This window comes from Aeromicrobium phoceense (genome assembly GCF_013868155.1).
In the GTDB taxonomy this organism is placed as follows: domain Bacteria; phylum Actinomycetota; class Actinomycetes; order Propionibacteriales; family Nocardioidaceae; genus Aeromicrobium; species Aeromicrobium phoceense.
Genome location: NZ_JACEOG010000001.1, coordinates 1,469,950 through 1,580,333, shown reverse-complemented (window position 1 = coordinate 1,580,333; position 110,384 = coordinate 1,469,950). Strand labels below are relative to the sequence as shown.

Annotated in this window: 117 protein-coding genes and 2 tRNA genes (1 of these 119 running past the window's edge); 59 read left to right on the top strand and 60 right to left on the bottom strand. The window is 71.2% G+C overall.

Annotated features, from left to right (window positions below):
- A protein-coding gene (locus H1W00_RS07650) for a DUF1801 domain-containing protein (protein WP_181755155.1) crosses the window boundary here: on the top strand, positions 1–330 show its 3' portion. It extends 93 nt beyond the left edge of the window; 330 of the gene's 423 nt are visible here — the last part of the coding sequence; its start codon lies beyond the left edge, outside the window; the stop codon is at positions 328–330.
- Positions 331–332: 2 nt separating this feature from the next.
- On the opposite strand, the gene H1W00_RS07645 is transcribed toward H1W00_RS07650, so the two are convergent.
- From H1W00_RS07645 to glpK, 4 genes are read right to left on the bottom strand one after another with little or no spacing between them, the layout of a single operon-like run.
- On the bottom strand, positions 333–887 hold the full coding sequence (locus tag H1W00_RS07645; protein ID WP_181755154.1) for a nucleosidase: 555 nt from the start codon (positions 885–887) through the stop codon (positions 333–335).
- Positions 884–2,611, bottom strand: a complete 1,728-nt coding sequence (locus tag H1W00_RS07640; protein ID WP_181755153.1) for a glycerol-3-phosphate dehydrogenase/oxidase — start codon at positions 2,609–2,611, stop codon at positions 884–886. The genes H1W00_RS07645 and H1W00_RS07640 overlap by 4 nt, the downstream gene beginning before the upstream one ends.
- Positions 2,612–2,630: 19 nt before the next feature.
- A complete protein-coding gene (locus H1W00_RS07635) occupies positions 2,631–3,689 on the bottom strand; it encodes an alpha/beta hydrolase fold domain-containing protein (RefSeq protein WP_181755152.1) in 1,059 nt (352 codons plus the stop codon).
- Positions 3,686–5,194 (bottom strand): glycerol kinase GlpK, encoded by a 1,509-nt coding sequence (gene glpK, locus H1W00_RS07630; RefSeq protein WP_181755151.1) that lies wholly within the window; start codon positions 5,192–5,194, stop codon positions 3,686–3,688. The genes H1W00_RS07635 and glpK overlap by 4 nt, the downstream gene beginning before the upstream one ends.
- Positions 5,195–5,329: 135 nt before the next feature.
- Here glpK and H1W00_RS07625 point away from each other — a divergent pair, with 135 nt between their 5' ends.
- Together H1W00_RS07625 and H1W00_RS07620 are read left to right on the top strand one after the other, a co-directional pair.
- Positions 5,330–6,277, top strand: coding sequence for a PDDEXK family nuclease (locus H1W00_RS07625; RefSeq protein ID WP_181755150.1), 948 nt, complete (start codon positions 5,330–5,332; stop codon positions 6,275–6,277).
- A gap of 35 nt (positions 6,278–6,312) precedes the next feature.
- Positions 6,313–7,821 carry a phytoene desaturase family protein gene (locus H1W00_RS07620; RefSeq protein ID WP_181755149.1) on the top strand — a complete coding sequence of 503 codons (1,509 nt, stop codon included), beginning with the start codon at positions 6,313–6,315 and terminating at the stop codon, positions 7,819–7,821.
- Here H1W00_RS07620 and H1W00_RS07615 read toward each other — a convergent pair.
- Entirely contained in the window at positions 7,818–8,546 is a 729-nt protein-coding gene (locus H1W00_RS07615) for a dienelactone hydrolase family protein (RefSeq protein WP_181755148.1), read from the bottom strand. The genes H1W00_RS07620 and H1W00_RS07615 overlap by 4 nt on opposite strands.
- Before the next feature lie 72 nt (positions 8,547–8,618).
- Between H1W00_RS07615 and H1W00_RS07610 the strand changes: the two genes are divergently transcribed.
- Positions 8,619–8,694: transfer RNA gene (locus tag H1W00_RS07610), tRNA-Lys, on the top strand.
- 43 nt (positions 8,695–8,737) lie between these two features.
- On the opposite strand, the gene H1W00_RS07605 is transcribed toward H1W00_RS07610, so the two are convergent.
- Positions 8,738–9,004 carry an acylphosphatase gene (locus tag H1W00_RS07605; protein ID WP_181755147.1) on the bottom strand — a complete coding sequence of 89 codons (267 nt, stop codon included), beginning with the start codon at positions 9,002–9,004 and terminating at the stop codon, positions 8,738–8,740.
- A gap of 1 nt (position 9,005) precedes the next feature.
- Positions 9,006–9,248 carry a helix-turn-helix domain-containing protein gene (locus tag H1W00_RS07600; protein WP_181755146.1) on the bottom strand — a complete coding sequence of 81 codons (243 nt, stop codon included), beginning with the start codon at positions 9,246–9,248 and terminating at the stop codon, positions 9,006–9,008.
- 77 nt (positions 9,249–9,325) lie between these two features.
- On the opposite strand from H1W00_RS07600, the gene H1W00_RS07595 reads away from it, so the two are divergent.
- Entirely contained in the window at positions 9,326–9,781 is a 456-nt protein-coding gene (locus H1W00_RS07595; RefSeq protein WP_181755145.1) for a MarR family winged helix-turn-helix transcriptional regulator, read from the top strand.
- Positions 9,778–10,083, top strand: a complete 306-nt coding sequence (locus H1W00_RS07590; protein ID WP_181755143.1) for a hypothetical protein — start codon at positions 9,778–9,780, stop codon at positions 10,081–10,083. The genes H1W00_RS07595 and H1W00_RS07590 overlap by 4 nt, the downstream gene beginning before the upstream one ends.
- A 1-nt stretch (position 10,084) precedes the next feature.
- On the opposite strand, the gene nhaA is transcribed toward H1W00_RS07590, so the two are convergent.
- Entirely contained in the window at positions 10,085–11,335 is a 1,251-nt protein-coding gene (gene nhaA, locus H1W00_RS07585; RefSeq protein ID WP_181755141.1) for a Na+/H+ antiporter NhaA, read from the bottom strand.
- An 85-nt stretch (positions 11,336–11,420) separates the two neighbouring features.
- Entirely contained in the window at positions 11,421–11,894 is a 474-nt protein-coding gene (locus H1W00_RS07580) for a PaaI family thioesterase (protein ID WP_181755139.1), read from the bottom strand.
- 37 nt (positions 11,895–11,931) lie between these two features.
- On the opposite strand from H1W00_RS07580, the gene H1W00_RS07575 reads away from it, so the two are divergent.
- The 3 genes from H1W00_RS07575 to H1W00_RS07565 all read left to right on the top strand — a co-directional run bounded on the left by H1W00_RS07575 (position 11,932) and on the right by H1W00_RS07565 (position 14,475).
- Positions 11,932–12,495 carry a TetR/AcrR family transcriptional regulator gene (locus H1W00_RS07575; RefSeq protein ID WP_181755137.1) on the top strand — a complete coding sequence of 188 codons (564 nt, stop codon included), beginning with the start codon at positions 11,932–11,934 and terminating at the stop codon, positions 12,493–12,495.
- A 10-nt stretch (positions 12,496–12,505) separates the two neighbouring features.
- On the top strand, positions 12,506–12,826 hold the full coding sequence (locus H1W00_RS07570; RefSeq protein ID WP_338072854.1) for a DUF503 domain-containing protein: 321 nt from the start codon (positions 12,506–12,508) through the stop codon (positions 12,824–12,826).
- A gap of 74 nt (positions 12,827–12,900) precedes the next feature.
- The gene (locus tag H1W00_RS07565; protein ID WP_181755132.1) at positions 12,901–14,475 is read left to right on the top strand and encodes an SLC13 family permease; all 1,575 of its coding nucleotides are present in this window, start codon (positions 12,901–12,903) and stop codon (positions 14,473–14,475) included.
- Here H1W00_RS07565 and H1W00_RS07560 read toward each other — a convergent pair.
- Genes H1W00_RS07560 through H1W00_RS07540 form a run of 5 tightly spaced genes read right to left on the bottom strand, consistent with a single transcriptional unit; the run spans position 14,447 to position 22,413 of the window.
- Complete coding sequence (locus H1W00_RS07560) at positions 14,447–15,664, bottom strand: MFS transporter (RefSeq protein ID WP_181755122.1); 1,218 nt, start codon at positions 15,662–15,664, stop codon at positions 14,447–14,449. The two genes, H1W00_RS07565 and H1W00_RS07560, sit on opposite strands and share 29 nt — an antisense overlap.
- Entirely contained in the window at positions 15,661–16,422 is a 762-nt protein-coding gene (gene narI / locus H1W00_RS07555; RefSeq protein ID WP_181755120.1) for a respiratory nitrate reductase subunit gamma, read from the bottom strand. Before narI ends, H1W00_RS07560 begins: the two co-directional genes overlap by 4 nt.
- Positions 16,422–17,051: a nitrate reductase molybdenum cofactor assembly chaperone gene (gene narJ / locus H1W00_RS07550; RefSeq protein ID WP_338072853.1), complete on the bottom strand. Its 630-nt coding sequence runs from the start codon at positions 17,049–17,051 to the stop codon at positions 16,422–16,424. The genes narI and narJ overlap by 1 nt, the downstream gene beginning before the upstream one ends.
- The gene (narH, locus tag H1W00_RS07545; RefSeq protein ID WP_181755118.1) at positions 17,048–18,712 is read right to left on the bottom strand and encodes a nitrate reductase subunit beta; all 1,665 of its coding nucleotides are present in this window, start codon (positions 18,710–18,712) and stop codon (positions 17,048–17,050) included. Before narH ends, narJ begins: the two co-directional genes overlap by 4 nt.
- The gene (locus tag H1W00_RS07540; protein WP_181755116.1) at positions 18,712–22,413 is read right to left on the bottom strand and encodes a nitrate reductase subunit alpha; all 3,702 of its coding nucleotides are present in this window, start codon (positions 22,411–22,413) and stop codon (positions 18,712–18,714) included. Before H1W00_RS07540 ends, narH begins: the two co-directional genes overlap by 1 nt.
- A gap of 66 nt (positions 22,414–22,479) precedes the next feature.
- Here H1W00_RS07540 and mobA point away from each other — a divergent pair, with 66 nt between their 5' ends.
- From mobA to H1W00_RS07500, 8 genes are all read left to right on the top strand, one after another.
- Complete coding sequence (mobA, locus tag H1W00_RS07535) at positions 22,480–23,043, top strand: molybdenum cofactor guanylyltransferase (RefSeq protein ID WP_181755114.1); 564 nt, start codon at positions 22,480–22,482, stop codon at positions 23,041–23,043.
- Positions 23,030–23,275, top strand: coding sequence for a DUF6457 domain-containing protein (locus H1W00_RS07530; protein ID WP_181755112.1), 246 nt, complete (start codon positions 23,030–23,032; stop codon positions 23,273–23,275). Before mobA ends, H1W00_RS07530 begins: the two co-directional genes overlap by 14 nt.
- The gene (locus H1W00_RS17045) at positions 23,272–24,402 is read left to right on the top strand and encodes a molybdopterin-binding protein (RefSeq protein WP_181755110.1); all 1,131 of its coding nucleotides are present in this window, start codon (positions 23,272–23,274) and stop codon (positions 24,400–24,402) included. Before H1W00_RS07530 ends, H1W00_RS17045 begins: the two co-directional genes overlap by 4 nt.
- A 35-nt stretch (positions 24,403–24,437) precedes the next feature.
- Positions 24,438–25,670, top strand: coding sequence for an ATP-binding protein (locus H1W00_RS07520; protein WP_181755108.1), 1,233 nt, complete (start codon positions 24,438–24,440; stop codon positions 25,668–25,670).
- 17 nt (positions 25,671–25,687) lie between these two features.
- Positions 25,688–27,052 (top strand): tetratricopeptide repeat protein, encoded by a 1,365-nt coding sequence (locus H1W00_RS07515; protein WP_181755106.1) that lies wholly within the window; start codon positions 25,688–25,690, stop codon positions 27,050–27,052.
- Positions 27,053–27,095: 43 nt separating this feature from the next.
- Positions 27,096–27,437 (top strand): arsenate reductase (glutaredoxin), encoded by a 342-nt coding sequence (gene arsC / locus H1W00_RS07510; protein ID WP_181755104.1) that lies wholly within the window; start codon positions 27,096–27,098, stop codon positions 27,435–27,437.
- Positions 27,438–27,522: 85 nt separating this feature from the next.
- Positions 27,523–28,572 carry an HpcH/HpaI aldolase/citrate lyase family protein gene (locus H1W00_RS07505; protein ID WP_181755102.1) on the top strand — a complete coding sequence of 350 codons (1,050 nt, stop codon included), beginning with the start codon at positions 27,523–27,525 and terminating at the stop codon, positions 28,570–28,572.
- 10 nt (positions 28,573–28,582) lie between these two features.
- Entirely contained in the window at positions 28,583–29,452 is an 870-nt protein-coding gene (locus tag H1W00_RS07500; protein WP_181755100.1) for an HpcH/HpaI aldolase/citrate lyase family protein, read from the top strand.
- A gap of 106 nt (positions 29,453–29,558) precedes the next feature.
- Here the strand turns inward: H1W00_RS07500 and H1W00_RS07495 are convergent, their stop codons facing one another.
- From H1W00_RS07495 to H1W00_RS07480, 4 genes are all read right to left on the bottom strand, one after another.
- Positions 29,559–29,819, bottom strand: coding sequence for a hypothetical protein (locus H1W00_RS07495; RefSeq protein ID WP_181755098.1), 261 nt, complete (start codon positions 29,817–29,819; stop codon positions 29,559–29,561).
- Between the two features lie 334 nt (positions 29,820–30,153).
- Positions 30,154–31,272: an FUSC family protein gene (locus H1W00_RS07490; protein ID WP_181755096.1), complete on the bottom strand. Its 1,119-nt coding sequence runs from the start codon at positions 31,270–31,272 to the stop codon at positions 30,154–30,156.
- Complete coding sequence (locus tag H1W00_RS07485; RefSeq protein WP_181755094.1) at positions 31,269–31,589, bottom strand: GroES family chaperonin; 321 nt, start codon at positions 31,587–31,589, stop codon at positions 31,269–31,271. Before H1W00_RS07485 ends, H1W00_RS07490 begins: the two co-directional genes overlap by 4 nt.
- A complete protein-coding gene (locus H1W00_RS07480; RefSeq protein WP_181755092.1) occupies positions 31,589–31,858 on the bottom strand; it encodes a DUF3618 domain-containing protein in 270 nt (89 codons plus the stop codon). Before H1W00_RS07480 ends, H1W00_RS07485 begins: the two co-directional genes overlap by 1 nt.
- Before the next feature lie 46 nt (positions 31,859–31,904).
- On the opposite strand from H1W00_RS07480, the gene bcp reads away from it, so the two are divergent.
- The 8 genes from bcp to H1W00_RS07440 all read left to right on the top strand — a co-directional run bounded on the left by bcp (position 31,905) and on the right by H1W00_RS07440 (position 41,300).
- Positions 31,905–32,381 carry a thioredoxin-dependent thiol peroxidase gene (gene bcp / locus H1W00_RS07475; protein ID WP_181755090.1) on the top strand — a complete coding sequence of 159 codons (477 nt, stop codon included), beginning with the start codon at positions 31,905–31,907 and terminating at the stop codon, positions 32,379–32,381.
- Between the two features lie 36 nt (positions 32,382–32,417).
- Positions 32,418–32,500 (top strand) — tRNA-Leu (locus tag H1W00_RS07470).
- A gap of 54 nt (positions 32,501–32,554) precedes the next feature.
- The gene (locus tag H1W00_RS07465) at positions 32,555–33,313 is read left to right on the top strand and encodes an SDR family oxidoreductase (protein ID WP_181755088.1); all 759 of its coding nucleotides are present in this window, start codon (positions 32,555–32,557) and stop codon (positions 33,311–33,313) included.
- The gene (locus tag H1W00_RS07460) at positions 33,310–34,428 is read left to right on the top strand and encodes an isochorismate synthase (RefSeq protein ID WP_181755086.1); all 1,119 of its coding nucleotides are present in this window, start codon (positions 33,310–33,312) and stop codon (positions 34,426–34,428) included. Before H1W00_RS07465 ends, H1W00_RS07460 begins: the two co-directional genes overlap by 4 nt.
- Positions 34,425–36,008: an AMP-binding protein gene (locus H1W00_RS07455; protein WP_181755084.1), complete on the top strand. Its 1,584-nt coding sequence runs from the start codon at positions 34,425–34,427 to the stop codon at positions 36,006–36,008. The genes H1W00_RS07460 and H1W00_RS07455 overlap by 4 nt, the downstream gene beginning before the upstream one ends.
- 15 nt (positions 36,009–36,023) lie before the next feature.
- The gene (locus H1W00_RS07450) at positions 36,024–36,914 is read left to right on the top strand and encodes an isochorismatase family protein (RefSeq protein ID WP_181755082.1); all 891 of its coding nucleotides are present in this window, start codon (positions 36,024–36,026) and stop codon (positions 36,912–36,914) included.
- Entirely contained in the window at positions 36,911–40,696 is a 3,786-nt protein-coding gene (locus H1W00_RS07445; RefSeq protein ID WP_181755080.1) for a non-ribosomal peptide synthetase, read from the top strand. Before H1W00_RS07450 ends, H1W00_RS07445 begins: the two co-directional genes overlap by 4 nt.
- Positions 40,689–41,300 (top strand): 4'-phosphopantetheinyl transferase family protein, encoded by a 612-nt coding sequence (locus tag H1W00_RS07440; protein ID WP_181755078.1) that lies wholly within the window; start codon positions 40,689–40,691, stop codon positions 41,298–41,300. Before H1W00_RS07445 ends, H1W00_RS07440 begins: the two co-directional genes overlap by 8 nt.
- Here H1W00_RS07440 and H1W00_RS07435 read toward each other — a convergent pair.
- Positions 41,234–41,671 (bottom strand): nitroreductase family deazaflavin-dependent oxidoreductase, encoded by a 438-nt coding sequence (locus H1W00_RS07435; protein WP_181755076.1) that lies wholly within the window; start codon positions 41,669–41,671, stop codon positions 41,234–41,236. The two genes, H1W00_RS07440 and H1W00_RS07435, sit on opposite strands and share 67 nt — an antisense overlap.
- A gap of 115 nt (positions 41,672–41,786) precedes the next feature.
- On the opposite strand from H1W00_RS07435, the gene H1W00_RS07430 reads away from it, so the two are divergent.
- The 4 genes from H1W00_RS07430 to H1W00_RS07415 all read left to right on the top strand — a co-directional run bounded on the left by H1W00_RS07430 (position 41,787) and on the right by H1W00_RS07415 (position 46,140).
- Complete coding sequence (locus tag H1W00_RS07430) at positions 41,787–42,821, top strand: DUF6398 domain-containing protein (RefSeq protein ID WP_181755074.1); 1,035 nt, start codon at positions 41,787–41,789, stop codon at positions 42,819–42,821.
- A gap of 9 nt (positions 42,822–42,830) precedes the next feature.
- A complete protein-coding gene (locus tag H1W00_RS07425) occupies positions 42,831–43,259 on the top strand; it encodes a Fur family transcriptional regulator (protein WP_181755072.1) in 429 nt (142 codons plus the stop codon).
- Positions 43,260–43,279: 20 nt separating this feature from the next.
- Positions 43,280–45,487, top strand: coding sequence for a catalase/peroxidase HPI (gene katG, locus H1W00_RS07420; RefSeq protein ID WP_181755070.1), 2,208 nt, complete (start codon positions 43,280–43,282; stop codon positions 45,485–45,487).
- Positions 45,488–45,570: 83 nt separating this feature from the next.
- Positions 45,571–46,140 (top strand): NYN domain-containing protein, encoded by a 570-nt coding sequence (locus H1W00_RS07415; protein WP_181755068.1) that lies wholly within the window; start codon positions 45,571–45,573, stop codon positions 46,138–46,140.
- 15 nt (positions 46,141–46,155) lie between these two features.
- On the opposite strand, the gene H1W00_RS07410 is transcribed toward H1W00_RS07415, so the two are convergent.
- The 4 genes from H1W00_RS07410 to H1W00_RS07395 form a co-directional block, all read right to left on the bottom strand.
- The gene (locus tag H1W00_RS07410; RefSeq protein WP_181755066.1) at positions 46,156–46,554 is read right to left on the bottom strand and encodes a hypothetical protein; all 399 of its coding nucleotides are present in this window, start codon (positions 46,552–46,554) and stop codon (positions 46,156–46,158) included.
- Between the two features lie 126 nt (positions 46,555–46,680).
- Complete coding sequence (locus tag H1W00_RS07405) at positions 46,681–47,352, bottom strand: methionine ABC transporter permease (protein ID WP_181755064.1); 672 nt, start codon at positions 47,350–47,352, stop codon at positions 46,681–46,683.
- Positions 47,349–48,368: a methionine ABC transporter ATP-binding protein gene (locus tag H1W00_RS07400; RefSeq protein ID WP_181755062.1), complete on the bottom strand. Its 1,020-nt coding sequence runs from the start codon at positions 48,366–48,368 to the stop codon at positions 47,349–47,351. The genes H1W00_RS07405 and H1W00_RS07400 overlap by 4 nt, the downstream gene beginning before the upstream one ends.
- 1 nt (position 48,369) lies before the next feature.
- Entirely contained in the window at positions 48,370–49,302 is a 933-nt protein-coding gene (locus tag H1W00_RS07395; protein WP_338072852.1) for a MetQ/NlpA family ABC transporter substrate-binding protein, read from the bottom strand.
- A 155-nt stretch (positions 49,303–49,457) separates the two neighbouring features.
- On the opposite strand from H1W00_RS07395, the gene H1W00_RS07390 reads away from it, so the two are divergent.
- From H1W00_RS07390 to H1W00_RS07380, 3 genes are read left to right on the top strand one after another with little or no spacing between them, the layout of a single operon-like run.
- Complete coding sequence (locus tag H1W00_RS07390; protein WP_181755060.1) at positions 49,458–49,919, top strand: tRNA (cytidine(34)-2'-O)-methyltransferase; 462 nt, start codon at positions 49,458–49,460, stop codon at positions 49,917–49,919.
- A 20-nt stretch (positions 49,920–49,939) separates the two neighbouring features.
- Complete coding sequence (gene dapD / locus H1W00_RS07385) at positions 49,940–50,881, top strand: 2,3,4,5-tetrahydropyridine-2,6-dicarboxylate N-succinyltransferase (RefSeq protein ID WP_181755058.1); 942 nt, start codon at positions 49,940–49,942, stop codon at positions 50,879–50,881.
- Positions 50,881–51,705: a hypothetical protein gene (locus H1W00_RS07380; protein ID WP_181755056.1), complete on the top strand. Its 825-nt coding sequence runs from the start codon at positions 50,881–50,883 to the stop codon at positions 51,703–51,705. Before dapD ends, H1W00_RS07380 begins: the two co-directional genes overlap by 1 nt.
- Before the next feature lie 126 nt (positions 51,706–51,831).
- On the opposite strand, the gene H1W00_RS07375 is transcribed toward H1W00_RS07380, so the two are convergent.
- The 5 genes from H1W00_RS07375 to H1W00_RS07355 form a co-directional block, all read right to left on the bottom strand.
- Positions 51,832–52,638: an ABC transporter permease subunit gene (locus H1W00_RS07375; protein ID WP_181755054.1), complete on the bottom strand. Its 807-nt coding sequence runs from the start codon at positions 52,636–52,638 to the stop codon at positions 51,832–51,834.
- On the bottom strand, positions 52,635–53,561 hold the full coding sequence (locus H1W00_RS07370; protein WP_181755052.1) for an ATP-binding cassette domain-containing protein: 927 nt from the start codon (positions 53,559–53,561) through the stop codon (positions 52,635–52,637). Before H1W00_RS07370 ends, H1W00_RS07375 begins: the two co-directional genes overlap by 4 nt.
- A 150-nt stretch (positions 53,562–53,711) precedes the next feature.
- Positions 53,712–54,938 (bottom strand): sugar ABC transporter permease, encoded by a 1,227-nt coding sequence (locus H1W00_RS07365; RefSeq protein ID WP_181755044.1) that lies wholly within the window; start codon positions 54,936–54,938, stop codon positions 53,712–53,714.
- Positions 54,935–55,750: an ATP-binding cassette domain-containing protein gene (locus H1W00_RS07360; RefSeq protein ID WP_181755042.1), complete on the bottom strand. Its 816-nt coding sequence runs from the start codon at positions 55,748–55,750 to the stop codon at positions 54,935–54,937. The genes H1W00_RS07365 and H1W00_RS07360 overlap by 4 nt, the downstream gene beginning before the upstream one ends.
- A gap of 76 nt (positions 55,751–55,826) precedes the next feature.
- The gene (locus tag H1W00_RS07355) at positions 55,827–56,885 is read right to left on the bottom strand and encodes a substrate-binding domain-containing protein (RefSeq protein WP_338072851.1); all 1,059 of its coding nucleotides are present in this window, start codon (positions 56,883–56,885) and stop codon (positions 55,827–55,829) included.
- 166 nt (positions 56,886–57,051) lie between these two features.
- Here H1W00_RS07355 and H1W00_RS07350 point away from each other — a divergent pair, with 166 nt between their 5' ends.
- Positions 57,052–58,200 carry an ROK family transcriptional regulator gene (locus H1W00_RS07350; RefSeq protein WP_181755038.1) on the top strand — a complete coding sequence of 383 codons (1,149 nt, stop codon included), beginning with the start codon at positions 57,052–57,054 and terminating at the stop codon, positions 58,198–58,200.
- Here the strand turns inward: H1W00_RS07350 and dapC are convergent, their stop codons facing one another.
- Positions 58,201–59,301 carry a succinyldiaminopimelate transaminase gene (gene dapC / locus H1W00_RS07345; RefSeq protein ID WP_181756206.1) on the bottom strand — a complete coding sequence of 367 codons (1,101 nt, stop codon included), beginning with the start codon at positions 59,299–59,301 and terminating at the stop codon, positions 58,201–58,203. It abuts the gene before it with no gap.
- A 2-nt stretch (positions 59,302–59,303) separates the two neighbouring features.
- The gene (gene fdxA, locus H1W00_RS07340) at positions 59,304–59,627 is read right to left on the bottom strand and encodes a ferredoxin (protein ID WP_078698823.1); all 324 of its coding nucleotides are present in this window, start codon (positions 59,625–59,627) and stop codon (positions 59,304–59,306) included.
- Between the two features lie 136 nt (positions 59,628–59,763).
- Here fdxA and H1W00_RS17040 point away from each other — a divergent pair, with 136 nt between their 5' ends.
- Entirely contained in the window at positions 59,764–60,618 is an 855-nt protein-coding gene (locus tag H1W00_RS17040) for a GNAT family N-acetyltransferase (protein WP_181755036.1), read from the top strand.
- 110 nt (positions 60,619–60,728) lie between these two features.
- On the opposite strand, the gene H1W00_RS07330 is transcribed toward H1W00_RS17040, so the two are convergent.
- Genes H1W00_RS07330 through mshB form a run of 3 tightly spaced genes read right to left on the bottom strand, consistent with a single transcriptional unit; the run spans position 60,729 to position 63,909 of the window.
- A complete protein-coding gene (locus tag H1W00_RS07330; protein ID WP_181755034.1) occupies positions 60,729–62,426 on the bottom strand; it encodes a VanW family protein in 1,698 nt (565 codons plus the stop codon).
- On the bottom strand, positions 62,423–62,956 hold the full coding sequence (locus tag H1W00_RS07325) for a flavin reductase (RefSeq protein ID WP_181755032.1): 534 nt from the start codon (positions 62,954–62,956) through the stop codon (positions 62,423–62,425). Before H1W00_RS07325 ends, H1W00_RS07330 begins: the two co-directional genes overlap by 4 nt.
- Positions 62,957–63,003: 47 nt before the next feature.
- Positions 63,004–63,909: an N-acetyl-1-D-myo-inositol-2-amino-2-deoxy-alpha-D-glucopyranoside deacetylase gene (mshB, locus tag H1W00_RS07320; RefSeq protein WP_181755030.1), complete on the bottom strand. Its 906-nt coding sequence runs from the start codon at positions 63,907–63,909 to the stop codon at positions 63,004–63,006.
- Between the two features lie 53 nt (positions 63,910–63,962).
- Here mshB and H1W00_RS07315 point away from each other — a divergent pair, with 53 nt between their 5' ends.
- On the top strand, positions 63,963–66,044 hold the full coding sequence (locus H1W00_RS07315) for a S9 family peptidase (protein WP_181755029.1): 2,082 nt from the start codon (positions 63,963–63,965) through the stop codon (positions 66,042–66,044).
- Here the strand turns inward: H1W00_RS07315 and H1W00_RS07310 are convergent.
- Positions 66,007–67,026 carry an alpha/beta hydrolase fold domain-containing protein gene (locus H1W00_RS07310; RefSeq protein ID WP_181755027.1) on the bottom strand — a complete coding sequence of 340 codons (1,020 nt, stop codon included), beginning with the start codon at positions 67,024–67,026 and terminating at the stop codon, positions 66,007–66,009. The genes H1W00_RS07315 and H1W00_RS07310 overlap by 38 nt on opposite strands.
- Before the next feature lie 226 nt (positions 67,027–67,252).
- On the opposite strand from H1W00_RS07310, the gene H1W00_RS07305 reads away from it, so the two are divergent.
- Positions 67,253–67,903, top strand: a complete 651-nt coding sequence (locus H1W00_RS07305; RefSeq protein ID WP_206679984.1) for a TetR/AcrR family transcriptional regulator — start codon at positions 67,253–67,255, stop codon at positions 67,901–67,903.
- Here H1W00_RS07305 and H1W00_RS07300 read toward each other — a convergent pair.
- From H1W00_RS07300 to H1W00_RS07280, 5 genes are all read right to left on the bottom strand, one after another.
- A complete protein-coding gene (locus tag H1W00_RS07300; protein ID WP_181755025.1) occupies positions 67,863–68,531 on the bottom strand; it encodes a winged helix-turn-helix transcriptional regulator in 669 nt (222 codons plus the stop codon). The two genes, H1W00_RS07305 and H1W00_RS07300, sit on opposite strands and share 41 nt — an antisense overlap.
- 4 nt (positions 68,532–68,535) lie before the next feature.
- A complete protein-coding gene (locus tag H1W00_RS07295) occupies positions 68,536–68,976 on the bottom strand; it encodes a VOC family protein (protein WP_181755023.1) in 441 nt (146 codons plus the stop codon).
- 83 nt (positions 68,977–69,059) lie between these two features.
- Entirely contained in the window at positions 69,060–69,341 is a 282-nt protein-coding gene (locus H1W00_RS07290) for a hypothetical protein (protein WP_181755021.1), read from the bottom strand.
- Positions 69,334–70,224, bottom strand: a complete 891-nt coding sequence (locus H1W00_RS07285) for a bile acid:sodium symporter family protein (protein ID WP_181755019.1) — start codon at positions 70,222–70,224, stop codon at positions 69,334–69,336. The genes H1W00_RS07290 and H1W00_RS07285 overlap by 8 nt, the downstream gene beginning before the upstream one ends.
- 41 nt (positions 70,225–70,265) lie before the next feature.
- Positions 70,266–71,027, bottom strand: coding sequence for a phosphotransferase (locus H1W00_RS07280; protein WP_286929469.1), 762 nt, complete (start codon positions 71,025–71,027; stop codon positions 70,266–70,268).
- Between the two features lie 9 nt (positions 71,028–71,036).
- Here H1W00_RS07280 and H1W00_RS17035 point away from each other — a divergent pair, with 9 nt between their 5' ends.
- Positions 71,037–72,248: a YibE/F family protein gene (locus H1W00_RS17035; RefSeq protein WP_181755017.1), complete on the top strand. Its 1,212-nt coding sequence runs from the start codon at positions 71,037–71,039 to the stop codon at positions 72,246–72,248.
- Between the two features lie 21 nt (positions 72,249–72,269).
- Here H1W00_RS17035 and H1W00_RS07270 read toward each other — a convergent pair whose 3' ends face one another.
- The 4 genes from H1W00_RS07270 to H1W00_RS07255 are packed head-to-tail and all read right to left on the bottom strand — an operon-like array spanning position 72,270 to position 73,897.
- The gene (locus H1W00_RS07270) at positions 72,270–73,136 is read right to left on the bottom strand and encodes an ATP-grasp domain-containing protein (protein WP_181755015.1); all 867 of its coding nucleotides are present in this window, start codon (positions 73,134–73,136) and stop codon (positions 72,270–72,272) included.
- The gene (locus H1W00_RS07265; protein WP_181755013.1) at positions 73,137–73,346 is read right to left on the bottom strand and encodes a DUF4287 domain-containing protein; all 210 of its coding nucleotides are present in this window, start codon (positions 73,344–73,346) and stop codon (positions 73,137–73,139) included.
- Between the two features lie 9 nt (positions 73,347–73,355).
- A complete protein-coding gene (locus H1W00_RS07260) occupies positions 73,356–73,586 on the bottom strand; it encodes a helix-hairpin-helix domain-containing protein (RefSeq protein WP_181755011.1) in 231 nt (76 codons plus the stop codon).
- Positions 73,583–73,897, bottom strand: a complete 315-nt coding sequence (locus H1W00_RS07255) for a YchJ family protein (protein ID WP_338072849.1) — start codon at positions 73,895–73,897, stop codon at positions 73,583–73,585. Before H1W00_RS07255 ends, H1W00_RS07260 begins: the two co-directional genes overlap by 4 nt.
- A 46-nt stretch (positions 73,898–73,943) precedes the next feature.
- On the opposite strand from H1W00_RS07255, the gene H1W00_RS07250 reads away from it, so the two are divergent.
- Positions 73,944–74,279 carry a YnfA family protein gene (locus tag H1W00_RS07250; RefSeq protein ID WP_181755009.1) on the top strand — a complete coding sequence of 112 codons (336 nt, stop codon included), beginning with the start codon at positions 73,944–73,946 and terminating at the stop codon, positions 74,277–74,279.
- A 4-nt stretch (positions 74,280–74,283) separates the two neighbouring features.
- Here the strand turns inward: H1W00_RS07250 and H1W00_RS07245 are convergent, their stop codons facing one another.
- Positions 74,284–74,883, bottom strand: coding sequence for a TetR/AcrR family transcriptional regulator (locus tag H1W00_RS07245; protein ID WP_181755007.1), 600 nt, complete (start codon positions 74,881–74,883; stop codon positions 74,284–74,286).
- An 82-nt stretch (positions 74,884–74,965) separates the two neighbouring features.
- Here H1W00_RS07245 and H1W00_RS07240 point away from each other — a divergent pair, with 82 nt between their 5' ends.
- Positions 74,966–76,453, top strand: coding sequence for a carotenoid oxygenase family protein (locus tag H1W00_RS07240; protein WP_181755005.1), 1,488 nt, complete (start codon positions 74,966–74,968; stop codon positions 76,451–76,453).
- A 2-nt stretch (positions 76,454–76,455) separates the two neighbouring features.
- Here H1W00_RS07240 and H1W00_RS16530 read toward each other — a convergent pair whose 3' ends face one another.
- Positions 76,456–76,818, bottom strand: a complete 363-nt coding sequence (locus H1W00_RS16530; RefSeq protein ID WP_181755004.1) for an SdpI family protein — start codon at positions 76,816–76,818, stop codon at positions 76,456–76,458.
- 108 nt (positions 76,819–76,926) lie between these two features.
- Here H1W00_RS16530 and H1W00_RS07230 point away from each other — a divergent pair, with 108 nt between their 5' ends.
- A complete protein-coding gene (locus H1W00_RS07230; protein WP_181755002.1) occupies positions 76,927–77,436 on the top strand; it encodes a flavin reductase family protein in 510 nt (169 codons plus the stop codon).
- Positions 77,437–77,443: 7 nt separating this feature from the next.
- Here H1W00_RS07230 and H1W00_RS07225 read toward each other — a convergent pair whose 3' ends face one another.
- Both H1W00_RS07225 and H1W00_RS07220 read right to left on the bottom strand, forming a co-directional pair.
- On the bottom strand, positions 77,444–77,914 hold the full coding sequence (locus H1W00_RS07225; RefSeq protein WP_181755000.1) for a hypothetical protein: 471 nt from the start codon (positions 77,912–77,914) through the stop codon (positions 77,444–77,446).
- A 57-nt stretch (positions 77,915–77,971) separates the two neighbouring features.
- Positions 77,972–78,361 (bottom strand): SRPBCC family protein, encoded by a 390-nt coding sequence (locus H1W00_RS07220; RefSeq protein ID WP_181754998.1) that lies wholly within the window; start codon positions 78,359–78,361, stop codon positions 77,972–77,974.
- 39 nt (positions 78,362–78,400) lie between these two features.
- On the opposite strand from H1W00_RS07220, the gene H1W00_RS07215 reads away from it, so the two are divergent.
- The 4 genes from H1W00_RS07215 to H1W00_RS07200 all read left to right on the top strand — a co-directional run bounded on the left by H1W00_RS07215 (position 78,401) and on the right by H1W00_RS07200 (position 80,713).
- Positions 78,401–78,730, top strand: a complete 330-nt coding sequence (locus H1W00_RS07215; protein ID WP_206679983.1) for a hypothetical protein — start codon at positions 78,401–78,403, stop codon at positions 78,728–78,730.
- 10 nt (positions 78,731–78,740) lie between these two features.
- Positions 78,741–79,163, top strand: a complete 423-nt coding sequence (locus H1W00_RS07210; RefSeq protein ID WP_206679982.1) for a hypothetical protein — start codon at positions 78,741–78,743, stop codon at positions 79,161–79,163.
- Positions 79,164–79,273: 110 nt separating this feature from the next.
- Positions 79,274–79,681: a hypothetical protein gene (locus H1W00_RS07205; protein ID WP_181754996.1), complete on the top strand. Its 408-nt coding sequence runs from the start codon at positions 79,274–79,276 to the stop codon at positions 79,679–79,681.
- Positions 79,682–79,942: 261 nt separating this feature from the next.
- Entirely contained in the window at positions 79,943–80,713 is a 771-nt protein-coding gene (locus tag H1W00_RS07200) for an adenylate cyclase (protein ID WP_181754994.1), read from the top strand.
- On the opposite strand, the gene H1W00_RS17030 is transcribed toward H1W00_RS07200, so the two are convergent.
- The 4 genes from H1W00_RS17030 to H1W00_RS07180 all read right to left on the bottom strand — a co-directional run bounded on the left by H1W00_RS17030 (position 80,710) and on the right by H1W00_RS07180 (position 86,368).
- Positions 80,710–82,203 carry a Ppx/GppA phosphatase family protein gene (locus tag H1W00_RS17030; RefSeq protein ID WP_338072848.1) on the bottom strand — a complete coding sequence of 498 codons (1,494 nt, stop codon included), beginning with the start codon at positions 82,201–82,203 and terminating at the stop codon, positions 80,710–80,712. The two genes, H1W00_RS07200 and H1W00_RS17030, sit on opposite strands and share 4 nt — an antisense overlap.
- A 39-nt stretch (positions 82,204–82,242) precedes the next feature.
- Positions 82,243–83,937: an ABC-F family ATP-binding cassette domain-containing protein gene (locus H1W00_RS16825; RefSeq protein WP_181754992.1), complete on the bottom strand. Its 1,695-nt coding sequence runs from the start codon at positions 83,935–83,937 to the stop codon at positions 82,243–82,245.
- 58 nt (positions 83,938–83,995) lie between these two features.
- A complete protein-coding gene (locus tag H1W00_RS07185) occupies positions 83,996–85,615 on the bottom strand; it encodes an ABC-F family ATP-binding cassette domain-containing protein (protein ID WP_181754990.1) in 1,620 nt (539 codons plus the stop codon).
- Positions 85,616–85,678: 63 nt separating this feature from the next.
- Positions 85,679–86,368, bottom strand: a complete 690-nt coding sequence (locus H1W00_RS07180; protein ID WP_181754988.1) for a TetR/AcrR family transcriptional regulator C-terminal domain-containing protein — start codon at positions 86,366–86,368, stop codon at positions 85,679–85,681.
- Positions 86,369–86,477: 109 nt separating this feature from the next.
- On the opposite strand from H1W00_RS07180, the gene H1W00_RS07175 reads away from it, so the two are divergent.
- Both H1W00_RS07175 and H1W00_RS07170 read left to right on the top strand, forming a co-directional pair.
- Positions 86,478–87,377: an alpha/beta fold hydrolase gene (locus H1W00_RS07175; protein WP_181754986.1), complete on the top strand. Its 900-nt coding sequence runs from the start codon at positions 86,478–86,480 to the stop codon at positions 87,375–87,377.
- A 116-nt stretch (positions 87,378–87,493) separates the two neighbouring features.
- Positions 87,494–88,144 (top strand): GNAT family N-acetyltransferase, encoded by a 651-nt coding sequence (locus H1W00_RS07170; protein WP_181754984.1) that lies wholly within the window; start codon positions 87,494–87,496, stop codon positions 88,142–88,144.
- A gap of 647 nt (positions 88,145–88,791) precedes the next feature.
- Here H1W00_RS07170 and H1W00_RS07165 read toward each other — a convergent pair.
- The gene (locus H1W00_RS07165) at positions 88,792–89,379 is read right to left on the bottom strand and encodes a PASTA domain-containing protein (RefSeq protein WP_181754982.1); all 588 of its coding nucleotides are present in this window, start codon (positions 89,377–89,379) and stop codon (positions 88,792–88,794) included.
- Between the two features lie 241 nt (positions 89,380–89,620).
- Positions 89,621–90,709 carry a redox-regulated ATPase YchF gene (ychF, locus tag H1W00_RS07160; RefSeq protein ID WP_181754980.1) on the bottom strand — a complete coding sequence of 363 codons (1,089 nt, stop codon included), beginning with the start codon at positions 90,707–90,709 and terminating at the stop codon, positions 89,621–89,623.
- Positions 90,710–90,821: 112 nt separating this feature from the next.
- Between ychF and H1W00_RS07155 the strand changes: the two genes are divergently transcribed.
- Genes H1W00_RS07155 through H1W00_RS07145 form a run of 3 tightly spaced genes read left to right on the top strand, consistent with a single transcriptional unit; the run spans position 90,822 to position 93,227 of the window.
- Positions 90,822–92,108 (top strand): lipase family protein, encoded by a 1,287-nt coding sequence (locus H1W00_RS07155; RefSeq protein WP_181754978.1) that lies wholly within the window; start codon positions 90,822–90,824, stop codon positions 92,106–92,108.
- Between the two features lie 37 nt (positions 92,109–92,145).
- Positions 92,146–92,904 (top strand): 50S ribosomal protein L11 methyltransferase, encoded by a 759-nt coding sequence (locus H1W00_RS16820; protein WP_181754976.1) that lies wholly within the window; start codon positions 92,146–92,148, stop codon positions 92,902–92,904.
- Entirely contained in the window at positions 92,892–93,227 is a 336-nt protein-coding gene (locus H1W00_RS07145) for an antibiotic biosynthesis monooxygenase family protein (RefSeq protein WP_194956247.1), read from the top strand. The genes H1W00_RS16820 and H1W00_RS07145 overlap by 13 nt, the downstream gene beginning before the upstream one ends.
- Positions 93,228–93,231: 4 nt before the next feature.
- On the opposite strand, the gene H1W00_RS07140 is transcribed toward H1W00_RS07145, so the two are convergent.
- Complete coding sequence (locus tag H1W00_RS07140; protein ID WP_206679981.1) at positions 93,232–93,681, bottom strand: YdeI/OmpD-associated family protein; 450 nt, start codon at positions 93,679–93,681, stop codon at positions 93,232–93,234.
- Between the two features lie 102 nt (positions 93,682–93,783).
- Here H1W00_RS07140 and H1W00_RS07135 point away from each other — a divergent pair, with 102 nt between their 5' ends.
- Both H1W00_RS07135 and H1W00_RS07130 read left to right on the top strand, forming a co-directional pair.
- Entirely contained in the window at positions 93,784–94,860 is a 1,077-nt protein-coding gene (locus H1W00_RS07135) for a DNA recombination protein RmuC (RefSeq protein WP_181754974.1), read from the top strand.
- A gap of 2 nt (positions 94,861–94,862) precedes the next feature.
- A complete protein-coding gene (locus H1W00_RS07130) occupies positions 94,863–95,303 on the top strand; it encodes a DUF6542 domain-containing protein (protein ID WP_181754972.1) in 441 nt (146 codons plus the stop codon).
- On the opposite strand, the gene H1W00_RS07125 is transcribed toward H1W00_RS07130, so the two are convergent.
- Entirely contained in the window at positions 95,287–95,691 is a 405-nt protein-coding gene (locus H1W00_RS07125) for a hypothetical protein (RefSeq protein WP_181754970.1), read from the bottom strand. The two genes, H1W00_RS07130 and H1W00_RS07125, sit on opposite strands and share 17 nt — an antisense overlap.
- 125 nt (positions 95,692–95,816) lie before the next feature.
- Here H1W00_RS07125 and ggt point away from each other — a divergent pair, with 125 nt between their 5' ends.
- Positions 95,817–97,646: a gamma-glutamyltransferase gene (ggt, locus tag H1W00_RS07120; protein ID WP_181754968.1), complete on the top strand. Its 1,830-nt coding sequence runs from the start codon at positions 95,817–95,819 to the stop codon at positions 97,644–97,646.
- Positions 97,647–97,912: 266 nt separating this feature from the next.
- Here the strand turns inward: ggt and H1W00_RS07115 are convergent, their stop codons facing one another.
- Positions 97,913–98,902, bottom strand: a complete 990-nt coding sequence (locus H1W00_RS07115; RefSeq protein ID WP_181754966.1) for a 4-hydroxy-3-methylbut-2-enyl diphosphate reductase — start codon at positions 98,900–98,902, stop codon at positions 97,913–97,915.
- 65 nt (positions 98,903–98,967) lie between these two features.
- Here H1W00_RS07115 and xseA point away from each other — a divergent pair, with 65 nt between their 5' ends.
- Both xseA and H1W00_RS07105 read left to right on the top strand, forming a co-directional pair.
- Positions 98,968–100,191 carry an exodeoxyribonuclease VII large subunit gene (gene xseA / locus H1W00_RS07110; RefSeq protein WP_181754964.1) on the top strand — a complete coding sequence of 408 codons (1,224 nt, stop codon included), beginning with the start codon at positions 98,968–98,970 and terminating at the stop codon, positions 100,189–100,191.
- Positions 100,184–100,414 carry an exodeoxyribonuclease VII small subunit gene (locus H1W00_RS07105; protein ID WP_181754963.1) on the top strand — a complete coding sequence of 77 codons (231 nt, stop codon included), beginning with the start codon at positions 100,184–100,186 and terminating at the stop codon, positions 100,412–100,414. Before xseA ends, H1W00_RS07105 begins: the two co-directional genes overlap by 8 nt.
- On the opposite strand, the gene H1W00_RS07100 is transcribed toward H1W00_RS07105, so the two are convergent.
- A complete protein-coding gene (locus tag H1W00_RS07100; RefSeq protein ID WP_181754961.1) occupies positions 100,381–100,914 on the bottom strand; it encodes a DUF4245 domain-containing protein in 534 nt (177 codons plus the stop codon). The genes H1W00_RS07105 and H1W00_RS07100 overlap by 34 nt on opposite strands.
- A gap of 76 nt (positions 100,915–100,990) precedes the next feature.
- On the opposite strand from H1W00_RS07100, the gene glpX reads away from it, so the two are divergent.
- The 3 genes from glpX to H1W00_RS07085 are packed head-to-tail and all read left to right on the top strand — an operon-like array spanning position 100,991 to position 104,371.
- On the top strand, positions 100,991–101,998 hold the full coding sequence (gene glpX, locus H1W00_RS07095; RefSeq protein WP_181754959.1) for a class II fructose-bisphosphatase: 1,008 nt from the start codon (positions 100,991–100,993) through the stop codon (positions 101,996–101,998).
- 4 nt (positions 101,999–102,002) lie between these two features.
- Entirely contained in the window at positions 102,003–102,926 is a 924-nt protein-coding gene (locus tag H1W00_RS07090; protein WP_181754957.1) for an alpha/beta fold hydrolase, read from the top strand.
- A 50-nt stretch (positions 102,927–102,976) separates the two neighbouring features.
- Positions 102,977–104,371: a class II fumarate hydratase gene (locus tag H1W00_RS07085; RefSeq protein ID WP_181754955.1), complete on the top strand. Its 1,395-nt coding sequence runs from the start codon at positions 102,977–102,979 to the stop codon at positions 104,369–104,371.
- Positions 104,372–104,584: 213 nt separating this feature from the next.
- Here H1W00_RS07085 and H1W00_RS07080 read toward each other — a convergent pair whose 3' ends face one another.
- The gene (locus H1W00_RS07080) at positions 104,585–105,892 is read right to left on the bottom strand and encodes a DUF2079 domain-containing protein (protein ID WP_181754953.1); all 1,308 of its coding nucleotides are present in this window, start codon (positions 105,890–105,892) and stop codon (positions 104,585–104,587) included.
- A gap of 108 nt (positions 105,893–106,000) precedes the next feature.
- On the opposite strand from H1W00_RS07080, the gene H1W00_RS07075 reads away from it, so the two are divergent.
- Positions 106,001–107,440 carry a CotH kinase family protein gene (locus H1W00_RS07075; protein WP_181754951.1) on the top strand — a complete coding sequence of 480 codons (1,440 nt, stop codon included), beginning with the start codon at positions 106,001–106,003 and terminating at the stop codon, positions 107,438–107,440.
- Here the strand turns inward: H1W00_RS07075 and H1W00_RS07070 are convergent.
- Entirely contained in the window at positions 107,429–108,205 is a 777-nt protein-coding gene (locus H1W00_RS07070; RefSeq protein WP_181754943.1) for a 3-keto-5-aminohexanoate cleavage protein, read from the bottom strand. The two genes, H1W00_RS07075 and H1W00_RS07070, sit on opposite strands and share 12 nt — an antisense overlap.
- A 4-nt stretch (positions 108,206–108,209) precedes the next feature.
- Complete coding sequence (gene ndk / locus H1W00_RS07065) at positions 108,210–108,617, bottom strand: nucleoside-diphosphate kinase (protein ID WP_181754935.1); 408 nt, start codon at positions 108,615–108,617, stop codon at positions 108,210–108,212.
- 38 nt (positions 108,618–108,655) lie between these two features.
- Between ndk and H1W00_RS07060 the strand changes: the two genes are divergently transcribed.
- Positions 108,656–110,332 (top strand): glycoside hydrolase family 13 protein, encoded by a 1,677-nt coding sequence (locus tag H1W00_RS07060; RefSeq protein WP_181754934.1) that lies wholly within the window; start codon positions 108,656–108,658, stop codon positions 110,330–110,332.
- Positions 110,333–110,384: the final 52 nt, after the last annotated feature.

The following is a 110,384-nucleotide window of genomic DNA, read 5'->3' as shown; positions in this document are numbered from 1 at the left end:
CTGGCCGAGATCGTCGGCGAGGTCACGGGCACCGATCCGGTGATGTGGGGACCGTCGATGGTGGGCTACGGCAGCTACCGCTACGTCTCCCCCGCCAACCCCCGCACCCGCGGCACCTGGCCGAAGGTCGCGTTCTCGCCCCGCAAGGCAGCGCTGACGATCTACGGCCTGAAGGACCGACCCGAGGGCGCCGCGCTGCTTCCCGAGCTGGGCACGTACACCGAGGGCGCGGGCTGCGTGTACGTCAAGAGGCTCGACGACGTCGACCTCGGCGTGCTGCGCCGGCTCGTGGCGATCGCGTGGGAGCGCGAGGACGACCCGGAGCCCTGAGGTCAGGCCAGCCGCTCGCGCACCCAGTGCCCGAGCAGCCGCGCGCAGGCGTCGACCACCGCGGTCCACTCCAGTGCGGAGTCGTCGGCGGCGTCGCTCACGATCTTCACGAGGCGGCACGGCACGCCGGCGCGCTGGCACGCCCGTGCCACCGCGAAGCCCTCCATGTCGACCAGGTGGGCCCGCGCGGCGATCGCGTCGCGGACGACGGGGTCGGTGACGAACAGGTCCCCCGTGGCCAGCACGGTGCCGTCGCCGCCGGCGAGATCGATCTCGTCCACGGCGTCGTGGCCGAGCGCGCGGATCGCGTCGGCGGAGTAGTCGTGGTTCACGACGACCGAGGGCACGAAGAGCCCGGTCAGGCCGGGGCGCAGCGCGCCAGCCGTGCCCACGTTGAGGACCAGCTCGGGACGCAGCGCCGCGATGGCCTCCGTGGTGGCGGCCGCGGCCTCGACCTTCCCGATCCCGGTGAGGACGAGCGGCACCTCCGGGGGCAGGTGGGCAGCCTCGGCCTTCGTCGCCGCGATGACGAGGACCCGGGCCGGGTCGAGCCTCACAGGTGCGCCACCGGGACGACGTCGGGAGCGCCCATGCGCGCCGCGTCGGCGGTCTCGTCGTCGGGCATCGTCTGGCTCTCGCGCTCGGCGTCGACCCGCTTGAGGTAGTGGTCGACCTCGCGCTCGCGCTGGGCGTCGGACCAGTCGAGGACCTCGGCCATGAGCTCGGCCGCCTCCGACGCGCACTCGGTGCCGCGGTGGAACGTCTCGATCGAGATCCGGGTGCGCCGCGCGAGGATGTCGTCGAGGTGGCGGGCGCCCTCGTGCGTGACGCCGTAGACCACCTCGGCGCGCAGGTAGTCGTCCGCGCCGGTGAGCGGCTCGGCGAGGTCCGGTCGGTCGGCGATGAGGTCGAGCACCTCGGTGGCGAGGGTGCCGAACCGGTTCAGCAGGTGCTCGACCCGGCCGACGCCGAGCCCGTGCTGGGCCGCGAGCGCCTGGCGCTGGTTCCACAGGGCGGAGTACCCGTCCGCGCCGAGCAGCGGGATGTCGTCGGTGACGCACTCCGGCACGCGACGGTCGAGCAGCGTGCCCATCTGCTGCACGGCGGCGTCGATCGCGTCCTTCGCCATCACGCGGTAGGTCGTGTACTTGCCGCCGGCGATGACGACGAGCCCCTTCACCGAGGTGGAGACCGCGTGCTCGCGCGACAGCTTGCTGGTGGCCTCGTCCTCGCCGGCCAGCAGCGGGCGCAGGCCGGCATACACGCCCTCGACGTCCTCGGCGAGGAGCGGCTCGACGAGGACCTTGTTGACCTCCTCGAGCAGGTAGGCGATGTCCTTCGCGCTGGCGGCCGGGTGGTCCTTGCTCAGCGACCAGTCCGTGTCCGTCGTGCCGATGATCCAGTGACGCCCCCACGGGATGACGAACAGCACCGACTTCTCGGTGCGCAGGATCAGCCCGGACTCGCCGCGGATCCGGTCGCGCGGCACCACGAGGTGGATGCCCTTGCTGGCCCGGACGTTGAACTGGCCGCGCTCGGCGGCGAAGGACTGCGTCTCGTCGGTCCACACACCCGTGGCGTTGACGACCTGGCGGGCGCGGATCTCGATCTCGCGGCCCGACTCGAGGTCCTTGACCCGCGCGCCGACGACGCGGTCGGCCTCGCGCACGAGGTCGATCACGCGGGTGCGGCTGGCGACGTGGGCGCCGTAGGCCGCGGCCGTGCGCGACAGGAACATCGTGTGGCGGGCGTCGTCGACCTGCCCGTCGTAGTAGTGCAGGGCGCCCACGAGGGCGTCCTTGCGCAGGCCCGGCATGATCCGGCGGGCGCCGGTGCGGGTGAGGTGGCGGTGCCGCGGGACGCCGCGCGAGCGCCCGGACAGCAGCGCCATCGAGTCGTAGAGGGCCACACCGGAGCCGGCGTAGAAGCGCTCCCAGACGCGGTGCGTCAGCGGGTAGAGGAACGGCACCGGCTTCACCAGGTGCGGCGCGAGCTTGTCGATCAGCAGGCTGCGCTCGCCGAGCGCCTCCGCGACGAGGCGGAAGTCGAGCATCTCGAGGTAGCGCAGGCCGCCGTGCACGAGCTTGCTCGAGCGGCTGGAGGTGCCGGAGGCGAAGTCGCGGGCCTCCACGAGCCCCACGGAGAGGCCTCGCGTGGCGGCATCGAGCGCGGCACCACCGCCCACGACCCCGCCGCCGATGACGAGGATGTCGAGGTGTTCCGAGGCCAGCGCGTCGAGCGCCTCCTGGCGGTGCTGCGGGGAGAGGGCAACCGGTCGCATGGACTCCAGTCAACCAGTGTCACGCCATGGCTGCCGCGATCGCGTTCGCGATCCGCTGCGTCGCCTCCCTCGCCGGGCGGCTGACGCCGGTGATGTTGATGAAGGCGTGGATCAGCGAGCCCTCCCGGGCCAGCGTCGTGGGCACCCCGGCCTCCTCCAGACGGCGGGCGTACGCGATGCCCTCGTCGCGCAGCGGGTCGAAGCCGGCGACGGCGACGTAGGCCGGCGGCAGCCCCGCGAGGTCCTCGGCCAGCAGCGGCGAGGCGCGCGGGTCGAGCGCGTCGGCGGGATCGGCGAGGTAGCGCTCGCGGTACCAGTCCATGTGCCCTTCGGTGAGGAAGTAGCCCTCGGAGAACTCGGCGTAGGACGGGTGCTTGGTGGCGAGGTCGGTGACGGGGAACAGCAGCACCTGCAGCGCGGGGACGATGTCCCGACCGCGCAGGTCCTGGGCCAGCACCGCGCTCAGGTTGCCGCCCGCGCTGTCGCCCGCGACCACGATCCGGCGCGGGTCCAGGCCCCAGCTCGGCGCGTGCTCCACCGCGAAGTCCCAGGCCGCGAGTGCGTCCTCGGTGGCGGCGGGGAACGGGTGCTCGGGCGCGAGCCGGTAGTCCACGGAGAGGACGTCGACGCCGGCCTCCAGCGCGAGGAAGCGCACGGCCGAGTCGGTGCTGACGCGGCTGCCCAGCACCCATCCCCCGCCGTGGAAGTACAGGACGAGGCCCTTCGACTCAGTGGTCGCGCGGTACCGGGTGGCCGGGATCGGGCCGGCCGCGCTGGGGATCACGAGGTCCTCCTCGACGGCGAAGTCGGGGAAGACGTCGGCGAAGACGAGCGCCTCGTCGGTCAGCATCCGGCGCGCCTGCTCGACGGGATGCTGCGTGAAGTCGCCGCCGGGGATGCGGTTCATGACCCGCAGGGCGACCGCGATCTCGGGTGACAGGGTCTCCCCGTCGCGGTTGACCGGCGCGTGCCGGCCGAGCCGCGCGACCACGGAGTCGGGCAGCCGCGCGAAGCCTCGCACCACCGAGCGCTCGGCCTTCAGCGCGGCGGAGAGCCCGTGCCGCGTCGCGGCGCTCACTCGACCCAGCCCAGCGTGCGCTCGACGGCCTTCTTCCACTGGTGGTAGCCGGCCTCGCGCTGGTCGTCGTCCCACGCCGGGGTCCAGCGCTTGGACTCCGACCAGTTCGCCACCAGCTCGTCGGTGCTCGACCAGAAGCCCACCGCGAGCCCGGCGGCGTAGGCGGCGCCCAGGCACGTGGTCTCGGGCACCACCGGACGGCTGACCTCGATGTCGAGGATGTCGGCCTGGATCTGCATGCACAGCTCGTTGGCGGTGATCCCGCCGTCCACGCGCAGCACCTCCAGGTCGATGCCGGAGTCCGCCACCATCACGTCGACGACGTCCTTGCTCTGGTAGCAGATCGCCTCGAGCGCGGCGCGGGCCACGTGGGCCACGGTGTTGAAGCGCGAGAGGCCGACGATCACGCCGCGCGCGTCCGACCGCCAGTACGGCGCGAACAGGCCGCTGAAGGCCGGCACGAAGTAGACGCCACCGTTGTCCTCGACCGTCTCGGCGAGCGCCTCGGAGTCGGCCGCCTCGGCGAACACCTTGAGCTGGTCGCGCAGCCACTGGATGGCCGACCCCGTCACGGCGATGGAGCCCTCGAGCGCGTAGACGGGCGGCTCGTCGCCGAAGCGGTAGGCCACCGTGGTCAGCAGTCCGCGCTCCGAGCGCACGATCTCGGTGCCGGTGTTGAGGACCAGGAAGTTGCCGGTGCCGTAGGTGTTCTTGAGCATCCCGGGCTCGAAGCAGGCCTGGCCCACGAGTGCCGCGTGCTGGTCGCCGAGGTTGCCCGCCAGGATCACCTCGGAGCCGAAGGGGCCGTCCTCGGTCGTCCGGCCGAACTCCTGCGACGATGACGTGATCTCGGGGAGCATCTGCCGCGGGACGCCGAAGATCTCGAGCAGCTCGTCGTCCCACGTGAGGTCCTCGAGGTTCATCAGCATCGTGCGGCTCGCGTTGGTGACGTCCGTGACGTGCACCCCGCCGTCGGGCCCGCCGGTGAGGTTCCAGATGAGCCAGGTGTCGATCGTGCCGAAGAGGGCGTGGCCCGCCTCGGCGTCCTCGCGCACCCCGTCGAGGTTCTCCAGGATCCAGTGCAGCTTGCCGCCGGCGAAGTAGGCCGCGGGCGGCAGCCCCGACTTCGCGTGGATGACCTTGCCGCTGCCGTCCTCGTCGAGGCGCTTGGCCAGGTCGGCGGTGCGGGTGTCCTGCCAGACGATGGCGTTGGCGTAGGGCTCGCCGGTGCGCCGGTCCCCCACGACCGTGGTCTCGCGCTGGTTCGTGAGGCCGCCCGCGGCCAGGTCGGCCGCCGTGATCCCCGCCGCCTCGAGACCCTGCTCGACGACCTCGCGCGTGTGCTCCCAGATCTCGGTGGCGTCGTGCTCGACCCAGCCGGCCCGCGGAAGGATCTGCTCGTGCTCGACCTGGTGCCGGCCCTTCTCCTCGCCCTGGTGGTCGAAGACCATGAAGCGGGTGCTGGTGGTGCCCTGGTCGATCGCGCCGACGAACTGCTGTGACATGGGCCTCACCCTAGCCACGCGGGCGTGGCTGTTGCGTCATACGGAGCGGTCGCGCCGGCGACCGCTCCGTATGACGTCCCCGACCGCTGTGGACGCCGGATCGACCCGATCCGTTGGAAGCGCCACCCTCACGGGATGGATCAGAGCCTGCACGCCACGGCCACCGCGCAGGAGCAGGTGGTGAGCCGTCGCCAGCTGTTCGCCGCGGGAGTCACACGCGCCACCCTGCGAGCACAGCTCGAGGCCGGTCGGTGGCGGTCGTGGGGACGGCACGCGATCGCCTTGCACTCGGGGCCGTTGCCCCTGCGGTCGGTGTGGTGGCGCGCTGTCATCGAGGCCGGCCCCCGGTCGATGCTCGATGGCGTCTCCGCGCTCCAGGCGGCCGGTCTCACCGGCGTCGACGTCGAGACCGTCCGCGTGTCGGTGCCGCGCGGCGCCCGCACACCGAGGATCGCCGGCGTGACGCTCCGGCAGACCCGTCGGCTCACTCGGCGGGACCTGGCCGGTCCGGGTCTCCCCCGCGTCCGCGCCGAGATCGCGGCGGTACGCGCCGCCCTGTGGGCCCGCTCGGACCGGCAGGCGGCGTTCTTCCTGACCGCGAGCGTCCAGCAGCGACTCTGCCGCGCCGAGGACGTGGCTCGGGCGGCACTGGACATCCGGCGCCACGCACGCCGGCGGCTGCTGCTCGACGTCTCCACCCAGCTGGTCGACGGCGTGCGTGCGCTCGGCGAGCTCGACTTCGCCCGCCTGTGCCGCGAGCAGGGGCTGCCCGAGCCGACCCGTCAGGCACCGCGCAGGACCGCGCGGGGCTCGGCGTACCTCGACGTCGAGTGGTCCGAGTACGGCGTGGTCGTCGAGGTCGACGGAGTGCAACACCTCAGCGCGCCGGTCATGGTGGACGACGCGTTGCGCCAGAATCACCTGGTGCTGCATCGCTCCACCGTCATCCGCGTGCCGAACCTCGGGCTCCGCGTCGCGCCCCACGAGTTCCTGGCGCAGGTCAGGGCGGCGCTCGTGCGAGGTGGCTGGCGGCCCGAGCCGGACGTCATACGAAGCGGTGGCGCGGGCGACCGCTCCGTATGACGCAAGTCCGGTCCCGAGGCGTCATAGGGTGAGGCATGGCCGAACGCGTCGTCATCGTCGGAGCGGGACACAACGGGCTCGTGGCGGCGGCTCTGCTCGCCCGGGCGGGCGTCGAGGTGCTGGTGCTGGAGCGGCTCGGGAGGGTCGGTGGTGCTGCCGTCAGCGGCGCGCCGTTCGCCGAGCACGACGCGCGTCTCTCGCGGTTCTCCTACCTCGTGAGCCTGTTCCCCCAGGCTCTGATCGACGACCTCGGCCTCGAGCTGGAGCTGCGGTCGCGCGACACCGCCTCCTTCACGCCCTGGCACCGCGACGGGCGCGACGGCGGCCTGGTCGTCGAGACCCGGCCCGGGGAGGCCACACGGGCCTCGTTCGCCGAGCTCACCGGCGGCGACGACGAGCTCGAGGCCTGGAACCGGTTCTACGCCGAGATCGGCACGCTCGCCGACGCGATCGCCCCCACGCTGATGCAGCCGCTCCCCCACATCGGCGACCTGCGCGACCGGGTGGAGATGGCGATCTGGACCGATCTCGTCGAGCACCCGATCGGCACGGTGATCCGGCGTCGCTTCGCCGACGACGTCGTTCGCGGCGTGGTGGCCACAGACGCCCTCATCGGCACCTTCGCCTCCCTCGAGGACCTGTCCCTGGTGCAGAACCGCTGCTTCCTCTACCACCTGATCGGCAACGGCACGGGCGAGTGGCGGGTGCCCGTGGGCGGCATGGGCGCGGTCACCGCAGAGCTGGCCCGGGTGGCCACCGAGGCGGGCGCGACGATCCGGCTCAACTCCGAGGTCGACGGCATCGACGTGAGCGACGTCGACGTGACCGTGTGCGGTGACGGGTTCGTCGAGCGGGCCGACCACGTGCTCTTCGGCGCGGCGCCCTACGTGCTCGAGCGGCTGCTGGGCCACACCCCCACGTCCAAGCCCGCGGGCGCGCAGCTGAAGCTCAACCTCCTGCTGTCCCGCCTCCCGGCGCTCAAGTCCGGCGCCGACCCGGCGGTCGCGTTCGCCGGCACGTTCCACCTCGACGAGTCCTACGACCAGCTGCAGCGGGCGTGGGCGACCGCCGCCTCGGGCGACCTGCCCCCGGCCACGGGCGAGTTCTACTGCCACACCCTGACCGACCGCTCGATCCTCGGGCCCGACCTGCGCGACTCCGACGCGCAGACGCTCACCTACTTCGGCCTGCACACGCCGCCGGGCGTGCTCGACGCGCCCGGCGCGAAGGACGAGGCCGTCGCGCGGGTGCTCGCCGCCCTCGACGCCCACCTGGCCGAGCCGATCGAGCCCCTCATCCTCGGCCTGGAGGCCAAGACCCCCACCGAGATCGAGCACGAGCTGTGGATGCCGGGCGGGCACATCTTCCACGGCGACCTCACGTGGCCGTGGCTCGAGGAGGACGAGCGTCCCTACTCCCCCGCCCAGCGCTGGGGCGTGGCGACCGCGCACCCGCGCGTGCTGCTGTGCGGCAGCGGGACGCGGCGCGGTGGCGCGGTCAGCGGACTGGGCGGCCACAACGCCGCGCAGGCGCTGCTCTCCTAGCGCAGGCGCCCGTCGAGGAAGTCCAGCACGGCGCGGACCCCGCGCTCCTGCCGGTGCAGCGTCAGGGTGCTGTGCCGACGGCCCGGGAACTCGACCGCGGTGAAGTTCTCCCCCAGCTCCTCGTGAAGCACCTCGAAGCGGCGGCCCACCGCGGGATCGTCCTCGAATCGCAGGCCCAGGACGGGACAGCCGGCGTTCACGCGCCCCACGACGGTCTCGCGGTCGGCAGGAGACAGGCCGAGGTCGCGCGAGCGGGCAGGCGTGATCGGGAACGGCGCCGACGGCTGGGCCAGCACGGGCGCGACGACCGCGTCGTCCACCATCATCGCCAGCGCGAAGCCGCCCGTGAAGCACATGCCCACCGCGCCGACCCCCGGTCCGCCCACCGAGCCGTGCAGGTCGCTCGCCAGCGCGGCCAGCCACCGGGTCACCGGGGCGGTCCGGCGCAGCGCCAGCGCGCTGAACTCCTTGCTGACGCACCCCCGCACGAGGGACTTCACGGTGTACCCCGCGGTCATCGGCCGACCCGGCTCGCCGAACAGCTGCGGCATCACCACGGTGAACCCGTGGGCGACGAGCTCCTGCCCGAAGGCGATGACCTCGGGCGTCATCCCGGGGATCTCGTGGATCACCACGACACCCGGCCCGCTGCCCTGGCGCCACGTCTCGTGGGTGATCCCGTCGTGCGTGAACGTGCCCTGGTCCCACCGTGCGAGCGCTGTCATGGCGGAAGCATGGCACTCGATTTCATGTCGCGTGAAGGTATGCGGTAGAGTTGGTGATCGCGCAGCGCGCGAGCACCCCTAGCTCAATTGGCAGAGCAATTGACTCTTAATCAATGGGTTCTCGGTTCGAGTCCGAGGGGGTGTACCAATGTCGAAGGCCCCGGTTCGCCGGGGCCTTCGACGTTGGTGGCTCAGCGCACCTCGAAGCCTTGCGTGCCCTCGGGCTGGAGGTCGGTGACGTCGCGGGAGTCCACCCGGGCGCCGGGCGGCCCCTCCGCCATCCACGCCAGCACCGTGTCCACCGCCGAGGGCGCGCCCTGGAGCTCGGCCTCGACGCTGCCGTCGGCGCGGTTGCGGACCCAACCCGACACGCCTGCGCGTTCGGCCACCACGCGCAGGCTGAAGCGGTAGCCCACGCCCTGGACGGTCCCGCGCACCACGACGCCGACGCGCCTCATGTCAGGTCGAGCCGTACTGCTTGATCGCCCGGCTGATGCTGGTGTGCGAGACGCCGACCTCGTCGGCGATCTCCTGGTAGGACATGCCCGCCTCGATGGCGGTCGCCAGGGCGGCGGCCCACTCGCGCCTCGCGCGGGTGATCGCCTCCTCGTACTCGGCCGAGGCGGCGTCGTACGACTCACGCGCGGCACGGAGTGCCTGCGGCACGGTTTCGTCGTACTCACGACGGTGGCGGAAGGCCATGGGGTCAACCTACGACCCCCGGGGGCCAACCGCACGGGTGATTTCGTGAGTGCACGAACCATTAGTACACTGACGGCATGGCCGCCCCGAATCCGCTGTCCCTCGACGAGCAGGTCTGCTTCGCGCTGTCCGTGGCGTCGCGCACCGTGATCGGCTGCTACCGCGACGTCCTCGAGCCGTTGGGCCTCACGCACCCGCAGTACCTCGTGATGCTTGCGCTGTGGGAGAACGACGGGCTGACGCTGCGCGGCCTGAGCGACGTGCTGCGCCTCGAGCCGGCCACCGTCTCTCCCCTCGTCAAGCGCCTCGAGGCATCCGGCCTCGTCCGCCGCGACCGCCGCGCCGGTGACGACCGCGCCTTCGCCCTCACCGTGACGCCCGAGGGCCGGGCGCTGCGCGAGCGAGCCCTCGCGGTCCCGGCCACGATGCTCGACCGGTTCGACATGGACGTCGCCGAGCTGGAGCAGGTCAACCGGTGGCTGCACGAACTCATCGAGCGGGCCGACCGCGCCCACGAAAGGACCACGGCATGAGCCAGCGCCTCCCCGACGCCTCGGAGGAGTCCCTCAACATCGTCCGACGCCGGATCATGGCGATCACCTGGGTGGTCACGTCGATCCACGGCCTGTTCGGCGCGATCGGCGCCGCCTACGCCCTCGGGGCCGACCGGCGCAGCGACCAGATCATCCTGCTGGTGGTCTCGGTGCCGCTGGCGCTGATCATCTACGGCGTCACCGTGGTGATCCTCGACAAGCCGCCGCTCAGCTGGCGCACCACCCCGTGGCTCGTGCTGCTGCTGTCGTTCTGCGTGGCCGGCTTCGTCTGGGTGCTCTGACTCAGCGCTGGAACGCGTCGGGGACGCCGTCGGCGTCGTCGTCGCGCGACTCCTGCTCCTCGACCTCGCGGTAGTGGCGGTTCCTCGCCCGCAGCACCACCGCCGCGAGCGCGGCCGCGACGAGCGAGCCGAGCAGGACACCGATCTTCACGTAGTCCTCGCGTCCCTCGTCGACGAAGGCCAGGTCGCCGATCAGCAGCGAGACGGTGAAGCCGATCCCCGCGAGCATCGCCACCCCGATCACGTCGATCCAGCGGATGCTCGGGTCCAGCTGGGCGCGCGTCGTCGCCGACAGCAGCATCGAGCTGCCGACGATGCCGATCGGCTTGCCGAGCACGAGACCCAGGACGATGCCCCACGTCACCGGGGAGTCGAAGGCACCCGAGAGCACCTCCCCCGACACCGCCACCCCGGCGGCGAAGAACGCGAACACCGGCACGGCGAAGCCCGTGGACACCGGCCGGACGCGGTGCTCCATCCGCTCGGCGACGCTGTGGTGGCCGTGCGCCGGGACGGTGAAGCCGAGCAGCACGCCCGCGACGGTCGCGTGGACGCCGGACTCGTGCATGAGCACCCACGTCACCACGGCGAGCGGGATCAGCAGCCACCACCAATTCGGGGCGCGGCGGGCAACGACCGCGAAGGCGAGCAGCGGGATGAACGCCGCGGCGAGCATGGCCAGGTCGAGCTCGGCGGTGTAGAACACCGCGATCACGGTGATCGCCAGGAGGTCGTCGACCACGGCGAGCGTCAGCAGGAAGGTACGCAGGGCCAGCGGCAGGTAGGTGCCCAGCACCGCCAGCACCGCCACGGCGAAGGCGATGTCGGTCGCGGTCGGGATGGCCCAGCCGTGCGTGGTCCCGTGGCCGGCGTTGATCGCCACGAAGATGAGGGCCGGAGCGATCATGCCGCCCACCGCCGCGACCACGGGCAGCATTGCGCGGCGCGGATCACGCAGGTCGCCGGCGACGAACTCCCGCTTGAGCTCGAGTCCCACGACGAAGAAGAAGATGGCCAGCAGGCCGTCGGCCGCCCACGCCGAGACGGTGAGGTCCAGGTGCAGGGAGGCCGGACCGATGCGCGTCTCCGCCAGGTCGAAGTACGCATCCGACCACGGCGAGTTCGCCAGGACGAGAGCCGCGACCGCGGCGACCAGCAGGATCGTCCCGCCGACCGTCTCGCGGCGCAGCACGTCGGCGACGCGGGAGGCCTCAGGCCAGCTTCCGCGGGTGAACAGACCAGGTGAGCTCATGGGTTTCCTCGAGGGGTCGGCGGCAGGACGCCGACCAGACTTCCCGGCACACCTGACTCCACCCTAACGGGCGCGAGGCACGGGCTCAGGAGTAGATCATGCAGGTGGTGGTGCCGTGGGCGACGAGCTTGCCGTTCTCGTCGAGCACCTTGCCCTCCGCCGTGGCCGTGCTGCGGCCCACGTGGATCACGTTCCCGGTGCCGGTCAGCGTGCGGCCGTCGACCGGGACCGTGCGGATGTAGTTGACCTTGAGCTCGAGCGTTCCGTAGCCGACGCCGGCACCGAGCGTCGTGTGGACCGCGCACCCCATGACGGAGTCGAGCAGCGTGGCGCACGCACCGCCGTGCAGCGTGCCCAAGGGGTTGGCGGCGGTGGGCAGCGACTGGATCGAGAACGAGGCGGTCCCCTCCTCCAGCGACACGATCCGCATCCCGAACAGGTCACCGATCACGGCGGGTCGCTGGTCGCTCGGCAGCGCGAACGCGAACCGCAGGAACTCCAGGCCGCTCATACGGGACATGGCGGCGAGCTGGTCGTCGGTCAGGCCGGGGGCACTCATGCTGGTCAATGTAGACCGATCGGTCTACTGTGTCCACATGGCCTCCCGCCCCTCCCCTCGCGAGCGGCTCCTCGACGCCACGATCACCTCCCTGCGCCGCCACGGCGTCCAGGGCACCGGCATCGCCGATCTGCTCCACACGAGCGGCGCGGCACGGCAGTCGATCTACCAGCACTTCCCGGGCGGCAAGGCCGAGCTGGTCGCGGCGGCGACGCGGCGGGCCGGCGAGTTCATCGTCCGCTCCGACGAGCCGGCCGATCCGCACGCCCATCTCGACCGCCGCATCGACTGGGGGATCGGCCAGATGCGGCGACACGACTTCGCGCTGGGCTGCCCCGTAGCGGCCGCCGCACTCGCCGGCAGCGAGTACCCGGAGGTGGTCGAGGCGGCGGCCGAGGCGTTCGCCACGTGGACCCGGTCGTTCGCCGACCGCCTGGTCGCGGCAGGTGCGGAGCCGGAGGCCGCGACGGCGTTCGCGCGCTTCCAGATCAGCGCCATCGAGGGCGCCATCCTGACCGCGCGTGCCCTGCGCACCGTGCAGCCCCTCGAGGACCTGCGCACGCACCTTCACCGGTTCGTCGACGACCTGCTGCCACACTGAGCCTGTGTGGGTGGGATGGATCGAGTTCGATCTGCGACTGGGTGACGTGCACTCCCTGAAGGAGAAGCGCGCGATCGTGCGACCCATCGTCAACGAGCTGCGGCGCCGGTTCTCGGTGTCCGCGGCCGAGACCGACTCCCTCGACCTGTACCGCCGCGCCGGGATCGGCGGGTCCCTCGTGTCCATCGACCGGTCCCACGTGGTCGACGTGCTGGACTCCGTCGAGCGCTGGATGGCCGACCGGCCGGAGGTCGAGATCCTCCAGGCCCACCGCCACCTGGCGAGCAGCGCCGACGACGAGGACGACCAGGGCGAGCTCCCGTTCGGCTGAGCCGCTGCGTTCGCGCAACCGGGTGGGCCTCCCTAGGCTGCATGTGACTCCGATCACCACCTGCAGGGGGCGCGATGAGCACGGCCGAGGAACGACCGACCACCTACCGCACGTTCGACGAGGTCCAGGAGACCCTGAGTCCGGCGGAGCAGCGGTTCGAGCGCATCCGCCGCACCACCGGCCTGTTCGCCGGGCCCGTCCTGGGGATCGTGGTCTACCTCGCGTGCAGCTCGCTCGACGAGCCGGCTCAGCGGCTGGCGGGTGTCCTGGCCTGGGTGGCCGTCTACTGGATCTGCGAGGCCATCCCGATCCCGGTCACGGCCATGCTGGCGATGGCGGCGGTCATCGCACTGGGGATCGCCCCGGCCGACGACGTCTTCGGCTCCTTCGGCAACAGCACGATCTTCGTCTTCATCGGCGGCTTCATCCTGGCCGAGTCGATGAGCAAGCACGGGCTCGACCGGCGCTTCGCGTTCGGCATCCTGAACCTGCCCGGGATCGCCCGGTCGACGACGCGCATCGTGGTGGCGTTCGGCGTGATCACGGCCGTGCTGAGCGGCTTCGTCTCCAACACCGCCACCGCCGCGATGATGATGCCGATCGCCGCCGGCATCGTCGGATTCATGGCCTCGGCGATGCGCCGCAGCGGTGACGGCGACGTCGACGTGAACCCCCAGCGGCTCCGGTTCGCCACCGCGCTGATGCTCATGGTCGCCTACAGCGCGAGCGTCGGCGGCCTGCTCACCCCGGTGGGCAGCCCGCCCAACCTCATCGGCCGGGCCTACTTGGAGGAGGAGCTGGACATCACCATCCCGTTCTTCCAGTGGATGCTCCTGGCGTTCCCGCTCGTCCTGGTGATGTTCGCCGTCCTGTGCGTCCTGCTGGTGCGGCTCAACAAGCCCGAGCTCAAGCACGTGGAGGGCGTCGAGGGCTACATCACCGAGGAGCGCGAGAAGCTCGGCTCGATGGGCACCGGCGGTCGCAACACCCTCATCGCGTTCGGCGTCGCGGTCACCCTCTGGATCCTGCCGGGCGCGGTCGGCCTGGTCACGGGCGGCGAGTCCGCCACCTACGACTGGCTGCTGGAGCACCTCGACGAGGGCGCCGTGGCGATCTTCGCGGCCTCGCTGCTCTTCCTGCTGCCGCTGAACTGGGAGAAGCGCGAGTTCACCCTGAACTGGAACGACGCGGTCAAGATCGACTGGGGCACGATCATCCTGTTCGGCAGCGGCATCGCCCTCGGCGGGCTGCTGTCGTCCACGGGCCTGGCCGAGACGATGGGCACCTCCCTGGGCGACCTGCTGGGCACCGAGACGCTCGTCGGCATCACGATCCTGGCCACCGTCATTGCCGTGATCATCAGCGAGACCACGAGCAACACCGCCAGCGTCGTGGTGGTCGCGCCGATCGCCGCCCAGCTGGCGCTCGCGGCCGACGTGAACCCGGCGATCCCCGTGCTGGCCGCCATCTTCGGCGCGTCGTTCGGGTTCATGCTGCCGGTGTCGACGCCGCCGAACGCGATCGTCTACGGCACCGGAATGGTCCCGATCACCAAGATGCTGCGCTCCGGCATCGTGTTCGACGTCATCGGCATCGTCATCATCGTCACGGGCGTCACCGTCATGGCGAACCTGCTGGGGATCGGCTGACGCGCTTGCGGATCCCCCACTGGGAGAACACGAACGCGGCCAGGGCGACGGCCATGAGCAGCACCAGCCCGATCGTGTAGCTGTGGTCCTCGGCGTCGTCCGTCGCGCCCATCACGAGCGGCGGGAAGACCCCGCCGAGGCCACCGGCGGCGCCGACGATCCCCGTCACGCTGCCGACCCGCTCCGGCGGTGCCAGCTGCGCGACCCACGCGAAGACGGCGCCGGTACCGAGGCCGAGGAAGAGCGCCAGCAAGATGAACGAGGCGCCGGCGGGAATCTCGGGCACGGGCTGCAGGGCCACCACGCCGGCCATCACGACGGTGCCCACCAGCGAGACGCCGGTGACGACCTTCGGGCCGAGCCTGTCCGACAGGGTGCCGCCGAGCGGACGCGCGGCCACGGCAGCCAGCGCGAACCCCGCGGTGCGCGTGCCCGCGGCGGCCAGGTCGAAGTCGTACACGTCCTTGAGGTAGGTCGGCAGGTAGGTCGAGAAGGCGACGAAGCCGCCGAAGGTCACGGCGTAGAGGAACGACATCTGCCACGTGATCGGCAGCTTCAGGGCAGCGACCAGCTTGGGCGCGACCGGGTCGCTGTTGGCGGTCCAGGCTGGCGAGTCGCGCATCATCACCCACGACAGCACCGCCACCGCGACCAGCGCCGCCGCGATCAGCACGTGCGTGAGCCCGTAGCCGAACCACTCCACCATCCGCGGGGTGAAGAACGACGAGAGCGCCGTGCCGCCCATGCCCGCTCCGAAGACGCCGGTGGCGAAGCCTCGTCGCGGCTTGTCGAACCATGCGTTGACGAACGGGATGCCCACCGCGAACGTCGTGCCCGCGATGCCGAGGAAGAACCCGAACACCAGCAGGAGGGGGTACGACCCCCGGTCGCCGGCGAAGGCGACGAGCAGCACGAAGGGAGCCGACACGATCATCAGGACGGGGAACATGATCCGGCCGCCGAAGCGGTCGGTCATCGCTCCGGCGAGGATGCGCCCGAGCGAGCCGACCAGGACGGGCGTCGCCACCAACAGCGACTTCTCGTTGGCGGTGAGGTCGAGCTGCTCGGCGTAGCGCACGCCCAGCGGCCCGATGACGTTCCAGGCCCAGAAGCTGATCGTGAAGGCGAGGGTGGCCAGGGCCAGGTTCCTCCCCCGGCCGGCCTCGAGCTGGTGCTGCTGATCGCTCATCGTGATCTCCTTCCGCGTGCGTTGTCGCGCGTGCCGACGGGGTCCCATCCGGCCCGCGGGGCGCGGGCCCCGGCGCTGCGTCCCACGTCGCGACTGCGGTAGACGATGTAGGGACGGAACAGGTAGTGCAGGGGCGCCGTGAAGGCGTGGACCAGCCGGGTGAACGGCCAGATCGTGAACAGCAGCATCCCGACCAGGACGTGGATGTGGAACTGGTACGGCGCCGCCGCCATCGCGTCGACGTTCGGCTGGAGCGCGAAGATCGACCGGAACCACGGCGAGACCGTCTCGCGGTAGTCGTGCGCGTCGTGCCCGGCGCCGACCGACACGAGGGTGGTCCACAGTCCCAGCACGATGGCCGAGACCAGCACGACGTACATGACCTTGTCGTTCGTCGTCGTGGCCATGAAGACGGGACCGGTGGTGCGACGGCGGTAGATCAGCAGCACGATGCCCGCGAGGGTCGCGATCCCCGCGATCGCGCCGAAGAACAGGGCGTTGAAGTGGTAGAGGTCCTGCGAGACGCCGAGCGCCTCCGTCCAGCTCTTGGGGATCACGAGGCCGCCGAAGTGCCCGATCGCGACCATGAGGATGCCGAAGTGGAACAGCGGGGAGCCGATCCGCAGCAGCCGCGACTCGTAGAGCTGCGACGAGCGCGTCGTCCACCCGAACTTGTCGTAGCGGTAGCGCCAGATCGTGCCGCCGACGAGGACGGCCAGCATGACGTAGGGCAGCACGCCCCAGAGCAGGACGTCCATCAGCGCGCTCCTTCCGCCAGCGGCAGCAGCCGCGGGTCGTACGGCTCCAGTCCCACCGACTCGACCGGCTGCACCGGACCGGCCAGCGCCATCGCCTCGGTCCTCGTGCGCGGCGACGCACCCGGCAGGGTGGCGCACACGGCGCGCCCCGCTCCGGCCCACGGCGACGCGTCGTCCTCGAGCTCGATGCGCAGCAGCTCCAGGCTCGCGCGGTACTTCTGCAGCAGCGCGGTGCCCGTCTCGGGGTCGACGACGGCCGCGAACTCCAGGACCACCGGCAGGTGGTCGGGCAGCTCGCCGTCCAGGCGGACCACCTGGCCGCTGTCGCGGTAGACCTGCTTGAACGCGGCCAGCACCTCGCCGCGGCGACGCGTGTCGCCCTCGGTCCAGTAGGACAGGTGCAGCGCGTGCCGCCGGGTCAGGTCGAACGTCTCGACGTAGTCGTGTCGCAGCTGCTCCGCCGGGACCTGCGCGAGCGCCTCGACGACGGCGAGCAGCTCGCGCACCGCCTCGGTCGGCCGGCGCTGCTCGCGCAGGGCGGTGGCGAGTCCGGGGAGCGCCTGGACCACGTCGTCGTGCGGGTAGGACAGCACCCACGAGGCGACCTGGTGGACGATGCGCGCGCTCACGCGTCCGCGCCCCGGTCGGGGAACATCCCGGCGGGCGTGCCGTTGCCGTCCCAGTTCAGCAGGTTGACCCGGCCACGCAGCTGGTCGTCGCTGGCCAGCGAGTCGCCCTCCTGGCGGTTCTTGAGCGCGTGGAAGGTCTCGACCGCGACCGGCACGGGCCCGCCGCTGGCCTCGCCGAACGGACCCGAGCCGCCCATTCCGGGGCCCTCGTCGAAGTCGAGCGAGCAGCCGAGCTCCTCGAGGTCGTGCGCCTGCTCGGCGTGCGCCTTCGGGATGACGTAGCGCTCCTCGTACTTCGCGATGGCCATCAGCCGGTACATCTCGTACATCGACTCCTCGGTCATCCCGACGGCCTCGGGGATCGACGCGTCGCCCTCGCGGCCGAGGCTGACGTCGCGCATGTACGACCGCATCGCCGCGAGCTTGTTGAGCACCTCGGTGATGACCTGGGTGTCGCCGGCGGTGAAGAGCTCGGCGAGGTACTCCACCGGGATCCTCAGCGCGTCGATCGCGCCGAACAGCGTCGCGGGCGCCTCCGCGTCGTGGCCCTGCTCGCGCAGCAGGTCGACGATCGGCGACAGCGGCGGGACGTACCAGACCATCGGCATCGTGCGGTACTCCGGATGCAGCGGCAGCGCGACCCGGTACTTCTTGGCCAGCGCGTAGACCGGCGACCGGCGGGCGGCGGCGATCCAGTCGTCGGGGATGCCCTGCTCGCGGGCGGCGCGCGCCACCTCGGGATCGTCCGGGTCGAGCATGAGGTCGAGCTGCGCCCCGTACAGGTCCTGCGGATCGGGGGTCGACGCCGCGTCCGTCACGGCGTCGGCGTCGTACAGGAACAGCCCGAGGTAGCGCAGCCGGCCCACGCACGTCTCGGCGCACACGGTCGGCAGGCCGACCTCGATCCGCGGGTAGCAGAAGGTGCACTTCTCGGCCTTGCCGGACTTGTGGTTGAAGTAGATCTTCTTGTACGGACATCCGGTGATGCACTGGCGCCAGCCGCGGCAGCGGTCCTGGTCGACCAGGACGATGCCGTCCTCCTCGCGCTTGTAGATCGCGCCCGACGGGCACGACGCCATGCACGAGGGGTTGAGGCAGTGCTCGCAGATGCGCGGCAGGTAGAACATGAAGGTCTGCTCGAACTCGAACGTGATCCGGTCCTCGCTCTCGCGGCGGACCTTCTCCACGATCGGGTCGAGGTGCCCCAGCTCGCTCGTGCCGCCGAGGTTGTCGTCCCAGTTCGCCGACCACGAGATCTTGGTGTCCTCGCCCGTGATGAGCGACTTCGGCCGGGCCACGGGGAAGTCGTCGCCGAGCGGTGCGTCGATGAGCGTGGAGTAGTCGTAAGTCCACGGCTCGTAGTAGTCGCTCAGCTCGGGCTGGACGGGGCTGGCGAAGATGCCGAACAGCTTCTTCAGGCGTCCGCCGGCCTTGAGCACGAGGTTGCCGCGGCCGTTCAGCTCCCAGCCGCCCTTCCATTGCTCCTGGTCCTCGTAGCGGCGCGGATAGCCTTGGCCGGGCCGGGTCTCCACGTTGTTGAACCACACGTACTCGGTGCCCGCGCGATTCGTCCACGCCTGCTTGCACGTGACGGAGCACGTGTGGCAGCCGATGCACTTGTCGAGGTTCATCACCATGCCCATCTGGGCCATGACACGCATCAGTACGTCACCTCCTGCGAACGGCGACGGATCGTCGCGATGATGTCCCGCTGGTTGCCGGTGGGACCGAGGTAGTTGAACGCGTAGGACAGCTGCGCGTAGCCGCCGATGAGGTGCGTCGGCTTGACCAGCACCCGGGTCACGCTGTTGTGGATGCCGCCGCGACGGCCCGAGAACTCCGACTTCGGCACGTCGATCGTGCGCTCCTGCGCGTGGTGGACGAAGGTGACGCCCTCGGGCAGGCGGTGCGTCACGATCGCCCGGCACACGAACACGCCGTTCGGGTTCGAGCACTCGATCCAGTCGTTGTCGCTGACCCCGATCGCGGCGGCGTCCTCCCGGCTGAGCCACGCGGTCGGACCACCGCGCGAGAGCGACAGCATCAGCAGGTTGTCCTGGTACTCCGAGTGGATCGACCACTTCGAGTGCGGCGTCAGGTAGCGCACCGTGATCTCGCGCTCGCCGTTGTCGCCCAGGCGCGGCCCGCCGAACAGCCGGCTCATGTCCAGGGGCGGCCGGTAGATCGGCATCGCCTCGCCGAGGTCGCGCATCCAGTCGTGGTCGAGGAAGAAGTGCATCCGCCCGGTGAGCGTGTGCCACGGCTTGAGCCGCTCGACGTTGACCGTGAAGGGCGCGTACCGCCGGCCGCCGGTCTCGGAGCCCGACCACTCCGGGGAGGTGATGACGGGCACGGGTGCCGCCTGCGTCTGGGCGAAGGTGATCCGCTTCTCCTCCGATCCCTCGGCGAGGTCGGCGAGCCGTTTGCCGACCCGCTTCTCCAGCGTGTGGAAGCCCTGCGTGGCCAGCTCGCCGTTCGTCGTGCCCGACAGCGTCAGGATCGCCTCGGCCATCTTGGAGTCCGTGTCGATCGCGGGGCGGCCCGCGGCGGGACCCGAGTCGAACACGCCGCCGGACCTCGCGAGGATGTCGAGCGCCTTCGACAGGTCGAACGTGACGTTCTTGACGCCGAAGCCCAGCCGGTCGGCGAGGGGGCCGATCGCCTTGAGCTTGTCGGCCACCGCCGTGTAGTCGCGCTCGATGACGTGCAGCGCCGGCATCGTGCGGCCCGGGATGGGCTCGACGTCGCCGCGCTTCCAGTCCAGCACCACGCCGCCGGGCTGCGAGGTCTCGCCCGGGGTGTCGTGCTGCATCGGGACGGCGACGATGTCCTTGCGGACGCCCAGATGCGTTCTCGCGAGCTCGGAGAACTTGCGGGCGACGTGGTGGAAGAGGTCGAAGTCCGTCCTGGACTCCCACGGCGGGTCGATCGCCGGCGTGAAGGCGTGCACGAACGGGTGCATGTCCGTCGAGGACAGGTCGTGCTTCTCGTACCAGGTGGCGGCCGGGAAGACGACGTCCGAGAGCAGGGTGGTCGACGTCATGCGGAAGTCCGCGGAGACGAGCAGGTCGAGCTTGCCCTCGGGCGCCTGCTCGCGCCAGACCACGTCCTTGGGGCGCACGGCCGGCTCCCCGTCGACGGCCACGGCGTTCGAGTGCGTGCCGAGCAGGTGCTTGAGGAAGTACTCGTTGCCCTTCGCGGAGGAGCCGAACAGGTTCGACCGCCACAGCATGAGGGTGCGCGGCCAGTTCTCGGGCGCGTCGACGTCCTCGATCGCGAACCTCAGCGTTCCGTCCTTGAGCCGCTGCACCACGTAGTCGTTGACGTCCGTGGCGGTGCCCGCATCCACCGCCGCCTGCGCCTCGTCCGCGAGATCGAGCGGGTTGCGGTCGAACTGCGGGTAGAAGGGCATCCAGCCCATCCGCGCCGACTGGGCGATCGTGTCGGCGGTGTGCATGCCGGAGAGGTGACCCTCGGCCAGCGGCGACGCGAGCGCGTCGGCGCGGTAGCCGTCGGTGCGCCACTGGTCGGTGTGCATGTACCAGTACGAGGTACCCGTCATGGTGCGCGGCGGGCGGCTCCAGTCGAGGTTGTTGGCCAACGAGATCCAGCCCGTGATCGGACGGCACTTCTCCTGGCCGACGTAGTGGGCCCAGCCGCCGCCGTTGCGGCCCATGCAGCCCGTCAGCAGCAGCATTGACAGGATCGCCCGGTACGTGGCGTCGGCGTGGAACCACTGGCACACACCTGCGCCCAGGATGATCATCGAGCGGCCGCCGGACTCCTCCGCGTTCGTGGCGAACTCGCGCGCGATGCGCAGGCACGCCTCGGCCGGGACGCTCGTGATCTCGGCCTGCCAGGCGGGCGTGTACGGGGACTCGGCGTCCTCGTAGCCGGCCGGCCACTCGCCCGGCAGGTCGGGGCGGCCCACCCCGTGCTGCGCCAGCATGAGGTCGAACACGGTGGTGACGAGCCGGTCGCCGATGCGGGTGACCGGCACGCCGCGACGCAGCACCTCCCCGTCGCCGTTGAGCCCCGCGAACGCTGGCAGCAGCACCTCGGCGGCGTCGGGCTCGAGCTTCGCGTCCCGCAGCGACAGCGCCGGGGTGACGCCCTGGAGGTCGAGGTTCCACCTGCCCTCCCCCGACTCGGAGTAGCGGTCGCCCAGCGTGCCGTTGGGGACCACCGGCTCGCCCGTGGCGGCGTCGATCAGGACGGTCTTCCAGGCGCCCTCGGGCGCCTCGTCGCCGAGGTCCCGCGCGGTGAGGAACTTGCCCGGCACGAGTCCGCCGTGCTCCTCGTTCGGCGTGAGCGTGATGAGGAACGGCAGGTCGGTGTACTGGCGGACGTAGTCGACGAAGAACGGCACGCGGCGCTCGACGAAGAACTCCTTGAGGATGACGTGGGTCATCGCCATCGCGAGGGCGCCGTCGGTGCCGGCCTGCGCGGGCAGCCACTCGTCGGCGAACTTCGTGTTGTCGGCGAAGTCGGGACTGATCGTGACGACCTTGGTGCCGCGGTAGCGGACCTCGGCCATCCAGTGCGCGTCCGGCGTGCGGGTCACGGGGACGTTCGAGCCCCACATCATCAGGTACGTCGAGTCCCACCAGTCGCCCGACTCGGGTACGTCGGTCTGGTCGCCGAACACCTGGGGGCTCGCCACGGGGAGGTCGGCGTACCAGTCGTAGAACGACGTCATCGCGCCACCGAGCAGGTGCGTGAAGCGGGCGCCCACGGCGTGCGACACCATCGACATCGCCGGGATGGGGCTGAAGGTCGCGATCCGGTCGGGACCGTGCTCCTTGATCGTGTGCACCTGCGCGGCGGCCACCATCTCGACGGCCTCGGTCCAGTTCGTGCGGACGAAGCCACCCTTGCCGCGCGCCTGCTGGTAGCGGCGCCGGCGCTCCGGGTCGCCGACCACGTCGGCCCACGCCAGCACCGGATCGCCGAGGCGCTCCTTGGCCTCGCGGTACATCTCGAGCAGCACGCCGCGGGAGTACGGGTAGCGCACGCGGGTCGGCGAGTAGGTGTACCAAGAGAAGGCAGCGCCCCGAGGGCAGCCGCGCGGCTCGTACTCGGGGCGATCGGGTCCGACGGAGGGATAGTCGGTCTGCTGGGCCTCCCACGTGATGATCCCGTCCTTGACGTAGATCTTCCAGGAGCACGAGCCCGTGCAGTTCACGCCGTGGGTGGACCTCACGACCTTGTCGTGGCTCCAGCGGTCGCGGTAGAAGACGTCGCCGCGACGACCACCCTCGCGGAACACCGCCCTGCCGTCGTCCGTCTCGTCCCATCGCGTGAAGAACCGGCCGGTTCGCAGCAGTGCAGCGCTTGCGGGGCCATCGGGAGGCTTCGCCATGGCTCCAACCAAGTCTCTGGGGTGGGTCACACGCAACCCTCGTGTCACCTGGGGCACGATGAGGCCATGTCCCGGCTCCACGCGATCGTCCTGGCCGGCGGGCGTTCGAGCCGGCTGGGCGGGATCGACAAGGTCCTGGTCCCGGTGGACGGAACGCCGTTGCTGGGGCGGGCCATCGACGCCGTGGCGGACGCCGCGGACGTGGTGGTCGTGGGTCCGCGACGCGATCTCGACCTCGGTCGCGAGGTCGTCTGGGTGCGGGAGGACCCGCCGTTCGCCGGCCCCGCCCACGCGGTGGTCGCGGGCCTGGCCGCGCTGGCACCGGGTACCGCCGACGAGATTCTCGTCCTCGCCGCCGACCACGTCCGGCCCGACCTCGTGGTGGCGGCGCTGCGCGACGGCACCGGCAACCGGGTGGCGGTCGACCCCTCGGGCCGTCGCCAGTGGGCCGCCAGCGTGGTCCGGGCCGGCGACCTGGCCGCGGCGGTCGCGTCCCTGCCCACGGAGGGCCTCTCCCTGCGATCCTTGATCGGCCGGCTGGACCCGGTCGACGTCCCTGTCAGCACCGAGGCCGGTGCGGACCTCGACACCCCCGACGATCTGGAGGAGTACGCCGATGACGAACGATGAGACCCTCGCGCGCTGGTGGCAGGCCCTGACGACCGAGCTGGGCATCGCACCCGACGCCGATCCCGAGGCCCTGCTGGACCTCGCCGGTACGGCGGCGCACTCGGTCGTACGACCCGCCGCGCCGCTGACCACGTTCCTGGTCGGCTACGCCGCCGGCCTGGCCGATGCCGACCGGGACGGGTTGGCCGACCTGGTCGCCCGCGCCGAGCGCGCCGCGGAGGACTTCGCGTGACCCACCCCTCCTGGGACGAGGCCCGCGAGATCGCGCAGGCCTCGATCAGCCCCGGCGAGGTGATCGAGCTCCTCGTCACGGAGGCGCTGGGCACCACGGCCGCCGAGGACCTGTGCGCCCTCGGCCCGGTCCCCCACGCGACCACCTCGGCCATGGACGGGTGGGCCGTGGCGGGCCCCGGGGCCTGGCGCCTCGACCTGTCCGAAGGAGCCCTCGCGACCGGCAGCGCCCGGCCGATCGTCACGGGAGGCGTTCCCCCGGAGGGCGCCGATTCCGTGCTGCCCTCCGAGCTGGGCCGGGTCGAGGGCGACCTGCTCCACGGCGACGCTCCCCCGCCCGGCCGGCACCTGCGACCCGCGGGCGAGGAGGCCGCGCTCGGCGACGTGATCGTTCCGGCCGGGTCGGCACTGACCCCGGCGAGGCTCGCTGTACTGGCCGCCACGGGCCACGACCACGTGGGGATCCGCCGTGCCCCGCTCGTGCACCTGCTGGTCACGGGCGACGAGCTCGTCGGGTCTGGCCTTCCCCAACCGGGTCAGGTGCGCGACGTCATGACGCCCATGCTGCCCCCGCTGCTCGCCGCGCTCGGCGCCAAGACCTCCCACCACGACCACGTCCACGACGAGGCGACCGCCGTGGCCCGGACGGCGCGGTCGAGCGACGCGGACCTCCTGATCAGTGCGGGCGGAACGGGTCACTCCTCGGCCGACCCGATCGCGGGCGCGTGGTCCTCACTCGGCGCCGAGGTGCGCTTCCGCGGCGTCGACGTGCGTCCGGGGCACCCCGTCTCGCTGGCGGTCCTGCCCGACGGGCGCCCCTGGCTCGCCCTGCCCGGCAATCCCCTGGCCGCGGCGCTGACGGCGCTCTCGTTCGTGCCGGCACTGGTCGCCGGATTCACGGGTGGTGCCCTCCGTGAGCCCGCGGTCGCCGTCGCCGGGGCGGCGTTCGAGGGCCGGGCCGGCACCACCCTCGTCCCTGCCGTGCACACCCCGGACGGGGTCGTCCCCGCCGGGACCAGCCGACCGCACATGCTGCGTGGACTGGCCGAGGCCGACGTCGTCGCCGTCGTGCCGCGCGCGGGAATCGCACCCGGCGGCCGGGTGGACGTGCTCCCCCGCGTTTGGTGACACGACCCGCTCGTCCCGCCCTACACTCCTGACCCATGAGCGACGCGCTGTTCGACAACCTCTTCGCCGCGCTCGAGGCCGCGCCCGAACAGCACGACCTGCGGCTGCAGGTCGCCCGGATGCTGCTCGAGCGAGGCCGCGTTGACGAGGCCGCCGAGCACGCGTCGATCGTCCTGCGCGCACGCCCGTCCGACGCGGCCGCGCTCGAGGTCCTCACCCGTGCGGCGTCCGGGACGGCGGCCCCTCACGAGCCGCCGGACGCCACGAACGTCGAGGGCGGGTTCGACTGGAGCCAGGCCGAGGACGACCTCGACCTCGACCTCCCGCCCCCGTTCGTGTCCCAGGGCGAGAAGGTCGGCGCGGGTGGCAGCGACGTCGATCCGGTCCTCGACATCGACACCGAGGTCGTCGTGCTCGACGACGTCGGCGGCCTCGACTCGGTGAAGCAGCGCATCAACGAGGCGTTCCTCGACCCCATGCGCCCCCCCGAGATCGCCCAGGCCTTCGGCACGTCACTGCGCGGCGGCCTGATCCTCTACGGGCCGCCCGGCTGCGGCAAGACGTTCATCGCGAAGGCGATCGCCGGCGGGCTGGGCGTGCGCTTCCTGACCGCCTCGATCGCCGACGTGATGGGGCCGTACCAGGGCGAGAGCGAGAAGAACCTGCAGCGACTCTTCGCGGCAGCGCGCGAGCTCGCACCGGCCGTGCTGTTCCTCGACGAGATCGACGGCCTCGGCGCGAAGCGCTCGGGCATCGGCAGCGGCTTCTCCGGCATGCGCGCCGTCGTCAACCAGCTGCTCATCGAGCTCGACTCCGTCGGCTCGGACAACGACGGCCTCTTCGTCCTCGCCGCCACGAACCAGCCGTGGGAGGTCGACCAGGCCCTGCTGCGACCGGGTCGCTTCGACCGCATGCTGCTGGTCGTCCCGCCCGACGCGCCCGCCCGGGCTGCCATCGTGCAGAAGGCCTTCGCCCGCCGGCCCATCGCCGGCATCGACGTGGACGCCATCGTCGCCCGCACCGAGGGCTTCTCGGGCGCCGACCTGACCCATCTCGTCGAGGCCAGCGCGCAGAAGGCGCTCACCCGGTCACTCGGCGACGGCCAGGTGCGCCCCATCGGCATGGACGACGTCGTCGCCGCGCTGGCAGAGATCAGGCCGTCGACCACCAGCTGGCTCCAGTCGGCCCGGAACGTCGTGGAGTTCGCCAACGCCGACGGCCGCTACGACGAGCTGGAGGCCTACCTGAAGTCTCGTCGGATCCGCTGACACGGCCGGAGGACACGATGAGCGACACCATGGACCCGCGCACGGCCCTGTACCAGTCCGACCTGCTGCTCGACATCGGACGCACGGACGATGCGGAGCAGCTCCTGCGGCGGGCGCTGGCGTCCCACCCGCACGACGCCGACCTCCACGCGCGGCTGTCCACCGTCCTGGTCGACCTCGAGCGATACCCCGAGGCCCACGCCGAGGCGCTCGCCGGGAACGCCGAGGGTCCCTCGTTCGAGGCCTGGCTGTCCTTCGCCCGGATCGCCGCCCACACCGGCGACAGCGCCAACGCCGTCTACTCGTGCGAGCGGATGCTCGAGTGGTGGCCCCACCACCCGTGGCCCCACGTCGCCCTCGCGCTCTTCCGCGCCGAGCCGTTCGCCTCCAAGGCCGCGAAGCAGGAGGTGCGCGACTCCTACGCCCGCGGCCTGGCCCTCAGTCGCGACCCGTCCCTGATCGCCATGGCAGCGCGCGCCGAGGAGAAGCTCGGCGACAGGGACCGGGCCCGGGAGCTGGTGGACCAGGGCCTCCAGGAGCACCCGCAGCACGTCGACCTGCTGATGCTCCGCTCCCGGCTCAAGTCCGCCCCGGACGAGCGGAACTCGATCTACCTGTCGATCCTGGCGATGGACCCGATGCACGCTGAGTCGCGCCATGCCCTGGAGGGGCAGGTGCTGGCGGCGCGCGGGGCGGCCGAGATCGGCGTCACGTGGATGCCCGCGACGCTGGTGGCCTGGCTGGCCACGAGCTCGCACGGCACCCACGCGATCCCGCTCCTCATCGCCGCCGTCACCGGCGTGCTCGTCGCCGGATGGTCCTTCGTCCTCAGCCGGCGTGTCCCGGCGTCGACGGTCGAGCGGCTGTGGCCGCGGGCGCAGCGGATCGAGGTGATGTGCCTCGGTGCCGTCCTCGCGGTCGGCCTGGTCCTGCTGGCACTCCACTCGCCGGTCGGCCCGGTCGCCATGGTGGGCGCGACGGTCGTCCACAGCACGCTCGACCTCCGTCGCCGCGGCTTCGCGGCCGCGCCGTGGGAGCCCGAACAGGTGACCCCCCGCAGCCTGCGCAACCGGATGCTGCTGTTCGCGATCCCCGGGCTCATCATCACCGCCGTCTCGGTCAGCCGCTTCGAGTACGGCGCGGCGTTCGCGCCCAGTGCGACCGCGGCGGCGTTGATGTTCCTCCAGGCGTCGATGCTGGCCGCCACGCTGACGGCCTGGACCGACGCCCGACGCACCGCAGCGCGCGTGGGCTGGGCGGCGCTCACGGTCGCCATGACCGTGGCCGCCGTCGCTCTCACCGTGACCGCCGTCGAGCGCTCGATCGGGCCGGAGCGACTGCTCGAGCCGCAACCGCCGACGCGGTCGTCGAACGTGATCTGAGCCGTCGGCCCCTCCGGCCCCGGCGGTGGGTACCGTCGGAGGCGTGGACGCGACGATCTATCACCATCCCCGCTGCACGACCTCGCGCAAGACGCTCGACCGGCTCCGGGAGGCCGGGATCGAGCCGACGGTCGTGAAGTACGTGGACGTGGGCTGGACCGAGCAGCAGCTGCGCGACCTGTTCGCCGCCGCCGGGCTCACCCCGGCCCAGGCCGTCCGCAAGCGCGACCCGCACTACGCCGAGCTCGGCCTCGCCGACGCCACCGACGACCAGATCCTCGCCGCGATGGTCGAGCACCCGGTGCTCGTCGAGCGGCCCTTCGTCGTCACCGACAAGGGCACCCGACTGGCCCGACCGATCGACTCGGTCGACGAGATCCTCTGACCCTCGGATTCCGGACCCGTCGCGCCGCCTCTCACCCGGCGCGCCATACTGGCCCCGACCCTGACTCCCACGGAAGTGAGTTCCCGTGCGCAATCCCCGTGCCTTCCTGCGTCCGCTCGCCGTCGGCGCCCCGAAGCCCAGCTCCGACGTCCCGTTCCGCCCGAGCCGGATGATCCACTTCTTCGACCCGAGCAACGAGAAGATGGCCGCGAAGGTGCCGGACATCGCGAAGAAGGTCGACATCATCCTCGGCAACCTCGAGGACGCGGTGAAGACCGAGAAGAAGGAAGCGGCGCGCCAGGGCCTGGTCGACATCGCGAAGGCGACCGACTTCGGCGACACGCAGCTGTGGACCCGCGTGAACAGCCTCGACTCCCCGTGGGTCCTCGACGACATCATCACGCTGGTCACCGAGATCGGCGACAAGCTCGACGTCATCATGGTGCCGAAGGTCGAGGGCGCCCAGGACATCCACTACGTCGATCGCCTGCTGGCCCAGCTCGAGGCCCGCGCCGGCCTCGACCGCCAGATCCTCGTGCACGCCATCCTCGAGACCGCCGAGGGCGTCGCCAACGTCGAGGAGATCGCCGCGGCCAGCCCGCGCATGCAGGGCATCAGCCTCGGCCCGGCCGACCTGGCCGCCAGCCGTCGCATGAAGACCACCCGCGTCGGCGGCGGGCACCCCGGCTACATCGTGCGCCAGGACCCCACCGGCGAGGACCTCACCGTGGGCCGCACCACGTACCAGCAGGACCTGTGGCACTACACGATCGCGCGCATGGTCGACGCCTGCGCGATGAACGACATCCTCCCGTTCTACGGCCCGTTCGGTGACATCAAGGACGTCGTCGCGTGTGAGGACCAGTTCCGCAACGCCTTCCTGCTCGGCTGCGTCGGCGCGTGGAGCCTGCACCCCGTGCAGATCGACATCGCCAAGAAGGTCTTCTCCCCCAGCCCCGAGGACGTCGCGCACGCCAAGCGCGTCGTCGAGGCGATGGGCGACGGCTCCGGCGCGGTGATGATCGACGGAAAGATGGAGGACGACGCCTCCTGCAAGCAGTGCCTCGTCATGCTCGACCTGGCCAAGTCCCTGGCCGAGCGCGATGCCGACCTGGCCGCGGCCTACGACCTCTGAGGAGCCTGAGATGACGCAGATCCGCCCCCGCCGTTCCGTCCTCTACATGCCCGGCGCCAACGAGCGCGCGCTCGAGAAGGCCAAGTCGATCGACGCCGACGCGCTGATCCTCGACCTCGAGGACTCGGTGTCCCCCGACGCGAAGGACACCGGCCGCGCCAACGTATGCGCCGCCGTGACCTCCGGGGAGTACGGCCACCGCGAGCTCGCCATCCGTGTGAACTCGATCGGCACCCAGTGGCACGACGACGACATCGCCGCGGCCGCCCAGGCCGGGCCGGACGCGATCCTGGTGCCGAAGGTCGAGTCGGCCGAGCAGGTGCGCGACCTGGTGGCTGCCATCGAGGCCGCCGGTGCGCCGGAGTCCACGCAGCTGTGGGCCATGATCGAGACGCCGAAGGCGCTGCTGCACGCCGAGGAGATCGCCGCCGCGCACGAGCGCCTCACCGTGATCGTCATGGGCACGAACGACATCGTCAACGAGACGTACGGCCTGCACGTGCCCGGCCGCAACGCCGTCGTCCTGACGTCGCTGGCTTGGACGCTGCTGGCCGTCCGCGCCGCGGGCAAGGTCGTCATCGACGGCGTCTACAACGACGTCAAGGACCCCGAGGGCTTCGCCGCCGAGGCGCGCCAGGGTCGCGAGATGGGCTTCGACGGCAAGACGCTCATCCACCCCTCGCAGGTCGAGCCGGCCAACGAGGCGTTCGCCCCCAGCGCGGCCGACGTGGAGCGTGCCGAGGGCATGATCGCCGCGTTCGACGAGGCCGCCGCCGAGAACAAGGGCGTGGCCACGTACAACGGCAAGATGATCGAGGAGCTGCACATCCGCGACGCGAAGCGGATCCTGGCCTACGCCGAGGCCCTGCAGGGCCGCTGAAAGACGATCGAGTAGCCGCCGAGCTGGCGAGGCGGCGTATCGAGATCACGTGACGTGGTCTCGATACGCCGCTCGCTGCGCTCGCAAGCTACTCGACCGGCGATGCTCACCGGTTGGCGCGAATGCCCCAGACCTGGCTGTAGACAGCAGACGCATGGCGCTCGGCGCGACGGCGCTGCTTCATCCTTTCCAGGACCACGATTCGATCAAGGTCGGCGCGCGGTCGTGGCTGACTCTTGAACTCGAACAACGACATGGAGGTCACCTCCTCTCCCGTGGTCGCCTCCGCGTGGACGGTCCCGGGGTTCGGGACTGTGGTCGGGGCAGTGGTGTTCGCGGGCATGAGGTGGGTGAGAGTCGTGGTCATGACGCGCCTCCTTTCTGATTCGTGGGGATGGTGGGCAAAAGAAGAGCCGCTCCGGACGAGCGTCCGAAGCGGCTGGTGATACGTGTCGAAAAGGATCGACTAGGTCAGCAACACGACGGAGCGACGCCCGGGGGCGTTCGTGAGCGCGAAGAACTTGGTCATCGGGGCTCACCTCCTGATGTGTGCTGTGTCACTTCGATCGAAGCGACTCATCGAAGATAGTGGAGTCAGTCGTCCTCTGTCGAGGGTTCTTCCGCGTGTTTCTCGGAATCTTCTTCCGGGCCCGGTAGTCCGAGCCGTCGCCGCAGCTCCTCGAGCAGGTGTCTCGGCTCCATCAGTCCACGTCCAGGAGGTCGTCGAGAGCGGCGCGCGGCACTCCCCCGGCCATCAGCAGATCGGCCGCCAGCGACCGCACCTGGGCGGCGATCGAGGCGGTGTTGATCGTGAGCCGGTCGCCCATCGCGTGCATGGCCAGGTCGGAGGCGTGGACCAGACGTTCGTTCGCCCGCTCCAGGTCCACGGCCGAGGCGAACTCGTCGGCGTAGATCCGCACGGCGGTCACCAACGTCTCCACGGACTCCGTGAGTCGCTCGGGCGCCTGCTCCCCGTGGCGCAGCATCGAGGCGACGCGGCGAGCCAGCACCCGCGCGTCGCGCAGCGCGTTGTCCAGGTCGTTGACGCTTCCGGCGTACCGCGCGACATCGGCGCGCTGGTTCCAGCGCAGGGGCGCGAGCCGGGCGATCTCGCTGACGTTCGTGGCCGTGGCCTGCAGGGACTCGATGACGGGCTGGGCCTCGCGGGCCTCGGTGAGTGCCTTCTCCGCGACCGAGACGTCGTGGGTCCGCATGGCGTCGCCGACGTGCGTCAGCACCTCGGCCAGCCCGGCCAGCAGCTTCTGGAGGCTCTCGTCGATGTCGCGGCGGGGGTTGCGCGGCAGGGGCAGCATCATGACGAACCCGCACAGCCCGCCGATGAGCGCGTCGGTGAACCGGGTGACCGCAGGATTGGCGGTCCCCGCGAGCGGCACGACGGCCGCCAGGAGCACCCCCGAGTTGATCGCCTGGGTCAGCGCCATCCCCGTGAGGTTGAACAGCATCGCCACGATCGCGGTCAGCGAGGCGATGAGCGCCATCTGCCAGGCACCGCGGCCGATGGCCAGGATGAAGAGCTCGCCGACCAGCACGCCGAAGGCCACCCCGAGGACGAGCTCGAAGACGACCCGCTGGCGACGGCCCGCGCCGGCCATCATCGCGATGACCGCCGCGATCGGCGCGAAGAAGGCCTGCGAGTGACCGAACGCGTAGGTCGCGATGGCGTAGGAGGCGCCGGTGGCGACCGCGAGCCGCAGCAGGAGGCGCCAGCTGCGGCGGACCCGCTCGAGGCGGTCGCGGACCGAGACGTCGGAGTGGGGCAGGCGCAACCGGCGGAACGGGAGCCGGTCGCTGGTGGTCACAGGTACAGGCCGGTCTGGCCCTCGTCGATGCGCTCGGACGCGACGGCGTGCAGGTCGCGCTCGCGCAGCAGGACGAAGCTCTCGCCGCGCACCTCGACCTCGGCGCGGTCCTCCGGGTCGAACAGCACGCGGTCGCCCACCTCGACCGCGCGGACCTGCGACCCGACGGCCTCGACCCGGGCCCACCCCAGCCGGCGGCCCATCGCCGCCGTGGCGGGGATGACGATGCCACCGGACGAGCGGCGGTCGCCCGCCTCCGTGTCGAGCGCAACCAGGAGTCGGTCGTGCAGCATGCGGATCGGGAGCTTGGCGTCCATCACTTCAGGAGTCGGCGCAGCACCGCGAAGCCGGCGATCGTGCCGACTGTGCCGACGACCACCGGGACGATGTGCTCGTACCGCGGGCCGGTCTGCTCGTCGACGAAGTACTCCTTGATGCGCTGCACCTGTCGCTTGGCGACGTTGGCGGGCTTGACACGGTCGACGAGCTCGTCGATGTTGCCGCTCAAGCGCGTCAGCAGCACCTCCAGCTCGTCGACGATCACGTCGGGGGACGTCTGGGCGGGTTCCGCATGTCCTCGTGCCACGGGAGTCCTCTCGATCGGTGCGGGATGCCTTGTCAGGATAGTGCCCATGACGACCCGACTGCAGCCCGGCGATCCGGCACCCGACTTCACCCTCCCCACCGACGACGGGAGGACCGTGACCCTCTCCGATCTGCGGGGTCGTCGCGTGATCGTCTACTTCTACCCCGCCGCCATGACGCCGGGGTGCACGAAGCAGGCCTGCGACTTCAGCGACTCCCTCGACCGCCTGCAGGCCGAGGGGTTCGACGTGCTGGGCATCAGCCCCGACCAGCCCGAGAAGCTGGCGAAGTTCCGCGAGCGCGACGGCCTGGGCATCACGCTGCTGTCCGACCCGGACAAGCAGGTGCTCGGTGCGTACGGGGCCTTCGGCGAGAAGAAGCTCTACGGCAAGGTCGTCGAGGGCGTCATCCGCTCGACCTTCGTGATCGACGCCGAGGGCCGCGTCGAGGTGGCGCAGTACAACGTCAAGGCCACGGGGCACGTGGCGAAGCTGCGGCGCGACCTGGGGCTCGACGCCGCCTGAGGCGTCGCCCGCCCCGGCCCTACGCTGGGGCCAGTTGCCGGTGTGGCGGAATGGTAGACGCGCCAGGTTTAGGTCCTGGTGTCCTCACGGGCGTGCAGGTTCAAGTCCTGTCACCGGCACTCGGCGGTCCTCCCCGTTGACGACGTAGTTAAGGCTTGCCTTACCATCGTCGTATGAAATCCACCGGGGGGCGGACCGCCCTCGTCACGGGCGCTGCGTCGGGCATCGGACGCGCCGTCGCCGAGCGGCTCGGCGCCGCGGGCTGGACGCTCGGGCTGATCGACGTCGATCCCGAGGGACTGGCCGCGACGGCGGCCGGACTGGGCTCGTCCCACGCCGAGGTGGCCGACGTCCGCTCGGCCGACCAGGTCGGACGTGCCGTCGCCGCGATCACCGACGCCCTCGGCCCCCTCGAGGCGCTGGCGTGCGCCGCCGGCGTGCTCGTCCCGGGCGGCCTGCGCGACACGCGCGCCGCCGACTGGCAGCGCCACTTCGACGTCAACACGACCGGCGTCCTGCACTGCCTGCAGGCAGCGGAGCCGCACCTGCTCGACGGCGGTGCCGTGGCGGTCGTGGGCTCGAACGCGGCCCGCGTGCCGCGTACCGGGATGCTCGGCTACTCGGCGTCGAAGGCCGCCACAGCAGCCCTGGTGCGCGCCGCTGGACTCGAGCTGGCCGCGCGCGGGATCCGCTGCAACGTCGTCGAGCCCGGCTCTACCGACACCGCCATGCAGCGCGACCTGTGGCCCGATCCCGGAGCCGGCCGGCGGGCGGCCCTCGACGGCGACCCCGGCGCCTACCGCGTGGGCATTCCCCTGCGACGCATCGCCGATCCCGATGACGTCGCCGCGCTGGTGGCGTTCCTCGTCTCACCCGACGCCCGCCACATCACGCTCCAGCAGATCCTCGTCGACGGAGGCGCCTCCCTGTGAACCCCACCCTCGAGCCCACTCGCTCGGCCTCGGCACTGCGCCACTCGCCACTCGTGTTCGCCGGGTCCGATCCCTTCGCCGCCGACGAGGTGCGCCGCACCCTGCAGGCGCGCACCGGCGACCCCGACCTCGCCTGCCGCGTCATTCGAGCGCTGGAGCCCGGCGAGCGTGCCGTCGTGAGCGCGGCCTTCCGCGCCGACGGCCCGGTCGTGGCCCACCTGGTGACCCCACGGGCACTCGGGCGCGCCGAGCCTTCCCCCGTCGAGGTGCGGGTGCACGACGTCGTGCCGGAGCCCGACCGCTCGGCCTATGTCGACCTCGTCGCCACGGCCCTGGACCGCATCGAGGGCGCCGACGTCGCCAAGGTCGTGCGGGGGCGGTGCCTCGAGGGGCACAGCAGCCCCGCCCTGTCGCCCGCCGAGGTCACCGCCACCCTGCTGGACCGCCGGCCCGGCCGGTACGTCTTCAGCCTGCCGCTCGACGACCGGCCCGAGGCGCCGTGGCTCGTGGGCGCGAGCCCCGAGCTGCTGGTGCGGCGCCGCGGCGTCGAGATTGCCAGCACCCCCTTGGCCGGATCCGTGCCCCGCTCCCCCGACCCGGACGAGGACTCCCGGCGCGCCGCCGCCCTCGCCGACTCGGCGAAGGACCTCGCCGAGCACGCCTTCGTCGTCGACCACATCGCCGCGGCCCTGGGACCGGCGTGCGAGTGGCTCGAGGTGCCGGCCGCTCCGGAGGTCCTCGCCACCGACTCCATGTGGCACCTCGCCAGTCCGATCCGCGGCCGGCTGCGCGCCCCGGAGGACCTCACGGCGCCCGACCTGGCCCAGCTCCTGCCCCCGCCCCCCGCCGTGGGCGGCGTCCCCACGCCTGAGGCCACCGACCTGATCGACGAGCTCGAGGGTCCCGGACTCCGCGGTCCGTTCGGCGGGTTCGTCGGCTGGATGGACGGCGACGGCGACGGCGAGCTCGCCGTGACGATCCGCGCCGGGGTGCTCGACGGCGAGCGCCTGCGGCTGTTCGCCGGCGCCGGCATCGTGGCCGGGTCGGATCCGCTGGCCGAGGCCGACGAGACGGCCGCCAAGCTCAGCACGATGACGCGGGCGGGGGGGCTGTGAGGTCGCCGCTCGCACCGGTCCGATCCTGGCCCGAGGAGGCCCGGCAGCGCTACCGCGACCTCGGCCTGTGGACCGACGAGACCTTCGCGAACTTCGTGGCCGACCGCACCAGCCGGTTCGCCGACCGCACCGCGGTCGTAGGCCGTGACGCCGACGGCACCGAGCACCGGTGGACCTACGCCGAGCTCGGCCGGCAGGCGGACGCGGCGGTCCGCCGACTGCGTCGCGCCGAGGTCGCGCCCGGCGACCGTGTCGTCGTGGCCCTGCCGAACGTCGTCGAGTACGCCGCGGTCGTCCTCGGTCTGTTCCGCCTGGCGGCCCTGCCCGTGTTCGCGCTGCCCACCCACCGCGAGACCGAGCTGTCGCACTTCTGCGACGTCGCGGACGCCGCCGCGCTCGTGCTGTGCGGCACCGACACGGACGCGGTCGACCTGCACGGCAAGGTGGCCGCGCACGTGACTGTCGAGCCGCCCACGCTCGTCGACGTCGCGGGCTGGGACCTCACCGAGGAGGCGGCGCCCGACGCACCCGAGCGCGTGAGCGCCGAGGACGTGGCCTTCCTGCAGCTCTCCGGCGGCACCACGGGTCTGTCAAAGCTGATCCCGCGCACCGCGGCCGACTACCTCTACTCGGTACGGCGCTCGGCCACGATCTGCGAGCTCGACGAGACGACGGTGATGCTCGTGCCGCTGCCGGTCTCGCACAACTTCTCGATGAGCTCGCCCGGGGTCCTCGGCGTCTGGCACGCCGGCGGCACCGTCGTCCTCGCCCGCGACCCCAGCCCGCGCACCGCGTTCACGCTGATCGAGCGCGAGCGCGTCGACATCGTGCCGCTCGTCCCGCCACTGGCCCAGGCCTGGATCTCGGCCGCCCGGCGGCGCGAGCCCGACCTGTCGAGCCTCCGACTGGTGCAGGTCGGCGGCGCCCGGCTGAGCGATGCCGTCGCCGCCCAGGTGCAGCCCGTCCTGCACGGCCGCCTGCAGCAGGTGTTCGGGATGGCCGAGGGCCTGGTCAACTACACCCGTCCCGACGACCCGGACGAGGTCGTCCTCACCACGCAGGGCCGGCCGATGTCGGACCACGACGAGGTGCGGGTGGACGACGAGGGCCGGCTGCAGACCCGGGGCCCGTACACGATCCGCGGCTACTACCGCGCCGAGGCCGCCGACCGCGACAGCTTCACCGAGGACGGCTTCTACTGCACGGGCGACCTCGTGCGCCGGCTCCCGTCCGGGCACCTCGTGGTCACCGGACGCGAGAAGGACCAGATCAACCGCGGCGGCGAGAAGATCGGTCCCGACGAGATCGAGACCCCGCTGCTCGCGCATCCCGATGTGCTCGACGCCGTGGCCGTCGGCGTGCCCGACGACCTGCTGGGCGAGCGCCTCTGCGTCGCGCTGCGGATCGAGCCCGGGCGCCCCGAGCCCACCGACCTCGCCGACCACCTGCGCGCCGCCGGCCTGGCCACCCACAAGCTTCCCGACGAGTTCCGCTTCCTCGACGCCCTGCCCGAAACCCACGTCGGCAAGAACAGCCGCCGCGACCTGCGCCGGGTGTTGGCCCGGCGCTGGTCGGCCTGACCCCAGGAGACCTCGATGACCGCCCTGCCCACCCTCATCGACTACGCGGCGCCCCTGCCGCCCACGCGTGTGCTGCCGGACAGCAAGGCGCGCTGGGACCTCGATCCCGCGCGCGCCGCGGTGCTCGTGCACGACCTGCAGGAGTACTTCCTGCGCCCCTTCGACCGCGCGTGCCCGGCCCTGACGACGACCCTCGACGGCACCGCGCGCATCCTCGCAGCGGCCCGCGTCGCCGGGGTGCCCGTCTTCTACACCGCCCAGGACGGCGACCACTCCGACCGCGGCCTGCAGGGCGACCTGTGGGGCCCGGGGATGCGCGCCGTCGCCTCGGACACCGCGATCGTTCCGGAGGTGGCGCCCGCTCCGGGCGACCGTCTCGTCACGAAGCGCCGCTACAGCGCCTTCGTCAAGACCGACCTGGCCGAGCAGCTGGCAGCCGCCGGGCGTGACCAGCTGGTCATCACCGGCGTGTACGCCCACATCGGCATCACGGCCACCGCCCTCGACGCGTTCCAGCGCGAGGTGCACCCGTTCGTGCCCGCCGACGCGATCGCCGCGTTCACCCACGAGCAGCACGTCAGGGCCCTGGACATCGTCGCCGACTCGTGCGGCGTCGTGACGCTGACGGACGCCGTGGTCGACCGGCTCGCTCCGGTCGCCGAGACGTCGGGCTGGGAGGCGGTCGTGCGGGAGTCGCTCGCGCGAGCGCTGCCGCCTTCGGCCCTGGCCTCGGTACTGGCCGACCCGGAGGCCGACCTCTTCGCGGTCGGCCTGTCGTCGCTCAAGGCCTTCGAGCTGCTCGACGACCTCGCCGACGCCGGGGTCGACATCGACTTCGGCGAGCTGGTCCGCCGTCCCACCCTGACGTTCCTGCTGGAGCAGGGACGGATGCCGGCCCGGCGGTGACCGACTCCGGCTGGCTGCCGCTGACCTCCGCGCAGCGCGGGCTGTTCTTCGCGCACCACCTCGATCCGTCGAACCCGTGCCACACCACCGCGGAGGTCGTCGAGCTCGACGCACCGGTCGACCCGGCCCGGCTCGCGGCGGCGGTCGAGGCGGCGTACGCCGAGTTCGAGCAGCTGCGCACGGTCTTCCGCCTCACCCCGGACGGGCCGGAACAACGCGTCGGGGAGGCGCAGAACGGGCTCGCCGTCGTCGACGTGCCCGACGATGCGGCCGCCGAGGCGTGGCTCGACGCGGACCTCGCCCGCCCGATCGACCTCACCACGGGGCCCTGCCGCACGGCGCTGCTGACGCTGAGGGACGGTCGCTGCTGGTGGTACCACGCCGCGCACCACGTGGTCCTCGACGGCTACGGAGCCCAGCAGCTGCTGCGCCGGGTGGCCGACCTGTACGACGGTGCCGAGCCCGTCGCGCCCGTCCCCCTGACCGACCTCGTCGAGGCCGACCGCATCGACCAGGAGGCGGTCGCCGACGACGACTTCTGGCAGGCGCGGCTCGACGCGATGACCGGAGTCGTCTCCCCCGCCGGACGCGAGGCCTCGCCCGCACCCCGGGCGCTGCGCGCGAGCCGAGCGCTCGACGACGCGGCCCAGGCCCGGCTGGTCGAGGCGTCCGCGCGGCTCGGCGAGTCCTGGCCGGACCTCTTCGTGGCGGCCCTCGGCGCCTACGTCGCCCGCTTCATGGGGACCGACGAGATGCGCCTCGGGGTGCCGCTGATGAACCGCACGCGCCCGGGAGCCGGGGTCCTTCCAGCCGCCACCACCGCGTGCACCGCGATGAACGTGCTCCCGGTGCGGGTGCCGGCGCTGGGCACCGTGGCCGAGACCGTCCGCGCCGTGGCGCAGGACCACGCCGAGGTCCGCGCCCACCCCCTTCACCGGCAGGAGGACCTCGCCCGCGTCCTGCGCACGGACGGGCGCCAGCTGTTCGGCGTCCAGGCGAACCTCGTGCCGTTCGGTCTGTCGCTGCGGTTCGGCGACGCGCGCGGTTCCGTCCGCAACCTCACGGCCGGGCCCGTCGAGGACATGACCGTCTGCCTGCGCGGCACGCCGGGCCGGCGGCGCTCGGTCCGGCTCGAGATCGACGCGAACCCCCGGCTCTACGGACCGGACGAGGCTCGCAGCCACCTCGAGCGCATCGCAGCGTGGCTCGACACGTGGGCGGCGGCCCCGGGTGGCACACGCGTGAGGGACCTGGCGCTGACGACCGCGGACGAGCTCGATGCGGTCGTGCACAGGTTCAACGCCACCCACGTCGACCGGGAGTCAGCGACCCTCGGCCGGTGCTTCCTCGACCAGGTGGCCCGCACCCCCGAGGCGGTCGCGGTCGTCGACGAAGAGACGACGTGCACGTACGCGGAGCTGGCCCGGCGCGCCGGGGCGGTGGCCGCCGACCTGCGAGCGCGCGGGGTGGGCCCGGGCGACGTCGTCGGCGTCGCGCTCGAGCGCTCCACCGCGCTGATCGAGGCCGTCCACGCGATCGCGCTGCTCGGTGCCGTGTACCTGCCACTGGACACCGACCTCCCCGACGCCCGCATCGCGTCGATGATCGAGGACGCCGGCGCCCGTACGGTGCTCGGACCCGACGACAACGCCCCGGCCGGCTCCTCCTCCGTGCCGACGCCGGAGGACCCCGACGCCCCGGCGTACCTGCTCTTCACGTCGGGCTCCACCGGACGTCCGAAGGGCGTGCTGGTGGGCCACCGCGCCATCGACAACCGCCTCGCCTGGATGCAGCACCGGCTGCCGCTCGGGCCGGGCGACCGCGTGCTGCACAAGACGCCGATCTCGTTCGACGTGTCCGTGTGGGAGCTGTTCTGGCCGCTGCAGACCGGCGCGACACTCGTCATCGCGCCGCCCGGGGCGCACCGCGACCCGCGCGCCATCGCCGACCTCGTGGCCCGGCACGAGGTGGACGTGCTGCACTTCGTGCCGTCGATGCTGCGGGCCCACCTCGCCGACGGGGTCGCGGCGGCCGCGACGCCACCGGTGCGGCACGTGGTCACCAGCGGCGAGGCGCTGACGCCCGACCTGGTCGCCGGCTGCGTCGAGGCGTTCGGGGTGCCGCCGATCAACCTCTACGGGCCCACCGAGGCCGCGATCGACGTCACCGGCTGGGAGTGCGCCCCGGACGAGGCCACCGTGCCGATCGGACGGCCCGTGTGGAACACCGCGTGCTTCGTGCTCGACGACCGGATGCGCCCGCGCCCCGTCGGCGCTCCGGGCGAGCTCTGGCTCGCGGGCGTGCAGCTGGCCGAGGGGTACGTGGGGCGCCCCGACCTCACGGCCGAGCGCTTCGTCAAGGCGCCGCCAGCGCTGCGCACGCACGGCGACCGGCTCTACCGCACCGGCGACCTGGCCGCGTGGCGACCGGACGGAGCACTGACCTACCTCGGACGCGTCGACGACCAGGTCAAGGTCCGGGGCCAGCGCATCGAGCTCGGCGAGGTGGAGGCGGCCGTGGCCGGGCTGGTCGAGGCGAGCGCCGCCGCGCTGGTCGACGACCTGCTCGTCGTGTGGTTCGCGGCAGCGGACTCCGTGACGGTGGACGACCTGCGCGAGCGGGCGGCCGCGACGCTGCCCGCCTCGGTGCTGCCGCACCACTGGATCCGGGTGCCGTCCGTCCCGCTGACCACCAGCGGCAAGGTCGACCGGAAGGCCATCGTCGAGTCGTGGGAGCCGCCCGTCGACGTCGAGGGCGACTCGCCGTCCGGACTGCTGGAGCAACGGGTCTGCGCCGCCTTCGCCGACGTCCTCGGACTGCCGCGGGTGGGCGCCGACCGTGACTTCTTCGCCCTCGGCGGCGACTCGCTGCGCGTCCTGCGGCTGCTCGACCGGATCGAGTCGGACCTCGGGGTCGAGCTGCGCCTCGCCGACGTCTTCGAGGCGCCCACCCCGTCGCGCCTCGCACGCCGGGTGGCCTCCGGCGGATCGGCCGCCGAGACCGGCGAGGTCCTGACCCTGCGGCGAGGCGCACCCGACGTGGCGCCGCTGATCCTGCTGCCGCCCGCCGGCGGCCTCGGGTGGTGCTACGCCTCGCTGCTGCCCTCGCTCCCGCCGGGAATCGGCGTGCACACGATCCAGGCTCCCGGTCTCGAGCAGGGCGCCCCCGAGCCCGTGGACGACTTGGAGTCCCTGGCCAAGCGTCAGCTGGCCGCGATCCGCGAGATCGTCGGCACCGGCCGGTTCCACGTGGCGGGCTGGTCGCTCGGCGGGATGGCGGCCCACGCCGTGGCCGCGCAGGCGCGTGCCGACGGTCAGGAGGTCGGAGCGGTCGTCCTGCTCGACGCCTACCCCGCCGACCAGTGGCGGCACCTCCCCGATCCCACCGAGGCGGAGGCACTGCGCGGCGTCCTGCGGCTCGGCGGGCTGGAGTGGCCGGGTGGCACCGACCTCGACCGCGAGACGGCGGTGCGGATGCTGCGCGAGTCGGGCAGCGCCGTCGGCCGGCTGCCCGAGCGCGCCCTCGCCGGCTGCCTGGCCTCGGTGGCGGAGGCGGCGCGCATCACGCGGCCCTCGCAGCACGCCGTGCTCGAGGGCGACGCGCCCGTCGTGGTCGCGGCGCGGCCCCGCCCCGAGGACTGGCTCTGGGCCGAGGGCTGGCGACCGTACGTGAGCGGCGACCTGCGTTCCGTGTCCGTGGACGTGTCACACGGCGACCTGGTGCGGGCCCCGGTCGCGCACGAGGTCGGCGGGATCATCGCCGCGCTGGTGGCCGATGCGTAGTGCGCGCCGGGACCGGCTGGCCGACCCGGTCGACCGCGCCACGTTCACCGCTGCCCGCGACCTGGCGCGGGCGTGCGTCGGTGAGCTCCTCACGATCCCCGCGTCGCAGGTGCGCCTCGCTCAGAGGTGCCCCACGTGCGACGCGGACGACCACGGACGGCCCTTCGTCGTCGACCATCCCGAGGTGGGCGTCAGCTGGTCGCACGCGCACGGTCACGTCGTGGCGCTGGCCGCCCACGGTCCCTGCGGGATCGACGTGGAGCCGCGCGTGACCGCGCCGCCCCCGCGCCGAGCGCTCACCGGGTCCGAGGCCCGGTGGGTGGCGTCGGGCGGCGACTTCACCCACCTGTGGACGCGCAAGGAGGCCCTCGTCAAGGCCGGGGTGGCCGACCTCGACGAGGCGGGCTCGCTCGACGTGCTGGCGAGCACCGTGCGCGGCCTCGACCTGCGGACGTGGCGCGACGGTGCGGCGACCGTGTCGAGCGCGACTCAGCCCATCGGCTCCAGCACGACTCAGCCCATCGGTTCGAGGACGGCTCAGCCCATCGGTTCGAGAACGAACACGGGAATCTTCCGGTCGGTCTTCTTCTGGTACTCGGCGTAGTCGGGCCACACGGCCACGGAGCGCTCCCACCAGGTCTCGTACTCGTCGCCGTCGAGCTCGCGGGCGCGGTAGTCCTTCTTCTCGGCGCCGTCCTGCAGCTCGACGTGCGAGTTCCCCTTGATGTTCCAGTACCAGTTCGGCTGTTCGGGGTGTCCGCCCTTGGAGGCGACGACCGCGTAGTCGCCGTCGTGCTCGACCCGCATCAGCGCGGTCTTGCGGAGCTTGCCCGACTTCGCGCCGACGCTCGTGAGCACGATGATCGGCACCCCCTTGAGCGTGTTGGCCTCGCGGCCGTCCGTCGCCTCGAAGGTCTCGGCCTGCTTGCGCGCCCACTCGGACGTGCTCGGTTCGTATTCTCCGGTCAGTGGCATCTGATCTCCTCGTGCGTCGGTGTGGTCCCAGCAAAGCACGCCGGACCGACGTCCGCGACGAGTCGCTGTGGACGAGCGACCGGGCTGTCGGACTCCGCGCCTACGGTCACCACCCATGACCGATCGCCACCTCCGCGCGCTGCCCGACCTGCCCACGCCGCCTGCCCCCGACCCTTCGTACGCACGGATGGCCGCTCACGAGTTCTTGCGCAAGCCGCGCATTCGCGATTACCCCTACGGGCCGTGCTTCGACCTGCTCGAGGACACGATCGGTCACCACGTGCGTCGTGGTGGCGATCCGTGGCGATGGATGCCGAGCGACGCCGACCACGTCCTGGGACGGTCACTCGAGGAGCCACCGATGAACGCTCCCGACCAGCTGCGCCTCCTGCCCGACCTGCTCGGCGACTTCATCGAGTTCGCGCACCGGGACGACGTTCCGGTGGAGCAGACCCGAGAGACCCTGGGCACGATCGACCGACTCCGACCCGAGTTCCTGCGCCTCATCGGCGCCGACGGCTGGCAGACACCGGCGATGCGCTGGGCGTACGCCGAGCCCACGCACCCCCTGCAGGATCTCGCCGATCTCGTCGGGGACCTCACCGCTCTGGAGCACCTCGACACGACCCCGCTGCCGGACGAGCCGTTCGGCTGGACCGAGGTTCCCGGCACGCTGGTGCCCGTCTTCGAGGACCTGGTGCCGCTGCTCGACTCGTGCGCCGACCAGTGGCTCACCGTGGAGCACCGCACCGCCATGCGGCGCCTTGCCGCCACCGTGGCGCGACGCGACCCCCGCCCGCTGCGCCGCGGTCCGCTGCTACGCCGCGCCGCCGCGATCGCGTGGATCGTCCTGCGCGCGAACGACGACCTCGGCCCCGGCCGACAGCGGCTCATGACCGCCAAGGACCTCAGCGCCCGGTTCGGACTGCGCAGCGAGGTGTCGAGTCCCGCGCGCTCGATGCTGCGGGCCGCGGGCGGCTCCCAGTGCTGGTCGGCGGAGTTCGGCGACCGGGTCCGGGTCGGGGACGCCCGACTGCTGACCGCTCGGCGCCGGGAACGGATCGTGACAGAGCGAGACCGCCGCGCACCCACCTTCATCGGAGAGGACGCGCCGGCATCTTTTCTTGATCCATTCAAGAAAACTCACTAGGGTGGAGCCATGACCCTCTCCCCCGCTTCCGAGCAGTCGCTGCGCGACGCCGGACTGCGGGTCACGCGTCAGCGCACGGCGGTCCTCGAGGCCGTGGCGGCCAACCCGCACGCGGAGACCTCGACGATCATCGAGCACGCCCGCCTGTCGATCCCCGAGCTCTCGCACCAGGCCGTCTACGACGCGCTGAAGGCGCTGACCGACGCCGGCCTCGTGCGGTGCATCGAGCCGGCCGGCTCCGTGGCCCGCTACGAGTCCCGCACGGGCGACAACCACCACCACCTCGTGTGCCGGTCCTGCGGCCGGATCGTCGACATCGACTGCACGATCGGTGCGGCCCCGTGCCTCACTCCCGCCGAGGACCACGGCTTCGTGATCGACGAGGCCGAGGTCGTCTTCTGGGGCCTGTGCCCCTCCTGCTCCTCCACGAACGCCTGAAGAACCCCGAAAGGACCAGCATGTCTGACAAGAACCACGACGACGCGATTCTCGCCGAGGTCAACGACCCGGACGAGGCGAAGGGCAAGTGCCCCGTCGTCCACAACCAGCTCCCGGCCCCCACGGTCGGTGACGCCAACCGCAAGTGGTGGCCCGAGCGTCTGAACCTGCAGATCCTGGCCAAGAACGCCCCCGTCCGGAACCCGATGGACGACGACTTCGACTACCGCGCGGAGTTCTCGTCGCTGGACCTGGCCGCCGTGAAGGCCGACATCGCCGCCGTCCTGACCGACTCCAAGGACTGGTGGCCCGCCGACTTCGGGAACTACGGCCCGTTCATGATCCGCATGGCGTGGCACGGCGCGGGCACCTACCGCGTGACCGACGGTCGCGGCGGCGCGGGCGCGGGCCAGCAGCGCTTCGCCCCGCTCAACTCCTGGCCGGACAACGTCAACCTCGACAAGGCCCGCCGCCTGCTGTGGCCGGTCAAGCAGAAGTACGGCCAGAAGATCAGCTGGGCCGACCTCATGATCCTCGCGGGCAACGTCTCGCTGGAGACCATGGGCTTCTCCACCTTCGGCTTCGCCGGTGGTCGCGAGGACGTGTGGGAGGCCGACCAGGACGTCTACTGGGGCGCCGAGACCGAGTGGCTGGGCGACGAGCACCGCTACAGCGGCGACCGCGACCTCGAGAGCCCGCTCGCCGCGGTGCAGATGGGCCTGATCTACGTCAACCCCGAGGGCCCCGCCGGTCACCCCGACCCGCTGGCCTCCGCGCGCGACATCCGCGAGACGTTCGGCCGCATGGCGATGAACGACGAGGAGACCGTCGCGCTGATCGCCGGTGGCCACACCTTCGGCAAGACGCACGGTGCGGCCGAGGCCGACCACCTGCAGCCCGAGCCCGAGGGCGCGCCCATCGAGCAGATGGGGCTGGGCTGGAAGAACACCCACGGCACCGGCCACGGCGCCGACACCATCACGTCGGGCATCGAGGTCACGTGGACCTACCACCCGACGCGCTGGGACAACGAGTTCTTCCACATCCTGTTCGCCTACGAGTGGGAGCTGTTCACGTCCCCCGCCGGTGCGCACCAGTGGCGTCCGGTCAACGGCATGGGCGAGGACATGGTCCCCGAGGCGCACGGCACCGGTCGTCGCGAGCCCCGCATGCTCACGTCGGACATCGCGCTGCGCGAGGATCCCGCCTACCGCGAGATCTCGCTGCGGTTCAAGAACGACCCGGTGGCCTTCGGCGACGCGTTCGCCCGCGCCTGGTTCAAGCTGACGCACCGCGACATGGGCCCCAAGGCCCGCTACCTCGGTCCCGAGGTCCCGCAGGAGGACCTCCTGTGGCAGGACCCGCTGCCGGCGTGGGAGGGCGAGGTCATCGGCGACGCCGACGTCACCGCGCTCAAGGCGAAGGTCCTCGAGACCAACCTGACCGTCTCCGAGCTCGTCTCCACCACCTGGGCGGCCGCGTCGTCCTTCCGTGGCAGCGACAAGCGCGGTGGCCTCAACGGCGCCCGCATCCGCCTCGCCCCGCAGAACGGCTGGGCGGTCAACAACCCGGCGCAGCTCGCGAAGGTGCTGTCGGTCCTGCAGGGTGTCGCCGACGACTACGAGAAGAACGTCTCGCTGGCCGACGTCATCGCGATCGCCGGTGCGGCCGCGGTCGAGAAGGCCGCTCGTGACGGCGGCGTGGACATCACGGTGCCGGTCACCGTGGGCCGCGTCGACGCGAGCGCCGACGAGACCGACGTCGAGTCCTTCGGCTACCTCGAGCCGCGTCACGACGGGTTCCGCAACTACCAGGGCAAGGGCGGCATGCCGGCCGAGTACGAGCTGATCGACCGGGCGAACCTGCTGACCCTGACCGCGCCGGAGACCACCGTGCTGGTGGGTGGCCTGCGCGTCCTGGGTGCGAACTACGACGGCTCGGACCTGGGTGTGCTCACCGACCGGGTCGGCACGCTGACGAACGACTTCTTCGTCAACCTGCTCGACATCGACACCGAGTGGACCGCCACCGACTCGACGAGCACGCAGTTCGCGACGAAGGACGGCCGCTGGTCGGGCACCCGCGCCGACCTCGTGTTCGGCTCGAACTCCGAGCTGCGCGCGCTGGCCGAGGTCTACGCGAGCGCCGACGCGAAGGAGAAGTTCGTCAAGGACTTCGTCGCCGCGTGGACCAAGGTCGTCGACCTGGACCGCTACGACCTCGTCTGAGGCACGTCCGCCACGACGCCCCCGGGATCTCCCGGGGGCGTCGTGCGTTCCTGGGGCGCCGGCGGGCCGCGTAGGGTCGGACCGTGAACCAGAGCGCCCCCGGCAACCAGACCTACCTCCTGGTCGACGGCGAGAACATCGACGCGACCCTCGGCATGTCGATCCTGGGGCGTCGCCCCCAGCCGCAGGAGCGCCCGCGCTGGGACCGCCTCCTGCGCTTCGCCGAGGACCTCTGGGAGCAGCCCGTCCAGGGCCTGTTCTTCCTGGCCGTCGACACCGAGCTGCCGATGCCGTTCGTGCAGGCGCTGACCTCGATCGGCTACCGCCCGGTGCCGCTGTCGGGCGCGTCCGACCAGAAGGTCGTCGACCTGGCCATCCAGCGCACGCTGGAGGAGATCGCCCGCCGCGAGGCCGACGTGATGCTCGCCAGCAACGACGGCGACTTCGTTCCCCAGGTGGAGGCGCTGGTCAGCGGGTCGCGGCGCGTGGCGGTGCTCGGCTTCGAGGAGTTCCGCAACTCCCGCTTCGCCGCGCTCGTCCCCCGGGGCCTGGAGTGCTTCGACCTCGAGCACGACGTCGACGCCTTCACGGTGCCGCTGCCGCGCATCAGGATCATCCCGATCGACGAGTTCGACCCGCGCGACTTCCTCTGACCGCGCGGCCGCTGGTCAGGCGGCCGAGGCCTCGTCCCGGCGGGGCCCCCGGCGGAGCTCCTCCCAGCCCGGCCGGCTGAGCGGATCGACCTCCACCGGCCACCAGGCGTAGGACCGGCCGTCGCCGACCGGGGCCTCGAAGTCGTCGCCGGCGACGAGCTGCTCGGCGCGGCCCTGCCCGTCGGTGGCGACGACCCACCGCGCCCGGCCCGGGAGCGTCAGCACGGCGTCGTGCAGGTCGAGCCGCACCCACGGCACCGGCCGGCCGGTGGCGGCATCGGCCAGCTCCACGCGGCGGCTCGCGCCGAGCGGCTGCGACACGGCACACACCACCAGGGCGGTCTCCTCGTCGTCGAGGGCGATCAGGTCGCCGGCGCGCAGCTGCGACACCGGGCGACGGATCGGCTCGGTCATGACGGTCACCTCCGGACGGTGCTCGTGAATGGGACTTCAGTCATTCATGTGCAACCAAACGGGGCGGACCGTCTCAGGATGTGGTCGATCGGGTGATAGTCAACCCCACTCACCGGCACGCCGTGGTCAGCGGCGCAGGACCCTGCGCGCCAGCGTGTTGCCGAGGAACTGCCCCACCTGGACGAAGGCCACGATGATCAGGACGACGGTCCAGGTCACCACGGTGTCGAACTGGCGGTAGCCGTACTGCTGCGCGAAGGCACCCAGGCCGCCGGCGCCGATCGCGCCCGCGATGGCGCTCATGTCGACGATGGCCACGAAGGCGAACGTGTAGCCCAGGATCAGCGGCCCGAGGGCCTCGGGCACGACGACGGTCGTGAGGATCCGCAGCCGGCTCGCACCCATCGACCGCGCCGCCTCGATCACGCCGGGCTCCACGGTGACGAGGTTCTGCTCGACGATGCGCGCGATGCCGAACATCGCCGCGAGCGTCATCGCGAAGATGATCGCCTTGTTGCCGATCCCGATCCCCACCACGACGCGCGCCAGCGGCTGGACCGCGGCGATGAAGATGACGAACGGGATGGGGCGGAAGAAGTTCACCACGACGTTCAGCACCGTGAACGCGACGCGGTTCGCGAACAGTCCGCCCGAGCGGGTGGCGTAGAGCGCGAGCCCCACGCCGAGGCCGAGGACGCCACCGATCGCGACCGTGATCGCGACCATGTAGACGGTCTCCCACGTGGCCTCGGCGATGAGCGGCCAGAGCTCGGGAAGGTTGGTGTCGGTGGCGATCATGCGAGCACCTCCACGCCCTCGAGGCGGCCCACCTGGGCGACCGCGGCATCGACGTCATCCCCGTGCACCGACAGCGTCACGTGCCCGAAGACGGCCGATCCGACGCGGTTCACGCCGCCCTGGACGACCTCGACCGAGACGCCGCGCGCGGCGAGCGCCGCGAAGACCTCCGCCTGGCTGGTGTGGCCCTCGACGTCCACCACGAGCAGCCGGCCGCCGAAGCGCTCGCGGAGCGCCTCGAGCTCGGCGCCCTGCGGCACCTCGTCGACGAGCGTCGCGACGAAGCGGCGCGTCACCTGCTCGCGCGGGCGGGCGAAGACCTCGGCGACGTCGCCGGACTCGACGACGCGGCCGTGCTCCATGACGCTCACCCGGTGGGCCAGCGTGCGGACCACGTCCATCTCGTGGGTGATGACGATGATCGTGATGCCCAGGTCCTCGTTCACCTTGCGCAGCAGCGACAGCACCTCGCGCGTCGTGTCGGGGTCGAGGGCGCTCGTCGACTCGTCGGCCAGCAGGATCGACGGGTTCGTGGCCAGCGCACGGGCGATGCCGACGCGCTGCTTCTGCCCGCCCGAGAGCTGCTCGGGGTAGGCGTGCGCCTTGTCGGCGAGACCGACGAAGTGGAGCAGCTCGGAGATCCGGCGCTGGCGCTCGGCCTGGTCGACTCCCGCGAGCTTCAGCGGGAACTCCAGGTTCCCCCACACGGTGCGCGACCGCATGAGGTTGAACTGCTGGAAGATCATCCCGATGCCCTGCCGGACCCGGCGGATGTCGCGTTCGCCCAGCTGGTCGAGCCGCGTCCCGTCCACCGTGACGCTGCCGGACGTCGGCTGCTCCAGCGCGTTGACGAGTCGCACCAGGGTGGACTTGCCCGCGCCGGAGTAGCCGACGATCGCGTGGATCTCCCCGGCCTCGACGTCGAGGTCGACGCCCCGGATCGCCTCGATCGGGGCGCCGCCCTTCTTCGTCGGCGCGAACGTCTTGTGGACGTCGCGCAGCTCGACCAGTGCCATGTCAGCCCTGCGCGCGGGTGTCCGCCTCGACGTCGGCCAGCGACGCCTGGAGGTCGGCGGTCGGCGTCTTCAGCAGCTGCGCGGTACCGCCCGAGACCTCCTGGACCCCGTCGAGGACGGGCTGGCTGTTCTGGTAGACCTCGATCAGCTTCTTGTACGTCGCGTTGTCCTTGTCCTCGGCGCGGACGGCGAAGATGTTGACGTACGGCAGCGCTTTCGGGTCGGCCGGGTCGTCCTGCGCGATGGCGTCGGAGAACTTGAGGCCGGCCTTCTCGACGAAGTCGTTGTTGACGATCGCGGCGGTCACGTCGGGCAGCGAGGTGGGCGTCAGGTCGGCCTTGATGGCCTTGACCTTCACCTTGGAGGCACTCTCGTCGACGTCGGCGAGGGTCGAGAAGATCGAGCCCCCGTCCTTGAGCTCGATGAGCCCGGCCGACTGCAGGATCAGCAGGCCGCGGGCCTGGTTGCTGTCGTCGTCGGGCACGACGACGGTGTCGCCGGCCTTGATCTCCTCGACCGAGTCGACCTTCTGCGAGTACAGGCCCAGCGGGTAGATCGCGGTGGCGCCGAGCGGGACGAGGTCCTGGTCGTTGGCGACGTTGTAGTCCGCGAGGTACACGATGTGCTGGAACTGGTTGATGTCGATCTCGCCCTCGGTCAGCGCCGGGTTGGGCTGGGCGTAGTCGGCGAAGTCGACGACCTCGAGGTCGATGCCCTCCTTCTCGGCCTCCTCGGTGAGCGTCTTCCAGTACGGGTCGCTCGCGCCCACCACGCCCAGCTTGACCTTGTCGAGGTCGCTGCCGGCGCTGTCGCCGCCCCGGGTCAGGGCGAAGGCGATCAGGGCGCCGATGACGGCGATCACGACGACCGCCAGCGCGATCGCGGGTCCGCGGCGCTTGGGGGCCTCGATGAGGGGGGAGTTCTGGTCGGACACGGTGGTGGTTCCTTTCGGTGGTGCGACGGCCCCGGTCCTTGTGGGGGGAGCCACGACGACCGTAGGCAGGTCCCACACGCCCCTTCGACCACGTCTCACCCATCAAGAACGGACGTCCGCACCGTCGTGGAAGTGATAGCGCCTACTGTGGGTCCGTGTTCCGGATCCTGTTCTTCGAGCCGCGGATCGCGGGCAACACGGGCAACGCGATCCGGCTGGCCGCCGCCACCGGAAGCCACCTGCACCTGGTCGATCCGCTGTTCGACTTCGAGGACAGCAAGCTGCGCCGCGCCGGCCTGGACTACCACGACCTCGCCGTCGTCACGGTCCACGAGACGCTCGACCAGGCCTACGACGCCCTGCTGCCGGCGCGGGTGTTCGCGTTCACGACGGCCGCCACCACGGGGTACGCCGACGTCGCCTACGAGCCCGGAGACGTGCTGCTGTTCGGGCCCGAGCCGACCGGCCTACCCGAGGATGTCCTCGCCGACGACCGCGTGACCGACCGGCTCCGGCTGCCGATGCTGCCGTCGCGCCGGTCGATGAACTTGGCCAACTGCGCCTCCATCGCGGTCTACGAGGCCTGGCGGCAGCACGGGTTCGCCGGCGGGGTGTGACCGCTCGATAGCCTTGGGGCATGAGCGACTCCCCCCGATCCGCCCACGCCTGGGGCCTGGCCACCGTCACGCCCGAAGGCACCGTCCTCGACGTCTGGTACCCGCAGCCCTTGCTGGGCTCCGCGCCGGAGACCACCACTGAGCCGTCCGCTCTCGTGGCCGCCGCTCGTGAGGACGCGATCCGCGGGGTCGAGACCCGCGTGGTGCACACCGAGATCGCCGACCTGGACGCCGCGCCCACCGACGCCTACGACGTCTACCTGCGCCTGCACCTGCTGTCGCACCGCCTCGTGCAGCCGCACGGGCAGAACCTCGACGGTGTCTTCGGACTCCTCACGAACGTCGTGTGGACCACCATCGGCCCGTGCCCGGTGGAGGACTTCGAGGACGTGCGCGCCCGCGCCCGTGCCGCCGGGCTCACCGTCGCGGTCACCAGCGTGGACAAGTTCCCGCGCATGACCGACTACGTCGTCCCCGCCGGCGTCCGCATCGGCGACGCCGACCGCGTGCGCCTCGGCGCGCACCTGGCCGAGGGCACCACCGTCATGCACGAGGGATTCGTGAACTTCAACGCCGGCACGCTCGGGCACGCGATGGTCGAGGGCCGCATCTCGGCCGGCGTCGTCGTGGGGAATGGCTCCGACGTCGGCGGCGGCGCCTCGATCATGGGCACGCTCTCCGGCGGCGGCAAGGAGGTCGTCAGCGTCGGCGAGGGCTGCCTGATCGGCGCCAACGCGGGCATCGGCATCTCGCTGGGCAACGACTGCGTCGTGGCTGCGGGCACCTACGTCACGGCCGGCTCCAAGGTCACCCTGCCCGACGGCTCCGTGGTGAAGGCCGCCGAGCTGTCCGGCTCCGACGGCATCCTCTTCCTGACCAACAGCCAGACCGGCGCCATCGAGGCGCGTCCCCGCGGGGGCCGCACCGGCGTCGAGCTGAACGCCGACCTGCACGCCAACTGATGCGTTGGATCGTCGCCACCGTCGTCGCGACGGTGGCGCTCGTGCTCGTCGTCTTCAAGGTCTTCGAGAGCGGCACCGACGCGAGCGGCTTCTGCGTGGCCACGGTCGGCGACCGCACGGTCGAGGTCGACCTCGAGCAGGCGAAGTGGGCGTCCCTCATGGCCGCCAAGGCCCAGCAGCGGGGGCTGCCGCCGCGGGCCACCACGATCGCCATCGCGACGGCCTACCAGGAGTCGAAGATCCGCAACATCGACTACGGCGACCGCGACTCGGTGGGACTGTTCCAGCAGCGACCCTCGCAGGGCTGGGGCACCGTGGAGCAGATCCTCGACCCGCAGTACTCGATCACGAAGTTCTACGACGCGCTGGAGAAGCTCGACGACTACGAGTCGATGGAGATCACCGACGCGGCCCAGGCCGTGCAGCGCTCGGGATTCCCCGACGCCTACGCCGACCACGAGGCCGACGCGCGCGTGCTGGCCTCGTCGCTGCGTGGCTTCTCCCCCGCCGCGTTCGCCTGCGCGACCGACCTGAAGGCCGAGTCGAGCACCTCCGCGGACCTCGAGGACTACCTGAACGCGGCGTTCGGCCGCGTGCGCGTGGACACCGACCCGTCGTCGGGCCAGAGCGCGATCGCGCTCACGGGTGAGGACGTTGACGCACGCGGCTGGGCGCTCGCACAGTTCCTCGTCGCGAACTCGACCGAGTTCCGCATCAGCGAGGTCACGTTCGACGACATGCGCTGGGAGGCCGGCCAGAGCGAGCCCGGCTGGGAGCCCACGGAGGACGCCAGCCGCACCGAGGTGCGCTTCGTCCGTCGCTGACGCCGGCCTCTCCCGCTCCCCCCTGCCCACTTTTGGAACAGGATCCACGTTCCTGCGCTGGCAGACGGTGGATCCCGTTCCACAAGTGGAGCGGGGCCGGGTGACCCGGGGAGCTCGGGCGGCCGCTCAGCCGACGTCGCGACGCAGGGTGACGAGGCGCCCGATGAGGACGAACACCGCGACGTAGACCAGCAGCACGGCGGCGCCGGCGCCCCGCGACAGCAGGTCGGCCGAGGCGTCGCTCGCAAAGAAGCTCGAGCCCATGACGGCGTCGGCCGCCGCGCCGGGCAGGTACTTGGCCACCTCCGACGTGGCATCCCAGGCCCCGAGCGCCACGCGCGCGATGGGCTCGATGAACTGCGTGAACGCCAGGATCACGATGATCGCGGCGACCTGGTTGGTCAGCACGCTGCCGACCGCGGTGCCGAGGACGGCCCAGATCGTCATGACGACGACGGACATGCCCAGCAGCACCAGCACGTCGCTCGAGCCGAGGTACGCCCCGTCACCGCGCCACGCGAGGATCGGTGCGGCGCCGAGCACCGTCGACAGGGTCCCGATGACGCCGTACACGACGCCGACGACGAGGCCGGCGACCAGCTTGGCCGCCATCAGCACCGAGCGGTTCGGCTGCGCCAGCAGGGACGCGGTGATCGTCTTGTGCCGGAACTCGCCCGTGAACAGCAGGCTGCCGATGATGAGCGGGAAGACGTAGCCGATGGGGCTGGTCAGGGAGTAGATCTGCTTCGCCAGCTCCTCCCCCTCCGCCAGGGGCCCGGCGCCGGTCATGCCGGTATCGCCCGTGTCGACCGTGAACGAGAACGCCATCACGGCGCCGATGAACACGAGGTACGCCACCAGCACGAGAGCCAGCAGCCACCACAGACGGGTCGTGAACAGCTTGCGCACTTCAGCGCGGATCGCAGTGCTCATGCCGCGACACCCCCTCGCGACGCCGGGGCGTCGGGACTGGAGGTCAGGCGCAGGAACACGTCCTCGAGGCCGACGCCCACGTCGGCCAGCTGGTGCACCTCGATGCCCGCGCCGAACGCGGCGGCGCCGACCTCGGCCGCGGGGACGTCGATGATGTCGACGCCGCCGGCCACCGGCTCGCTGCGCCAGCTCCGCTCGGCGGCGAGAGCCTCGATGCGGTCGGGCGCGGGTCCGGCGAGGCGCACGCGGGACTCCACCAGGGCGTGCAGGCCCTGCAGCGGCGAGGAGTGCACGAGGCGTCCGCCGGCGATGATGACGACGTCGTCGACGGTGTGCTGCACCTCGCTGAGCACGTGGCTCGACACCAGCACGGTGCGGCCCTCCGCGGCGAAGGCGCGCAGCAGGTGACGCAGCCAGACGATGCCCTGCGGGTCGAGGCCGTTGGCCGGCTCGTCGAGCAGGATCACCTCGGGATCGCCGAGCAGCGCGTAGGCCAGGCCGAGGCGCTGGCGCATGCCCATCGAGTAGCCGCCGACGCGGCGCTTGGCCGCGTCGGTCATGCCGACCAGCTCGAGGAGCTCGTGGCAGCGCGCGTCGCTGGCACCCACCTGGGGCGCGTAGACGCGCAGGTGGTCCAGGCCCGTCCGGCCGGGGTGGAAGCTCGAGGCCTCCAGCGCGGCACCGACGATGGACCCGGGCTGGTGGATCTCCTCGTAGCGCTTCCCGCCGATGAGGGCGTGGCCGCCGGAGGGCTTCACGAGGCCCAGGAGCATGCGCAGGGTGGTGGTCTTGCCGGCGCCGTTCGGGCCGAGGAATCCGGTCACCGCACCGGGACGGACGGTGAAGCTCAGGTCATCGACGGCCTTGACGGAACCGAACTGCTTGGTCAGGTGATCGACGACGATGTCGGTCTCGGTTCGCATGTCTCGACCCTAACGTCAGGTTCAGTTTGGTCCGCGAGCGGTGCAAGCCCACCTCCCGAGTGGCGCAGAAAAGCCCGCCACTCGCTGAGTGACGGGCTCTTCTGCGCCGCTCGCCGTGCCGGGGGGACGACGCAGGGCGGCGGCGGCGGCTCAGCCGCTGCCGCTGCTCTTGCGCGCCTGGCGAGACAGCGAGTCGATGGTGACGGCCAGCAGCAGCACGGCGCCGGTGACCATGTAGCGCACGTAGGCGTCGACGCCGACGAGGTTCAGGCCGCTCGTGATCGACTGCAGCACGAGCATCCCGAACAGCGCCGAGTACACCGAGCCGCGGCCGCCGAAGAGGCTGGTGCCGCCGATCACCGCGGCGGCGATCGCCATCAGGTTGGTGTCGGTGCCGCCGCTGGTCTGGCTCACGGCCTGCAGACGTCCGGCCGCCAGCACGCCACCGAACGCGGCGAACATCGAGCACAGCGCGAAGACCGAGATGTACACGCGGTCGACGCCGATGCCGGCGCGACGCGAGGCCTCCTCGTTGCCACCGACGGAGAACACGTGCCGGCCCCACGTGGTGCGGCGCAGCAGGAAGTCCATCCCGATGATGACGCCGACCCACAGCAGGGGCATCGCGCCGATGCCGCGGTCGATGTTGAGGTACCAGGCGACGCCGGCGACGGCCGCCGTGATCAGGACGGCCTTCACGACCACCGACTGCAGGCCCGGGGTCGAGAGGTTCGCCGCGGTACGGCGGCGGATCGTCCGCACCCGCGCGAGCAGGTACGCCAGGCCCACGACGCCCGCCAGGACGTACGAGAGCCACGGCGGCAGGAACGTGAAGTTGGCGAATTCGATCAGCGCCGAGTCGCCGGGCAGGTTCACCGTGCCGTTCGAGCCGAGCACCTGGAGCTGGGCTCCCAGGAAGGCCAGCAGGCCCGCCAACGTGATGACGAAGCTCGGCACGCCGAAGCGGGTGTAGAGCACTCCGTAGAAGACACCGATCAGCAGGCCCGCACACAGCGCGGCCAGGATCGACCCGAGCAGCGGCCAGCCCTGGTAGACCAGCAGCACCGCGAGGATCGATCCCGAGAGACCCGACACCGATCCGACCGACAGGTCGATCTCGCCGAGCAGCAGCACCAGCACGATGCCGACGGAGATCATGCCGATCGTGGCGGAGTCCAGGCTCAGCTCGACCAAGTTGCGCGACGACAGGAACCGCGGGTTCATCGCGTAGAAGACGATCCAGATGACGGCCAGTCCGACGATCACGGGGATCATCCCGAGGTCGCCCGATCGCAGGCGTCGGCTCACGTTGCCGAGCAGGGCCTTCGGTGACGTGTCCTGGACGAGGCGCTCGTCGGCGCGGTCCGCGAAACTCATGACTGCTCCTCGGGGAGGTCGACCTGCGGGATCGGGGACACGTCGGCTCCCTCGGCGCGTGCGCGGCGGGCGGCCACGACGTTGTCCGAGGCGCCGGTGATCGCCGCGACCAGCTGGTCGGTGGTGACCTCGTCGATGGTGAACTCGGCCGCGTTGCGGCCCAGTCGCAGGACGTAGATCCGGTCGGCCACGGCCTGCACGTCGGCCATGTTGTGCGAGATCACGACGACGCCCAGTCCGGACTCGCGCAGCCGCTCGATGAGGTTGAGCACCTCCGCGGTTTGGGCGACGCCGAGGGCGGCGGTCGGCTCGTCGAGCATGACGATCTTCGGCTCGCCCACGAGGCTGCGGGCGATGGCCACGGTCTGGCGCTGACCGCCGGACAGGGCGGCGATGGGGATGCGCACCGACGGGATCTTGGCGGAGAGCTGACGCAGCAGCTCCCAGCTGCGCGACTCCATCGTCTCCTCGTCGAGGACACCGGCCGAGGTCGCCTCCTGGCCGAGGAACAGGTTGGCCACCACGTCGAGGTTGTCGGCCAGGGCCAGGTCCTGGAACACCGTGGCGATGCCGAGGGCCTGGGCCGACTTCGGACCGTGGATCTGGACCTGACGGCCCTCCACCTCGATCGCGCCGGAGTCGGCGGAGTAGACGCCGGAGATGATCTTGACGAGCGTGGACTTACCGGCGCCGTTGTCTCCGACGAGCGCCACCACCTCGCCGGGTCGCACGTCGAAGTCGACGTCGGTGAGTGCCTGGACGGCACCGAACCGCTTGCCGACGCCGCGCAGGGAAAGCACGGGTGTGGTCATGGGAATTCCTGGGGTCGGACGAGTGAGGGAGAGGAAGCACGGTGGGGCCGGCCGGGCCGACCCCACCGTGGCTCACTCAGGACAGACCGGCCTTCGTGCACGCGTCGGCGTACTCGGCGGTGCAGATCTGGTCGACGGTGTAGAACTCGTCCTTGACGACCGTGTCGCCCACGTTGTCCTGCTTGACCGAGATCGGGTCCAGGATGAACGACGGCACGCCCTGGAAGTCCTCGGTGCCGCTGATGTCCTCGCCGTTGACGAGGTCGACGGCCAGCTCGGCGGCCTGCTCGGCCTCGGCCTTGATCGGCTTGTAGACGGTCATGAACTGCTGACCGGCGACGATGCGCTGGATCGCGGCGAGCTCGGCGTCCTGCCCGGTGATCGGCGGGACCTCGCCGGCACCGGCGGACGTGAACGCGGCGAACACGCCACCGGCCTGGCCGTCGTTGGCGGCGTAGACGCCGGCCAGGTCACCCGGGTCGACCTTGTTGAACTGCGAGCTGGTGAACTTCTGCGCGTTGTCCGGGCTCCAGTCGGGGTTGTCGTACTCGGCCACGATGTTCAGGCCGCTGGCGTCGAGCACCGAGTGCGCGCCCTTCTTGAACTGCGCGGCGTTCGGGTCGGTCGGCGAGCCGTTCAGCATGAGGATGTCGCCCTTGTCGCCGGTGGCCTCCACGAGGGCCTCGCCCTGCATCTGGCCGACACGCTCGTTGTCGAAGGAGATGTAGTAGTCGGCGCCCTCGATGAAGCGGTCGTACGCGACGACCGGCACGTCGGAGCCCTGGGCGGACTTGACGATCGTGGTCGCGGCCTTGCCGTCGACCGGGTCGAGCACGAGCACGGAAGCGCCGTTGGTGATCGCCGACTGGGCCTGCTGCTGCTGCTTGGACGCGTCCTGGTCGGCGTTGAGGTAGTCGACCTTGCAGTCGTCGCACAGCTCCTTGACCTTGGCCTCGAAGAGCGGCTTGTCGAAGCTCTCGTAGCGGGTGGTCTTGGTCTCGGGGAGCAGGAGCGCGATGGTCTTGCCCTCGTCCGAGCCGCTGCCGCCGTCGTCGTTGGAGCCGCAGGCGGCGAGGCCGCCGAGGCCGATCGTCAGGGTCGCCGTCACCACGGCGACACGGGAGATGGTGTTCACAGTTCCTCCAAGAAATGTCGACCCCACGTCGGCGTGGAGCATGACCAGTGAACTACGTCACAACTTTGACGTCAAGAGATGAACGCAAATCCGGTCGGTACACCGTAAGCCATGACGTTGCCTTCAGGTCTTGACGACAACTGCGACGTCAGTCACAGTGGACGCCATGTCCACCAGCCCCGGCTCGACCGCCGCCCTGCGCGCCTCCAACCAGAGTCGCGTCGTGCAGGCGGTACGCGAGGCCGGTGGGCTCAGCCAGGCCCAGATCGCCCGCCGGACTCAACTGGCCCCGGCCACCGTCTCGGGCATCATCCGCGAGCTCGTGGCCGCGGGCTTCCTGCAGTCCGAGGGCGGTGCCGGTCGCCGCGGCGCGACCGTCACGGTCTCGCGCGGGGCCGGCGTGGTGGCAGGCGTCGACTTCGGCCACGCTCACCTGCAGGTCGCGCTGGCCGATCTCGGGGGCGAGATCAGCGACTCGCGGCTGGCCGCCCTCGCGCCGGACGCCCCGAGCGACGGCTCGCTCGCCCTGGCCCGCACCATGATCGACGACCTGCTCGGGTCGGCCGGCCTCGGCCACGACAGCCTCCGCGCGGTGGGCATGGCGATCCCCGCCCCCATCGGCCGCGACGGGATCATCGACTCCGGCTCGATCCTCCCCGGCTGGGTGGGCGTGGAGGCCCGCGCCGCGGCCGAAAAGGTCTTCGAGCGCACCACCGTGGTCGACAACGACGCCAACCTCAGTGCTCTGGCCGAGTGGAGGCTCGGCGCCGGGCGCGGCCACCAGGACCTCGTCTACATCAAGATCGCGTCGGGTGTCGGCTGCGGACTCGTGCTCGACCGACGGATCCACCACGGCGGCCTCGGCACCGCCGGCGAGCTCGGTCACCTGACGATCGACGAGTCCGGCCCCCTGTGCCGGTGCGGCAGCCGCGGCTGCCTCGAGGCCTACGTCGGCGGAGCGGCCCTCATCGCCCAGTACGCCCCCACCGGTGGCGAGCTGGACGTCCCCGGCTTCGTCGAGCGGGCCCTGCGCGGCGACCAGGGTGCGCGCCGCCTGATCGAGGACGCGGGCCGCCACCTCGGCGAGGCCGTCGCCGCCGTCGCGAACCTGCTCGGTCCCGAGGTCGTCGTGATCGGAGGCGACCTGGCCGCCGCCGGGGACCTGCTGCTGGACGAGGTCCGGGCCTCGATGCGTCGCCACGCCCTGACCCCGGTCGCCCGCGAGGTGCGGGTCACCGGCTCGGAGCTGACGGGGCGCCCCTCGTGCGTGGGCAGCGTGCTGATGGCCCTCGAGGCCGTCGAGCTGCCCGGCTGATCAGGCCAGCCGGGCCGCGGCCGCGGCGATGCGCTCGTCGGTGGCGGTGAAGGCGAACCGCACGTGGCGCGAGCCCGTGGCGCCGTAGAAGTCGCCCGGTGCGACGAGGATGCCCCGCTCGGCGAGCCAGTCCACCGTCTCGCGGCAGGGCTCTCCACGGGTGGCCCACAGGTAGAGCGACCCCTGCGAGTGGTCGATGCGGAAGCCCGCGCCCTCGAGAGCGGCCCGCAGGGTGGAGCGGCGCGCCAGGTACCGCGCGCGCTGCTCGTCGACGTGGGCGTCGTCGCCCAGCGCGGCCTGCATCGCGGCGGCCACGGGCGTGGGCAGCATGAAGCCCAGGTGCTTGCGCACGGCCAGCAGCTCGGCCACCACCGACTGGTCGCCCACGACGAACGCGTCGCGGTAGCCGGCCATGTTCGACCGCTTCGACAGGGAGTGCAGCGCGATGATGCCGTCGAGCGACCCGCCGTTGACCTCGGGGTCGAGCACCGAGACGGGCTCGCCCTCCCAGACGAACTCCAGGTAGCACTCGTCGCTCACGAGCAGTGCGCCGGACTCGCGGCAGAAGTCCACCCACGCCTTGAGGTGCTCGCGTCCCACGACGCGGCCGTGCGGGTTCGCGGGGAAGTTGATGAAGACCAGCTTCGGCCGCTGCGGCCCGAACGCGACGCGCGAGTCCGTGGGGATCGCGGTGGCGCCCGCGTAGGCGGCGCTCACGGCGTAGGTCGGGTAGGCCGTCTCCGGCAGTCCGACGACGTCACCGGGCCCGACGCCCAGCTGCACGCACAGGTTGGCGATCAGCTCCTTGCTGCCGATCGTGGCCAGCACGTGCTCGGTGCCCACCCCCGTGATCGCGAAGCGGCGCTCCAGCCAGTCGACGACCGCGCGGCGCAGCGACTCGGGGCCCAGGACCGTGGGGTAGCCCGGCGAGTCGGCGGCGGCGACCAAGGCCTGGCGGGCGACCTCGGGCGTCGGGTCGACCGGGGTGCCGATCGAGAGGTCGACGAGACCGTCGGGGTGCTCGGCCGCGCGGGCCTTGGCGGCGGCGATCGTGTCCCACGGGAAGTCGGGGAACCGGTCCGACACCCGGACGCCTGACAACGTCACTCCTGGTTCTGCGGGGGCAGCGCCTTGATGAGCGGGTGGTCGTCGTCGATCACGCCCATCTTCGCCGCGCCGCCGGGCGAGCCGAGGTCGTCGAAGAAGTGCACGTTCGCGTCGTAGTAGTCCTTCCACTCGTCCGGGGTGTCGTCCTCGTAGAAGATGGCCTCGACGGGGCAGACCGGCTCGCAGGCGCCGCAGTCCACGCACTCGTCGGGCTGGATGTAGAGCATGCGGTTGCCCTCGTAGATGCAGTCGACCGGACACTCGTCCACACAGGCACGGTCCTTGATGTCGACACACGGCTGGGCGATCACATACGTCACGGGCTTGCTCCTTCGGTTCGGCTCCAGTATCGCGTGCCCGACCCAAGTGGCGCTGGGCGGGTTCGCCTCATGAGATCGTGGCGTCGTGGATCTGGTCGGGCGCCGCGTCTCCGTGCGGCATCGTGCGGCTGATGGGGTGCGCGATGTGGTCGGCCGCGTGCTCAGCGTGGAGGCCGACGGGCTGCGCATCGAGCGGCGCGACGGCGACCTCGCGTTCGTCCCCACGGGCACCGTCCTGGCGATGCGGGTGGTCCCGGATCGTCCCGTGCGCACGCGCCGGGCCACCGCCGTCACCCCCGAGGACCTGACCCGGATCACGTCGCGCGGCTGGCCCGCCGTCGAGTCCGCATCGCTGGGCGAGTGGGAGCTGCGCGCGTCGGGAGGTTTCACCGGCCGGGCGAACTCCGCGGCCGTGCACGGCGACCCCGGCGTGGACGATCCCTTCGCGGCGGTCGTCGACTTCTACGCGACGCGCGGGCTGCGGCCGCTCGTTCAGGTCGTCGAGGACTCGCCCTGGCACCGGCGCTTCGTGGACGCGGGCTGGACCGGCGTGGTCGACCAGCCGCCGGGCGCGATCTTGCAGGTGGCCGACCTCCGTTCGGCACCGGAGACCGACCCGGAGGCGGTCGTCAGCGATCACGCCACCGACGCGTGGCTCGGGCTCTACGGACGCGTCCGCGACCCCGCCGCCGCGCGCGCCGTGATGGAGGGTCCCGCGACGGTGGGCTTCGTGTCGATCGGCGAGGTGGCGATCGGGCGCGTGGTGGTGACCGGCGAGTGGGCCGGCCTGGCCGCGGTGGAGGTCGACCCCGCCCACCGCCGCCGCGGCCTGGCCCGGCGCGTCGTCGAGACCTCACTGGCCTGGGCCGTCGCCCACGGCGCCGACAAGGCCTACCTGCAGACGATGCGCGACAACGCGCCCGCCCTCGCCCTCTACGAGCCCTACGGCTTCACGACGCACCACGCGTACCGCTACCTCACGCCCGGTTGAGCCGGTGGTTTCGATGTGCCGGCTCGTTCCTCGCCGTGCTACTCAACCACCGGTGATCGAGTGCCGGCGAGCTTGCGAGACGGTGTATCGAGATCACCGTCTCCGCGAGGTCAGTCGGCCTTGGGCTTCTTGCCGCAGATGACGCGGTCGGCCGCCTGGTAGTAGGCGGTGTCCTTCTCGGTCCTGACGCGCTTCCCGCCCTGGTAGAAGTCGCGGTGGATGTCGATGTCGAAGCCGGTGACCGGGGACTGGCTGACGCACGCGTCGGTGTCGTCGTACTGGGTGCCGGGCTCGCGGAAGTTGTAGCGCTCGCTCGAGCGCGACTTCACCGTGTAGACCTTCGTGCCGTACATCTCCACGTTCATCCTGCCGACCGTGCCCGGGGAGCTCCGGTCGACCCAGGCGCGGATCACGACGCCGGTCTTGTAGGGGTTCCGGAACCGCAGGTCGAGGCTGCCGTAGTAGATCGTGGCCTCGCGGCCCACCGGGTAGCGGTCGATGTAGAAGGCGTGGGGGTGGTGCTCGACGTCGTCGAGACCCGAGAAGAACGCCGCGTTGTACGCCGTGGTGGCGACCTGGGAGACGCCACCGCCCAGCTCCTCGCGGAACACTCCCCCGTTGATGACGAAGCCCGCGACGAACCCGTTGGCCGCGGTCCGCTCGCCCACGATGTCGTTGAAGCTGAACGTCTCGCCCGGCTCGAGGATGACGCCGTCGATGCGGCGGGCGGCCTCGGCCTGGTTGGTGTTGCGGTAGTCGGCGTGCGGGTACTCGGTGGTGAAGCTGCCGATCTTCTCCTTGATGCCGAGGGCCTCGGCGTCCTTCGTGGTGAACTCCGGCTGCACCGCACTGGCCTCGACCGTGATCGAGCGAGCGGCGCCGGTCTTGGTCAGCACCGGGACCAGCTGCTTCGCCATGGTGTCGGGATCCAGGCCGACGCCGGCCTTGCTGGGCACGACCACGGCCTTGCCGCCCTCGAACCGGAACGAGGCGTCGACCGCGCGCTTGCCGACTCCCGTCGTCGAGCTGGTGAGCGGCTTCGCCAGGTCCTTCGCATCGACGACCGGGACCATCTTCCCGTCGCTGACCACCACGGACAGCGCGGGCGCGTAGGCGGTGACGGGCAGGTCGACCGTGGCGTCGCCCACCTTCAGCGCCACGGGACCGGCGACGGCCGGCGCGGCGATGTCGCGCAGCGCCTGGCGCAGTCCGGCCACGTCGACGGCCGGGGCGACGGACTCGACGGGGACCTCGACGGGCTCGTCGGTGACCAGCCACGACTCCTGGATCACCTCGGCGAACTCGTCCTGCGGGACCTCGTTGCCGGCCTTCGGGCGACGTGCCTTCGGCTTCGCGTCGGGGAAGGTGATCTGGGCCTCCACCACCGGCTGGTCGACCGTCTCGGCGATCGACGCGACGGCCGCGGAGAGCTTCGCCGAGTCCACGTCGAGCACGGGATCGTGGTCGGACCCACCCGCGACGAGGGCGATCATGTCGCGCGGGTCCCATGACCGACCCCCTGCGGCCTTCACGCTGGCGGGGACGTCCACCGCGAGACCGGCCTGCGTGGGCTGGATCTCGATCTCGCGGTCCTCGAAGGTGGCGACGACGGGCTCCTCGACGCGATCGGACAGCCCCTTCGTCAGGGCGTCCTCGGCGGCGTCGGGACTCATGCCGCCGACGTCCACGCCGGCGATCGAGGTGTCGGCGGGCAGGCGCTGCCCGGTCATCACGTAGCCGGCGACGTAGGCGATCGCGAGCACGGCCACCACCGCGCCGAGGGCGATCAGCCCGCGACGGCGACTCATGCGCCCCCTCGGTAGGCGGTCTTCTCCGAGTCGGCCTGACGGATGATCGTGCCGTAGTGGGAGCGGTAGTACAGCAGCGGATCGTCGGTCTCGTCCTGGTACTGCGCCCACGTGACGCGACCGATGAGGATCACGTGGTCGCCGCCGTCGTGCTCGACCTCGGTCTCGCACTCGAGCCAGGCCAGCGCGTGGTCGAGCAGCGGCAGGCCAGCCGGGCTGCGGTGGTGCTCGATGCCGGCGAACTGGGTGTCGAGGGGGCGCCCGCGGTGGGCGAACCAGGCGGACGCCTCACGGCCGTGCTCGGACAGGATCGAGACACCCCACTGGCGCGACTCGCGGACGGCGTCGTGGAAGCGACTGCCCTTGTTCGAGCACACCAGGACGAGCGGCGGGATGAGGGACACGGACGTGAACGCGCTCGCGGTCATGGCGTGATCGATGCCCTCGTGCTGGGTGGACACGACGGTCACGCCACTGGCGAATCGTGACAGCGCACCCCGGAATGCGGCTTGATCGACGGACTTCTCCACCCGCCAAGCCTACGGGCTCCGGCCCAAGCGGCAGATTCGCCCGCAGTTCAGTCCAGACCGGCGAACAGATCCTCCTCGAACCCGGACGCGCCGACCGGACCCCGGCGACCCTTCGCGAGCCGGTAGTACTCGGTGCCCCAGGCGATCGCGGCGAGGTCGATGCCCATCGCGAAGAAGACCCCGTCCGGGGTGATCTGGGTGGCGTGAGCCCGCATCGCGTCGAGCTTGGCGGTGACGTGCTCGGGCGTGGACGAGACGGCCGTGCTGAGGTCCTCGTCCTCGATGAACATCGGAGGGAGGTTCTCCGGGTCGATCTCGAACGGCGGCGGCTGGCCGGCGTCGGCCATCATCCTGGCGCCCTCGCGCATCCGGGAGGCGGACTCGGCGGTCCAGTAGATCTTGGGCACGTCCCACGCCGGACCGAGGTCGCGCCGGTGGGACTCCACGGCGGCCAGCGCGGCCGCGTAGTGGGCCACGCGGTGGGCCTGGATGTGGTCGGGGTGGCCGTAGTTGCCGAACTCGTCGTAGGTGACCAGGACCTGCGGGCGCAGCTCGCGGATCACCGCGACGAGGTGGTTCGCGGCCTCGAGGAGGTCGGCGCGCCAGAACGAGCGCGGGTCGACGTCCTCCATCGCGGCCGCGTTGCCGTTCTCGTCCCAGACCATGCCGGAGTCGCGGAAGGCGCCGTCGCCGCCGAGCCGGCGGAAGTCGGTGACGCCCAGGTGGGCCATCGCGTCGCTCAGCTCGATGAGCCGCTGCGGGCCGAGCCGGTCCTCCCGCTCGGCGGCGAGGTGCTCGAGGTCGGGGACGAGGACCTCACCGTGCTCGCCCAGGGTGCAGCTGACGAGGGTGACGTGGGCTCCCTCGGCGACGTACTTGGCCATCGTGAGGCCGGACTGGATGGACTCGTCGTCGGGGTGGGCGTGCACGAGGAGGAGTCGGCGATCGGACATGCCCCCCAATGTAGGGGCCGACACCGACAGGCCGCCCTGACAGGATGGGAGGCATGACGGAGTCCTACCCCCGACTGGCCGCACGCACGCTGCGCTTCACCCTCGGCATCCCCCGCAACCTCACGGTCTCCCCCGACGGCGCCACGGTCCGCTTCATCCGTACGCCCGACGGCGTCACGCGCTCGGGTGCGCTGTGGGAGTACGACGTCGCCACCGGCGAGGAGTCGCTGCTGGCCGACCCGGTCGAGGTGCTCGGCGGCGCCGACGAGGACCTCTCCCCCGAGGAGCGCGCCCGCCGCGAGCGCAGCCGCGAGGGTGCCGGCGGCCTCGTCTCCTACGACGTCGACGGCACGGGCCGCTGGGCCTGCTTCCCCCTGTCGGGGCGCCTCTTCGCGATCCACCTCGGCGCGGGAGCGGTGCGCGAGCTCCCGGCCGTCGGCCCCGTCATCGACCCCCGCCTCGATCCGACCGGCCGCCACGTCGCCTACGCCAACGCCGCGGGCGAGCTGCGCGTCGTGGGCGTGGCCGGGACCGGCGACCGCGCCCTGGTCACGCCCGACTCCCCCACGCAGGCGTGGGGCCGCGCCGAGTTCATCGCGGCGGAGGAGATGGACCGCTTCCGCGGCTTCTGGTGGGCGCCCGACGGCCGCTCGCTGCTGGTGGAGCGGTACGACGACGCCGACGTCCAGGTGTGGCACATCGCCGATCCCGCCAACCCCGACCAGCCCGCCGTGGAGCAGCGCTACCCCGCCGCCGGCACGACCAACAGCACGGTCAGCCTCTGGCACGTGAGCCTCGACGGCACGGCGCCCACCGAGATCGTGTGGGACCACGAGGCGCACGAGTACCTCGCGCGGGTCGACTGGACGCCCGGCCACGATCCCGTCCTGCAGGTGCTCAGCCGCGACCAGCGCAGCAGCCGCGTCCTCGAGGCCGATCCCGCCACCGGCGCCACGCGCACCCTGCGCGAGCTGACCGACGACGCCTGGGTCGAGCTGTCCTCGGCCCCGCGCCGCGACGCGCAGGGCCGCCTCGTCACGCTCGAGGACGTCGGCGGCCGCCACCGGGTGTGCCTCGACGGCTTCCCCGCCAGCGGCGACGAGTGGCAGGTCCGCTCGATCGTCTCGGTCGACGACGCGGGCGTGCTCACCACCGCGTCGGCCGAACCCACCGAGGTCCAGCTCGTGCGCTTCGGAGCCGACGGCTCGGCCGAGGTCCTCACCGAAGGCGCAGCCGTGCACGGCGCGGTGGCCGACGGCGGGACCACCGTGGTGGTGCGTCACGGCCTCGACTCCACCACCGCCACGATCACGGTCCACTCCGGCGACGCCACGGGCTCGATCCGCGTCCTCGCCGAGCCGGCGCCCTTCACGCCCGAGGTCGAGATCGTCCACCTGGGCGAGCGCGACCTGCGGGCCGCGGTGCTCTTCCCCCGCGACCACGTGCGCGGGTCGCGGCGCCTCCCGCTGCTGATGGATCCGTACGGCGGCCCGCACGCCCAGCGCGTGCTGGCCTCGGGACGGATGTTCCTCGAGGCGCAGTGGATGGCCGACCAGGGCTTCTGCGTGGTCGTGGCCGACGGCCGCGGCACGCCGGGACGCGGCTCCGCGTGGGAGCGGGAGATCCGCGACCGCTTCGCCGAGGTCACGCTGCAGGACCAGGTCGACGCCGTTGCCGCGGTCGCCGAGCGGTTCCCCGACGACATCGATCCCGGGCGAGTCGGCATCACGGGTTGGTCCTACGGCGGCTACCTGGCGGCGCTGGCCGTGATGGCCCGTCCCGACGTCTTCCACGCGGCGGTCGCCGGCGCTCCCGTCACCGAGTGGCGGCTGTACGACACCTGCTACACCGAGCGCTACCTCGGACACCCGGACGAGCAGCCCGACGTGTACGACGCCAACTCGCTGCTGCCGCTGGCGCCGCGGCTGGAGCGTCCGCTCATGCTCATCCACGGGCTGGCCGACGACAACGTGGTCGCGGCGCACACGCTTCGGCTCTCGTCAGCCCTGCTGGCGGCGGGGCGCCCCCACACGGTCCTGCCGTTGTCGGGGGTCACCCACATGACGCCTCAGGAAGAGGTCGCGGAGAACCTCAAGCTCATACAGATGGAGTTCCTGCGGCAGCAGCTGGCTTGACCAGCCGCAGGCGACGGCCACCCTGGCCGGCGACCGGGCGGTTGATCGGCACCACGTCGCCGTGACCGCCGGGGACCTCGACGAGCGAGGCCATCGCCTTGCCGAACTCCTCGACCGCCTGGTCGGCCGCGTCGAGGCGGCCGGCCTGCAGGTGGAACGACTGCCACATCTCGGGGTACTCCCGCGCGATGACGCGAGGACTGTCGGACTTCAGCGTCACCTTCTGCAGGAACGCCTCGGAGTCGGTGCGCAGCGGGTCGAGGCCGCTGTAGTGGATGACGATCGGCGGGAGCCCGTCGAAGTCGCCGTGCAGCGGCGAGACGCCCGGGTCGAGCGGATCGGCGCCGCCCAGGTACGTGCGGGCCCACCGGGTGGCCAGCGCCGGGGTGAACCACGGGTCGGAGGCCGAGGGGCGCGAGCGCTCGATGTCGGCATGCATGTCGAGCCAGGGGCTGATCATGCCGATCGCCGCGGGCATCGGCAGGCCGAGGTCGCGGATCTCGAGCGCCATGGCCAGGGCCAGGCCGGCTCCGGCGTCGTCGCCCGCGAGGACGACCGTGCTCGGGTCGACGCCGTAGGACGGGAGCGCCCGGTAGAGCGCGATGAGCATGTCCAGCGCCGCGGGATAGGGGCTCTCGGGAGCCAGCGGGTACTCCGGCAGCAGCACGTCCATGCCGGCGTGCATCGCCACATGGGCGGCGAAGGCACGGTAGGCGCGCGAGCTGCCGACGACGTGACCGCCCCCGTGCAGGTAGATCATGGTGGCGCGGCCGGTGGCCGGGCCGGTGCCCTCGACGGTGACGAACTGCACGGGCAGTCCGGCGATCACGTCGAAGTCGTAGATCGCGCCCTCGGGGGCGCGGGCGGCGGAGGCGATCGAATCGGCCATGGTGCGCTTGGCACCGAGGCTGACGCGGGTCGAGTGCATCACGGGTCGGGCCAGCAGGAGGCGGGTACGGACGAGCGGCTTCGGAACGCTCATGTCTTCTCCTTCGCGAAGGCCGGGGCAGCATCCGACCTAAGTAAGTAGGTATTGACTTCAAGCAAGTGACGCCAGATTAGGGGGGCTATGACGCGAGTTGCAATCGAAACCTGAGAATTTGTGATTCCGGCGACATTTCTTCGTCAATCCAGTCACATTGGACACATGTCCCCCACTAGTTTCACTTCTCCACGCCCGTGGCGAGTGCGTGTCCTACGGTTCAGCCGTGACCGTTGAACGTGGGCCGAAGCGGCGGATGAGCGCCGAACGACGCCGTGCCCAGATCATCGACTCGGCGCGTCACGTGTTCGCCCAGAAGGGCTTCGCCGCCACCCGCACGCGCGAGATCGCGGCGGAGGCCGGCGTCAACGAGGCGATGCTCTACCGCCACTTCCCGTCCAAGGAGGAGCTCTTCGAGGCTTCCGTCCTGGAGTCCATCGACGCGGCGATGGTGCGCGCCACGGAGAACGCCCGGGGCATCAGCCGCGACCTCGCCGGCTCGGCCACCGACATCGAGGACGGCATCCGGAAGTTCTTCACCGACCTGCTCGACCTCGCTGTCGACCTCGGTCCGCTCATCGGCGCCACCGGCTTCGGTCCCGAGTCGCCCGTCCGCACGAAGCTGATCGAGCGTCTCGACGCACTCTTCGAGGTGGCGACAGCGATCACCGTCAGCGGCATCCCCGATCTCATGCGCGACGACGTCGACGTCAGGCTGGGCATGGAGAAGGTCTTCGGCGCCCTGTGGTTCACCGCGGAGATGGCCCGGTGGACCGAGCGCCCGTTCGACCGCGAGAGCGTCCTCGACCAGATGATGGTGACGATCTTCAACGGCATCATCCAGTTGCCGGAAGAGGAGACCTCGGTCCCCACCTGAGCGCGAAGCACCCGGCGAACCGCTCGGCCAGCGCGGGATCGCCGGACGCCACCTGCGGCCACTCGCCGCGCAGCAGGTCGCGCCCCGCCACCAGGACGACGTCCGGGTTCCCCTCCGGAGCGCTCCCGGCCACCGGCGGCGCCGGGGGTGCCACCTGGTGGATCACCAGCGCACCGGAGTCCACCCGCACCCGCAGCACGACCGCCTCGACACGCAGCTCGTAGTCGACCGGCGGCGCCGCCGCGGCCTCGGGCCGGAACGCCGCCCGGAGCGCCACCGTGAGGCCGTCCGCCGTCGTCAGGTCCTCGGCGCCGGGCTCCCCCAGCCGCTCGACGCCCCACCGGCTCAGGGCGAGCACGATCGGCTCGAGGCTCCGACCGGCCTCCGTCAACTGGTAGACGAGTCCGCAGTTCCGCAGCGGCACCCGCTGGACGACGCCACCATCCTGCAGGTCCTTGAGCCGCGCCGAGAGGATGTTGGTCGGGATGCGGGGCAGCCCCTGCTTGAGGTCGGTGTAGCGCCGCGCGCCGACCAGCAGGTCACGCACGATGAGCAGCGCCCACCGCTCGCCGATCACCTCGACCGCGGCGGTGACCCCGTCGTACTGGTCGTAGCTCCGGGCCACCACCGCGTCAGGCCTGCTGCCCCTGCTCGGCGAGGTAGGCCTCGGGGCCCTGCTCGGCCGCCACCGGATCCATGTAGAGGAAGCTCAGGCTGTTCCCGTCGGGGTCGTCCAGGTCGCGGCTGTACATGAAGCCGTAGTCCTGCGCCTCGCGCGGCTCGGCGCCTCCCGCGGCGAGACCGGCCTCCACGACGCGGTCCACCTCCTCACGGGACGTGCGGCTGAAGGCGGTCGACACCAACGCCGTGGTGGCCGGGTCGGCCACCTGCTTGTCGGTGAAGGTCGAGAAGAACTCGCGGGTGAGCACCATGAAGTAGATGTGCTCGTCCCAGACGACGCACGCGGCGTTGTCGTCGGTGAACTCCGGCTTGAGGCTCGCGCCGAGCGCCGTGTAGAACGCCTTCGCGCGATCGAGGTCGGAGGTGGGCAGGTTCACGAAGATGTCGGTCATGATCGAACTCCAGTCGATGACGAGCGGCCCAGCGCCGTCTGCGGAGTGCCGTGATCCCACACTTGCAAAAAACAAGCAACTCGTCAACGGTGCGGGGATCGCTTGATCCGTCGGGGCGCCGCAGGCAGGGGCGCGGGAGCGGCGGAGGGTGGATCCGGCGCCACGACGACCCATCCCCCGGCCTGCTCGGCACGGTCGGCCAGGGCCGGCACCGAGTCGTCGACCTCGACCAGCCAGGCGGCGTCCTCGAAGTCGTCCTCGCCGGCAAACTCGTCGCGGTGCAGCCGGCAGGTGATGCCCTCGGCCCCGAGCGCCGCGGCGAACGCCTCCGCGTCGTCGCGTTCGTCGAAGTGCACGTCAGCCATGGTGCGACGGTAGCGTCCGGGCCTCCGTCCGCGGCAGGATCCACCGGGTGAGCGCGAGGCCCCACAGCGCGGCCATCACGAACATCACCAGTCCGTAGACGGCCGCCGGCACCGAGAGCTCCACGCTGTCGAGCACCTCGACCGCCACGTAGATCGCGAGCGTGGCGTTGTGCACGCCGATCTCGAACGAGCACGCCACGGCCTGCCGCTCGGTGACGCCCGCCCAGGCGGGCACCACGAACCCGATGACCAGGCTCGCGGCACAGAAGATCGCGACCGCCAGGCCGACCGAGGCCGCGTAGTCCCCCACGTTCGAGCGCTGGTCGACGACGATGCCCACGATGATGATGAAGAGCACCAGCGCCGAGCCGATCCGCACGGGCCGGTCCATGCGGTCGGCGAAGTCGGGCCGCTTCGCCCGCACCCACATGCCGATCACGACCGGGATGAGCACGATGGCGAAGACTTCGACCACCTTGCGGTACTGCAGCGTGACCTCGTCCCCGAGGTCGAAGTAGGCCATGGCCAGGTTCGTGACGATCGGCAGCGAGACGATCGCAACGACCGAGTTGATCGCGGTCAGCGTGATGTTCAGGGCGACGTCGCCGCGGAAGAGGTGGCTGAACAGGTTCGCGGTGCTGCCGCCGGGCGAGGCGGCCAGGAGCAGCATGCCCACCGCGAGCACGGGCGGCAGGTCGAGCGCCAGCACGAGCCCGAAGCACACGACCGGCAGCAGCACGAGCTGGCACAGCAGCGCGATCGCGACGGCCTTCGGCGACCTCCGCACCCGCGCGAAGTCCGCGACGGTCAGCGACAGCCCGAGACCGAACATGATGATCCCGAGGGCGATCGGCAGGCCCACGGTCGACAGCATCGAATCCATGGCCGACACCCTACGTGACGGGTGTCACATTCCGGGCGGGTTCAGAGGGCGGCGCGGATGGCCGGCAGGCGGGCCTCGAACGCGGCCAGCCGGTCGCGCGTGCGCTGGGGCTCTCCCTTGCGCGCCAGGTTGAGCATGCCGGGGTCACCTCGCTCGATCCCGGCGGCGATCCGCTCCGTCGCGGTGGTCATCCGGGCGACCACCGCGTCCAGCAGCGCCATCGGGCCCCACTCGGCGTACGTGTCGACCACGAGGTCCAGTCGACGGACGACGTCCTCGAGCGGGATCTCGCGGTAGAGCGGGATGGCCGTCCAGCACAGGAAGGCGAGGTCGTCGATGCGCTGCCCCGGCCCGGCGAGGTCCCAGTCGATCATCGCCACGAAGTGCCCGCTCTGGATGATCCAGTTGTAGGCTCCGGGGTCGTTGTGGCAGATGATCTCGTCGTCGCCGAGCTCGACCTCGCCCGCCTGGCGCCACGTGCGCGGGCCGTCGGGCCGGAAGTCCTCGACGATGTCGTGGAAGTCGCGCAGCCACGCCACCGCCTCGACGAGCACGGTGTCGAGCACGACCTCGTCGTCGACGGGCACGCCGCGGCCCTCGATGTAGGAGACGACCTCGCGGTCGTCCTCATCGAGTCCGGAGACGTGCGGGATGCCGCCGAGGCCCTCGCCGGCGAGCCAGTCCAGCAGCTCGTGGACGGCCGGCGTCCAGGGGCCGGTGGGGCGCCGGACCGTGCGGCCCACACGCCACACGCCGCCGGAACCACCGGGGAGGTGTTCGGGGATCTCTTCACCACGTGCCACGCTGGCATCGTGACACATCACCACGCGATCGAGCCTGCCGAGGGACCGCCCCGACCCCGCCTGGCGTGGTCGCTGACCGCCGTGGTGCTCGCCGTGGCCCTCCTGGCCTTCGGCGCGGTGGCCGCCCTGTGGCCCGATCCCGACGACGTCCCGCAGGGCGCCGACCCGTACGGCGCCGTCGCGATCCTCGACGCGACGGTCACCGACGTCACCCCGTTCGACTGCAACAGCACGGGCACGGGGCCCGACAACATCCCCATGGTCGAGGGCTCGTGCGCGAACGTCACGGCCGAGACCGAGCGCGGGACGTCGGCGGTGTTCACCCTCGACCCGACGCGCTACGTCGGCGGAGCCGTGGAGAAGGGCGACGACATCCGCGTCATCGAGGTCGCCCCCGACGGCCAGCAGCCCACGTACGAGTTCTACGACCACCAGCGCGGTCCCCAGCTGATGATCCTGGCAATCGTGTTCGCGATCCTCGTCGCCGTGGTCGGTCGCTGGCGCGGACTGTTCGCGCTCGTCGGCATCGGCATCACCCTCCTGGTCCTGCTGAGGTTCGTGCTGCCGGCGCTGCTGGCCGACCAGCCACCGATCGCGGTGGCCGTGGCGGGCTCGACCGTGATCATGCTGGCGGTGCTCTACCTGGCGCACGGCGTCTCGATCCGCACCACCGCGGCGCTGTTCGGCACCCTGTTCGGCATCGGCTTCACGGCCCTCGCCGGAGCGATGTCCACGGACTGGGCCCACCTGACCGGGGTCGGGTCGGAGGACGACCACCTGCTGCTCGCCACCGCGCCCGAGATGAGCCTGGCCGGCGTCGTCTCGGCCTCGATGGTGATCGCCGGACTCGGCGTGCTCAACGACGTCACGGTCACGCAGGCGAGCGCGGTGTGGGAGATGCGGGCCCTCAAGCCCACCGCCGGTCGCACCGAGCTGTTCGGCTCGGCCATGCGCATCGGCCGCGACCACATCGCCTCGAGCGTCTACACGCTGGTCTTCGCGTACGCCGGCACGGCCATGACCACGCTCCTGCTGATCTCGGCGTACCAGCGCCCGCTGCTCGAGGTCGCCGTCACCGAGGGCATCGCGCAGGAGATCGTGCGCACGCTCGTCGGCGCGATCGGCCTCGTGCTGGCGGTGCCCATCACCACGGTCATCGCGGTCTGGCTGGCACCCACCCGCATCACTGAGCGTGACCTTTCCGGGGTCGACACGCCGTGAAGCACCCCTCGAACGTCACGCTCAGCGCTTCAGACGCGACCTGATCGCGTCGGCGAAGCGCTCGGCCGCCCCCGGGACGAGGTCGAGGTAGAGGCACGGCTCGACGGCCTCGATCTCCATGACCACCGGACCCGCCGGGCCGGGCACCAGGTCGACGCGCGCGTAGAGCGGCACGCCGAAGCGCGCGGCCAGCTCGCCGAGGGCGGCGTTCGCGAGGTCGAGGAACTCCGGTGCCGCCTCCCCGGCGGTCACGAGGTCCTCGTCGTGCATGATCGCGGCCTCGGACGCCGGGTCGTCAGGGTTGAGCAGGGCCGCGGTGCCCTGCTCGCGCAGGACCGGCTTCTTGTGCAGCACGTGCGAGATCTCACCGCCGATGAAGACCACGGCCGTCTCGCCCGCGGCGTCGACGCCCTCGACGTACGGCTGGACCATCGCGACGCGCCCCGAGGCGTTGATCTGCTCGATCAGCTCGCGGGCGTCGTCGTGGTGGGCCGGGTCGAAGCGACCCGTGTCGCGCCCGCCGGCCGAGACCGTGGGCTTCACGACGACCTCACCGCGCAGCTGCGGCGCCTGCGCCCCGGGCACCACGTACGCCGTGGGCACGGTGGGAACGCCGAGCGCGCCGAGGTAGGCCTTGTCGGAGTTGAAGGCGACCAGGTCGGGAGCGTTGGAGACGCGGTCGCCGAGCGACCGCACCCACACCACGAACGCCTCGCGCTGGATCGTGTAGTCCCAGGCGGAGCGGATGACCACGTGGTCGTAGACCGACCAGTCGACGTCGGGGTCGTTCCAGACGACGAACTCGGCTCCAACGAGACGCGCGGCCTCGTGGTCGTCCTCGAATCCGTCAGCGAGTCGGTCGCAGGTGGCGAAGGCGATGCGTGCCACTCAGAGGCCCCGTTCCTTGCGGAACACCGCGACGACCGCGTTGGCATGGCCGTGCCCGAAGCCGAAGTCGTCCTTCAGGAACGCGACCTGCTCCATGTGCTTGGCGGTCGCGACCGACTCCAGCTGGCGCATCCAGTGCTCGATGGGCTCACCGTGCTTCTTCTCGATCGCCGGGAAGTACGACGCGGGTCCCTTGACGTCCTCACTCATGACTCGAGCCTAGTCAGTCCCCGCGGCCCGGGACCCGAACTCCAGGCCGCGTGCCGCGAGGGCCTCGCCGAGCAGGCGCACGGCCTTGGGGCCCACGCCGTGCAGGGCGAGCAGCTCGGACTCGGAGAGGCCCGCGACCTGCTCCAGCGATGTGATGCCCTGCGCGGCGAGGGCGTTCGTCGCGGGACGCCCGATCGAGGCGGGCAGGCCGCTGGGCCGGGGTGCGTCGGTGTTCGTCATCTGATCTCTCCGTCCACGTAGTACCAGCGACCGTCCTCGCGCAGGAACGTCGACCGCTCGTGCAGGATCCCCAGCTCGCCGTCGGCGATGTAGGTCGCCCGGAACTCCACCACTCCCCTGTCGTCCTGCGGTCCGCCGGCCTCGGTGTCCACGACCTGGAGCCCGCGCCACCGCGGATTGTCGGCCAGGTCGAGCTCGGCCGGACGGGTCGAGGGGTGCCAGGTGGCGAGCAGCCAGTCGCGGTCGCCGCGTCGGAACGCATCGAACCGCGAGCGCATGAGCGCCTCGGCGGTCAGGGGCTGGTCCGTCACGGCACCAGCCTCGCACGGCCGTCGCGTGGCACGACACAATCACGGCATGGACGTGATGCGCTCGATCTGCCTGTTCGCCGTGGCCGCGGTCGCCGAGATCGGCGGCGCCTGGCTGATCTGGCAGGGCGTCCGCGAGCACCGCGGCGTGCTGTGGATGGGTCTCGGCGTCGTCGCGCTGGGGCTCTACGGATTCGTGGCCACGCTGCAGCCCGACGCGAACTTCGGTCGCATCCTGGCCGCCTACGGCGGCGTGTTCGTGGCCGGTTCCCTCGCTTGGGGGATGCTGTTCGACGGCTTCCGCCCGGACCGGTGGGACGTGGCCGGCGCCGCGGTCTGCCTCGTCGGCGTGGCCGTGATCATGTACGCGCCGCGCAGCGCCTGAGGGGTCAGGCCGAGAACGAGCGGAGCAGGTTTCCCATGAGCTGCCACAGCACGTGGTGCTCGGGGTCCTTCACCACCTGGTCCATCCCTGCGAGCTCCAGCATCATGTAGCCGTGGAGCGCGCTCCACCACTGCGCCGCCACCGCCTTCGGATCGTCGGGGCGCAGTACTCCCGCGTCCATGGCCCGCTCCACGAAGACCACCAGCTGCCGGAACGCCGCATACGCCACGTCCGCGTCGGGCCCCTGTCCACCGAGACCCCGCACGCTGATCGCCCCGAACATCACCGCGTAGAGATGCGGGTTCTGGAGGGCGTTCTCGCGGTAGGCCACGGCGGCCGCCAGCAGGTCGGCCGCGGGATCGTCGGTCCTGTCGACGGCACCCACCCGGTCGATGAGGCGACGGAATCCCTCGGTCGCGACAGCGTCGACCACCCCGCCCATGCTCCCGAAGTGCGTGTAGACGGCCATCGTGGACGTACCCGCGCCGGTGGCGAGTCGACGGGTCGACAGCGCCGAGGGTCCCTCCTCGTCGAGGATCCGTGCCGCCTCCTCGAGGAGCCGCGCGCGGACGGCGAGCGCCTGCGGACCCGGTTCAGAACTCATACTCGACAGCATGGCATAACGCCGTTATGGTCGGGGATAACAGTGTTATGCGACTCGGGCGCGCGTCACCAGGAGAGACGTCATGACCGAGACCATCCATCCCACGACCGAGTCCACGAACCGGTACCTGCGCGACAACTTCGCGCCGGTGCGCGAGGAGCTCACCGCCACCGACCTCACCGTCACCGGCCGCCTGCCCGACCACCTCGACGGCCGCTACCTGCGCATCGGACCGAACCCTCTCGACGACCCGGGCGACCAGCACCACTGGTTCCTCGGCGAGGGGATGGTGCACGGCGTGCGGATCCGCGACGGGCACGCCGAGTGGTACCGCAACCGCTGGGTGCGCTCGGCCGCCATCGCCGACACGCTGGGCGAGCCGCACCGCGGGACGCCCGGCGAGCGTGACTTCGCCGCGAACACGAACGTGCTGGAGCACCACGGCCGCACCCTGGCGCTCGTCGAGGCGGGCGCCCCGCCCTACGAGCTGACCCACGACCTCGCCACGGTCGGGCCGTGCGACTTCGGTGGCACCCTTCCGAGCGTCGCCGGCCGGCCGGGCTACGCCGCGCACCCGCACCGCGACCCGGACACCGGCGAGCTGCACGCCCTGTCCTACAACTGGACCGCCGGGAACCGCGTGGCCTACTCGGTGCTCGGCAACGACGGTCGCATCAGGCGCAGCGTCGACGTGGAGGTGCACGGCAGCCCGATGATGCACGACTTCGCCCTCACCGAGCGTCACGTCGTGATCCTCGACCTGCCCGTCACGTTCGACATCGCCACGGCCACCGAGGACGTGCCGCGCCTCGTCAGGCCGCTGGTGCGGGGGCTGCTCAACCGCGTCATCGGGCGCAACCCGCTGCCCGAGCCGGTGATCGCGCGGATCGCCCGCGGAGGCGACGCGGTCTCCCTCCCCTACCGCTGGAACCCCGACTACCCGGCGCGGATCGGCATCATGCCGCGCGACGGCGACGGCGCCTCGGTCCGGTGGTTCGAGATCGCGCCCTGCTACGTGTTCCACACCCTCAACGCGTACGACGACGGAGACACCGTCGTGGTCGACGTGATCCGCCACCCGAAGATGTTCGCGACGGTGCTGAACGGGCCGGACGAGGGCCCGGCGGTTCTCACCCGGTTCACCCTCGACCTGCGGACGGGACAGGCCCGCGAGACGGGAATCGACCAGCGTTCGCAGGAGTTCCCACGTCACGACGAGCGGCTGACGGGACGGCGGCACCGCTACGGCTGGGCGGTCGGCTTCGAGGACGGCGTGCCGGGCGACACGCTGCTGCGGCACGACCTCGAGTCCGGCTCTACCGAGTCGCGTCGCCTCGGCGCGGGACTGGAGGCCAGCGAGTTCTGCTTCGTGCCGAACCCCGACGGCACGGCCGAGGACGACGGCGTGCTGATGGGGTACGTCCACGACCGGGCCGAGGGCCGCAGCCAGCTCCGGCTGCTCGACGCGGCGACGCTCGACGACGTGGCGACCGTGCACCTGCCCGGCCGGGTGCCGGCGGGCTTCCACGGGAACTGGGCGCCGGAGGGCACCGACCTCGCCGACGTGTGAGGTCAGTCGGCCGTCGTGGCGCGGGCGGCCCGGCCGCCGACCACGGCGGCGCGGATCACGAGCCCGAGGATGACCGCGGCCCCGCCGAGCACCACCGCGACCAGTGCCGCCTCCGGCATCGGGACGAGGCAGGCCGCGGCAACGATGGCGGAGATGAGCGCCGCCGCCTTGGTGGGTCGCTCGGCCCGCTGGTGAGCGGCGAGCCAGGCCCCGTCGTTCGCCATGGTGCTCGGCGTGCGGATGCCGACGAAGGCGTTGCGCTCCAACCGCCCCTCGGCCGCGGCCCGCGCCATCCACCACAGCAGTGCGGCGACGCCGAGCATCACCACGCCGATCACGGCCCGGCCCACCAGTTCCTCGGTCACCCGTCCACCGTAGGCGACGAACGATGATGCCCTTCGCCCCGCTCAGGTACCCGAATGCCTCATTGTTCGTTCCCTGCGGACCCGCGCGACCGGACGTAGGGTCGTCGCGTGGATGACGACGCGTTCGAGACGCTGATGGCCTCCGTCGACCAGCCGCTCGTGGTGGTGACGACGGCCGCCGAGGACGAACGCGCGGGGTGCCTCGTCGGGTTCCACGCGCAGTCGAGCATCGACTCCGAGCACTACAGCGTGTGGCTGTCGAAGGCGAACCACACGTACCGCACCGGCCTGCGCGCGAAGCACTTCGCCGTGCACTTCCTCACCGACCGCGACCTCGCCCTGGCCGAGCGGTTCGGCACCACGTGCAGCGCCGAGACCGACAAGTTCGACGGCCTCGACGTGGACACCGACGAGTACGCGGTCCCCCTCCTGCGCGACTGCCCCAACCGCATCGTGCTCGAGCGGATCGCCGTGCTCGACGACGGCGGCGACCACGTGTGCCTGGCGTCGCGCGTCGTGGCGGCCCACGCCGGCGAGCCGTTCACGCCGCTGCGCGTCTCGGCGGCCACTCACCTCGAGCCCGGCCACCCCGCCGAGAGCCGCGCCGTCCACCCCTGAGATTGCTTCAGGTCTGCCGCAGGTCCGATCGAGCCGCCTCGATGAAGGCTCCGCGGGCGGACACGACGAGGCCGTACGCGTCTTGGTATTCCTCCGACCAGTAGGTCATTTCCTCGCTTTGGAGGTCGCGGCGGAACGTGACGAGCGCTGTACGCATGCCCTTCGCCCGGCTGATCACGTCCTCCGAGCCGAGGACCTCGATCACCCGAAGGCGCGAGGCGACCGAGCTGTCGACGAGCCAGTAGCTGTGCGCGATGTCCTCGAGAGGATTGGGGCAGCCCGGGGTCGCCCGGCCGAGGAGGTGTGCCGCCTCGTGCGCGCACTCCAAGTAGTCGACGTAAGCCTGTGACCGCTCCAGACGGCGTGCGTCCTGGACCGACTCCTTCCTCTGGCGGCGATGTCGAATTGCTTCCAGCGTGAACGTGAGGACGGAGCCCAGCACCAACGTCGCCAATGGGAGAAGGACAGCAGAATCCATGGCCAAACCGTCCCACGAACCCGAACGCGTCGGGTGCACTTCGCCACGACTGAGCCGTCAGGACTCGACCAGGGCCGCCAGCGCGTCGAGGTCCTTCGCGATCGTGCGGGCGTCCTGCTCGAACTCCTCGTCCGACAGGTCGAGCTGGCGCACCGTGAAGACCACCTCGGCGCCGTCGGGGTGCGCGAGGACCCGGAACGGGTTGGTGACGGTGGCACCGGACGGCAGCGTCACGTCGTGGTCGAGGATCCCGAAGGAGTTACGAGGGACGAACCGCACGCGCACCTCCCCCATCGGCGATTGCACGACGAGGTGGTCGTCCCTCACCTCGACCTCCGCCTCCGCCAGACCGGAGGCCCAGCGCGGCAGGTTCGCGGGTTCCACCGCGAAGGCGTAGACGTCCTGCGGCGACGCGGCGATGACCCGGCTGACGTGGCGAGACTCCATACCGTGCAGCATGCCACCCCCGCGGACGAGAATGGACCCGTGATCATGCGGCGATGGCGCGGAGCGGTCAGGGCGCAGGACGCCGACGCCTACCTCGCCCACCAGGACGACACCGGCGTGCGCGAGTACCGCGCCACCCCGGGCAACCGCGGCGTGTTCGTGCTGCGCAGGCCACTCGGCGACCTCGTCGAGGTCGTCACGCTCTCGCTGTGGGACTCGATGGAGGACGTCCGCCGGTTCGCCGGCGAGCAGCCCGAGGTCGCCGTGTTCTACCCCGGCGACGACGAGCTGCTCGTCGAGAAGGACCTCCACGTCGACCACTGGGAGGTCACCGGCGCCGACCTCGACCTGCCGGGGTTGAGCGCATGAGGCTGAACGCATGAGCATGCGCACCGTCGCCGAGAAGATGGGCCTGCGAGCGGGCTGGACGGCGCACTTCGTGAACGCTCCCGACGGCGTGCCGGAGTCGATGGGTCTGCCCGACCTCCAGCCGGTACCCCTCAGCGGCGAGGTCGACTACCTCCACCTCTTCGTCACGACCCAGCAGGAAATGCGTGACGAGTTCCCCCGCCTCGTCCCGCACCTCGCACCCCAGGGGAAGCTCTGGCTCTCGTGGCCGAAGGGCCGACGGCTCGGGTCCGACCTGACCCTGCCGACCGTGATTGAGATCGGCTACGACCACGGCCTCGTGGAGAGCACGTGCCTGTTGGTGGACGACACCTGGAGCGCGCTGCGCTTCACCCACCCGAAGCCCGGCCAGCAGTACCAGAACAGCTACGGCACCCTGCCCGACCAGCGCTGAACATCGCCCGACTGGCCCGATCTTGTGTCGATTGAGCCCACATGGGGGCGTCAACGACACAAGATCGCGAACCGCGACACACCAGGCAAGGCCGCGTGGCACCATCAGGCATGCCCACCGTCTCGTGGCGCTGGTCGATCGCTCTCGCCGCGCTCGCGCTCGTCGCCGTGATCGCCGCCACGATCGACTACTGGGAGACCCTGCCGTACGGATCTCGATGGCTCCCTTACGGTTCCAACGTCCAGGGACGGTCGCTCGGGGTGGCCACGGCCTGCTGCCTCATCGGGACCTTCGTCGCGCCTCGACGGCGACAGTGGTTCAAGGTGTGCGCGGTCGTCGCCGGGGTGCTGTTCTACACCTCGAGCTTCCACACCGGCGCCGGACAGGCGAACGAGTTCCCCGGCGTGATCCTGCCCTACTTCCTGCTGCCACCGCTGATCCTGCTCATCACGGCGACCCTCGTCCGGGTGGCCCTCGACGCCTCACGCCGACCGGAGCAGCTGGCCCACTCCGAGTAGCCGCCGGCCCCCGCGCGCACGACGCCCGAACCGATCGGACGAAGCGCGCGAGCTCACACATTCGATCGGAACTCGACCAGGTCGCCGTCGACCATGAGCGCCTGCGCCTGCCGCCGGCGCCAACGGCCATCGCGGGCAGGCCGGGCCGCCACTCACCTGCGGTGGGTGATGTCCCGCTCTTCGCCACGCGGCACAGTGGCTGACGGGGTGCGGTGTCGCAACGGCGCGACCTCCACCGTCCGGAAGGCACAGGTGCCGAACGTGACCGATCAATCGCAGGGCCGACTCTCGGATGCGCAGGTCGCCGAGCTGCTCGCGCTGACCAGGGACGTGGACAGCGTCGAGCTCAAGATGACCGTGCCGGACTCGGATCGACGCGCTGCCGTGGTGGCCCTGGGGATGGATGCGCTCGATGCCGAGATTCGCCAGGTGTACTTCTTCGACACTCCTGACCTGAGGCTCGACAAGGCCGGTGTCGTCGTCCGGGCCCGCCGGGCGCAGCGGCGGGGAGACGACTCGGTGGTCAAGCTGAGGCCCGTGGCGCCGGCTCATATCCAGGAGGCGTGGGCCTCGGACAACCTCGGGGTGGAGGTCGACGCGATGCCCGGGGGCTTCGTCTGCTCGGCGTCCATGAAGGCCACGTGGGAACCGACCCTGGTGAAGGAGGTCGCCTCAGGCGCGAAGGCGATCCACAAGGCGTACTCCAAGGAGCAACGATCGTTCTTCACGGCCCATGCGCCCGAGGGTGTCGAACTGGACGACCTGTCGATCCTCGGCCCCATCACCGTGCTCAAGCTGAAGCTGCATCCGCCCGAGCTGCGGATGCGTCTCGTCGCGGAGCTCTGGCTCTACCCGGACGGCTCCCGGATCCTCGAGCTCTCGGCGAAGTGCCCTCCGGCGGAGACCTTCCAGGCCGCGGCCGAGCTCAGGGCCTTCCTGACCCTGAAGGGTCTCGATCTCTCGGGCGAGCAACAGACGAAGACGAAGTCAGCGCTCGAGTACTTCTCCGCCCAGCTCTCAGGGAGTGACTAGCCGAATCTCTCGACCAGCAGGCCGTGTCGCAGTCCGCGATCGCTGACCGTGAGCGACTCGTTGCCGAACGCGGCGAGCACCGTTCGCACGATGCACGCACCCGCGAGGATGATGTCGGCCCGCTGGGGCTGCAAGCCGATGATCGAACGACGCTCGTCACTGGAGCTCGTGCGATAGAGCTCGATCTGCCGGTCGATCTCGGTCCTGTCGAGCACCGTGCCGTGGACGATGTCGGCGTCGTACTCCCCCAGGGCGTGCATGACGGCGGCCATGTTCGTGACAGCGCCACCCATCGCCACGAGCAGGTTCGGTGTCGGCCGGTCGTCGAGCCGGCGGAGGTCGGCAGCGATCGCCGCGAACGCCTCGGCCAGGGCGTCCTCGGAGACCGCCGCTCCGAGTCCATGTGCCTCCGTGTAGCGAACAGCGCCCACGTCCAGGCTGAACCGCTCGTCGATCTCCTCGCCGTGCCCGACCGTGAACTGGGAGCTGCCGCCGCCGGTCTCGAACACCACGAGGGAGCCTCGCGACTGTCCGATCCCGGCCCTCGTACCGAGATAGGCCAGTCGTGCCTCCTCGTCTCCGGAGACGACATCGATCGTCAGACCACACCGTGCCCGGACAGCAGCGATGAGATCTTCGCTGTTGGAGGCGATCCGCAGGCCGGCGGTGCCCACGGCAACGGTCTCCGCGGCGCCTGCCTGTGCGGCCTCGTCCACCATGGCGACGATGGCCTCCACCGTCCGCTCCATGGGCTCGGGGCTGAGTCGGCCGGCCTCGTGCAGACCTTCACCGAGCCGCGTGACCTCGGCACGGTCGGCGACCGCCCGCCAGTGACCGTCAGCGCCTCGTTCACCGAGGTGGAACTTGACCGAGTTGGTGCCCACGTCGATGACGCCGTAGCGCTCCGTACCGAGCCGCAGGAGCGACTTGAGACCGCGCGGGAAGCTCACGTTGGGCATCGGTGGCAACCCGAGCTCGCGGAGTGCGGCCATCACCAAGGCCGGGTCCTCGGACTCGATCGCGATGGTGCGGGTCGATCCCTTCCCGCTGCGCACTTCGGTCAGCTCGGCCAGACAACCTCCGATGGTGTGGCGTTCCCGCCTCTTGTGCACGTCGGCCGCGACCACGTCGGGGTGGGGGTGCACCAGTTCGTTCATGAACTGGCCCAGCGTGTACATGTCCCGTGCCAGAGGCGGCGACACGACGCCCAGAGCTGCGATGACGGTGTCGACGTCGGCCGAGGACAGGGGAAAATCGGCCTTCATCACCGGGGACCACTGCTGGAGTCCGCGCTCGTCCACGGCGACGAGGTGCTTGACGTCCATCAGGTCGTCGCGGATCTTGACGGTGTCGGTTCCCTCGGCCGACAGCAGGTAGAGCTCGTCGCTCTCCTGAATCCGGTCGGGAGGCGAGAGGATCAGCGCCGACCCGATGTCGACGGCTGAGTCGGCGAAGCTGCGCCACTCCCATCGCGGGGTCGTCTCGGTCACGATCAGGACCACCTCCGACTGGGGACGCTCGACGCCAGACTACGCCGTGAGTTCGGTGACCCGGCCGGCCTCGACGTGCCAGCGACGGTCGAGCCGCACCGTGCTCAGCATGCGACGGTCGTGGGTCACCAGCAGCAGCGCCCCCTCATACGTCTCGAGTGCCTGCTCCAGCTGCTCGATCGCGGGCAGGTCGAGGTGGTTTGTGGGCTCGTCGAGCACCAGCACGTTGACGCCGCGGCCCTGCAGCAGCGCGAGTCCGGCGCGGGTGCGCTCGCCGGGCGACAGCTCACCGGCGGGTCGGGTCACATGGTCGGCCTTCAGCCCGAACTTCGCCAGCAGGGTGCGCACGTCGGCTGGTGACATGTCGGGCGCGAGCCCCTCGAACACGTCGGTCAGCGTGGCGGCTCCGGTGAACAGCGAGCGCGCCTGGTCCACCTCGCCGATCGCGACGGACGCACCCAGACCGGCCGTTCCACTCGCCAGCTCCTGCCGACCCAGCAGCGCCCGCAGCAGCGTTGACTTGCCGGCACCGTTCGGGCCGGTGATGCCGATGCGCTCGCCGGCGTTGAGCTGCACCGAGACCGGGCCGAGCGTGAACTCACCCTGCCGCACCGTGGCCTGGTTGAGCGTGGCCACCACGGCGCTCGAGCGCGGCGCGGCGCCGATCACGAACTCCAGCTTCCACTCCTTGCGCGGCTCCTCGACCTCCTCGAGCCGGCTGATGCGGCTCTCCATCTGCCGCACCTTCTGCGCCTGCTTCTCGCTCGACTCCGACGCGGCCTTGCGGCGAATCTTGTCGTTGTCCGGGTTCTTCTTCATCGCGTTGCGCACGCCTTGGCTGGACCACTCGCGCTGCACGCGGGCGCGCCCGACCAGGTCAGCCTTCCTGGCCGCGAACTCCTCGTACTCGTCGCGCTGGTGCTGGCGGGCGATCTCGCGTTCCTCCAGGTACGACTCGTAGCCGCCACCGAACACCCGATTCCTGTGCTGGGCGAGGTCGAGCTCGAGGACGCGGGTCACGCAGCGCGCCAGGAACTCGCGGTCGTGGCTCACCAGCACGACGCCGCCGCGCAGGCCCTGCACGAACTTCTCCAGGCGTTCGAGGCCGTCCAGGTCCAGGTCATTCGTGGGCTCGTCGAGCAGCACGATGTCGAACCGCGACAACAGGAGCGCGGCCAGGCCCACGCGCGCGGCTTGGCCGCCGGACAGCGACGTCATCAGGCTGTCGGGCGAGAGCGCGCCGGCGTTCGGGTCGGCTGAGTCCTCCAGCACGAGCCCCAACTCGGCGAGCACGGCCGGGAGTCGGTCCTCCAGGTCGGCAGCGCCGCTGGCCATCCAGCGGTCGAGCGCCGCCTGGTAGACGTCGGCGGGGTCGGGCGCGCCAGGAGCGGGAGGTTCGGTGTTGCCCAGCGCCACGGCCGCAGCGTCCATGTCGGTGGTCGCGGCGGCACAGCCGGTGCGGCGCGCGACGAACTGCGCCATCGTCTCGCCCGGGACCCGCTCGTGCTCCTGCAGCAGACTTCCGACGAACGCGTCGGCCGGCGCGAGCTGCACCGTGCCGGCCTGCGGCTCCAGGTCTCCGGCCAGGATGCGCAACAAGGTCGACTTGCCGGCCCCGTTGACACCCACCACGCCGACGACGTCGCCAGGCGCGACCGTCAGGTCGAGGTCGTCGAAGAGCGTCCGGTGCGCATGGCCACCGGCCAGTCCAGTGGCGACGAGTGTTGCGGTCATGCGGTGTTCCTCTGGAGTCGAGCGGCGCGTGGGCAGCGGTTCCGGACAGTCCAGTGTCTCAGCGGTCGCGCTGCACGCGTCCCTCGTCCCACACGGGCTCCGAGCTCTCGCGCACCACGCCGTCGGCCCCGAAGACCAGGAATCGGTCGAAGGTCTTGGCGAACCAACGGTCGTGGGTCACGGCCAGGACGGTGCCCTCGTACGACTCGAGCGCGGACTGCAGCGCCTCGGCCGACTCCAGGTCGAGGTTGTCGGTGGGCTCGTCGAGCAGCAGCGACGTCGCTCCGCCGAGCTCGAGGCGCAGGATCTGCACCCGCGCCTTCTGCCCTCCCGAGAGCCGCTCGTACGTGGTCTCGGCCTGCTGCTCCAGCTCGTAGCGACGCAGTGACGACATCGCCGGCCCGCGCTGCAGCGCATGCTCGGCCCACAGGATGTCCAGGAGCGTGCGGCCTTCGAGCTCGGGGTAGGCGTGGGTCTGCCCGAAGTGACCCGGCACGACCCTCGCGCCGAGCTTCCACGCACCCGAGTGGTCGACCGGCTGGCCCGCCAGGAGGCGCAGGAAGTGCGACTTGCCCGAGCCGTTCGAGCCGAGCACGGCCACCCGCTCGCCCTGGAACACCTCGAGGTCGAACGGCATCATCAGGCCCGTCAGTTCCAGCTTCTCGATGGTGATCGCCCGCACGCCGGTGCGGCCGCCCTTCAGGCGCATCGTGATGTCCTGATCGCGCGGCGGCTCAGGGGGCGGCCCGATCTCCTCGAACTTCCTCAGCCGGGTCTGCGCCGCGGCGTACCGCGACGCCATCGCATGGCTGACGGCGGCAGCCTGCTGCAGGCTCACCACCAGTTTTTTCAAGCGCGCGTGCTGCTCGTCCCACCGTCTGCGCAGCTCCTCGAACCGGGCGAAGCGCTGCTTGCGGGCCTCGTGGAAGGACGCGAAGCCGTCTCCGTGCACCCACACGTCGGCCCCGGCCGGCGACGGCTCGACCGACAGAATCTTGTCAGCGGCCTCCGACAGCAGCTCACGGTCGTGCGAGACCAGCAGCACGGTCTTGCGGGTCTCGCGCAGCTGCTGCTCCAGCCGGCGCTTGGAGGGCACGTCGAGGTAGTTGTCGGGCTCGTCGAGCAGCAGCACCTCGGCCGGTCCGCGCAGCAACGCCTCCAGCACGACCCGCTTCTGCTCGCCGCCCGACAGCGTCACGGCCTCGCGGTCCATGACGGAGTAGTACGAGGCACCCAGTGCTTCGATCGTGCACATGTCCCAGGTGTTCTCGTAGTCGTAGCCGCCGGCCTCGGCCCAGTCCGAGAGCGCTTGGGCGTACGCCATCTGCGTGGCCTCGTCGTCGTTCGAGGCCAGTGCGGCCTCGGCGGCATCGACCGCCCGCGCGGCGTTGCGGATCCGATCAGGCGCCACGCTCACCAGCAGGTCACGCACCGACGACCCGTCACGAACCGTCCCGACGAACTGCGGCATCACCGCCAGGCCGCCGGAGACGTTCACGGTGCCCGAGTCGGGCTGGAGGGAGCCGTCGATCAGCCGGAGCAGCGTCGACTTGCCGGCCCCGTTCGGGCCGACCAGCGCCACGACCGAACCCTCCCCCACTCGGAACGACACATCCCCGAGCAGCATCCGCCCGTCCGGCAGGACGTAGTCAAGGTGTGCGACGTCGACGTGACCCATGACAGAAGCCTGTCAGGCGGGCTCACCCGTGCTGCGGCGGGTGAGCCGGTGGTTGTCGCTAACTCAGCTTTCGATGTGAAGCAGCCCGGTGATCACGCGCCGCAGGATGCGTTCGAACTGATCGTCGGTAGGGCCGGGGCCGGTGTCGGCCAGAGCTGCGGCCAGGTGGGGGTATGACCCCGTCGATGTGATGGCCGTCAGTTGGGTGGTGAGCGCAGTGCCCCCGGGGTCGGCCGGCGCAGCGCGCCGCTGGTCGTGCTCTTGCTTGCAGAGCATCCGCACCAACGCGTTGAAGACGCCTACTGCTTCGAGCCTGGTGCGGCCATCGGCTCCGGTACCGGCGAGCACCGCGAGCGCGTGGTCGAGGAAGGCGAGTCCGTTGTCACCAAGTGCTGGTGTGCTGTCGAGCGCTTCGAGCATCCAGGGGTGCCGGCGGTAGATGGCCTGTGCCTGTCGGGCCAGGTCGAGCATGTGGTCCAGCCACGACCGAGTCGTTGAGCGTTGTAGTTCGAACTCTCCGTTGACCTCCTCCACCATGAGCTCGATGAGCTCGTGGCGAGTGCTGACATAGCGGTACAGCGAGGCGGCGCCGGTGCCGATGGACCCGGCGACTGCGCGCATGGTGACGGCGGGCAGCCCGTCTCGGTCGGCCAGGGAGATGGCGGCTTCGGCGATCTCTCGGCTGCTCCGCGACGGAGCCCGGCCGCGTGGGGCACCGGTCGACTGTCGGCTCGGCCGTGGTTGTGCTGGCACGTCCTTGCCTCCATCGGTGAGCCGACACGCAGACTTGCGAACAACGTACGCGAAGTCTATCCTGAGTCTAGATGCGAACGCCGTTCGCACTAGCGACGGGAGTGCTCCGATGATTGACGCTGTCAAATGGGGGCCGACGCGATATGCCCGCAACGGTGAGGTGGAGATCGCCTGGGATCAGCTCGTCGGGTCCCAAGGAGACCCGCTGCTGTTGATCATGGGCCTGGGCACCTCGCGGTTCTGGTGGCCGGCGGCACTCTGTCGGAGCTTCGCTGACGAGGGCTTCCAGGTGGTGCGCTACGACCAGCGTGACGCTGGCCAGTCGACCCGGATGCCGGATGTCAGTGACGCCAACCCGTTCAGCGCACTGTTTCGCAAGCGGGCGGGCGCGTACACCTCCGAAGACATGACAGACGACGCTGTCGCCGTCATCGATGATCTCGGCTGGTCGGGCGCACACCTCTTCGGCCACTCTCTGGGTGGCGTCGTCGCGCAGCGCCTCGCCTTGCGCCATCCAGACCGGGTTCTGAGTGTGGTGTCCTCGGCCGCGCTGCCTAGCGACACGTCCGGTGTGAAGGTGGCTCGCTACCTGCGCTTCGGACTGCTCGCCCGACTGGCACGCACGAAGTTCCCCGAGGGACGCGAAGGCGACATCGCCGCGAGCCTTGCGGTGGCGCGCGGAGTGGCGTCGCCGGCGTACCCGTTCGACGAGGACGTAGCGCGCGAGTGGATCGAGCGCGGGGTCGACAGCGGGCCCCGTGACAAGAAGGCGCAGAGTCGCCAGATCGGTGCCCAGTGGCACGGACGCAGGTTGTTGGAACTGGACAAGCCCACCCTCGTGATGCACGGGGACGCGGACCCGATCCTGCGGCTGTCGGCCGGGCGTACGACAGCTGCCCGCATAGCCGGAGCGCGGATGATCACATGGCCAGGGGTCGGTCACGATCTTCCTGAGCCGTTGTCGCGCGACGTGGCACGCGTCGTTCGAGACCTGGCCGACTCTGCGTAGCGCGGAGATCGTGGGTCGCGGAGGTTCCGCCATCGACAACTCAGCAGCAGGACTCGGGCGCGCATCACCCACCGCTCAACATCGCCGAGCGCACGCCCCTCACCCACGGGAGAAGCATGATCCGGATTTACAAGCCTGCAGACCACGACGCGCTCCTCGACCTCTTTGCCCGAGCGGGTGTCGATTCGGCCAGTGGCGAACTGTGGGGACACCTGGCGTCTGAGCGGATGGTCTATCTCGACCCCTACATTGAGTTCTGCTCGGACACGCTCTTCCTCGCGGAGGTCGACAACGACCTCGTCGGGTACCTCGCCGGCTGTCCCGACAGTGCGCTTCTCCCGGGTGAAGACGAGCTGTTGACCCGAGCGATCATCCGTCACAAGGTGATGCTCAGGCCACGGTCAATGCCGTTCTTCGTCCGGAGCCTCATCGATCTCGGCGCAGTGAAGTTGCGAGGCGGAGAGGCCGCCTCTGGCCTAGGGGTGGGTCGACGCTGGCCTGCTCACCTGCACATCAACCTCGCGCCCGAGGCACGTGGGACCGGTGCGGCACAGGAACTGATGCTCGCCTGGCAGACCTGGCTCACGAACGCCGGAAGTCCTGGCTGCTACCTGCAGACTCTGGTCGAGAACACCCGTGCGACGCGGTTCTTCGAGAAGTGTGGATTCGTCGTTCATGGCTCGACACCGCTGGTGCCGGGGGTCCGGTATCAGAGGCAGCCCGTGCATCAGCAGACCATGGTCTGGTCTCCGCCGCCGGATCGCTGACCCGCATCTGCTGGGAGGGGTCCGATCTCTCAACGGACAGGTCGGCATCCCTTCCGGCGCCTACGCCGGGCTGAACGCAGGCATTTCTATCCCCGCGCTCACACCAGCAGCGACTTCCAGGAGCGCGCCCAACTGATTTTCGGACTCAGCGGAACCAAGTCCAGCGAACGCAGTGCCCAGCGTTGGCTCACGCCGGAGCAAACTGAGAACGTCATCCGGTTCGCCCTCGAGGTGGCGGAAGCGTACGCGGACGAACTTGTCGCCGCGGGACGCGACGAACACGGAGTTTTGACGCCGAGCCGCCAAGGACCAATGTGCCGGTTGCGCTGGCTCGGCACCTATCAGGCACCGACGACACTTGCCTGACATCCGCGGTCTTCAGAGTGTCCCGAAGTCGTTGGCTCGCGTTGCCTCAATAGCTCGGGAGATCCGCCACGACCTTTATGATCGTCGCAAAATCTCGGGCTTCCTTCCGCCTACGGCGCCAGCGCCCAGTAGAGACCCATGCGGCTCATGCGCACACGCCGCACGTGCTCGCTGACGATGCCCGAGGGCGCGACCACTGCGGGGGCGTGTGAGCAATGAAGGTGGGTCCTCGCCACCCTCGTGAAAACGCTGCCTCCGGAGACGGGGTTATTGCTCACCCCTTAAGGGCAGGACTCCTCAAGCTTCACCGCGTCAAGCTCGACGATCGTGTCGATCGGAACCTTCTTGCCGGCCTTGGGCTTCTGAGCGCAGACCTTCCAGTTCGCGTCAAGAACCTGGAATCGCCCAAGTTCCAGCGCGTCGTTCTGAATCAGTCCGTAGCTGCCCAGCGCTTGGAGCATGTCCTGTGCCAGCTGGAGGTTCTCACCGGCCAACTTCGGCATCTTGAAGGACTCCGCCGCCTTGGCTTCGGCAGCTTCCTCGGCCTCCGCCTTTGCCGTGGCCTTCGCGTCTGCTTCAGCGATGGCTTTGGCTTCCGCCTCCGCCTTGATCCGGGCATCTTCCTTGTCGCCGACTCCGTTGCCGTCGACATCCGAGCTCTCACTCGCGTCGCGAGGGAAGGCATCCTCGTCGTCGGGAACTCCGTCCGAGTCCTGGTCCTTGACCTCGGCTGCCACCTCGGAGTCACCCGAGTCTTCACCACACGCAGAGCAGGAGATTCCCAACATCAGCACCGCGACGATGACGGTCAAGTATCGGCGCGTGCGCGGCGAGGTCGGCGAGGTCGAGAGACTGGGGAATCGGTACACCGAGTGAAGGTATCCAACATTCAGCAGTGCCGTGCGCGTTTCAGGCCACAGAGATCTGTGGTGCGCAACACCCACTCACAGGCACCCGGCGCCACGCCTGCCAGGCAGGACTAGAAGTCAGACACGCCGGGCCGAGTGCACCGTTCGGAGCAACTCGCCGGCACGTCAACCTTGATCTCACTGCGGACTATGTGCGGACCGGAGAGCCCTGACCCCCATTGACCTGCACAAACGCGCTAGCTCAGACGTTGAAGCGGAACTCCACCACGTCGCCGTCGGCCATGACGTAGTCCTTGCCCTCCATGCGCACCTTGCCGGCGGCCTTGGCGTCGTTCATCGAGCCCGCGGCGACCAGGTCCTCGAAGGACACGATCTCGGCCTTGATGAAGCCCTTCTGGAAGTCGGTGTGGATGACGCCGGCGGCCTCGGGGGCGGTGGCGCCCTTCTTGATCGTCCAGGCGCGCGACTCCTTGGGGCCCGCGGTCAGGTAGGTCTGCAGGCCGAGGGTGTCGAAGCCGACGCGAGCCAGCTGGTCAAGGCCCGGCTCCTCGATGCCGAGGTCGGCGAGCATCTCGGCGCGCATCTGCTCGGCCTCCTCGTCGTCGCCCAGCTCGACCAGCTCGGCCTCGCTCTTGGCGTCGAGGAAGACGGCCTCGGCGGGCGCCACGATCTCGCGCATCTTCGACTTGAGGTCCTCGTCGGACAGCTCGTCGATGTCACAGTTGAACACGTAGAGGAAGCGCTTCGCGGTGAGCAGGTGCAGGTCGCGCAGCGCCTCGAGGTCGAGTCCGGCGTTGCGCACGCCGGTGCCCGCTTCGAGGGCCTCCTTGGCCTTCTTCGCCTCCTCGAACTGCGCCACGAGGGACTTGTCCTTGCGCGACTCCTTGTCGAGGCGCGGCAGCGCCTTGTCGACGGTCTGGAGGTCGGCGAGGATCAGCTCGATCGCGATCGTCTCGATGTCGCTCGCCGGGTTCACGTCGCCGTCGACGTGCGTCACGTCCTCGTCGCGGAACACGCGGGTCACCTGGCAGATCGCGTCGGAGTCGCGGATGTGGGACAGGAACTTGTTGCCCATGCCCTCGCCCTCGGACGCGCCGCGCACGATGCCGGCGATGTCCACGAACTCGACCGTGGCCGGCAGGATGCGCTCGGACCCGAAGATCTCGGCCAGCTTCTCGAGGCGGGAGTCGGGCACGCCGACCACTCCGACGTTGGGCTCGATCGTCGCGAACGGGTAGTTCGCCGCGAGGACGTCGTTCTTGGTCAGGGCGTTGAAGAGCGTCGACTTGCCAGCGTTGGGAAGTCCGACGATTCCGATGGTGAGGGCCACGGGGAGCCAGCCTACTGCCGGGACCTGCGCGCCAGAGAATTCCCCATGTCGCTCAGGTGTAACTCCGTGATACCTTTCGCGTGACCAGCGTCACATTACTTGGGAGTACCCCGTGTTCCGTTCTGCAAGATTCCTCGGCCTTGCGGCCGCCGGCGCCCTCGTCGCCGGCCTCGCCGCGGCACCCCAGGCCACCGCCGCGCCCACGTTCTACGACCCGCCCGCGGACCTCCCGGCCGGCAAGGGCACGGTCATCCGCACCGAGCCGATGAAGCTCGCGCTGACCCTCAACGGCCTCTACCTTCCGGGCAAGGCCACGCGGATCATGTACACCTCCACCGACGAGGCCGGCGCTCCCGCCGCCGTGAGCGGAGCGTACATCGAGCCCACGAAGAAGTGGACCGGCACCGGCCCCCGCCCGTTGGTCGCGGTCGCCGCCGGCACGCAGGGACAGGGCGACGCGTGCGCCCCCTCCAAGTCGCTCGAGACCTTCCTCAACGTCGAGGGCGACGAGTTCGGCATCGGCTACGAGATCCCGAGCATCCACGACTTCCTCAACCGCGGCATGGCCGTCGTCCTGACCGACTACATCGGCCTGGGCACCACCGACCGCGTGCACACCTACACGAACCGACTCGACATGGGCCAGGCCCTGCTCGACGCCGCCCGCGCCGCGCTGAACCTGCCCGACACGTCGGTCACGACGTCGTCGCCGATCGGCCTCTACGGCTACTCCCAGGGTGGCGGCGCCGCCGGCTCCGCGGCCGAGCTCGCCCCCACCTACGCCCCCGAGCTGAACCTGAAGGGCGCCTACGCGGGCGCTCCCCCGGCGAACCTGGTCGAGGTGCTGAAGTCCGCCGACGGCACCGACCTCACGGGCGTCATCGCGTACGCGATCAACGGCATCACGCCGTACCACCCCGAGCTGCAGGGCGCGCTCGACCAGCTGGCGACGCCGGCCGGCAAGGAGGCGCTGGAGAAGGTCAAGACCCAGTGCATCGGCGGGACGCTGTTCTCCTACGGGTTCCAGAAGACCTCGAAGTGGACCACCACGGGCCAGTCGCTGTACGACATCGTCAAGGCCGACCCCGCGCTGCGCGCCCCCGTCGACGCCCAGCGGATCGGCCGCCTCAAGCCGAACGTGCCGGTGCAGGTGCTCACGGGCACGAAGGACGACATCGTCGACCACGCGCAGGCCAAGCAGCTGGCGAAGGACTGGTGCGCGAAGGGCGTGAACGTCACCTACACCCCCGTGGTGCAGCTCGTCGGCACCGGCGGCACGGCGCTCAACCACCTCGGTCCAGCCATCACGCGCCTGGGTCAGACCCACGACTGGCTCGCCGACCGTCTGACGGGCAAGTCCGTGAGGTCGAACTGCAGCTCCCTGTGGCTGCTGCCCTGACGGCAGCACGATGAGCCGACCGGGCGATGATCGAGTCGTGGAGAGCGACCCGATCATCGCCCGGCTGCGCGCCGCGGGCTGTGTGTTCGCCGAGCGCGAGGCCGCCTTCGTGCGCCGCCACCTCGTCGACCCCGGCGACGTCGAGCGCGCGGTCACGGCCCGGGTCGCCGGCGTCCCGCTCGAGCAGGCCGTGGGCGTGGCCGAGTTCGACGGCGTCACCGTCGCGGTCGCCGAGGGCGTGTTCGTCCCGCGCCGCCGGGCCGAGGCGATCCCCGAGGCGGCAGCCGCCCACCGACCCAGAGCCCGCATCGTCGTCGACCTCGGCTGCGGGTCCGGGGTACTGGCCGCGGCGATGACCCGGCTGCTGCCCGCCGCCCAGATCCACGCCGTCGACCTCGACCCCACCGCGGTCGTGGTGGCCCGCGCGAACGGCCGCCGGTTCGGCTTCAGCGCCCACCACGGCTCTTGGTGGAACGGCCTGCCGCGCCGCCTGCGCGGACGGATCGACCTCGCGGTCGGCTACCTCCCCCACGTCCCCAGCACGCGCGTCGACGGCATCCACCCCGACTTCCGCGCCCACGAGCCGCGCTCGACGGTCGACGGCGGTGGGGACGGGCTCGACCACCTGCGCGCCGTCGTCGCGCCGCTCGCCGCCTGGCTCGCGCCCGGCGGCGCGTTCGTCACCCTGCTCTCGGTCGAGCAGGCCGCGCACGTCCCGGGCCGCATCGCTTGGCAGGACGACGAGGACGCCGTGCTGGTCCTGGATCCGGAGTCGGTGGGATCATGGCTGGCGTGACCGTCATCAAGATCAACGCCATCACCGTGCCCACGTCCGCCGGCGACGAGCTCGCCCACCGCTTCGCGAAGCGCGCCGGAGCCGTCGACGGCCAGGAGGGCTTCGAGGGGTTCGAGCTCCTCAAGCCCACCGACGACCGCGAGCAGTGGCTCGTCGTCACCCGCTGGCGCGACGAGGAGTCGTTCCAGGCGTGGCTGAGCTCCCCCGCGTTCGGCCACGGACACCGCTCGGAGTCCGAGCGATCGGGCGGCGAGGCGCCGAAGCCGGTGTCCACCCACAGCGAGGTCTGGAGCTACGAGGTCGCCGACCTCTCGCAGGGCTGACCCCTCACGACCCGCGGAGGGCGTCGAGGACCTTCTGGACTCGGCGCTCCCGCGTGTCGTCCTTCTTCGCCTCCTCCACCGAGCGCGCGTGCTCCTTGCGGTGCGAGTAGGCCAGCGCATCGAAGGCCTCCCGCAGTCCCGCCGCGGCCAGCGCCTCCGCGAGCGCATCGGGCACGTCGACCTCACGAGGAGCGTCGTCGAGCTCGATCCGCACGTCCACCTCGTCCCCGATCTCCACGCCGAGCGCCTCCCGCTTGGCCTTGCTGAGGCCGATCAGGTTCTCCGCATCCATCCGGGCGAGGCGCGCCGGCTCGGTGACTCCACCGATCGTGATCCGCACGGGGAACGACTTGCCGGCGCCGAACGAGGCGACCTGCTGGTCGGTGAGGATCACCGCCGCCGCGGGGCCGCGCGGCTCCAGCGTCGTGCTGATCGTGAGTGTCATCTTCGGCATGGTGCCTCCTGGGTGCGCCGGGTGCCTCGATCGTGACCCGCCCGACCGCACCGTGTCCACCGCTCCACGGGAACTGTCGGTGCCCGCCGCCACCATGGCCGCATGGCCACCTTCCCCAGCCTGACCGCGCTGCTCGTCCTGCTCCTGGTCGCCGGCCTCGCCGGCGCGCTCGGCTACCTCCTCGGCACCCGCACGCGCACCGCGTCGGCGCACGACGTCGAGATCGCCGCCACCGCCACGTCCCGCGCCGTCGCGCCGGTCCGCGAGAGCCTCGACCGCTTCGACACGCGGCTGCGCGACCTCGAGTCCAGCCGCATCGAGTGGCACGCCCAGCTGCGCGAGCAGGTGGAGTCTGTGCGCGTCACGGGCGAGGCCCTGCGCCGCGAGACCGCCTCGCTGTCCACCGCCCTGCGCCGACCCGAGGTCCGCGGCCGCTGGGGCGAGATGCACCTGCGGCGCACCGCCGAGCTCGCCGGCATGACCCAGCACTGCGACTTCGACCTCCAAGTCACCACCGACGACGGTCGCCTGCGCCCCGACATGGTCGTGCGGCTGGTCGGCGGCCGCGACATCGTCGTCGACGCGAAGGTGCCGCTCGACGCCTTCCTCGACGCCACGGCCAGCGACGACCCCGATGCCCGCGAGGCCCACCTCGACCGGCACGCCCGCCAGCTGCGCGGCCACGTCGACCAGCTCGCGGCCAAGTCCTACTGGCGCCAGTTCGACTCCGCGCCCCAGTTCGTCGTGCTGTTCGTGCCCGGCGAGTCCTTCCTCTCGGCGGCCCTCGAGGCCGACACGGGGCTGCTGGAGCACGCGGCCGAGCGGCAGGTCGTGCTGGCCTCCCCCACCACGCTGGTGGCACTGCTGCGCACGGTCGCCCTCGCGTGGACGCAGGAGTCGCTCGCGGAGAACGCCCGCGAGATCCACCGCGTCGCCAGCGAGCTCTACGAGCGCCTCGGCACGGTCGCCGGCCACGTGGACCGGCTCGGATCGTCGCTCGAGCGCGCCGTGCGCTCGTACAACGACACGGTCGCCTCGGTGGAGTCGCGCCTGCTCGTCAGCGCCCGGCGACTGCACGACCTGAAGGTCGACGACACCCCGCCGTTCCACCCGCGTGTGATCGAGGCGACACCCCGCGTCATGACCGCGCCCGAGCTGCTCGATGAACTAAGTTCATGACCATGAGCTCGCCGGCAGCCGGCGCCGTCATGGCCCTGGCCAGGACTCCGGCCGCGGCCTCCAGGTACGACCTGACGCCGCGTGCCACAGTCGTGTGCGCCGTGCTCACCCTCGCCGCCGTCACGGGGCTCGACCTCATCGACGGCCGTCTCGGCCCGGCCTTCGCCGTCGGCTTCGTCCTGGTGGTCCTCACGGCCGCCGCCGCGGTGCAGGAGCGTGGGCTTTTCACCGTCGGCGTCCTGCCGCCGGTGCTGCTGGTCGGTGCCCTGCTGGTGCTCGCCTCCGTCGTCCCCGACGCGATCGTGATCGAGGGGCTGCCCGAGACCACCGGCGTGTTCGGCCTGACGCTCAACGCGACGATCGCCCACGGCGTGCCCCTGCTGATCGGGCACGCCCTGGCCATCGCCGTGATCGTGGCGCGGATCCTCAGCGCTCGGCGCTGATCCCCTTTGCGCCGCCGCCCGACACGCGGCGCGCCACCCACAGCCCGACGAACATCAGCGCGGTGAAGAGCGCGATGAGGACGAACGCCGTGGGAAGCAGGTTCGCGACCCGACCGCCCTTCGTCAGCAGGATGACCGTCGCGGCCACGGTGGCCGCCGACGCCACCAACGGCGTCCACGTGTCGGCGCGACCCGCCCACCCGTGCACGACCGCGCTGACCAGCACGGGAACGCCGGCGACCATGCCGGAGATCAGCAGCGTCAGGAAGAGCAGGCCGGGCTCCGGATCGTCGGACTCGTCGATGAGGATCGGCAGGTACAGGAGCACCCCCGCGGCGACCACGCACGAGATCACCTTGGTCAGCAGCAGCGTCTGGTCGCGGCGCATGGAACTCCCCTTCGCTCGGTACGGGCGCGCCCCTCCCCGAGGCGGCCCTCCACCCTAACGACCCGGTTGCCCGGTTGCCGGGCGAGACCTACCGTGGCAGGACGACCACTTTCCGGGGGGAACCCATGTTCGTCCGCCGTTCCGTCGCCGCCCTGTCGGCCCTCACCCTGGCCGCCGGCGCGGTGGCCCTGCAGTCACCGGCCCAGGCCCGCGGGGGCCACCACCCCGATCGCCCCACCACCGCGGGCCCCACGGCCTACGGCTACGGCGGTGCCGTCAGCTCGGTCGACCGTGACGCGAGCCAGGTCGGACTCTCCGTCCTCAAGTCCGGGGGCAACGCGGCCGATGCCGCCGTGGCCACCGCCGCCGCGCTCGGCGTCACGGAGCCCTACAGCGCCGGTGTCGGCGGAGGCGGCTACTTCGTGTTCCGCGACGGCCGCACCGGCAGGGTGACGACGATCGACGGCCGCGAGACCGCTCCGGCGGGCGTCACCCCCACCACGTTCTACGACCCGGCGACGAATCAGCCGCGCCCCTTCGCCGATCTGGTCTCCTCCGGCGTCTCCGTCGGCGTCCCCGGCACGGTCGCCACGTGGGACAAGGCGACCCGCCTGTTCGGCAAGCGCTCCCTCAAGCGGAACCTGGCGCCGGCCACCTCGCTCGCCGCGCGGGGCTTCACGGTGGACCAGACCTTCCAGAACCAGACGAAGGACAACGCGACGCGCTTCGCCGCCTTCCCCGAGACCGCGCGGCTGTTCCTGCCGGGTGGCCAGCTGCCGGTCGTCGGCTCGCGCTTCCGCAACCCCGACCTCGCCCGGACCTACGCGCTCATCGCGCGGCGCGGACCGCAGGCGTTCTACCGCGGAGCGCTCGCCGAGGACATCGCTCGCACCGTCCAGGCTCCGCCCAAGAGCCCCGACACCACGCTGCCGGTGCCGCCCGGGTCGATGACCACGCGCGACCTCGCCGGCTACTCCGTGCGCCTTCAGAAGCCCACGAAGGTCAACTACCGCGGCTACGACGTCTACGGCATGGCGCCTTCGTCGTCCGGCGGCATCGCCGTCGGCGAGGCACTCAACATCCTGGAGAACCACCGTCTCGGCGGCGGCGCCCGGATCGGCCAGAGCCTGCACCTCTACCTCGAGGCCTCGGCCCGGGCCTTCGCCGATCGTGCCGCCTACCTGGGCGACCCGGCGTTCGTCGACGTGCCGACACGCACGCTGCTGAGCCAGCGGTTCGCCGACTCGCGTGACTGCACCATCGACCCGAACCAGGCGTCCACCCGCCCGGTCCCGGCCGGCGCGCTGGACGGCTCCGGATGCGGCACGACGGCCTTCGAGGAGATGCGCGACACCGAGAACGTCTCCACCACCCACCTGTCCGTGGTCGACAAGTGGGGCAACGCGGTGGCGTACACGCTCACGATCGAGCAGACCGGCGGCTCGGGCATCACCGTCCCCGGTCGCGGGTTCCTGCTGAACAACGAGCTGACCGACTTCAGCACCACGTACGTCGCGACCGACCCGAACCGGATCGAGCCGGGCAAGCGACCGCGCTCGTCGATGTCGCCCACGATCGTCACCAAGAACGGCCAGGTGCGGTTCGTGGTGGGCTCCCCCGGTGGCGCCACGATCATCACGACCGTTCTGCAGATCCTGATGAACCGGATCGACCTCGGCATGACACTGCCCGAGGCGGTGGCGGCACCGCGGGCCTCGCAGCGCAACGCGGCCACGACCCCGGCCGAGCCGGCCTTCATCGAGCAGTACGCGGACGACCTCGCGCCGTTCGGTCAGCGACTGGTGCCGTCGGGCGACACGTTCACGTCGGCCGCCGAGATCGGGGCGGCCGCCACGATCGAGGTGGATCGCCGCGGCCTCATCACCGCAGCGGCCGAGCCGCAGCGCCGGGGCGGCGGCACCGCCCTGGTGGTGAAGCCGGTCCGTCGTCGCTGACTGGTCTCGATACACCCGCTCGTTCCTCGCGGGCACTCGACCACCGGGAGCGGCCTCGCTGATCGAGTGCCGGCGAGCGCAGCGAGACGTGGGGGCACCTCCCGCTTGCGGGGGCGTATCGAGATCACGTGGTCTCGATACACCCGCTCGTTCCTCGCGGGCACTCGACCACCCGGAGCGGCCTCGCTGATCGAGTGCCGGCGAGCGCAGCGAGACGGTGTATCGAGATCACACAGATGGTGGTCTCGATAACGACCACCGAGGCGTCAGGCCTGCGCGGCGGCCTTCATGTCGCGGCGCAGCTCGGGCGGCAGCGCGAAGATGAGCGACTCGTCGGCGGTGCGGATGGCCTTGGCGTTGCCGATGCCGCGCTCGCCGAGGTAGCCGAGTACGTCCTGCACGAGGTCGTCGGGGACCGAGGCGCCGGAGGTGACGCCCACGGTGCTGACGCCCTCGAGCCACGCCTCGTCGATCTCGGTGATGTCATCGATGCGGTACGACGCCTTGGCGCCGGCCTCGAGCGCGACCTCGACGAGGCGCACGGAGTTCGACGAGTTCGACGAGCCCACGACGATCACCAGATCGGCGTCCTTGGCGATCTCCTTCACCGCGACCTGGCGGTTCTGGGTGGCGTAGCAGATGTCGTCGCTGGGCGGATCCTCCAGCTGCGGGAACTTCTCGCGCAGGCGGCGGACGGTCTCCATCGTCTCGTCGACGCTCAGGGTGGTCTGGCTCAGCCAGCTCAGCCGGGTGCCCTCGGGGAACTCGAGGCCGTCGACGTCATCGGGGTGCTCGACCAGGGTGATGTGCTCGGGAGCCTCGCCCGCGGTGCCCTCGACCTCCTCGTGACCGGCGTGCCCGATCAGCAGGATGCGGTAGTCGTCGGCGGCGAAGCGGCGCGCCTCGTGGTGCACCTTGGTGACCAGCGGGCAGGTGGCGTCGATCGTCTTGAGGCTGCGCTCGGAGGCCTCGGCGTGGACGGCCGGCGAGACGCCGTGCGCGCTGAACACGACGGTGGCGCCGTGCGGCACCTCGTCGAGCTCCTCCACGAAGATCGCGCCACGCGCGGCGAGGTCGTTCACCACGTGCTTGTTGTGCACGATCTGCTTGCGCACGTAGACGGGCGCGCCGTAGAGGTCGAGCGCCTTCTCGACGGTGATGACCGCTCGGTCGACGCCCGCGCAGTAACCTCGCGGGTCGGCCAAGAGAACCTGGCCCGACGTTCCGGGCATGCCGAGATTGACCTGAGTGGACATGTCGCCCAGCCTACCGACCCGCCGATGACGACCGCAGCGTCGGCGCCGCCTCATAGGGTGGGCGCATGGCCCTGGAGACGAGCGCGGACAACCCGGCTCCCCTGCGCTCCATCTCGTTGGCGCTGCAGGGCTGGATCGCGCGCCTCGGCGCGGTGTGGGTCGAGGCCGAGGTCGTCCAGCCGAAGCTGAGCGGCAACACCTACTACCTCACCCTGCGCGACCTCACCGCCACGATGAGCATCAGTGCCATCGCGTTCCGCGCCGTGATCGAGTCCAGCGCCACCCCGATCACCGACGGCACCCGTGTGATCGTGCACGCCAAGCCCGAGTTCTACTCGCCCAACGGCCGCCTCTCGCTCAAGCTGCTGGAGATTCGCCCCACCGGGGAGGGCGAGCTGCTCGCCCAGCTCGAGCGGCGCCGCCAGCTGCTGGCCGCCGAGGGCCTGTTCGAGGCCCGCTGGAAGCGCCCGCTGCCGCTGCTGCCCCGCTCCATCGGGCTGGTCACGGGCAAGGGCTCGGCCGCCGAGCGCGACGTCCTGCAGAACGTTCACGACCGCTGGCCCGGCGCCTCGATCGAGGTGCGCCACGCGCTGATGCAGGGGTCGCAGTCGGCGATGGCGGTCATCGGGGCCCTGCGCGAGCTCGACGCGGCCGAGCACGTCGACGTCATCGTCATCGCCCGCGGCGGCGGCTCGCTCGAGGACCTGCTCCCCTTCTCCGACGAGGCGCTCGTGCGGGCCGTGCACGGCGCCACCACGCCCGTCGTCAGCGCGATCGGGCACGAGCCCGACGTGCCACTGCTCGACCTCGTCGCCGACCTGCGCGCCTCCACCCCCACCGACGCGGCGAAGCGCGTCGTGCCCCACGTCGGCGACGAGCTGGCCGGGCTGGCCACCGCCCGCGAACGAGCCCGCCAGGCTGTCGCCGCCCACCTGCACCGCGAGGCGGCCGGGCTCGCCGCCCTGCGCAGCCGACCCGTGCTCCGCTCCCCCGCGGCCTTCGTCGACACGCAGCAGGACGTGGTCTCCGCGCAGCGCGAGCGCGCCCGGCTGGCGATGCGCGCCCGGCTGAACCGGGCCCACGACGAGGTCGGCCACCACCTGGCCCGCGTTCGCGCCCTCTCGCCCCTGGCCACGATGCAGCGCGGCTACGCCGTCGCCCTCGACCCGTCGGGCCGGGCCGTCACGTCCGTCGAGACGCTCGCCGCCGGCGACGACCTCGTCCTCCACCTCACCGACGGTCACGCCACCGTCCGCGTCACCGACCTGCAGGAGCACCCGCATGAGTGAACCCACGCCCACCGACCCGGCCGAGCTCTCCTACGAGCAGGCCCGCGACGAGCTGGTCTCGATCGTCCAGCGTCTCGAGACCGGAGGTACGACGCTCGAGGAGTCGCTGGCGCTGTGGGAGCGCGGCGAGGCGCTCGCCGAGGCGTGCCAGCGCTGGCTCGACGGCGCGCGGGCCCGGATCGACCCGGGTCAGGACGCGAAGGGCTCCAGCGAGGCCACGTAGTCCTCCACCACGGGGCGCTCGGCGCCGCTGGTGACCACCACGAGATCGGTGCCCACGACCGCGCCGAAGGTGACGGCGTCGTCGGGTCCGGAGAACACCTGCCACGTCGTGCCCGCGATCTTCTGCTCGCCGTCGGGCGTGCTGCCGGCCGCGCGGTCCTCCACGAGGTTCGGCAGGTCGTCGGCCTCGCCGATCCGCTGCGTCAGGCCCACGTAGTCGCCCTCGTCGGTGACCACGTTCAGCTGCCAGCGGTCGTCGATCAGCTCGGCCCGTGTGGCGCGCCAGCGCTCGGGCAGCTCGGTGGGAACGAGGGGCACGAATCCGGCGCGCACCTCCACGCCCGACGCGGCACCGCGCCAGTCGACCTCGGAGGTGGGGTTGTCGGGCGTCTCGGTGAAGAGCCGGCCGAACAGGAACAGGCCCACCACGATGGCACCGAGCACGAGGACCGAGCGCACCACGTCGCCCATCGCCGGATTGCCGCGCGAGTACCCGCTCATCGTGCTCCTGTCGTGCCGGGAAGAACCGTTCGGTCGCGCTGGCCAGCCTAGCCTTCGTGCCCGATAGGATGACCGCGTGGACCGACTGAAGCCCGCTGAGGCCGCCCCCGACCGCAACCTCGCCCTGGACCTCGTCCGGGTGACCGAAGCCGGGGCCATGGCCGCCGGCCGCTGGGTCGGGCGGGGCGACAAGAACGGCGCCGACGGCGTCGCGGTCAACGCGATGCGGTCGATGATCAACACCGTCGCGATGGACGGCGTCGTCGTGATCGGCGAGGGCGAGAAGGACGACGCGCCCATGCTCTACAACGGCGAGCACGTCGGCGACGGAACCGGCCCCGAGTGCGACGTCGCCGTCGACCCGATCGACGGCACCACCCTCACGGCCAAGAGCCTGCCCAACGCCATCTCGGTCATGGCCGTCGCACCGCGCGGCTCGATGTACGACCCCTCCGCGGTCTTCTACATGGAGAAGCTCATCGCCGGCCCCGAGGCCGCCGACAAGGTCGACATCCGCCTCCCCGCCGCCGAGAACATCCGCATCGTCGCCAAGGCCAAGGGCCTCGACGTCGAGGACGTCACGGTCTGCGTGCTCGACCGCCCCCGCCACGACGCACTCGTCCACGAGATCCGCGAGACCGGCGCCCGCATCAAGTTCATCGCCGACGGCGACATCGCCGGCGGCATCACCGCGGCCCGCCCCGACTCCGGCGTCGACCTGCTGCTGGGCATCGGTGGAACGCCCGAGGGCATCATCACCGCGGTCGCGATGAAGTGCCTCGGCGGCGTCATCCAGGGCCGCCTCACTCCCGTGGACGACGAGGAGCGCCAGCGCGCGATCGACGCGGGCCACGACCTCGACCGGATCCTGTCCACCGAGGACCTCGTCACCGCCGACGACTGCTTCTTCGTCGCCACCGGCATCACGACGGGCAACCTCATGCGCGGCGTGCGGTACGGCGCCGGCAGCGCCACCACCGAGTCGATCGTCATGCGGTCCCGCTCGGGCACGATCCGCACGATCCGCAGCGAGCACCGCCTGCAGAAGCTGATGGCCTTCTCCTCCATCGACTACGAGCACTGAGCCGATGGGTCCAGGGCCGGCGCGCGAGGAGTCCGTTGCGGTCTCCGAGGAGTCGTTCGCGCACCTGCCCAGCGGGCTCGACCTGTGCCACCAGACCTTCGGCGACCCCGGCGACGAGCCGGTCCTGCTGATCATGGGGCTCGGCGGCCCGATGACATGGTGGCCCGAGGCGTTCTGCGTGCAGCTGGCCGCCCGCGGCTTCCACGTGATCCGGTTCGACAACCGCGACACCGGCCGCTCCACGAAACTGCGCCACCACCGGGTGTCCCGGACCGACATCGTGAAGGCCTACCTCGGCCGCGGCTCGGCGCCCTACGGGCTCGACGACCTCGCCGACGACGCCGCGGCACTGCTGGACCACCTCGGCATCGACGCGGCCCACGTCGTGGGGGTCTCGATGGGCGGCATGATCGCGCAGACCCTCGCGGTCGAGCACGCCGACCGGGTCCGCTCGCTCACGTCGATCATGTCCACCACGGGTCGCCGCCGCGTCGGCTGGATCCACCCGCTGATCATGCGCACGATGCTCGCGTCGGCGGGCCGCACCCGCCCCGAGTACGCCGAGCTCTCGGTCAGGAACGGCAAGGCGGTGGCCTCCCCCGCGTTCCCGACCCCCGACGACGTGGCTCACGCCCGCGCCCTGGAGACCTACGACCGGGGTTGGATCGCCAGCGGCGTCTCGCGCCACATGCTCGCCGTGCTCACCCAGCCCGACCGCACCGAGCGCCTCGGCGCGGTCACGGTGCCCACCCAGGTGATCCACGGCTCGAAGGACCTGCTCGTGCACCGCTCGGGCGGCCGGGCCACCGCCGCGGCCATCGATGGGGCCGAGCTGCTCGAGATCGCCGGCATGGGCCACGACCTGCCCGCCCAGCTGTACGGGACCTTCGTCGACGCCATCGCGGCCACCGCCGCCCGCACCCGCTGAGGCCCGACCTCTCAACGTCCTGACGACCGCGGCCCACTAAGGTGCGAGGCATGACCGACAACACTCAGTGGCGCATCGAGCACGACACCATGGGCGAGGTCAAGGTCCCCGCCGACGCCCTCTATCGCGCCCAGACGCAGCGCGCCGTCGAGAACTTCCCGATCTCCGGAACGCCCATCGAGTCGGCGCAGATCCGCGCGCTGGCGCAGATCAAGGCCGCCTGCGCGACCGCGAACGCCGAGCTCGGCATCCTCGACCAGGCGATGGCCGACGCGATCGTCGCCGCCGCCGACGAGGTCGCCACCGGCGCCCACGACGCGCACTTCCCGATCGACGTCTTCCAGACCGGCTCGGGCACCTCGAGCAACATGAACACGAACGAGGTCATCGCGACCCTCGCGACGAGGAACTCGGGCATCGAGGTCCACCCGAACGACCACGTCAACGCCTCGCAGTCCAGCAACGACGTGTTCCCCACGTCGATCCACGTCGCCGCGACCGAGTCGGCCCTCACGGTCCTCATCCCCGCGCTCGACCACCTCGCGACGAGCCTCGAGGCCAAGGCCACTGAGTTCGCCGAGGTCGTCAAGTCCGGCCGCACGCACCTCATGGACGCCACGCCGGTCACCCTCGGCCAGGAGTTCGCCGGCTACGCCGCGCAGATCCGCCGCGGCATCGAGCGCGTCGAGGCCTCGCTGCCCCGCACGGCCGAGGTCCCCCTCGGCGGCACCGCCGTGGGCACGGGCATCAACACCCCGAAGGGCTTCCCGCAGCGCGTCATCGAGATCCTCGCCGAGCGCACCGGCCTGCCGCTGACCGAGGCGCGCGACCACTTCGAGGCGCAGGGCGCCCGCGACGGCCTCGTCGAGATGTCGGGCCAGCTGCGCACCATCGCGGTGAGCCTGGTCAAGATCAACAACGACCTGCGCTGGATGGGCTCGGGCCCGCGCACGGGTCTGGGCGAGATCCACCTGCCCGACCTGCAGCCCGGCTCGAGCATCATGCCCGGCAAGGTCAACCCGGTCCTGCCCGAGGCCACGCTCATGGTGTGCGCCCAGGTCATCGGCAACGACGCCGCCATCGCTTTCGCCGGTGCCTCCGGCTCCTTCGAGCTCAACGTGATGCTGCCGGTGATCGGCCGCAACATCCTGGAGTCGATGCGCCTGCTCGCGAACGCCTCCACCACGCTGGCCGACCGCTGCATCGACGGCATCACCGCCGACGTCGAACGCTGCCTCGAGCTGGCCGAGTCGAGCCCGTCCGTCGTGACGCCGCTCAACCGCCACATCGGCTACGAGAACGCCGCCGCGATCGCGAAGAAGTCGGTCAAGGAGCGCAAGACGATCCGCCAGGTCGTGATCGAGGACGGCTACGTCGAGCGCGGCGACATCAGCGAGGCCGACCTCGACGCCGCCCTGGACGTCATGAGCATGACCCACCCCTGACGGTCTGAAGCCGAGAACGCCGCCTGCTCCTTGGGAGCGGGCGGCGTTCGTCGTTGTGCCTGATCTCGATACACCGTCTCGCTCCGCTCGCCGGCACTCGATCACCGGCTCGCCGCCCCGGTGACCGAGCAGCACATCGAGATCACCAGCGAGAACGGACGCCGATCATCGGTGATCGAGTAGCTGGCGAGCGCAGCGAGCCGCGTATCGAGATCAGCTGACCTTGCGGGCGACGACGTAGTTGTCGCGCTCGAAGACGACCTCGTACGAGGCACCGTGCTCGGCCCCGTGCTGGATGGGATCCGTCTGCGTGAGGTTGCGGTCGAAGATGATGTAGTCGGGCACGACATCGCCGATCGTGCCGATCCAGTAGGCCTCGTCGTGGCTGCCGGTGAGGTACTTCAGGACCGCGATGTCGGTCTCGACGACGGCGTCCTCGGGGATCGTGGCGATCGCCTCCTGCATCGCCTCGCGCCGCGGCGACGCGTCCCACGTCTCGGGCTCAAGCAGCTTGACCACCGGCCCGCCGGCCAGCAGGTAGCCGCTGACCGCGGCGCCCAGCACGACACCCGGCCACTCCAGCCTCGGGCGCTTGCCGATCGCGTCGATCATCGCGACGAACACGATCGGCATGATGACGATCGAGTAGTGCCACTCCGTGCCCCAGTAGTACTCGACGTCGCCGAGGAACCGCCACAGGAACGTGGGAGCCGCGACCACGGCCCACGGCGACCACAGCGCCGCGAAGCCGGTGACGCCGAAGGTCAGCAGCAGAGTCAGGAGCTTGCGGTCGGCCTCCGTGGTGAGCGTCTCCCAGACTCCCACCTCGCCGCCCAGGTTGCCGGTGTAGTCGTAGCCGCCGCCGGTGTTGAACGCCGGGATGATCACCCACACGACCAGCACGAGCGCGACGGCTCCGCCGAGGGCGAGCAGCAGTCCGCGCCTGCGCTCGCCAGCGAGCCACAGCGCCACGCCCACGGCGGCGACGGTGACGCCCATGTCCTCCTTGACCAGCAGCAGCGGCAGCGACCACCAGACGACGGCGCTGTACCGCTGCTCCACGTACGCCACGCCCGCCATCGCCAGGATCGGCACCGCGAACGCGACCTCGTGGAAGTCGGCCACCACGGCGTTGCCGAAGCCGAAGGCCAATCCGTACATCAGCGCGATGGTCCATCCCACGCGCGGGCCGAGCCGGGCGACCGCGAGGCGCGTGATCGGCACCACCGACAGGCCGATCAGCAGCCCCTGCGCGACGAGCAGCGTCTGCCCGTAGGGGAACAGCCAGTACGCCGGCGCGAGGAGTGCGTCGATCGGCGAGAAGTGGTCGCCCAGGATGTTGTACCCGGGTCCCTTCACCGGCACGATCGGCGCCTCGAACCGCGAGTAGGCCTTGACGGCCTGCTCGAAGATCGCGTTGTCCCACGAGTTCACGGTCAGTCGCCGCCACGACAGCAGGGAGATCAGGCTGTAGAGCAGGCCGACGACCGCGGCCCACACCCAAGGCATCCATCGGTTCACCTCGACACCGTACCGGGCGGTAACCCTCGGTTGCGGTTCCTTCGTCGTCCGTCTCGGCGCCGGGGGCTCCTGAGTGCTCCCGTGACGCGTGGGACGTATCGTCGGACCATGAGCCGGACCAGAGTGACCGCCGTGGCGCTGGCGGCCCTGCTGGCCCTGGCCCTCCTCGCGCTCGTCATCGTCGTCAACGTCCGCGCGGCACCCGAGGCCACTGCCCCGGAGGCAGCCGAGGAGACCAGCGAGCAGCCCCAGGTGGAGGTCGACGGGGTCGCCACCGTGCGGCTCACCGTCCCCACCGACGACTTCGCCACCGGGCCCGCCGCCCCGTGCAGCGACCTCGTCACGAGCGCCACGGACCCGCAGTCCGTCGAGCTGGCCGTGACCGCCTCCGAAGGGGAGCAGCAGGAGCTCGATGCCGAGGTCCGCGTCTCCGCGACGGCCAACCCGTTCAACGGCCTCAAGCGCCCGTACACCGTCGAGCTGGCCGACCCCGCCTCCGTGCTCGGGCTCCCGGCGTCGCGCGACTGGATGCTGCTCGACGAGTTCGCCGACCGGTCCCTGCTGCGCACCGCCTCCGCGATGGAGATCGCCCGGCGCCTGGGGATCGACTGGGTACCGCGACTCGTCCCGGCGAACCTCGAGATCAACGGCACGCCCTGCGGCCTGTACTCGTTCGGCGAGGTCCCGACCGCGCAGGAGGGTCGCGCGGAGCTCGCCGACGACGACGTCCTGCTGCTGGCCGACGCGCGCGACCTCGAGGGTCCGCGGTTCAGTACCGAGCGAGGCCTGCGCGTCCACGTTGCCGACCCGGAGGAGGCCGACCCGCAGGAGGTGGCCGCGGGCTTCCAGGCCGTGGAGGACCTGCTCTACGACCCGGCCTTCCCCGACAACGGCTACCGCGACCGCATCGACGTCGACTCCTTCGTGGACTGGTACCTGCTGAACGAGGTGACCAAGAACCTGGGCAGCCCGCTCTACGACGACGTGTACTTCGTGCTGCGCGGTGACGGCACGCTGGCGATGGGGCCTCCGTGGGACTTCTCGGCCTCGCAGGGCAATCGCCGGAACGGCTCCTGGCGCCTGGACCATCCGAAGGGCTGGTGGCTGCAGCGGTCCTGGTACGCGATCAGCGACGACCCCGCCTGGCGTCGCGCGTTCTCGCCCACGCAGGTCTGGAACGAGCCGCAGGGCCACTACTTCAACGTGCTGATGTCCGACCCCGACTTCGCCGGGCGCGTGGCGCAGCGGTGGACCGCGGTGTCCGAGGACCTCTCCACCATCGGCGACTTCGTCGACGACCGCGCGGCCGTGATCGCCGACGACGCGGTCGACAACTTCAGCCCTCCGGAGGTCGACGGCCCCGGCCTGCCGGTGGCCGCCAGTGCCCTCGACAACGATCCCGAGGTGTACGTGTTCGCGAACTCCGACCCGGCCGTCGACGTGCGCGAGGGCTGGCGGAACGAGGTCGACCTGCTGCGACGCTGGCTGGAGCGGCGGGTCGCGTGGCTCGACGGGGAGTTCGCGGAGCGGGCTCCGTCAGACCGCTGAGTCGTCCTGCTCGGGCAGGCCGACGTCCACCGCCTGCTGGTCGGCGAACGCCCGCGCAGCCCGGACCAGGGCGGCGTTGTCCGGGGCGATCGAGCCGTCCGGCAGCTGCAAGGTGTCCTCCAGCCCGACGCGGGTCTGCAGGCCGAGGCGCAGCGCATGACGCAGCGTCGGCCAGGCGGAGTGCGCCTCGCCGTGCAGCAGCACCGGGACGGAGGGCGCGACCTCGCGCACCAGGTCGAGCATCTCCTGGGCGAGGATGACGACCTGGGCATCGCCGATCCCCTCGGGCAGCTCGAGGAGGACACGAACGGCCTCGTCGCGCAGGGGCGACACGGCCCACTCCCGGACGTCGTCGACCGTCCACAGGCCCGCCTCCACGCCGATCCCTCGCTCGAGCAGCGCCGCGGTCACCGCCTCGGACCCAGACTCGTGCCAGTTGACCGACGCGAGGTCGGGCAGCACGCTCCAGCGGCGGACGGCCGCCACCCGTGCGGCCGGGTCGCGCAGGGCCCAGGCGCCGGTGGTGACGCCGATCGGCCTCGAGGGCAGGACGAACCGGGCCGCCGTGATCACGGCGTCGACGGCGTCGGGATCGAGGGTGTCGAGCCCGTCGACGTCCTTGGGGTGGACGTGGACGCCGTCGGCCCCAGCCTGCAGGACCGCCGCGATGTCCGCGGCGATCTCGACCGGGGTGACGGGCAGGGCCGGATGGGCGGCGGGAGGACGCGCGCCGTTGATGCAGGCCTGGATCAACGGCGGGCCCATGGGGTCACAACCCCGGGAACCACAGGCTCATCTCGCGCGCCGCGGACTCCTCGGAGTCCGACGCGTGCACGAGGTTCTCGCGGTTGGACAGCGACAGGTCGCCCCGGATCGTGCCGGGCGCCGCCTTGCGGCCGTCGGTGACGCCGTTGAGCGCACGCACGACCTCGATCGCCTCGTCGCCCTCGAGCACCAGGGCCACGAGCGGGCCGGACACCGCGAACTCGCGCAGCGGCGGGTACCAGGGCTGCTCGGTGTGCTCGGCGTAGTGGGCGTCGGCCATCTCGGCGTCGATCGCGCGGTGCTCCATCGCCACGATGCGCAATCCCTTGGCCTCGTACCGCGAGAGCACGGCCCCCACGAGGCCCCGGGCCACGGCATCGGGTTTGATGAGAACAAGCGTGCGCTGCGTCATGTGCCCAACCTATCCCCCGCGCTCGCCAAGGAGTTCCCATGGTCGACAGCACCCACACCACCACCCCCGCCTGGTGGCGGGACGCCGTGATCTACCAGGTCTACCCGCGCTCGTGGGCGGACTCCGACGGCGACGGCATCGGCGACCTGCCGGGCATCACGGCGCACCTGGACCACCTGGTCGCGCTCGGCGTCGACGCCGTCTGGCTGTCGCCGTTCTACACGAGCCCGCAGAACGACGCCGGCTACGACGTGGCCGACTACCGCGACGTCGACCCGCTGTTCGGCACGCTCGCCGACTTCGACGCACTGGCCGCCCGCGCCCACGAGCTGGGCCTGCGCGTCATCGTCGACCTCGTCCCGAACCACTCCTCCGACCAGCACGCCTGGTTCCAGGAGGCCCTCGCGGCGGATCCCGGCAGCCCCGAGCGCGCGCGCTACATCTTCCACGACGGCCGGGGCGAGAACGGCGACCTCCCGCCGAACAACTGGGAGAGCAACTTCGGCGGCCCGGCGTGGACCCGCGTGCAGAACCCCGACGGCACGCCCGGCCAGTGGTACCTGCACCTGTTCGACCCCAGCCAGCCCGACTTCGACTGGAACAACCCGGAGGTCCAGGAGGAGTTCCGCTCGGTCCTGCGCTTCTGGCTCGACCGCGGCGTCGACGGGTTCCGCATCGACGTGGCGCACGGGCTGCACAAGGAGCCCGGCCTGCCGGACGCGCCCGACGACTACGACCTCGCGATCCACCCGACCTCCGCCCAGCCGATGTGGGACAAGCCCGCCGTGCACGAGGTCTACCGCGACTGGCGCCGCCTCGTCGACGAGTACCGCGTCGAGGGCCAGGACGCCGACCGCATCCTGGTGGCCGAGGCGTGGGTCGTGCCCGAGGAGTCCCTGGCCAAGTACGTCCGGCCGGACGAGCTGCACCAGTCGTTCAACTTCGGCTACCTCATGACCCCGTGGAGGGCGCAGCACCAGCGGGACTCCATCACCTCCGCACTCGAGGCCACCGCGGCCGTCGGCGCGCCGCAGACGTGGGTGCTGTCGAACCACGACGTGCCGCGTCACGCGTCGCGCCTGTCGTACGACATCGACCGGGCGACCCGCGTGCTGGGCATCGGTCCCGACGACCCCCAGCCCGATGCGGAGTTGGGCCTGCGCCGCGCGCGGGCCGCCACGGGAGTCATGCTCGCGCTGCCCGGCTCGGCCTACCTCTACCAGGGCGAGGAGCTCGGCCTGCCCGAGGCCACGACGCTGCCCGACGAGGTCCGCCAGGACCCCACGTTCGTGCGCACCGAGGGCAAGGACGTCGGCCGCGACGGCTGCCGCGTTCCCGTGCCGTGGCACGCCGACCAGCCCGCGTTCGGGTTCTCCCCCACCGGCCGCAGCTGGCTGCCTCAGCCGGAGGTCTACGGCGACCTCGCGCCCAACCGCCAGGACGGCGTCGCGGGCAGCACGCTGGAGTTCTACCGGCGCCTGCTCACCGTGCGCCGCAAATACGGCCTCGGCCGTGGCGAGCTGCACTGGCAGGAGGGCTCCGACGACCTCCTCGCGTTCACCGTCGTCGGCTCCGGCGGTCGGCGCGTGCAGGTGGTGACGAACTTCGGCGCGGAGCCGATCGATCTGCCCCACGGCGAGCTCCTGGCCGTGAGCGGTCCGCTGGACGGGCACCGCCTGCCCACCGACACCACGGCTTGGATCGCCCCCGGCTGAAGGTTCACCCCTTCGCCGGACTTGCGGCGTTCTTCCACCCGCCGTAGTTTCA

Coding starts and splice junctions, on each gene's coding strand:
- H1W00_RS07575 (WP_181755137.1), top strand. CDS start 11,932: ATGGCCTCCCGCCCCTCCCCTCGCGAGCGGCTCCTCGACGCCACGATC.
- H1W00_RS07240 (WP_181755005.1), top strand. CDS start 74,966: ATGACCGAGACCATCCATCCCACGACCGAGTCCACGAACCGGTACCTG.
- H1W00_RS07515 (WP_181755106.1), top strand. CDS start 25,688: ATGAGCGACACCATGGACCCGCGCACGGCCCTGTACCAGTCCGACCTG.
- H1W00_RS07220 (WP_181754998.1), bottom strand. CDS start 78,361: ATGGAGTCTCGCCACGTCAGCCGGGTCATCGCCGCGTCGCCGCAGGAC.
- H1W00_RS07090 (WP_181754957.1), top strand. CDS start 102,003: ATGGGTCCAGGGCCGGCGCGCGAGGAGTCCGTTGCGGTCTCCGAGGAG.
- H1W00_RS07625 (WP_181755150.1), top strand. CDS start 5,330: ATGGATCAGAGCCTGCACGCCACGGCCACCGCGCAGGAGCAGGTGGTG.
- H1W00_RS07380 (WP_181755056.1), top strand. CDS start 50,881: ATGCGTTGGATCGTCGCCACCGTCGTCGCGACGGTGGCGCTCGTGCTC.
- H1W00_RS07425 (WP_181755072.1), top strand. CDS start 42,831: ATGACCCTCTCCCCCGCTTCCGAGCAGTCGCTGCGCGACGCCGGACTG.
- H1W00_RS16825 (WP_181754992.1), bottom strand. CDS start 83,937: ATGACCGCAACACTCGTCGCCACTGGACTGGCCGGTGGCCATGCGCAC.
- H1W00_RS07085 (WP_181754955.1), top strand. CDS start 102,977: ATGACCGACAACACTCAGTGGCGCATCGAGCACGACACCATGGGCGAG.
- H1W00_RS07580 (WP_181755139.1), bottom strand. CDS start 11,894: ATGAGTGCCCCCGGCCTGACCGACGACCAGCTCGCCGCCATGTCCCGT.
- H1W00_RS07250 (WP_181755009.1), top strand. CDS start 73,944: ATGGACGTGATGCGCTCGATCTGCCTGTTCGCCGTGGCCGCGGTCGCC.
- mshB (WP_181755030.1), bottom strand. CDS start 63,909: ATGTCCGATCGCCGACTCCTCCTCGTGCACGCCCACCCCGACGACGAG.
- H1W00_RS07595 (WP_181755145.1), top strand. CDS start 9,326: ATGGCCGCCCCGAATCCGCTGTCCCTCGACGAGCAGGTCTGCTTCGCG.
- H1W00_RS07485 (WP_181755094.1), bottom strand. CDS start 31,589: ATGGACGCCAAGCTCCCGATCCGCATGCTGCACGACCGACTCCTGGTT.
- H1W00_RS07500 (WP_181755100.1), top strand. CDS start 28,583: ATGACGCAGATCCGCCCCCGCCGTTCCGTCCTCTACATGCCCGGCGCC.
- H1W00_RS07310 (WP_181755027.1), bottom strand. CDS start 67,026: ATGAGCGTTCCGAAGCCGCTCGTCCGTACCCGCCTCCTGCTGGCCCGA.
- H1W00_RS07105 (WP_181754963.1), top strand. CDS start 100,184: ATGAGTGAACCCACGCCCACCGACCCGGCCGAGCTCTCCTACGAGCAG.
- H1W00_RS07640 (WP_181755153.1), bottom strand. CDS start 2,611: ATGCGACCGGTTGCCCTCTCCCCGCAGCACCGCCAGGAGGCGCTCGAC.
- H1W00_RS07540 (WP_181755116.1), bottom strand. CDS start 22,413: ATGGCGAAGCCTCCCGATGGCCCCGCAAGCGCTGCACTGCTGCGAACC.
- H1W00_RS07620 (WP_181755149.1), top strand. CDS start 6,313: ATGGCCGAACGCGTCGTCATCGTCGGAGCGGGACACAACGGGCTCGTG.
- H1W00_RS07360 (WP_181755042.1), bottom strand. CDS start 55,750: ATGACCACACCCGTGCTTTCCCTGCGCGGCGTCGGCAAGCGGTTCGGT.
- H1W00_RS07605 (WP_181755147.1), bottom strand. CDS start 9,004: ATGAGGCGCGTCGGCGTCGTGGTGCGCGGGACCGTCCAGGGCGTGGGC.
- H1W00_RS07400 (WP_181755062.1), bottom strand. CDS start 48,368: ATGGCACTGGTCGAGCTGCGCGACGTCCACAAGACGTTCGCGCCGACG.
- H1W00_RS07465 (WP_181755088.1), top strand. CDS start 32,555: ATGAAATCCACCGGGGGGCGGACCGCCCTCGTCACGGGCGCTGCGTCG.
- H1W00_RS07590 (WP_181755143.1), top strand. CDS start 9,778: ATGAGCCAGCGCCTCCCCGACGCCTCGGAGGAGTCCCTCAACATCGTC.
- xseA (WP_181754964.1), top strand. CDS start 98,968: ATGGCCCTGGAGACGAGCGCGGACAACCCGGCTCCCCTGCGCTCCATC.
- H1W00_RS07285 (WP_181755019.1), bottom strand. CDS start 70,224: ATGGATTCGATGCTGTCGACCGTGGGCCTGCCGATCGCCCTCGGGATC.
- H1W00_RS07260 (WP_181755011.1), bottom strand. CDS start 73,586: ATGACGAACACCGACGCACCCCGGCCCAGCGGCCTGCCCGCCTCGATC.
- H1W00_RS07495 (WP_181755098.1), bottom strand. CDS start 29,819: ATGACCACGACTCTCACCCACCTCATGCCCGCGAACACCACTGCCCCG.
- ggt (WP_181754968.1), top strand. CDS start 95,817: ATGTTCGTCCGCCGTTCCGTCGCCGCCCTGTCGGCCCTCACCCTGGCC.
- H1W00_RS07365 (WP_181755044.1), bottom strand. CDS start 54,938: ATGAGTTTCGCGGACCGCGCCGACGAGCGCCTCGTCCAGGACACGTCA.
- katG (WP_181755070.1), top strand. CDS start 43,280: ATGTCTGACAAGAACCACGACGACGCGATTCTCGCCGAGGTCAACGAC.
- H1W00_RS07315 (WP_181755029.1), top strand. CDS start 63,963: ATGACGGAGTCCTACCCCCGACTGGCCGCACGCACGCTGCGCTTCACC.
- H1W00_RS07100 (WP_181754961.1), bottom strand. CDS start 100,914: ATGAGCGGGTACTCGCGCGGCAATCCGGCGATGGGCGACGTGGTGCGC.
- H1W00_RS07225 (WP_181755000.1), bottom strand. CDS start 77,914: ATGGATTCTGCTGTCCTTCTCCCATTGGCGACGTTGGTGCTGGGCTCC.
- H1W00_RS07405 (WP_181755064.1), bottom strand. CDS start 47,352: ATGATCGCCACCGACACCAACCTTCCCGAGCTCTGGCCGCTCATCGCC.
- H1W00_RS07145 (WP_194956247.1), top strand. CDS start 92,892: ATGGCTGGCGTGACCGTCATCAAGATCAACGCCATCACCGTGCCCACG.
- H1W00_RS07170 (WP_181754984.1), top strand. CDS start 87,494: ATGATCCGGATTTACAAGCCTGCAGACCACGACGCGCTCCTCGACCTC.
- H1W00_RS07560 (WP_181755122.1), bottom strand. CDS start 15,664: ATGAGCGATCAGCAGCACCAGCTCGAGGCCGGCCGGGGGAGGAACCTG.
- H1W00_RS07210 (WP_206679982.1), top strand. CDS start 78,741: ATGAGCATGCGCACCGTCGCCGAGAAGATGGGCCTGCGAGCGGGCTGG.
- H1W00_RS07115 (WP_181754966.1), bottom strand. CDS start 98,902: ATGTCCACTCAGGTCAATCTCGGCATGCCCGGAACGTCGGGCCAGGTT.
- dapD (WP_181755058.1), top strand. CDS start 49,940: ATGAGCGACTCCCCCCGATCCGCCCACGCCTGGGGCCTGGCCACCGTC.
- H1W00_RS07440 (WP_181755078.1), top strand. CDS start 40,689: ATGCGTAGTGCGCGCCGGGACCGGCTGGCCGACCCGGTCGACCGCGCC.
- H1W00_RS07450 (WP_181755082.1), top strand. CDS start 36,024: ATGACCGCCCTGCCCACCCTCATCGACTACGCGGCGCCCCTGCCGCCC.
- H1W00_RS07530 (WP_181755112.1), top strand. CDS start 23,030: ATGACGAACGATGAGACCCTCGCGCGCTGGTGGCAGGCCCTGACGACC.
- H1W00_RS07350 (WP_181755038.1), top strand. CDS start 57,052: ATGTCCACCAGCCCCGGCTCGACCGCCGCCCTGCGCGCCTCCAACCAG.
- H1W00_RS07290 (WP_181755021.1), bottom strand. CDS start 69,341: ATGGCTGACGTGCACTTCGACGAACGCGACGACGCGGAGGCGTTCGCC.
- narH (WP_181755118.1), bottom strand. CDS start 18,712: ATGCGTGTCATGGCCCAGATGGGCATGGTGATGAACCTCGACAAGTGC.
- H1W00_RS07265 (WP_181755013.1), bottom strand. CDS start 73,346: ATGAGTGAGGACGTCAAGGGACCCGCGTCGTACTTCCCGGCGATCGAG.
- H1W00_RS07205 (WP_181754996.1), top strand. CDS start 79,274: ATGCCCACCGTCTCGTGGCGCTGGTCGATCGCTCTCGCCGCGCTCGCG.
- H1W00_RS07410 (WP_181755066.1), bottom strand. CDS start 46,554: ATGACCGAGCCGATCCGTCGCCCGGTGTCGCAGCTGCGCGCCGGCGAC.
- H1W00_RS07520 (WP_181755108.1), top strand. CDS start 24,438: ATGAGCGACGCGCTGTTCGACAACCTCTTCGCCGCGCTCGAGGCCGCG.
- H1W00_RS07125 (WP_181754970.1), bottom strand. CDS start 95,691: ATGCGCCGCGACCAGACGCTGCTGCTGACCAAGGTGATCTCGTGCGTG.
- H1W00_RS07135 (WP_181754974.1), top strand. CDS start 93,784: ATGGCCACCTTCCCCAGCCTGACCGCGCTGCTCGTCCTGCTCCTGGTC.
- H1W00_RS07070 (WP_181754943.1), bottom strand. CDS start 108,205: ATGGGCCCGCCGTTGATCCAGGCCTGCATCAACGGCGCGCGTCCTCCC.
- H1W00_RS07600 (WP_181755146.1), bottom strand. CDS start 9,248: ATGGCCTTCCGCCACCGTCGTGAGTACGACGAAACCGTGCCGCAGGCA.
- H1W00_RS07375 (WP_181755054.1), bottom strand. CDS start 52,638: ATGAGCACTGCGATCCGCGCTGAAGTGCGCAAGCTGTTCACGACCCGT.
- H1W00_RS07295 (WP_181755023.1), bottom strand. CDS start 68,976: ATGACCGACATCTTCGTGAACCTGCCCACCTCCGACCTCGATCGCGCG.
- H1W00_RS07615 (WP_181755148.1), bottom strand. CDS start 8,546: ATGACAGCGCTCGCACGGTGGGACCAGGGCACGTTCACGCACGACGGG.
- H1W00_RS07130 (WP_181754972.1), top strand. CDS start 94,863: ATGAGCTCGCCGGCAGCCGGCGCCGTCATGGCCCTGGCCAGGACTCCG.
- glpK (WP_181755151.1), bottom strand. CDS start 5,194: ATGTCACAGCAGTTCGTCGGCGCGATCGACCAGGGCACCACCAGCACC.
- ndk (WP_181754935.1), bottom strand. CDS start 108,617: ATGACGCAGCGCACGCTTGTTCTCATCAAACCCGATGCCGTGGCCCGG.
- H1W00_RS07435 (WP_181755076.1), bottom strand. CDS start 41,671: ATGCCACTGACCGGAGAATACGAACCGAGCACGTCCGAGTGGGCGCGC.
- H1W00_RS07075 (WP_181754951.1), top strand. CDS start 106,001: ATGAGCCGGACCAGAGTGACCGCCGTGGCGCTGGCGGCCCTGCTGGCC.
- narI (WP_181755120.1), bottom strand. CDS start 16,422: ATGGACGTCCTGCTCTGGGGCGTGCTGCCCTACGTCATGCTGGCCGTC.
- H1W00_RS07370 (WP_181755052.1), bottom strand. CDS start 53,561: ATGCGAACCGAGACCGACATCGTCGTCGATCACCTGACCAAGCAGTTC.
- H1W00_RS07245 (WP_181755007.1), bottom strand. CDS start 74,883: ATGAGTTCTGAACCGGGTCCGCAGGCGCTCGCCGTCCGCGCGCGGCTC.
- H1W00_RS07185 (WP_181754990.1), bottom strand. CDS start 85,615: ATGGGTCACGTCGACGTCGCACACCTTGACTACGTCCTGCCGGACGGG.
- bcp (WP_181755090.1), top strand. CDS start 31,905: ATGACGACCCGACTGCAGCCCGGCGATCCGGCACCCGACTTCACCCTC.
- H1W00_RS07565 (WP_181755132.1), top strand. CDS start 12,901: ATGAGCACGGCCGAGGAACGACCGACCACCTACCGCACGTTCGACGAG.
- H1W00_RS07430 (WP_181755074.1), top strand. CDS start 41,787: ATGACCGATCGCCACCTCCGCGCGCTGCCCGACCTGCCCACGCCGCCT.
- H1W00_RS07330 (WP_181755034.1), bottom strand. CDS start 62,426: ATGAGTCGCCGTCGCGGGCTGATCGCCCTCGGCGCGGTGGTGGCCGTG.
- nhaA (WP_181755141.1), bottom strand. CDS start 11,335: ATGAGCTCACCTGGTCTGTTCACCCGCGGAAGCTGGCCTGAGGCCTCC.
- H1W00_RS07060 (WP_181754934.1), top strand. CDS start 108,656: ATGGTCGACAGCACCCACACCACCACCCCCGCCTGGTGGCGGGACGCC.
- H1W00_RS07140 (WP_206679981.1), bottom strand. CDS start 93,681: ATGCCGAAGATGACACTCACGATCAGCACGACGCTGGAGCCGCGCGGC.
- mobA (WP_181755114.1), top strand. CDS start 22,480: ATGTCCCGGCTCCACGCGATCGTCCTGGCCGGCGGGCGTTCGAGCCGG.
- H1W00_RS07175 (WP_181754986.1), top strand. CDS start 86,478: ATGATTGACGCTGTCAAATGGGGGCCGACGCGATATGCCCGCAACGGT.